Here is a 107288-nt window from a genome sequence, read left to right on the forward strand (position 1 = left end):
CTCGGCTCGATCGTGCTCAAGAACCTGTTCGCCTACGCCAATACGCTGCTGACCACCTTCATCTACGGCAAGGCAAGCCATTCGATCCGCAGCGCGCTGTCGGAGCAGCTGCTGCGGGTGGGCTACCCGTTCTTCCTGCAGCAAAGCCCTGGACGGCTGCTCAACATCATCTCCAACGAATCCTGGCGGGCCTCGGATGCCATCCAGATCACGCTGGGGGCAATCGTCAACGCATCGGCCGCGATCATCCTGCTGACCTTCCTGCTGCTCCTGTCGTGGCAGATGACGCTGCTGGTCACGCTGGGCCTGGCGCTGGTGCAGGTCGCGCACGCCATGCTGTCGGCCAATCTGAAGGCGCCGAGCCGCAGCGTCGCCTCCCGCAACAGCCAGCTCGCATCACAGATGCTGCATCTGGTGCATGCCGGACGGCTGATCCGCATCTTCGGCCAGGAGCAACGCGAGAAGGCGGCATTCGACCAGGCATCGGATGCAGTGCGCCGGGCGGCGTTCGTGCTTTTGACGCGTCAGGGAGCGTTGCCGCCGCTGACCGAGGTTCTGCACGCCATGCTGTTCCTGGCGGTGGTGATCGGCGCCTGGTTCGCCAATGTCAGCTTCCCGCTGATCGTCGCCTTCGTCATCCTGCTCTACAGGCTGCAGCCCTACATGCGGTCGCTGCAAATGGCCTGGAGCCAGTTGCAGGGCCTGAGCGGATCGCTTGAAGAGGTGACGTGGATGCTGGACCCATCCGGTAAGCCCGAGCCGCCGCAAGGTGACGCGGCGTTCCCCGGGCTCAGCCAAGGCATCAAGTTCGAGGACGTCACCTTTACCTATTCTGGTTCGGAACAGCGCGCGGTGGTGCTGCATGCGGCGAATTTCGACATCCGCAGCGGCCGCTCGACCGCGCTGATCGGCCGCTCTGGCGCCGGCAAGACGACGATCGTCAATCTCCTGTGCCGCTTCGTCGAACCGGATAGCGGCAGGATCCTCGTCGATGGATCGCCTCTGGACCGCATCGACCCCAGCCAATGGCGAAAGCACATCGCGCTCGCCAGCCAGGAGCTGGAGCTGGTCGACGGCACGATTTTCGACAACATTATCTACGGCCAGGACGCGGCCTCGGCCGATGACGCCGAGCGCGCGGCAAAACTGGCCGAAGCGCATGGCTTCATCGAGCAACTGCCGCAAGGCTACAGGACCGTCGTCGGCTACCGCGGCGTCAACCTCTCGGCGGGACAGCGGCAGCGGATCGCGCTGGCCAGAGCCCTGGTGCGCGATCCCGATATCCTCATCCTCGACGAAGCCACCAATGCGGTGGACGGGCTGTCGGAAGCGGCGATCGTCGAGACGCTGAAGTCGCGCGCCGGCCGCCGCACCACCATCGTCATCAGCCACCATCGCAGCACCATCTCGTTCTGCGACGACGTGGTGATCCTGAGCCACGGCCGCGTGAAAAAGCAGGCGCCCTTCGCGGCGCTCGCGACGCTCAGCATGGACGAGCTTTACCAGCACGAGGCGCTGGAGGGCTGAGGGCGCCCCCCGCTGCGTGCGCGCGCTGGGAGGTCGTCTCGGATGTCAAGCCAGGTCAAGCATCTCAGGGCGAGGAGCCCTCCGCCATGCCTCTCTGCAGGATTTCTGGGATGATGAGTGATCCCGAGCTTACCCGCTTTCGATCTGGAGCGTACAGAACCAAGGGTCCGCCTGCCAAATCCATCAATGGCAGGCGGACCCTAATCAGCGCTGAAGGGACTGATTCTGCGCCGATCTCTCCTCGAGGAGGTGACGCCATCAACTGAAGACGGGCGCAGTTGTTCCCGGCGCCGGCCGTACACGAGACCATTGCGCAGGCAGGTCAGACTTAGGTCCTATAAACGGGCATCGCTGGCTGGAGTGAACATCGGGTCTGCTCGGTGGTAGCGAAACTTCGGCCGGAGGTCGACGCAGCCATTGGGTTCCGGGGCATGGCTCGGCGCTGATCATATGCGGCGATCGATCCCCGCACGCCTGATGGAGGGGCGCTTGCATTCCTGCGGAATGCCCATCCACCGGCGCCAAGTGAAGTTCTCCAAGCGGTACGGGCTCAGCGGTCGTCAAGCTGTTGCTAATATGCAGCACAGGCAGCGCTCTATGAACAGCGTCGCTTGGAACCGCTACCTCCGACCAACCGTTAGTGTCACAATGACGAACCAAAAAGTGAGGCTGACGATGGACCCGCTGCAAAACAACACGTTGGAGATCTGGTGTCTTGCGGCTGTTCCGCTGTCACTGCTCCTTACGGTGTTATTAGCCGGATTTATTCTTTAGCTGACCCAACGAGGCCGGCTTTGCGGACCGGGCCAGGAAGATGAAAATGACGGCCATTAGGCACGGTAGGGTCGCGGACACCCCGTGGCACCAGGCCGTGGCTGCCTTTTCCAACGTGCCCCCATAATCGGCTCTTTCGAGCGGTCCGGCTCGCGGCGATTGCTCGCGGCGCCGTGGCGAGGGCGAGCATCCGAGTTCGTACGTTTTTTACACAATCTCTGATTGGTGGACTCGCCCGACGCCATCGACGTTAATTTTGCGTTAGCGACAGGAGGGGGAAGATCGCTAACGGGAGGAAGAAAATGAAAGAAAACTACGATCTGACGATCGACTACGACGACGTGCCTTACGACAACAAGCCTTACGATCTAGCCACATTCGCAAGGAAGCACGGGCTCAACATTCGAGCCGCCGAGCTTCTTCTTTTCGCCAAGGGCCCGTCTCGAGCGGCCTGCGATGCCGCGGCGAGGGCTTTTCTGGCGGCAGTCGCCGCACAAGCTATGAGACAATCGGCGCGGTAGGTCTCACAAAGCCATTGCTGACACGGCCTGCCGTGTCAGCAACCTAACGGACAGCGCTGGAAATTCCGGGCCGTTTCCAACAAGATGCCTAAGCATCCGGGAACGGCCTGAAATGTGCAATCTTTACAATATCACGACCAGCCAGGAGGCCATTCGCCAGTGGACCCGCGCCTTGCGGGATATCCTCGGCAATCTCGAACCCTCCATCGACATCTATCCCAACCAGCCAGGCCCTGTGGTGCGCAACACGCCGGACGGCGAACGCGAATTCAATTCGCCCGTGACATTTTTGTTCCCGTTTTGTTCAATTTGACCAGAAACTAGTGGAGGCATCGCCCACATTGCAAGCGAACGCTTCGTCACTGAAAGGTTTATGCCGCTTGCGCGAGGTGCATCAGGTACGGTTCTGAACAATTTGCATACCGTGCTAAAATCCGCGGGCGACCGCGATGGGCGTCGTTACCTGCTTCTGGACGCACCATGTTCTCGTAAACTGTCCGGCGCAGAGATGCGTGGCCGCCGTCTTCGCAGGCTCAGGTTCCGTCAGGCATCCGGCGCGGCTGCCTGGCAAGCGACAACACGCCCAACGCCGCCTCAATGCTTCTTGAAATACTGCACCTCACGTTCGTGCTTCTCCGCGGCCTCGCGGCTGTCAAACGTCCCGAGATTGCGGCGCTTGCCGGTCTTTTCGTCCTTCTTGCGCGAATAGAGGCGGTATTTTCCGTCTTTGAGTTTTCTGATCATCTGTCACTCCCCGAGCCGCTGCTTCCCCTTGAGGTTGCGCGCGGCTTGTTCGATCGCCGCCCGGTCGTTGCCCAGCCTGTCGATCAGCTCCTGTGCCTGTTCGCCCGATATGCCGGTGCGCACCGCCAGGGCCTCCACCGTCAAGACGTCGGAACTCGCGAACTCGCGGGTTTCCGGCAGGGCATCGCCTGCCGTCAGCGGCAGGGCTGCCTCCCTGTCGATCTCGGCCTCGGCCCGGTGCCAGTGCCGCTCGGGATCGCCATGGATCCCGCCTTCGCGTTCCCAGATCTGGTATGCGCGCTCACGAATCTTGTCGTCCCGTTCGTCGCCCATCTTAATTCCTCCTTTGCCTGTCGGATGAACGCCGCGCCGATCCGAACGATCCAAAAAAATTTGCGTGATCGTTGGTTAGCCGCTCGAGGGTGGGATCGCACAAGACACCATGCCCTTCGGTCCGCTAGCCCGCCATCCGGCGCGCCAGCCTACTCGCACTGCCGACGTGGCCCGCCGGAATACGGTTGATAGCTGTTGTCCTCCGGCCGGTACGAGCGGTAGCGGCTGAAGCAGTATTGGACGTGGTCGGATGAGAACTCGGCGCCGCCGGGTTCATCCGGTGGCGGGTAGCCCTCCACTGACGACGTATCGCTCGCCTCGACGTAGCTGCCGTCATCGGCGGCGTCGAGATAGGGCGATATGCAGGGGCGCTGTTGGCCGCTGTAGGATGTGTAGCGGTTGTCGCCTGGCCTGTAGGAGCGGTAGCGGCTGGCGCACCATTCGACATGGGCGGCGGGCAGCGTCTGCTGCTCTTCCACCGCCGGCTTGATGGAGCCGGTGGTGTCGGGTGTCGAAGCTGCGGCGGTGTCGGCGGGTTTCGAGCTGCGATCAACTTCCGAGGTGCGAACGGGAACCGGGCGGGCCGGGAGGCGCTCGAGGCGCTGCGAGGCCGGGTTTACCGGGCGCGGATCCTTGGCCCACAGTTCGGCGACGCTGGAGACCGGGGCGGGCGGCCGCACCGGCTTGGCTATCAATAGCCAGGTGGCGAATGCGAGGCCGCTGGCGAATACGGCGAGCGTCAGGACGAAGCCGCCAAAGATTGCGAACAAAGCTTTCATGCCGCGCTCCTTCGCCTCCCGGTTAAGGAAATGCGGGGGCGGGGAATCCGGTTCCAGGAAAGAGCGCGGGGGGAGAGGATTTCAAAAAAGGAAGACCCCTCTCCGTCTCGGCTTCGCCGAGCCACCTCTCCCCGCTTTGCGGGGCGAGGAACCCAAGATCGCGTAGGGGGCCTTTCAGTGCAGGCCGAATTCGCGCAGCAGTTCTTCGCGGTAGCGTACGAAGCGGCTTTCGCTGCGCTCGCGCGGGCGGGGCAGGTCGATGTCGATCAGCCGCGCCGCGCCGCCTTTCTCCTTGGGCAGGATCAGCACCCTGTCGGCCAGGTAGATCGCTTCCTCGAGGTCGTGCGTCACCATCACCATGGTGACGTTCTCCTCGCTCCAAATGCGCGCCAGTTCCTCCTGCATGCCGATCTTGGTCATCGCGTCAAGCGCGCCCAGCGGCTCGTCGAGCAGCAGGATTTCGGGCTGCACGGTCAAGGCGCGGGCGATGCCGACGCGCTGCGCCATGCCGCCCGACAGCTGCCTCGGGAAAGCATCGCCGAATTCGGCGAGGCCGACGAGCGCGATATAGAAGCGCGCCCGTTCCTCGGCCTCGGCCTTCGGCACGCCGCGCACTTCGAGGCCGAAGGCGACATTGCCGAGCACGGTCAGCCAGGGCAGCAGGCGCGGTTCCTGGAAGATCACCGCGCGCTCGGCGCCGACGCCGTGCACCGGCTTGCCGTCGATGGCGACGCCGCCGCTGTCGGCGGCCTCCAGCCCGGCAAGAATGCGCAGCAGCGTGGTCTTGCCAGATCCGCTGGCGCCGACGATGACCAGGCATTCGCCCGAGCGGATGTCGAGGTTGAGGGTCCTCAGCACGGCAAGCGAGCGCCCGCCGATGCTGAACGATTTGGACAGGTCGCGTATGCTGACCTCACCGCCGCTTGTGCTGCTCATCGCGCTCGTCTCCCAGCTGCCGGTTGGCCTTGTCAGTTGGTCTTGGTTTCGCCGGGCCGGTAGAGGATGTCTGTCGCCTTCAGCTTACCCTTTGGCAGGCGGCCGTCGCGCTCGAGCACGCTGACCCAGAAGTCGATGTCGCGGTCCGTCGCCTTGGCGCCCTGGCGCAGCCCGAAGCCGGTCCAGTAGCGCGCCAGCTCGCCGTTTTCGCCGCGCTTGTCGAGGATTGTCGCGAGCACCTTGCGCGCTTCGTCGGGGTTCTGCAGCGACCAGTCGGAGGCGCGCGCCGATTGCTCGACGAAATTGCGGGCGGCATCGGGATGCGCGGCGATGAAGTCGCGCCTGAGCACGACGAAGCCGCCGGCCAGTTCGCCCAGCACGTCGGTGTCGTTGAACACGCCACGCACGCCGCCATTGTCGACCAGCGCGCCGGCAAAGGTCGCCTGCCAGTAGCCGAGCGCCGCGATGTCGACCTGGCGGGAGCGCAAGGTCTGTTCGAGTTGCGGTCCGGGCACGACGACGAGATTGGCGGCGTCCGGCGACAGGCCGACGCTGTGCAGCGCCTCGCGCACGGTGTAGTCGAGATGGGCGCCGAGCGTGTTGACGGCGATTGTCTTGCCGGCAATGTCGGCGATCGATTTGATCGGGCTGTCGTCGAGCACGTAGAAGACGCTTCGCACCTTGCCGTTGATGCCGTTGCTCGGATAGGCGGCGACGAAGTCGTTGCCGCCGGAGATCGAATTGATCACGGCGGCGGTTGCGGCCGAGCCGATATCGACGCTCCCGGAGGCCAGCGCAAACAGCGATTCCGGGCCGCCGCCGGAATAGCCGACATTCTCGACCTCGATACCGAGGCCTTTGAAATAGCCGAGCTCGCCGGCAAGCTCATGCGGAGAGATGCTGCCGCGGCTGGCGAGGGAGCGGAACTTGACGGGTGCGGCTTCGGCAAAGGCGAAGCGCGGCAGGCCGGCGGCGAGAAGGCCGGCGGCGAAGGGTGCGCCGGCAAGCAGGGAACGGCGGGTGACTTTCATGGTGGTCTTTCCTGGTTGGCTTGGCTTGGGTCTGGTCGATGGCGAAAGGGGAGGTCAGTCGACGGCATTGTTCCAGCGGCAGAGCCGCCGCTGCAGGCTGACCAGCGCCTGGTTGGCGATCAGGCCGAGGCCGGCGAGGATGACGATTGCCGCAAACATCAGCGGGATCTGGAAGTTGTACTGCGCGTTCATCACCTGAAAGCCGATGCCCTTATTGGCGCCGATCATTTCGGAGGCGATCAACAGCAGCAGCGCCGTGGTGGCGCTGAGCCTCAGCCCAACGAAGATCGAGGGCACGGCGCCGGGCAGCACGACGCGGCGGAAGACGGTGAGCTGCCTGGCGCCATAGACGCGGGCCATCTCCAGCAGTTTCGGATCGACCTGCTTGACGCCGCCGATGGTGTTGAGCAGCAGCGGGAACAGCGTCGCCCAGAAGATGACGAACACCTTGGAGGCTTCGCCGAGCCCAAGCAGCAGGATGAATACGGGATAGAGCGCCAGCGCCGAGGTCTGGCGGAAGACCTGCAGGATGGGATCGAGCGCGGTCTCGACCGCGCGCACCTGGCCCATGAACAGGCCAAGCGGGATGGCGACCAGCACGGCGGCCGCGAAGGCGAGACCGGCGCGCTGCAGGCTGATGGCGATGTCACCGAGCAGAGTGCCGCCGGCCAACCCCTTCCAAAGTGCCGCGACAATCGTATCGATCGGCGGCAGCACGGCCGTGTTGACCCACCCTGCGCTACTCGACACTTGCCAGATTGCGAGGAAGGCAATGAGGGCGCCGTAGCGCGACAGGAAGCGAATTCCCGCCCGGCCGCCGAGGCGCAGGAAGTCCGAGCCGAGGCTTGTGGTGGTGTCACGCGTGCCGAGGCTGGCGGCCTGTTCGATGTGCTGCAAGGTCATCGTCTTGCCTCTTGCTTGGAAAGTATTGGGCTTCTCGGGATTATTCGGCGGCCAGCACGGCCGAGCGGGCGGCGGTCCACGGGTTTTCCGGCCGCCTGAGGCCGAGGTTTTCGCGTAGCGTCCTGCCTTCATAGGCGGTGCGGAATAGGCCGCGGCGCTGCAGTTCGGGGATCACCAGCTCGACGAAGTCGTTGAGCCCGCCGGGCAGCCAGGGCGGCAGGATGTTGAAGCCGTCGGCGGCTTCGTTGCCGAACCACTCCTCCAACTGGTCGGCGACCTGCGTGGCGCTGCCGATGACGGTGTAATGGCCGCGGGCCGTTGCCACCCATTGGTAGAGCTGGCGGATGGTGAAGTTGTGCTCGTCGGCAATCTGGCGGATCAGCGCCTGGCGGCTCTTCATGCCTTCGGTTTCCTTGCTTGGCGGCAGCGGGCCGTCGAGCGGATAACCCCTGATGTCGAGCGTCTGGCCGGCCAGCCCGTTGAGCAGGGCGACGCCGTCTTCGGGCAGGATGAGATCGTTCAGCTGCTGGTATTTGGCGCGCGCTTCTTCTTCGGTGCGGCCGACGAAGGGTGCTACGCCGGGCATGATCAGCACCTGCTCGGGATCGCGGCCGACGGCCGCCACGCGGGCCTTGATGTCGCGGTAGAATTCCTGCGCCGACGCCAGGTTCTGATGGGCGGTGAAGATGACTTCCGCCGAGTGGGCGGCGAGCTTGCGGCCGTCCTCCGATTGCCCCGCCTGCACCACCACCGGGTGCCCCTGCACAGGGCGCGGCACGTTGAGCGGACCCTTGACGCTGAAATGCGCGCCCTTGTGGTCGATGTCGTGGAGCTTGTCCTTGTCGTAGAAGCGCCCCGATTTCTTATCGCGGATGAAGGCGTCGTCCTCGCAACTGTCCCACAGCGCCTTGACCGTCTCGACATGCTCATGCGCGCGGGCATAGCGCTCGGCGTGGGCAGGCTGAGTGTCGCGATTGAAGTTGCGCGCGGTTTCGTCGCCGGCCGAGGTGACGACGTTCCAGCCGGCGCGGCCATTCGACAGATGATCGAGAGAGGCGAATTTGCGGGCGAGCGTGTAGGGCTCCTCATAGGTGGTCGAGGCGGTGGCGATGAAGCCGAGATGCGTGGTGAGCGGCGCCAGCGCTGCAAACAGCGTCACTGGCTCGAAGCCGGCGATCTTGGCATTGCCGCCTTCGCGGGCGCCGAGCCCGACCGTCAGATTGTCGGCGAGGAAATAAGCGTCGAACAGGCCGCGCTCGGCGGTCAGGGCAAGCTGCTTGTGGAACTCGAAATTGGTGGCGCCGTCGGCTGGCGCCTCGGGATGGCGCCAGGCGGCGATATGCTGTCCGCCGCCGGGCAGGAAAGCGCCCAGTTTGATTTGCCTGGATTTGCTGGATCTGGTCATCGCGGCGTGCTCCTGGATTGGTCGGGGAGGGGATCTCGGGTCAGTGGTGCGTTCAGGCGGCAAGGCCGACGCGATAGGGCACTCCGGTTACCCGGCATGCCTCGGCGACCGCCTGCCGGGCGCGGGCATGGATCGCGTCCGACACCAGCACGCCATTGGCAAAATCCTTGTCGGAGGCGTAGATCGCGGTCGGCACAGTCAGCGCCTCGAAGAAGCCGAACAGCGGCCGCAGCTGGTGCTCGACGATCAGCGAATGGCGTTCGCCCCCGCCGGTCGCGGCGAGGATGACGGGCTTGCCCCTCAGCGATGACGGGTCGAGCAGGTCGAAGAAGTGCTTGAAAAGCCCGGTATAACTGCCTTTGAAAGTGGGCGAGCCGGCCACCAGGATGTCGGCGCCCAGCAGCCGTTCGACGATGTTGCGCGCCGCCGGGTCGAGGTCGCCGAGGCGCCTTGCCTGCGGCAGGGACGCGCCGAGATCCTCGATGTCGAAGACGGCCGAGGCTGCGCCGATGCTTTCGGCGGCCTGCCCGACAATGTGGCTGACGAACGCCTTGGTCTTCGATGGCCGGGTCAAGTTGCCCGACAGCCCCACCACGAGCTTTTTCGACATTCCTGGCTCCCTCTCAAGCGCTCTATTTTAAGATCTTGGGTCTAGCGATCTATTTTAAGTCTAGAGATTTTGTAGAATTAAAAGAGCGCGAAAATTTCAAAAGCAGGGCGATGAGCGAACTGAGTTTGCTGCACATCGCCCGCAATTGGTTCATTCAACGCGCCGTACCGCGCTGAAAGATCGCTGCAGCGCCTGCAGCCGCGATAGCGTAGCGCGTCGGACAGAGCGCATGAACAGCCGGCCGGACATATCAGGCAAGTCGCCCTCGGGCGCTCCGGCGCGACGTCGGGGAACCATGTCCTGATGCCACGATCCTGGATGGCCTAGCGGCCCTCGGAGAGGACGCGGCGCGGGCACAGGCCAAGGTGCTGGCGTGGGGTCCGCGGCATGTGGTGAGTCAGGCCAATTTGATTCAAATCCGGCTGTGGATATTTGCTTTTGGGTAAATCGAGGCGGTCATCTTGCCGGCCGGCGGGCAACAAGGAGAAGCCTATGACAAGCGACTTTGCCGCCGCACACCTCCACCTCGAACGAGCCTGCCATTATTTGAGCGGCGAGGACGAGACGAGCCGCACGGCTCGTGCGGCTCTGGATCTCCTGATCGATGCAATTGTCGCGGCACAATACAAGCGGCCCACGGGCGACGTTGTGGAATTTCCAAGACCGGCAAAGTTGGGACAATCCGCAAGCGGGAACGGGTAATCCAACCGGCGGCATCCCTTTGCTTCCGCCTGATCACATGAACCAGGTTGCCACCAGGCCGATCGTCGCCGAGAAAATAGCGGCGGTCGTTGCCCAACCGAGTATGTTGGTGCTGCGGCTGTTCACCTGGTCGCCCATGATCCTGCGGTTGTTCGTCATCAGCATGATGAGCAGCAGCAAGGGCGGCGTCGAGAAGCCTTGAACGATGCCGGACCAGACCAGCGCCTTCATCGGATTGAAGCCAAGGAAGTTGAGGCCGGCGGCGATCGCGGTAAAAAATCCGATGGCGAGATAAAATTTGGGCGCCTCTCGAGCCCGGGCGTGCAGGCTGTTTTTCCAGCCGATGGCTTGCGCCACATCATAGGCAGCGCCGGTGGTCATGACAGGAACCGCGAGGAAACCGACGCCAATCACGCCTGCGGCGAACAGAACGCTTGCGGCCTGGCCGGCGAGCGGCCGCAGCGCCTCCGCCGCCTGCGCGGCCGTGTCGATATCGTGGTGGCCCGCCTTGTAGAGCGTAGCACCCGTCGACAGGATGATGAAATACATGATGAGATTTGAAAACATCATGCCGATGAGGATGTCCCGGCGAGAGCGACGGAGTTCGCTGTCGGTGGCGCCCTTCCTTTCCCTGAGCGTTGTCCGCCCCTGGGCAATCTCCTCCTCGACCTCCTCATTGGACTGCCACGTGTAGAGATAGGCGGACAGCGTCGTGCCGATGATGGCGACCAGGATCGACAGGAACTCACGGTTGAATTCGATCCTGGGGAGCAGCGTCCCACGCAGCACCGCCGCGGCGTCCGGCTTGGCCAGAATGGCGGCACCGACATAGGCGAGCAGCGCCAGCGCCAGCCAGCGAAAGATGTTGCGGATCAAAGTATAGGAGCCGAAGACCTGGAGGGCGAAGATGAGGGCGGCGACGAACAGCACGATCAGCGGAATGGGAAGCGGCACGAATATGTTGATCGCCGCGGCCATTCCACCGAGATCCGCCGCTGCCTCGATGGTGTTGCCGACGAGCACACCCAAAAGCACCGACCAGAGCAGCCACCGCGGGTAAAAGTCCTTGATGACGTGGAACAATCCGCGCCCCGATACCTGGCCGAGCTTCGACGACAGGTAGACGACCGCGTACATCATCGGCAACGTCACCGGAGCCGTCCAAAGCAGGTCGGGTCCGAAACGGGCGCCGGCGCTGGCATAGGTGCCTATCGCGGAACAATCGTCGTCGGCCGCCCCTGTTATCAGGCCGAGGCCGAGCGCGCGGCCTATGCCGCCTTTACCCTCCTCCGGTGGGGTGGAACGATCGGAACCGGCCTGCCTCATTGCGATCGGACCGGGTTGGGAACGAAGGGCGCGGCCTGCCATGCAACAATGCTAACGATCGGTCGGCGCGCTGGTCTCATTTTGCTTCCTTCAACAACTTGCCCAAACCCGGCGCGCCATGACTTGTTCCTCGACGACGGGGCAGGGATTTTGCCTCAGGCAAAAAAGTTCGGGTTGACCGCTTCCGAACGCGAAGCGACTATCCGCGCGAGGCGAAGATCGCAGGAGGAAGTGCAATGGACGAGCCCGATCAGTGGCGCCACATGTCGAGCGCGCCAAGGGACGGCAGCAGAATCCTTGTCACGGTTCGGCCTTCCGAACAGGGGCCGGCCGAGGTCGACATGGCTTACTGGGCCCGCGCCGATCAGTTCGGCAGCGAAGGCTGGCGCGCTTCCGATTCGTCTCCAGGACGCATCGTCGAATATGCCGAACCCGAACTGAAGTGCTGGATGCCGCTGCCGTCGGCCAATCTCAGCAAAGGCTCAATGCCGAGCCCGTGGGAAGGCGAAGATGTGCCGCTGGTGGATGGCTCGGGGATATGAAAGGGCCGAATGCCCAGGACCTCCAAGAGCCGATATCCACGGCCACCCGCATTCGCCAAAAGTGCGCGCAAGCTGACCGCGGCGGTCCGGAAATCGAACCCCTGGATCATTGACGCCCGGCGGGCCCGCTGGTTCTCAAGATAGCGCGCGAGCGCAATGTCGTGGCGCAGTGGCCCGCCGCGCGGCTGCGGGTCCTGCCTTGAATCATCATGCCAGATGGGCCATTCCGTCGGGGGTAGCACAGCGTCCTCCTGAGATACCAGTCTCCCGACACTTGTCTTCCCTGCGTCGTGAGAAACGCGGTGGAGCCAGCGTGAAGGATTCGTGAAAAACACCAGGCCGGGCGAAATGACGGTTGAAATAGAGGCAAGTACAGGAAAGGATCGCAAAGAAGCTGTGGCTGTGGCGGATCCGATGGCGCACCCTCATCTCTGTCTGTTAGGCGGCTTTGACTTTGCCGGAGGAGCGGTGGCCCCGGTTTTCAGCCGCAAGGCTCGCGCCATGCTGGCTTATCTCGCCCTGCAATCCGGACACTCCCAATCGCGCGAGAAGCTCGCCGCGCTTTTGTGGGGCGGCAACAGCCAAACCCAGGCCCGAATGAACCTTCGACAGGCCCTATCCGCCATAAGGAAAGGAATGGGCGCATCCGATGGCGAAAGGTTTCTGAGCGACGGCGACAGCATTACGCTCAATCTCGACGATCTTGATTTCGACGTCGCGCGGTTCGAGTCGCTGGCCGCCGGCTCCGACCCGGAGCAACTCGAGCAAGCGCTCGTCGTCTATCGTGGCGACCTCCTGGACGGGTTCGGCCTGAAGGAGGAGCCGTTCGAAGATTGGCTCAGAGTGGAGCGCGAGCGATTGAGGGCAATCGCAACCATCGTGCTGGAGAAGCTCGTCGCGCACTATTCGGCAACGAATGATCTTCCATCATGCCTGCGGGCGGCGGTGCGCCTGCTGGCTTTGGAGCCCTTACGGGAGGATATCCACCGAGCCCTGATGCGGACCTATGCCGCCCAGGGCCGCTTTAACCTCGCGCTGAAACAGTATGAGCGCTGCCGTGATGTGCTGCAACTGCAGCTCCGCTTGCAGCCCGAGCCGGAGACCCGGCAACTCTATGATGACCTGCGGACGCGCCGCGTGACGCCGCAAGCCGCTACCCGGATAGCCGCCTCGGTGTCGCCTTCCCAGACACCGCCAACGTCGGCAGCCCGAACAGGTGAGCGGCCGGCGTCCCGGGCCGAGCCGATGCGCCCCGCGACCCACTATGTCAAATCGGCCGGAATCAACATCGCCTATCAGGTAACCGGCGACGGGCCGGTCGACCTGATCTATGTGCCTGGGTGGGTCTCCAATCTCGACCTTGCCTGGTCATCGCCGCGGCTGGCGCATATGCTCCAGCGTCTCGGTTCCTTTGCCCGCCTGATCCGTATGGACAAGCGAGGCACCGGACTGTCCGATCGCAATGTTGGTTTGCCAACGCTGGAAGAGCGGATGGAAGACATGCGAGCGGTGTTGGATGCGGTCGGATCAAAGCGAACGGTTCTGTTCGGCAGCTCCGAAGGGGGGCCTATGTGCATGCTTTTCGCGGCGACCTATCCCGAACGAACAGCGGCTGTCGTGCTCAACGGAACCTATGCCAGCGGCCGATGGTCGCCGGATTATCCATGGGCAAGGACAAGCGAGCAGGTAGAAGAAGATCTGACCGCCGTCGAGAGACAGTGGGGGGAGCCGGCGGACATGAGCAACGCCGCGCCCAGCCTGATGAACGACAGTTTCGAGAGAGAATGGTTCGCCGCCTATCTTAGGAATTCAGCCTCGCCTGCCGACGCGGTCGCGCTCTGGCGCTGGGGCACTGAAATCGATGTTCGCGCCCTTCTCCCAACCGTTCACGTCCCGACACTGATCGTGCAGACGGCGGGCGACCGCTGGGTAAAACCGGAAGAGGGGCGCTACCTGGCAACGCATATCGAAGGCGCCAGATACATTGAGCTTGCCGGCCGTGATCACGTAATCTGGGGGGAGAATTCCGATCGTTTGGTCGACGAGATCCAGGCTTTTGTCACCGGCTCGCTGCCGGCAACGTCGAGCGAGCGCGTGCTTGTGACGGTGCTGCACATGGAAATCGTCGGGTTGCCGCCGGCTCCCGTCAACGCTAGCGACCGGGCGCGGCGCGATCTGATGCAGCGACACGACGACGAGATACGCAACGAATTGCATCTTGCTAACGGTCAGGAAATCAGCCGCACCGGAAACGGGTTTCTCGCGGTATTTCTGCGACCAACGCGGGCGATCCAATGTGCAATCGCGGTCCGTCGTCGAATGAAGAGGTTAGACCTTCAGGTTCGCGCGGCAGTCCATATTGGCGAATGCGAAAGGCGCGGAGACGACTTCACCGGTGTTGCAATTCAACTGGCATCACATCTGCTCGACGTTGCCGGACCGGGCGAGATCATCGCGTCGCGCACGGTTCGTGATCTCGTGGCCGGTTCCGGCCTGGCTTTTGAAGAGCATGGCGAGATGGAGCTTGCAGGTGTTCCCGGCAGCCTGCAGCTTTTTTCCGTCAGTGAACCGGCTGCCTGAGGTCCCGCTGGGTTGGGATATGAGCCGGAGAGTTCAATAGGCCGGCGGGACAGCGCCCCCCTCTGTCCTGCCGGACATCTCCCCCACAAGGGGGGAGATCGGCAGCTTCACTGTCGGCCCTCAGAACAGGAATGCGGCTGTAGCGGGGTTTGGGCCGGTGCGGCCGTCGGGCGAATCCATGCCCCGGATAAGCTCGAGGTCTTTCGCTTCCAGCTCGAAATCGAAGACGTCGAAATTGGCGGCGATGCGGTCCTGGTGGATCGACTTTGGAATGACGATCAGCCCTTCCTGAAGATGCCACCTGACGATCGTCTGCGCCACCGACTTGCCGTGTTTCCTGGCAATGCTTTCAAGCGTCGGATCGCTCAACAGCCGGCCGCTGCCCAGCGGGCTCCAGCTCTCGATGCGGATGTTGTGCCTGTCATGAAATTCGCGTTTGTCACGCTGCTGGAAGCGGGGGTGGAGCTCGATCTGGTTGACGGTAGGCGTGACGCCGGTCTCGCCGATGATCCGTTCGAGATGGTCCTGGTTGAAGTTCGAAACGCCGATCGACTTTATGCGGCCTGATTGCCTGAGTTCGATCAGCGTCTTCCACGCCTCGACATATCTGTCCTGGCTGGGCACCGGCCAGTGGATCAGGAACAGGTCGATCTGTTCGATGCCGAGCTTGCTCATCGTCTCGTCGAAGGCGCGCAAGGCGGCGTCGCGCTGATGGGCGCCGTTGCGCAGTTTCGAGGTAATGAACAACTCGCTTCTCGGCACGCCGGCCGAGCGGATCGCCTGCCCGACACCTTCCTCGTTCTGATAGCCTTCGGCGGTATCGATCAGCCTGTAGCCGGCCTCGATCCCCCAGCGCACCACCTTGGCCGTGATGGCTGGATCGACCTGCCATACGCCAAGGCCGATTTGCGGAATGGCGGAGCCGTCGTTCAATCTGATCTGTTCAGGTCTATTCAGGGTAATCTGTTCAGGCATGTTCACGTCCTTCTGCATCGTTCCGCCCGGCGCACGCTCTATCTAGTCTGGATGACCGCCAAAGCGAGTCAATATCAGGAGAATGTGAGGAGACGGACGTGAAGCGCTGATCTCGATGTCCGTTCGGGCCGACAGCGTTCCAGCTTTTGACCCATTGGACTCCAGTACAGGAGCCGCCATTATCGCGGATAATGTGGTATTCTATCGACTATCCGAGGAGGCGACTGCGTTGACCAACAGCTTGGAAGCCGAAGGGGCAAGAGACTGGTCGCCTCTGCTGGTCGCGGCAGAAAACGGCGGTGCGGAGGCGGTTCGATCGGAATTGGCGGCTGGCGCCGATATCAATCAGCCGGACGATGGCGGCTGGTCTGCACTTCACCTTTCAGCCCTCAATGACCACACAGCTGTGGTGGAGGCGCTGATCGAAGACCCGGAAATCGACGTGAATTCCAGAAACAAGTGGAAGAGCACGCCCTTGAGCCTTGCGTCCGCCAGGGGACATTACGCGTGTATCTCAGCCCTGGTGAAACACCCCCAAATAGAGATCAACGCGCGAGCTGACTACTACGGCAGAACGGCTCTTATCGAGGCGGCGAAGAACGGGCATCTCGAAGTCGTCAAGTTGCTCGTGGAGAATGGCGCGGAAGTAAATCTGACCGACAAGACGGGGAGAAACAACGCGCTCATCGAGGCTATCAAGGGGCGGCACTACGAGATCGCGGAATACCTGCTGGATTGTGGGAAGGTGAGCTTTATCAACAAGGAGATGAGGCTAAACGCCCTGATCTGGGCTGGCAGCTGCCACAACCCTCAGCTTATCGAAAAGCTGGAAGCCGCGATCCACGCTTTCTTCGAAGGCAAATAAGGGCCTCGCCCTTACTGTCGCGGGGCGCGTCCGTATCTCCCGTCACGTCGACGCGCTCGATGGCGCAAACAGCCCCGCAGCGCTTCACATAAATTATTCAACCAAACGGTTGACTATCTCAAAGCGTGCGCCTATATTCAACTACATGGTTGAATTAGAGACATCCCAGATGGACGCGGTTTTTCACGCCCTTGGCGACGCCACCCGCCGGCACATGCTTCGCGATCTCGCCGATGGCGAGAAAACGGTAAGCCAGCTGGCGGAACCCTTCGTGATGTCGCTCGCGGCCGCCTCCAAGCACATCAAGGCGCTGGAGAACGCAGGGCTTATTCGTCGAGAGGTGAGGGGCCGCACGCATCTGTGCCGACTAGCCCCTGGACCGCTGGCCAGCGCCCATCAGTGGCTCAGCTTCTACGAGCGCTTCTGGACCGGTCGTCTCGATGTTCTCGAACGCCTTCTTCGCGAAGAGGACGCACGCAAAGCCCAGGATGAGCCCAGGAAATCGCCCAATCCGAAAGAAGGAGACGAGCAATGAACCAGATGAGAACCATCGGCGCCTATGGCGAGCTGACCGAGCCCGCCACGTTCACCATCCAGCGCCTTTTGCCCGGCCCCATCGAGCGCGTCTGGGCCTATCTCACCGAGAGTGACTTGCGACGGCAATGGATGGCCGCAGGCCAGATGGAAATGAAGGCCGGCAGCACGTTCGAGTTCGTCTGGCGTAACGACGAGCTGACCGACCCGCCTGGCCAGCGCCCCGCGGGCTTCCCCGAAGAGCATCGGATGGAGGGCCGGATCACCGAACTCGATCCGCCGCGCAAGCTTTCCATCACCTGGGGAAATACCGGCGGCGTCTCCTTCCTGCTGGAGGCGAAGGGTAGCGATGTGCTGCTCACCGTCGTCCATCGGCGCCTGCCGGAACGTGCAATCCAGCTCAACATCACCGCCGGCTGGCACGTGCACCTCGACCTGCTGGCCGCCCGCCTGGCGGGTAAGACACCGACCTCGTTCTGGGACGGCTGGAGCCGCCTGCGGGACGAATACGACCGCCGCCTGCCGGCCTGATGTAACTCGCGGCGGCCATCCCTGAGGTCGCCGCCAGCCACACGAAGCAACGATGATCCGACGAAACGTGCTTGCATCCCGCAAGCCTGATGGAGGAAGTCATGCGTAAATTGATCACTGGAATGAAAATTTCCGTCGACGGCAAGATGGAGGGACCCGAGGGTTACGCCGATTGGGTCGATGCGTGGTCTGAGGAATACGGCCTGACGCCGCAAATCGATGCCTGCCTGCTTGGCGGCGTCATGTATGCTGGCTACGAGCGCTACTGGAGCGCCATCCAGAACGAGCCCGACAAGCCGCTGCCGATGACCGGCAAATTGCCGAAGCCGGCCGAGCTCGAATGGGCCCGCTTCGCCGCCCAGACGCCGCATTATGTGCTGTCGAACACAATGACTTCGGCGGCCTGGCCAAAGACGCGCTTCGTGCGGAATTTCGAGGATATCGCTGCGCTGAAACAGCAGCCCGGCAAGGACATCTACCTTATGGGCGGCGCCCGAATTACCGCGAGCCTTATCGATGCCGGGCTGGTGGATGAACTCAGGCTGATCGTCTATCCGCTGCTCGCCGGTGAAGGAAAGGCGCTGTTTGGAACGGCGAAGAATCGTCGTGGGCTCGAACTGCGCAAGGTTGAGCAGTTGTCGGACGGCCGCGTCGGGTTGGTCTACGGGATCGGCTAGCGCCAACGTCAGGCAACGACACCGCGGCAGGCCCAGGCGACATTGGCAAAGGACCTCGGGCCGTCGGGCCGGCCGGCCTCATAGGCGTCGCGCATGGCGGCGTCGGTGCGCGCCCGCTCTTCTGGATCGAGCGTGGCCACATACTTGCCGAGCGGCCCTTCGCCGGCGGCAATCGGCGCCCAGTAGTCGTCGAAGTTTTGGTAGTCCATGCGGATCATCAGCTGCGTTTCCGTAACGTCCCGGAGACCCTGTTCGACAAAGGTCCGTTGCATTTCGCCCGGCTGCATCATCGGCTGGGTGCAATAGCGGGCGCGCAGCTGGCGGCCGCCTTCGCTGAGCACTGCCACCGTGTCGATCATCATGCGCATTCCGGGCATGCCGCCGAGATGGTCCCATACGGTCGCCGCGACCACGCCGCCCGGCCGCACGACGCGGCGCATCTCAGCGACTGCCTTGCCGGTTTCGGGCACGAAATGGAGCACGAGCAGCGCCAGGGCGCGGTCAAACGCGCCGTCCTCAAAGGGCAGGGCGCAGGCATCCGCCTGGCGGATTTTTATCCGCGGGTCGGTGTTGCGCCGGATTGCCTCCTCGACGAAAACGGCCGAAAAATCGATCGCGGCGACCTCACGGAGTTCAGCGGCCTTGACGAGCGCGAAGGTCAGGCTGCCTGTGCCACAACCGACGTCGAGGATCTTTTCGCCGTCCTTAAGGCCCGCGAAGTCGATGAACAGCGGCGCGAGCTTTTGGCTCCAGCGACCCATGAGCTGCTCATAGCCGGCAGCATGGTGAACATTGAAACTTGAAGTCATCGAACCCTCCCTTAGCATAAGCTAAACCTCGACACAGCGATTGCCAAGGCGGGCGAGCATTCGTCCCACCGTGAGGCGGCTGCTGGCGAAAGCCACCTTACGGATGCCGGGGCGCGAAGACTTCGCCGGCATCGTAGATTTGATGCGGCCGGCGAGCCGACCTCGATCAGTCTGGGCCACCCATTTGGCGGGCAGTCCGCGGCGCTGGCACTGGATCTCCAACACGGAAGGCGAACGACACGACTTTCGTCGCATCCGGATCGACCTCGCAACGAAAGCTCAGAGCGTACCACTGCCCGCCGGCGCGGAACTCGGTCCTGGAGACTTGCATGATATTGCCGGCCTTCAACCTGAAGGGACGCAAGACGTCAGGAAAGTAGGGGGGCGAAGCATGGCGCAACTGTTCGCGCACTTCCCAGAAGCAGAGCTGACCGATCCGATCGGGGCGCGGCACATTTCTCATGGCGGTTGTCGCGATTGGATCACCGGTTGCTGTTTGCGAGAACAATCTTTTCGCTTCTTCAAGCTTCAGCGGCTTTTGCACCTTGGCCGCTCGCTTGGGCTTAGGCGGCGCGGATGCGCCAGGCGGCGGAGCCGGGTCTTTGCCGTCTACCGCAGTCACGGCAGGTGGCTGCGCAAGATCCTGTTTATTGGGATCTTGCGGCGCCGTCGGTTGTTCCGAACCATCCTCCGCACTGTTGCCGTCCAGAGACTTGCGAGGACCAGCGTCCTTCTCGCCGAATTGGAAGACAGGCCTCTGAGGGCCGGCTTCCGGATGCGCCGGCGTCTCGATCTTTGCTTCCGGCGGCTTTTCGGGCTTGGGCGGTTTCGCAGGAGGCGGAGGTTTGGCTTTCTCCGATGGTTTGGGCGGCGGCACCAGATCCACCCCGATGGCCTGATCCTTCTGCGGCTGCGGGGGCGACACCGGCAGCGCGGACAACAGAAGCGCCGCGGCGAGCAAATGCAGGACCGCGGAGGCAGGCAAGGCCCACCTGAACACCTGGCGCTGATCCCGTATCTCGTCCGTCATCGTGACCGGTGTGTGGAATGAAATATTGGCGGCATCAAGCACCGATGCCGCCAGACGTCGAAATAACCGGTTCATGTCGAGCTTCGACGGTTTTGCGGCGGCCGAGCAGATGCCGCCCAACGCGTTCGTTGGAACTGTCGCCGTCGCTACGAATCGCGCCATCGGCGACTGCCGCGAGGCGCGTCATTCAAATACACGAGGACAGTGGCCGAGCCTGTCCCTAGCGTGGCGTCGGCCAGAGCGCACGGTCAGGGGTGAACCCGTATTCGGGGGAGGCGAATGTTCGCTCCTTAACGGCGCTGCACGAGAGGGATATTCAGTCATGAATTTCAAAGGTTTGATCAAGCGTGCCGAGACTGTGGAGAGGGCGTTCAAGGAGCTCGAAACCGATTTGGCGGATGCGTTTAGCGAATGTCTCAACGTGGACGATCAGTCGCCGTTGAACGACGTCACTGTCCCGGATGAGACTGTGTCGGATGGGAATCTCGCGGCAATGGATGACAGCTCGCAACTTGAGGCCAATGCGGATGCCTTCGAGACCGCGCGACGGCTGACGCCCCACACGCAAACCCGGCTCGCTGCCTTAAGTGCGGTCGATGGGCTCTTTCACGACGCGCAGGAGTATCTTGGGGAGATCCATGCGAAACTGTCGGAGATCGCGACCTCGCATCATCTGACAGGCGAATTCCTGAAACTCCTCCACGGCGACATTCTTCGCGCCAACGAATTGGAGCTGGCAAATACCAGCTTGACCGCGCAACAAAGAGCACTATCCGAACAGCTCCACGATGCAACCAGAAAGCAGCGCGAGCGCGACAGCGCTATCGAGGCGCTGCAGCAGCATGAGGCGAGCCTGGTCGAGGACAAGGAAGCACTTCGCGGCGCGCTGGCTGCAGCAAGGCTGGAGCTCGTCGTGGCAGGCAATGCGAGCGCAAAACGCGAGGCCGAGTTCGGCGAGCTTGTCAAAACGCTCTCGGCCAGAGCGGTCGAGGCCAACAGACGCTCGCGCGAGAACGAGATGCTGCGGGAGAAACATGTTAGCCTGTCGATCGACCTCGACAAGGCGCTGAAACGGGAGGCCGAGGCCCGGCACAGGCTGGACGAACTCTCGACTGTCCACGCCAATGACGCCGCACAGGTTTCGGAACTGCTGGTCGCGCTTGGCAAGAGCGAGAAAGAGGAAATGCGGCTGCAGAAATCGCTCGACATGGCGCAGGCCAAGCTGTCGGAAATGACGGAAGCGGCCCGCATCAGGGACGGGGACAGGGAAGCCGAACTTGCACGCGGTGTCGCGGAGATGACCGGCTTGCGTTCTGAGATCGAGGATCTCCGATCGCGACTGGAAGCCGCCTCGAACCACAACAGCGAAGCCGTCAGCGAGATCGCCAGGCTCAAGGCTCAAGCGAGCGACGCGGTGGCCGAAAAGCAAATCGCCGAGGAAAAATTGTCTGCTCTCATGAAGGAGAGCGAAAGCGACAAGATGAACCTTTCCGCGGTCAGCGCGAATTTTTCGCAGCTTTCCCTGCAGCAGGCATCCGAACAGATACAGTTCGACGTCCAGCGGCAGGAATGCGAGGATCTGCGTGCCGAAGTCGCGTCGCTTCAAGCCCGGGTCAAGGAACTGTTGCCCTATGAGCGGCTCCACAAGGTCACCAACGCCAGACCGCGTGAAGACGGCGTGGTCGAGATCACCGCTGCGGTGGCGGAGAAGGCCCGCGCCAGCAGGCGGCGCCTTCGCCTGCGCGCGGCATCCTAGCTCAGGCGCGGCTGTCTGAATTTCGACTGGTGCGAAACCGACATCCGTCAATGGATGGCGGGTCGAGCGTGAGGCTGGCCTTCCCTGCGTCGGCCTGCAATAGTGCACGCCGGTGAAGCGGAGGGGGCTGAGCATGCGGCTATTCATAAAGCGGAACCACCTCCGTTGGAGGATGTTGGCCTTCATCGCTATCATGGTGCTTTTGCCGAAAGCGGCGTCGGCCGATACCATCCCACCCGACAGGATCGCCGCGGCCCTTGCGAAGCTCGAACTACTTGCCGAAGGCGTCGTCGCGGATGGTAGCGTGCCCGGTCTGGCCATCGGCGTCGTGCATGGCGACGAGGTGATCTTCCTCAAGGGGTTCGGGCATCGCGAAGCCGGAAAACCGGAGACCGTCGATGCGGACACGGTCTTCCAGATCGCCTCCCTCTCCAAGCCGGTCTCCGCCACCGTCGTGGCGGCGCTGGTCAGCAACGGGGTCGCTTCCTGGGATTCGAAGATCGCCGACCTCGATCCGGCTTTCCGGCTCGCCGAGCCCTATCCGACCAGCGAACTCACGGTCCGCGACCTGTTTGCGCACCGCAGCGGGCTTCCCGGCACGGCGGGCGACGACCTCGAGGACATTGGCTATGACCGCGGGGAGATCCTGCGCCGCCTGCGGTTCGTGTCGCCGTCGTCGAGCTTTCGTGCCGGCTATTCCTACAGTAATTTCGGACTGACCGAGGGTGCCGTCGCCGCCGCGAAGCCGACGGGCAAGCCCTGGGAAGAGGTCGCCGAAGAGAAGCTCTATCGTCCGCTTGGAATGGCCTCGACCAGTTCGCGTCATTCGGACTTCATCAAGCACGCCAACCGCGCCGAACTCCACGCCAAGATCGATGGCGCCTGGGCCGCGAAGGTCCAGCGCTATCCGGATGCGCAGGCGCCAGCAGGCGGCGTCAGTTCCACCGCACGCGATCTCTCTCAATGGATGCGCCTTGTGCTCGGCAACGGGGCCTACGCCGGCAAGAGACTCATTGCCGCCGATGCGCTGGACCAGACACATATTCCCTTGATGGTTCGCGGCAAGAACCCCGTCTCCGGAGGCGAGGCCTTCTACGGCCTCGGCTGGAATGTCGAATTCGGCCGGCACGGGCTGGTCTGGGGTCATGCGGGCGCCTTCAGCACCGGCGCACGCAGTCTGGTGATGCTCTTCCCCGAGGAGAAGCTTGGCATCGTCGTCATCGCCAACGCCTTTCCGACAGGCGTGCCGGAGGGACTGTCCGACAGCTTCGCCGATCTCGTCTTCGACGGAACGCTGGGGAAAGATAAGGTAAAGGCATGGAATGATATCTATGCAGGCATGTTCGGGCCGGTGATTGCGGCGGCCAAGGCCACCTATGCCGTGCCGCCCTCTCCGGCAAGTCCGGCCGGGCCAGCCAGTGCCTATGCCGGCCGTTACTTCAACGACTTCATCGGCGATGCTATTGTGTCGGGCGAAGGAGAGGCTCTTGTCCTCAAGGTCGGGCCCGCCGGTGCGCGGTCCTATCCACTGAAGCATTTCGACCGCGACCTCTTCGTGACCTTCCCCGATGCCGAGATGCCGGACAGGCCCTCGGCCGTCAGCTTTGTCATCGACCCCGACGGCAAGGCGTCGGCCGTGACCATCGAGTTTCTCAACGACAATCATCTCGGCACGCTGCAGCGCGAGGGTGATTAGCCGTCGCGGGGCGGGCGAGCCTTTGCCGGTTCAGGATGCCGGGCCGAACTGGAGCAATTTGAAGCAATCGCCGCTGCCCGGCGTCGCTTGCGTCAGGAAGGGTTTCGACCGGTCGATCCATTCTTGGTGCGACCTGGCATCGGCTTCGATCTCATTGGCCGGTGCAAGCTTGACGAAACCGCGCCCCTTGCTGAACAGCCAGCATGCGCGGCCGAGAAACCGCCTGCTGCGCTGGCGCAGGAGGTCGGCATCATAAAAAATGTCGAGCACCTCCTGCTTGATCTTCCGCTCCTTTTCGGGATTGGCGATCGCAACCTCGATCGCCTCGCCGCCGATCGCATCCTGCAGGTCCTTGTAATCCAGGGCGATCTGAGTGGTGGCATATTTGATGTCGCTCTCGTCCCGGACGATGTTGAACCATAGCGTTGGGTTGAGCTCGTTGACGACGAACGATGCTTCGAAATCGCGTGATAAATTCAGGGTATCGAACCCCTGAACATCGACGTCGCGTTCGACCAGAAGGATCTGCGAAACCTGCTTGGCGAGCGCCGTCCCGTGGGCGCTGACCGCGGCATTGTTGCCGCCGAGTTCCGGACTGACATAGGCGCCGCCATCATCCAGCAGCGCATCGAATTCGCCAAGGGCCTCCACGACGGCGCCGCCGCGGGCAATACGCGCCGCCAGTTTGGCGAGAACCTGCTGGAGCTCCGTTTCGCGTTTACGCTGGTCCTGATAGTTCTGCTGGAAAAAGAAGATGAACAGGGACACGCCAATGCCGATCAGGATCACGCCCAGCTGCGAAAAGATGTTGCGATAATATTCCAGCAGCTTTTCACGATGGCGTACGTCGTCACGCACACTGTGCGCCACACGGAGATTGACGATCAGCGAAACGACCAGGAGCCCGGCACCGACCAGGATCAGGCCGCCGATCAGCAGGTAGCCGTAGCCAGAGTTCAAATCCATTCTTTGCCGCGCTCCCGAAACCCCAGACAGCGCAGACTAATACCGTTCGGCTTCAACACCTACGTTTTCATAGGAGCGCCGGCGAAGGATTCCCACCATTCGGCCGCTGTTCTTACAGCCAGGTCTATGCTCGCCGTCCGCCTCGTTTCGTAGCTGTCTTCTCGCAGCCGAATTCAGGCCGCGTGCTTGGAACCAATGACGGGCGAGACTGTTCAGCTATGACTTTGATACGACGCCGATGTGCCCGGTCGGCTGGGCATGCGGCGATCTTGAGGAGTTCTCATCATGAAGATTTCGTCCAGATTTCGTTCAGTCGCGGTTGCCGTCATCGCCGCCGCGGCAGTTAGCTTTGCCAGCGTCGCGCATGCCGACAGCGGTACGATCCGCTTCGCCATCTACAAGGCGGCCTTTTTCATCGGCGGCTCCGGAGGCGAGGGCACACTGACCTTCCATGGTCGCCGATATCCCATCTCGGTCGGCGGCATCTCGGGCGGCCTCGCCTTCGGCGCCTCCAAGACCTATTTCAAAGGTACCGTGCGCCACATACGCCGCGCCCGGGATGTGACGGGGGTGTACGGTGCAGCGGGCGGTGGCGGCGCGCTTGGCAAAGGAGCCCAGGTGATCGTCATGACCAATGACAAGGGTGCCCAACTCGAACTCACAGGCAGGCAGGTAGGTCTGCAAGTCAACGCCGATCTCAGCGGTATGAGCATCTCGCTGAAATAAGGGCAGTCATTGCATTCGTCATTCCCTGGATGGGCCGGATTTGGCCGCTCCAAACCGCAGCCCATCCATCAGCAGCGACACCAATCGGCGCGAGCGGTCGCGCCAGTCCTTGGTGTCCGGGGCCGAATAGATGCCGCCCAGCGCATGCAGCACGTCGGAGGCATCGACGTCGCTGCGGATCGAGCCGTTGGCGACCGCGGCATCGATCAGCCGCCGCAAAGCCAGCGTCACCCTGCCCGAAACGTCGGAGAACAGGGTGGAGTTGGTTGTGAGCAGGATGCGCAGGCTTGTCGACAGCCCGCGCTTGGTGGCGATGTAGTCGACGAAGCGCTGCATCCATTGTTCGAGCGCGACGTCGGGCACATGATCGTGGGCGAGTTCGTCGGCCGCCTGGCACAGTCCTTCCACTTCGCGCCGATAAACCACCTCGACCAGATGCTCGCGCGTTGGGAAATGCCGGTAGAGCGTGCCGATGCCGACGCCGGCCTGACGCGCAATCTCCTCCAGCGAGGCATCGACGCCATGCGCGGCAAAGGCTTTCGCCGCGACCTCGACCAGTGCGTCGCGGTTGCGCTGCGCGTCGGCGCGCAGCGGTTTTGCAGCGGCGGCTTCGGCCTTGTCTCCAGATATGACGGGCGGCTCTGCGGCCAATTTTTTCTCCAGTGTTGATCCGAATAGGGCAGGCCCCGTTTCAACAACGGAGACGCCTCCAACTTCGTTACGCCTCCGACAAATATAATCGCAAGTAAATACAATCACAGGATCGAGTCTGGGCCGGCGTTCCGCATCTTGCCTGTCCCGGTGGATGACGACGGAGGATATTTCCTGGCGCGGCCGGCACTCCTCATCTGTTCGGCCGATGCCCTGAGGCAAAAATGAGCCGACATTGAGCACGATCCCCTCAGGATCATTGGACTGTCCTGCCCCTACAGACAGTTCAGAGAGCACCACCGGCTTGGGCCGGTGGTGCTTTTTTGTCTCCAGGCATGACGGCTGGCTGCCCTGCCAATTTTCTCCAATTTTGATCATTTTCGATCCTGGGCTTGAACAGGGCCGAGCAGGTCCTTAGGTAATAAGCGGAGGCGCCTCCGATTGTGGAGCGCCTTTCTCATGTAATCACGGGATCGGGTATGTCACGTCTTTCGACCTCGCAAGCCGCAGCCTCCCCGAGGTCGCGCCAAGTCAGGCAGACCCCCTCTGCCCTGCCGGGCATTTCCCCCAAGGGGAAGATAGCCTTCACCTAGCCATAAGCTGACCTTGCCGCTCGCCGGCCGGGCACCAGATCATCCCCTCCCGCGTCAAGCAACTGGAGCCAGACGCCCCATGACAAGCAAAACCCGAACTCCAATCCAACTTCAAATCAACGGACATCGACATGAGCTGGAGGTCGAACCGCGCGTTACCCTGCTCGACGCCTTGCGCGACCATCTCGGCCTGACCGGCACCAAGAAGGGCTGCGACCAGGGCCAGTGCGGCGCCTGCACGGTGCATATCGACGGCCAGCGCGTGCTGGCCTGCCTGACGCTTGCCACTCAGGCTGAGAGCAGGGACATCACCACCATCGAAGGGCTTGCCGGGGAGGATGGCACGCTGCATGCGGTGCAGGCCGCCTTCCTCGAACAGGATGCCTTCCAGTGCGGCTATTGCACGCCGGGCCAGATCATGTCGGCGGTCGCCTGCATTCGCGAGGGCCATGCCGGTTCCGACGAGGAGATCCGCGAATACATGGCCGGCAATCTCTGCCGCTGCGGCGCCTATCCGCATATCATCGCCGCCGTGCGCCAGGCGGCCGTGGAGGCCGCGTCATGAGGGACTTTTCGTATCTCCGCGCCGGCTCCGTCGATGCAGCCCGTGAGGCAGCAGCACTTCCCGGCGCCATGCTTTTGGCCGGCGGCACGACGCTTGTCGATCTCGCGAAATGCGGCGTTGCCGAACCCGAGACCGTGGTCGACATCACCCATCTCAAGGGACTGGACACGATTGCCGTTGATGACCGGGGCGCCACGATCGGCGCGCTGGCCAGGATGAGCCGCGTCGCCGACCATGCCGATATCAAGAGTCGGTTCCCAGCCGTCTCGGAAGCATTGTGGCAGGCCGCATCGGCGCAGTTGCGCAACATGGCGACGATCGGCGGCAATTTGATGCAGCGTACGCGCTGCCCCTATTTCCGCGATCCGGCGAATTTCCCCGCTTGCAACAAGCGCTCGCCCGGCAGCGGCTGCTCGGCGATCGGCGGCGTCACCCGTGGTCATGCCGTGCTCGGCACCAGCGAAGCCTGCATCGCCACCTATCCCGGCGACCTGGCGGTTGCGCTCGTCGCCTTCGACGCGATCCTCCATCTCGGCGACCGTCAGGTCGCCGTCGATGATTTTTTCCTGCCGCCGGGCAGCACGCCCGAACGGGAACATGCGATCGAACCCGGCGAGATGATCACCGCGATCGGCATTCCCGCTTCGGCCGCCGCCCGCCGCTCGACCTATCTCAAGGTCCGCGACCGCCAGTCCTATGAATTCGCCGCGGCAAGTGCCGCGGTCGGTATCGAGTTCGAGGCCGACGGAAGGACGATCCGCGATCTGCGCGTCGCGCTTGGCGGCGTTGCCACCAAGCCATGGCGCGCCCGCGCCGTCGAAGAGGCGCTGAAAGGCAAGGTGCTCGAGCCGGAGGTCGTCAGGCAAGCCAGCCTGCTCGCCGTCGAGGGCGCCGTCGACCATGGCGCCAACCACTACAAGATCGAACTGGCGCCGCGCGTCGTCGCCCGCGCCATCCTCAAAATGGGAGAAACGGCATGACCGTTCACGAGTTGAGAACAAGACCTGGCGATGCCAAACGCGGCGACGCTTCGGACGGCGCCGTCCTCGCGGATCAGGTCGGCGGCCGGCTGTCGCGCGTCGACGGACCGGCCAAGATCACCGGTGCCGCCAAATACGCCGTCGAGCAGCAGCTCGAGGGGCTCACCTATGCGGTGCTGGTCGAGAGTACCATTGCCGCCGGCCGGGTGCAGTCGATCGACACGGCAGCGGCCGAAGCCGCGCCGGGCGTGCTGCTGGTGCTGACGCCCGACAATTTCCTGCCGCTGAGAACCGCCACGGACTGGCTGGGCACGCCGCCGCCGGCTGTTGCCTATTGCCCGCTGGCGCGCAGCATCACCTTCAGCGGCCAGCATATCGCGGCGGTGGTGGCCGAGAGCTTCGAACAGGCGGTCGCAGCCGCGGCGCTGGTCAAGATCGCCTATGACGAGGCGCCGGCGATCGTCGACCTCAGCGATCCGAAAGCCGGCGACGGCATTGCGGTCGATGCGATGACCAAGGAGTGGGGTGAGGCGGAGACCGCGTTCGCCTCGGCTCCGGTCAGGATCTGCAACGCCTACAACACGCCGCGCGAATACCAGGCGCCGATGGAGCCGCATGGCCTGATCGCAAAGTGGCAGGACGACCAACTCACGGTCTGGGAGCCGAGCCAGTGGCTCGACGGCATGGCGCGGACCTATGCCGAATGGTTCGGCGTGCCGTTCGAGAATGTGCGACTGGTCTCGCCCTATATTGGCGGCGGCTTCGGCTCCAAGGCGTTCGCCTATGGCTACGGCGCGGTGGCGGCAGTCGCCGCGAAAATGCTGGGACGGCCGGTGAAGCTGGCGGTCAGCAGGCCGCAGACCTTCACCGCCTATGGCGGACGGGCGGCGACGCGCCAGACCGTGGCGCTCGGCGCCAACGCAGAGGGTCAGATCCAGTCGATCGTGCATCGCGGCGTCAACGAGACCTCGGTCGACGGCATGTGGGTCGAGCCGCTCGGCTCGGTCACCTCGGTCATGTACGCGACGCCGAATTTCTCGTCGCGGCAGAACGTCGTGCGGGTCAACACGGTGGTGCCGGGGGCATTGCGCGCGCCGGGCGAGAACCCGAGCGCCTTCGGCATCGAAAGCGCGATCGACGAGCTCGCCTATGAGGTCGGTATCGACCCGCTGGAAATCCGTCTCAGGAACTATGCCGAGCAGGATCCGCATGCGAAGAAGCCGTGGTCGACACGGCAGCTGCGCGAGGCGTTCGCGGCCGGCGCTGAAGCCTTTGGCTGGTCGAAGCGGACGCCCCAGCCGCGTTCGATGCGCGACGGCAACCAGTTGATCGGCTGGGGCGTCGCCGCCGGCACCTACCCGGTGCGGCGCGCCTATGGCGAGGCGGTCGTGCGCATTCTCGCCGACGGCTCGGTTGAGGTCGAAAGCTCGTCGATCGACATGGGGCAGGGCACCTACACGATCTTGGCGCAGACCGCCGCCGAGGTGCTGGGCGTGCCGGCGGAAAACGTCATCGTCAAGCTCGGCGATTCCCGCTATGCCCGTGCCGGCGTCACCGGCGGTTCGCGGCTGGCCGGGGTGATGACCGGCGCCGTCCACAAGGCGGCGAGTGCCGCGCTCGACCAGTTGGTCGGGCTCGCCATCAGTGATCCGGCTTCGCCGTTCCATACGCTGCAGGCCAACACGCTCGTCGTCGCCAATGGCCGCATTTCGTCGCCGCGCGGCAACGGCCCTGAAGTTTCCATCGCCGAACTGCTCAGCAGCGTCGGGCGCCAGCATATCGAGGCCAAGGGCGACACGATGCCGGCCAATTCGACGGTCGAGGACCGCTACAAGAACTACACCACCATAGCCATGGCGCTGCCGCACACCGAGGGCGACTATTCCCGCCACAGCTGGTGCGCGCATTTCATCGAAGTGCGCGTCGACGAGGACTTTGGCACGGTTCGTGTGTCGCGCGTGGTATCGGCGCTGGATTCGGGCCGGCTCTATAACCCCAAGCTCGCCGAAAGCCAGTGGAAGGGCGGCATCATCATGGGCATCGGCCAGGCGCTGCTCGAGGAAGGCATCGTCGACCGCCGCCACGGCCGCATCGTCAACAACAACCTCGCCGACTATCTCATCGCCACCAATGCCGACATTCCCGACATCGAGGTAATCTCAGTCGGTATTCCCGACCCGCATTCCTCGGTGCTTGGCGGCAAGGGGGTCGGCGAGCTAGGCATCGTCGGCGTGGCGCCGGCGATCGCCAACGCGGTATTCCACGCCACCGGGAAACGGGTGCGGGATCTGCCGATCACGCTGGAGAAGCTGATTTAGGCGGACGCGGTGGAACTGCCAATCTCCCCCCTCGTGGGGGAGATGCCCGGCAGGGCAGAGGGGAGCGTGAAGGATCGCCAGCGTTCAGTTCAACTTTGATGAGCTGAGAACCTTACGTGGGTGCGCGAACTGCTTGATAGGCTGGAGGGACAGCGCCCCTCTCTGTCCTGCCGGACATCTCCCCCACGAGGGGGGAGATCGGCAGCTTGAACGCCCTGCCTTTTCAGGCTCACCACGACAGACTGAACGCAAGCTTGCCGAAATGCCGGCCGCCGGCCGCCATGTGGGCGTAGGCCTCGGTCGCCTGGTGCTGGCTGTAGATTGTGTCGATGACCGGATCGATACGGGCGGCGCCGATAGCGCGCGCAGCGTCGCGCAGGTCGGATACCGAACCGGTGTTGTTGCCCACTACCTTGAGCGCCTTGATGATGATCGGCAGCAGGTTCGTGGTGGCCTCGGCGCCGGTGACGAAGCCGATCGCGAACACCGTGCCGCCGGGCGCCGCGGCATTGATTGAGCGGGCGAAGGTGGCCGAGCCGCCGGTCTCGACGATCAGATCGGCGCCGAGGCCGTCGGTCAGCTCGAGCACCTTGGCGTCCCAGTCCGGTGTCTCACGATAGTTGATGAGATGATCCGCACCCAAGGCCTTGGCGCGGGCCAGCTTTTCGTCCGACGACGAGGTGATGATGACCGTGGCGCCGGCTGCCTTTGCCAGCTGCAGGGTCAAGATCGACACACCGCCGGTGCCGAGCAGGACGACGACTGATCCGGGCCCGGCATCGGCGGCGCGGATCGCGTTCCAGGCGGTGGTGCCAGCGATCGGCAGCGTTGCTGCCGCTTCGAAGGACAAGTGAGCCGGCATCGGCACGACGGCATTGGCCGGCAGCACGACATATTCGGCGAGCGAGCCGGGCAGTGTCAGCCCGCGCATCTCTCTGGTCTCATAAGGCCGCGGACGGCCGCCGATCCAACGCGGTTTTGCATGGGCGATGATGCGGTCGTTGACGGCGAGCCTCGACACGCCCTCGCCGATGCCGACGATCTCGCCGGCGCCGTCGACGACGGGAATGAGCGGAAAGCTCGGGCCTGGATAGTTGCCGCTCGCGATCGCGACGTCGACAAAGTTGAGGCTTGCGGCGCGCAGGCGGATCAGCACTTCGCCGCGCTGCGGTTCAGGCGTGGGAACGGTGGCCGCGCGAAACGCGTCCAGTCTCGGGGCAGTCAGTTCGATCGCTTTCATGTCTCACTCCGGTTGATGGGCCGATTGACGGGCCGGGATTGAGTGAAACTAGCTGCTGCGCTATTGGTATATAATCCTTGGCTTTTACATTTGAGCTCTGCGCCAGATGCAGCAATCGCACGAACCGGCAGCATTGGCCGAAATGGCCGCCTTCGCGGCAATCGCCGAAGCACGCTCCTTCACCAAGGCGGCGGCTCGCATCGGCCGCGACGCAACGATCCTGTCGCGGCGCCTTGCCTCCCTGGAAGAGCGGTTGGGCGTGCGCCTGCTGCACCGGACGACGCGAAGCGTGTCGCTGACCGAGGCGGGTTCGGAGTTCCTCGTCCGCATCCGCGCTATCCTGGCCGCCGTCGACGAAGCCGAGGCTGTCGCGTCGGCGCATGCCGGCGGCGGGCCGCGCGGCGTGCTGCGGCTGGCGCTGCCCGGCTCGTTCGGGCGCATGTGGATCGGCCCCCTGCTGCCACAGTTTCTCGCCGAATTTCCCGACGTCCGTATCGAGGCCGAGTTCTCCAACCGCTTCGTCGATCTCGTCGCCGAGAATTTCGATGTTGCCGTTCGTCTCGGCGCGCTGGAGGATTCGCGGCTGGTGGCGCGCAAGGTCGCGACACGGCGGCGGCTGCTGTGCGCCGCGCCGTCCTACCTCGCCCGCCGGGGCACGCCGGCTGCGCCGGAAGCGCTGCTGGAACACAGCTGTCTCGGCTTCTCAGGCTTCCAGACCTTTCCGGCCTGGGAGATGACCGACACCACGGGCCGCCGCGTCAGTATCGAGGTCTCCGGCCCGCTGGTCACCGACGACGCCGAGGTCCTGGTCGAAGCCGCCGTGCAAGGCGTCGGGCTGATGATGAGCACGGATTGGCTGGTCGGACGCGAGCTCGCCGACGGCCGGCTGGTGCCAGTGCTGGAGGACTGGACCCTTGCCGACGAAGGGGCCGTCTATGTCGTCATGCCTTCGGCCAAGGGGCAAGCCGCCAAGACACGTGCCTTCGCCGACTGGATCGGCAAACGCTTTGCGCCGGTCCCGCCGTGGCAGAGGTGAGGGTGCTGATCTCCCCACGAGGGAGATTATGCGCTCCTCCCTCACTTCCCGCCCTGCTTGATGAAATGACCGAGCAGATCCATTGGCACCGGAAACACGACCGTCGACGAGCGCTCGCCGGCGATGTCATGGAGAGCCTCGAAATAGCGTAGCTGCATGGCTTGCGGTGCTTCGGCCAGCATCTTGCCAGCCTCGACGAGCTTTGCCGCCGCCTGTTGTTCGCCGTCGGCATTGATCACTTTCGCACGCCGCAGCCGTTCCGCCTCGGCCTGCTTGGCGATGGCGCGGACCATGTTCTCGTTGAGGTCGACATGCTTGATCTCGACATCGGAGACCTTGATGCCCCAGGCATCGGTGCGCTGGTCGAGAATCTCCTGGATATCGCTGTTGAGCTTGTCACGTTCGGCCAGCATTTCATCGAGCTCATGCTTGCCGAGCACCGAGCGCAGCGTGGTCTGTGCCAGCTGGTTGGTGGCGGTCATGAAGTCTTCGACCTGGATCACCGCCCGCTCGGCGTCGACGATACGAAAATACAGCACCGCGTTGACCTTCACCGAGACGTTGTCGCGCGAGATCACGTCCTGCGGCGGCACGTCCTGGACCACCACTCGCAGGTCGACCTTCACCATCTGCTGCACGAAGGGGATGAGGATGATAAGGCCGGGGCCCTTGACCCCGGTGAAGCGGCCGAGCGTGAAGACCACCCCGCGTTGATATTCCCTCAGGACGCGAATGGCCGCGGATAAGAACATGACCACGACGAGCGCTGCTGCCAGATAGGCCACATAACCGATGATCATTGCCTTGCTCCATCGCTTCCCACATTGCGGCGCCGTATCGTCAGCACAAGACCCCTGACATCAGCCACCTCGACGCTGTCGCCCACCGCAAGCGGTTCGTCGGCTTTTGCCCGCCAGCGCTCGCCCCGGGCGAGCACGTGGCCCTCGCTGCCCTGCCAGTCGAGAATCTCCGCCGGCAGCCCCTGCATGGCCTGTGCGCCAACACGCGGAACGTTCTTGCGGGCCGCCCACAGATAGCTGCCGGTCAACAGCGCCAGGCCGAGCGTCAGGACGGCGGCGGTGCCGATAACGGCCCACGACATCTCGAAGCCGGGCCCCTCGATCTTGAGCAGCATGGCAGCGCCCAGCAGAAACGCAGCCACGCCTCCCAGCCCAAGGACCACTGTCGGGTTCAAGGCTTCGACGACGAGAAAGATGATGCCAAGCAGCATCAAGGCAAGGCCGGCATAGCTGATCGGCAGGAGATTGAGCGCATAGAGGCCGAGCAGAAGGCAAATCGTGCCGATCACGCCAGGCGCGACCGCGCCCGGGCTCGTGAATTCGAAGACGAGGCCATAGACGCCGACCAGCATCAGGATGACGGCGATGTTTGGGTCCGTGATGACGGCGAGAAGCCGGATGAGCCAGCCTGGTTCGAGCGTTTCAACCGGCAGCCCTTTCGTCGCCAATGCCTCTTTCTTGCCGGCGATCTCGACGGTCCGGCCGTCGGCCAGTTGAAGCAACTCGGTGGTGTCGCGGGCGACGAAGTCGATGACATGCTCCTGCAGCGCCGCGCCGGCCGACAGGCTGGCCGCCTCGCGCACGGCCTTTTCACCCCATTCGGCATTGCGCCCGCGCAATTCAGCCAGGCTGCGGATCAGGGCAACGGCGTCGTTCGTCGCCTTGGCGATCATCGCATCGCCCGCGGGTGCGTTCTTCTTGTCCTTGTCCGCCTCCGGGCCATCGTTCTTGTCGCCGGGAAACGATGGCAGCGGCCCGCCCATCTCGATCGGCGTTGCCGCGCCCAGATTGGTGCCGGGCGCCATCGCCGCTACATGGGTAGCGTAGAGGATGTAGGTTCCGGCGCTCGCCGCGTGCCCGCCGGCGGGCGCGACATAGCCGATGACGGGAACCGGCGAGGCGAGGATAGCGGCGATCATCTCGCGCATGCTGGTAACCAGCCCGCCGGGCGTGTCCATCTGCAGGATGAGAGCCTGGGCGTTTCGGTCCGCGGCCACCGCCAGCGCTTCCTCGAGCTGCCTGGCACTCGCCGGACCGATGGCGCCGTCGATCTCGACGCGCAACACAATTTTCTCCCGGCCGTTCGCCTCTCCGGTTGCGGAAGAGGGACAAACGGCCGCAGCAGCCACGAAAGCCGCGGCAAGCAGGACCGCACGCGCGAGTTTCACGCTCAAAGCTCCATATCTAGGATATGGGCTGGATTTTGCCGAAATCCATGAGAACGCTCATCAAACCGGCCTGGGTGCGGGGTGATGCTTCGCTCTGTCCTTCAGGCCCGAAGCAGCGCCAGATCTTCGGCGCTCAGATGGCGTGCCTTGCCCTTGGCAAGCTCGCCGAGCTGCAATTGGCCGATCGCAACGCGCACCAGGCGCAGCACCTCGATATCGTGGGCGCCGAGCAGCCTTCGGATATGGCGGTTGCGGCCCTCGTCGAGCACGATCTCCAGCCAAGCGGTGCTGGTGCCGCCGCGCAGCAGCTCGATCGACCGGGCCGTCAGCAAGTCGCCATCGACTGTCGCGCCGGCGCGCAACCGCGCCAGCATGGCCTCGTCGGGCAGGGCGCCGATCTGCACGTGATAGGTCTTGGCGACATGCGAGGCGGGGTCGAGCAGGCGCTGCGCGAAGCGCGTGTCGTTGGTCATCACGAGCAGGCCCTCGCTGGCCTTGTCGAGGCGGCCGACCGGCGAGACGAAGGGCAGGTCGAGGCTGGCCAGGCAATCATAGACGGTGCCGCGGTCCTGCGGGTCGTCGCGGGTGGTAACCAGTCCGCGCGGCTTGTTGAGCATCAGATAGACCTTGCGCTCGGCGGCGACGCGGCGGCCGTCGACCTCGATGCGGTCGCGGCCGGGATCGACGCGCATCGAGCCGTTGCGCACGATCTTGCCGGCGACCCGCACGCGCCCCTCGGCAACCAGAAGCTCGGCCTGCTTACGCGAGCACAGGCCAAGCTTCGACAGGGCGCGGCACAGGCTGACGCCGGGAGGCTGGGTCCCGGGGGTAGGGCGTTGCCGGGCAATGTTCGGTCGCGGCGACATGGCGTTGCCTGTGGATTCTTGTATACGAGCATCCCACTATAGCCGGCCGCCGGCTATGTCCACGGAAGGGAACTGCATGTCTTTTGCATCGTGCGCAGCGGCTGCGAGGACTTGTATGAAAACAGCCATTCTCCTTTGCCTGCTGCTCGCCTCTCTGCCGGCATCGCCGGCGCATGCCGGCTGGCAGGCAGTCGAGAAGGTCGAGACCTATGCCGTCTCAGGGCAATCCGGGCCGGAGCTCTATGCCTCGATCGGCGGGCGCGGGCCGCTGCTCGGCGAGCGCCGCGTCATCGCGCATACCAATTTCAAGCTGACCTGGGTGAGGGACTACCAGCCGCAAGGCGACGCCTGCGTGCTGGTGTCGGCGCGGCCGAAGCTGATCATCACCTACACCTTGCCGAAGCCGGCCGCGCGGCTGCCGGGCGCCATCCAGAAGAACTGGGAGGTTTTCGCAACCGGCCTCGCCGCCCACGAGAAGGTGCACGGCGCCAGCATCATCGACATGGTGCACAAGATCGAGGCGGCCACGATCGGCCTGACCGTCCCCGACGACCGCGGCTGCAGCAAGATCAGGACGGAAGTGACGAGACGGCTCGCCGGAATTTCGCAGGCACAGCGGCAGGCGAGCCGCGATTTCGACCGGGTCGAATTCGGCCCGGGCGGCAAGCTGCGGCAGCTTGTGTTCACGCTGATGACCGGGGGATGATGCTGCGGGGCGGCGCAGGGCACCATATCTGTCGGCCAAGCTCATGCCTGCTCGGTCGGATAGAGCGTCAGGATGTTGACGTTGACCCGTGGCGGCTGCGTCACCGCATACTGGATGGCGGCGGCGATGTCCTCGCTTTCCAGCTGCTCCATGTCGCCAAGCCTTAGCTCGACCGCCTGGCGCACATCGGCGCGCATATTCTGGGTGAACTCGGTCTTGACGGCGCCAGGCTCGATGCAGGTCACGCGGATGCCGTCCTTGCCGATCTCGCGGCGAAGCGATTCCGCCATCGCGCTTACCGCGTGCTTGGTGCCGGAATAGACCACCGAAGGGTGGATATAACGGCCGGTGCCGGAAGAAACGACGACGATGTGGCCGGCGCCTTGCCGTTGCATCGACGGCAGCGCCGCATGGATCGGATAAAGCAGGCCCAGAATGTTGACGTCGACCATCCGGCGGTATTCTTCCGGCGTCGTATTGCGGAACGGCGCGGCGACGCCGACGCCGGCAACCGCAAGCAGAATGTCGAGCCGGCCGTACTCCTGCAGGACCCGTTCGACCATCGCCGTGGCTTGCGCTTCGTCGGTGACGTCGACGGCAATCGGCAGCGCGGTGCTGCCGGTTCTCACGGATCCGCCTCGCCAGATCGTCCAGGCGCTCAGTGCGCCGCGCGGCAATCGCCAGCGTGGCGCCCTCGGCCGCCAGCGCCAAGGCGGTGGCCTCGCCGATGCCGGAGGAGGCGCCCGTCACCAAGGCGATCTTGCCGCTCAGTTTTCCTGTCTGCATCGTTTTCTCCTGACGCTTTGAACACGCCCTGAAGCTAGGGCGCAGACATTCTGGGAACAATGCTGGGAGTTCTTGGGCATGATACTCCGCAGCGCCGCATCCCGCGGAGTACCTCAAGGCATGCGGGACAGCGCCCTCCAGCAAGCCCATGTCTGCGCAATTTTCCTTGAGCGAACGAGCGGGGCTTGACGCGACTGGAGGTGTTGCGTCTTGATATGGGGCTGCGGGGCTTCGCATGAAAACAGCTGATCGACTATGTCTGCGGGTGGCTTGTTTGCATGCGACGCGCTTGCATGCAGCACCGCGATCCTCTGGCGACCGACCGGGCTGAGCGCAAGATGAAGGTCCTCGTCGTCTATTGCCATCCCTGCACCGACAGCTTCAACGGCGCCGTGCGCGATACGGTGCTGGAGACGCTTGCCGAAAGGGGGCATCAGGTCCACCTGCTCGATCTCCATGCGACCGGCTTCGATCCAGTCATGCGCACGCAGGAATGGCGCGGTTACCACGACAAGGCGGCGAACCTGCAACCGGTGCACGAACATGCGCAGGAGCTGATCTGGGCCGAGGCGGTCGTCTTCATTTACCCGACCTGGTGGTATGGCGTGCCGGCGATGCTGAAAGGCTGGCTGGAGCGTGTGCTGGTGCCGGGCTTCGCTTTCGAGATGCCGACCGCACGACGCGGTCCGCGGCCCAAATTGCGGCACATACGCCGGGTGGTGGCGATGACCACATGCGGTGCCACGCCGCTGATGTCGTGGATCATGGGACAGCCCGGCCGGCGAACCCTGCTGCGCGGCTTCCGCTCCGTCTGCCATCCGCTGTGCCGGACCAAATTCCTGGCGCTCTACCGGATGGACAGCGTCTCGGCCGCCGGACGCCAGGCGCATCTGCAGCGGGTCAGGAAAGCGGTTGCCGGTCTTGGCCGCGCTGATGCCATTGCCGCCACGGTGCCTGGCTGATTTGGTCGAGCGAGCCGCCGAGGGCTGCTGGCATCGCTTCGATGTGTCGGATACGATCAGTTGTACAAGTCGGCGCCGCCCCTCATCGCCCTGCCGGGCACTTCTCCCCGTATAGTGACGGGGAGAAGGGGCTGGCCGCAGCGTTGGCGTCGTTTCTGCACCGCCGATGTTTGGCGAAATCACCGATGACGAGGCCCCTCTCCCCGTCACTATACGGGGAGAGGATGCCGGCAGGCAGGTGAGGGGCAACGCAAACGATTAAAGGGCGAATTCAAAACTGAGAGATTGCCTTGGGTCGCTGGCAGAGGCGGGTTGACTCTCTTCGCCATTTCTGGAATCCTGGAATTATGGACAAGACACTCGCCCTTTCGGCGCTTGCCGCGCTCGGCCAGGAAACCCGGCTGGACGTTTTTCGCCTTTTGGTGCGGGCTGGAGCCGACGGCGTGCCGGCGGGCGAGATCGCTTCGCGGCTCGCCGCGTTCCCGAATACGATGTCGGCCCATCTCAAGATCCTGTCGCATGCCGGCCTGGTGCGAACCGAACGGGAGGGCCGCAGCGTGCGCTATTTCGCCGATATGACCGGCTTTCGCGATCTGCTGGCCTACCTGATGGAGGACTGCTGCAATGGCGCGCCGGAACTTTGCCAGCCTGTGATCCAGGCTGTGACCTGCAACTGCTAGAAGGGAGGTGCGCGATGAGCGAGCCATACAATGTTCTTTTTCTCTGCACCGGCAATTCGGCAAGGTCGATTCTCGCCGAGGCGATCCTGAACCGCGTCGGCGCAGGCAAGTTCAAGGCCTATTCGGCTGGATCGCATCCGAAGGGAGAGGTTCATCCCTATGCCCTTCAGCTTTTGAAAAGCCTCAACTACGACACGTCGTTCGCCCGTTCGAAAGACTGGCAAGAGTTTGCGGAGCCAAGTGCCCCAGAGATGAATTTCGTCTTCACGGTCTGCGACAATGCCGCCAACGAATCCTGTCCGGTCTGGCCCGGGCAACCGATGACGGCGCATTGGGGCGTACCTGATCCTGCAGCCGTCGAAGGCACCGAGGCGGAAAAGCATCTCGCCTTCGCCGAAGCCTACCGCATGCTCAACAACCGAATTTCGATCTTTGTCAGCCTGCCGATCAATGCGGTCGACAGACTTGCGCTGCAGAAGCGCCTCGACGAGATCGGCCGCAATCTGCCGAAGGCCGGCTGAGGTGGTTCAGCTTTCCCGGCGCCTTGTTGCCGAGGCCCTCGGCACGGCTCTGCTGGTCGCCACCGTGGTCGGTTCCGGCATCATGGCTGACAGGCTGAGCAACGATGTCGCCGTCTCGCTGCTCGGCAACACCTTGCCGACCGGGGCGATCCTGGTCGTGCTCATCACCATATTCGGGCCGATCTCCGGAGCGCACTTCAACCCGGCGGTGACGCTGGTGTTCGCGCTTCGGCGTGAAATCGAAACGAACGCAGCGCTGGCCTACGTCGCCGCCCAGATTGCCGGCGGCATCGCTGGAACGTTCCTGGCGCATGCAATGTTCGAATTGCCGATCCTGGAAGTGTCGGCGACGGTGCGGACCGGAGGCGGCCAATGGATTGCGGAGCTGGTCGCCGCCTTCGGGCTGGTCTTCACCATTCTTGCCGGCCTGCGTTCGCGCCCGGATTCTATCCCTTGGCTGGTTGGGCTCTATATCACCGCCGCCTATTGGTTCACCGCGTCGACATCCTTTGCCAATCCGGCCGTCGCCATCGCCCGCGCGTTCTCCAACACTTTTGCCGGGATCCGTCCCACCGATCTGCCGGGCTTCATCGCCGCCGAGCTTTTGGGCGCGTTGCTCGCCATGGCATTGGCAGGGTGGCTGCTCGCCCAACCGAAACCAGTCGGACAGATGAAAGCTGCGCAATGACCGTCACCATCTACCACAACCCCGATTGCGGCACCTCGCGCAACACGCTGGCCATCGTCAGGCAGTCCGGCGAGGAGCCGGAGGTGATCGAATATCTGAAAACCCCGCCGTCGCGCGAAAAGCTCGTCGAACTGATCGCAGCGATGGGCATGACGCCGCGCCAATTGCTGCGCGAAAAGGGCACGCCTTATGCCGAGCTTGGCCTGGGCGACCCGAAGTGGAGCGACGACGAGATCCTCGATTTCATGCTGGCGCATCCGATCCTGATCAACCGGCCGATCGTGGTGACGCCGCTCGGCACCATGCTCGCCCGACCCTCCGAAGCGGTGCTCGATATCCTGCCCAATCCGGATATCGGCCCCTTCACCAAGGAGGACGGCGAGGTCGTCGTCGACGCCAGCGGCAAGCGCGTCGCCTAGAGTATTTCGACATTTCTCGAAATTTGCTTTGACGCCACGACGTATCACGCCTATCTATTTCGATGAAACTCGAAATAAGAAAGCTTTGAAGCCATGAAACCAGTCGATCACGCAGGGTCCCTGCCAAACATAGATATGGAGCAACTCCCGGCAATCGATGCATCTGCGCTGTTCGATGTGGCCGCCTCGGCCCACAAGCCTCGGATCTTGATGCTCTACGGCTCCTTGCGGGAGCGTTCCTATTCCCGCATGGCCACTGAGGAAGCGGCACGTATCTTGACCTGGCTTGGCGCTGAAGTCCGTATCTTCAACCCTGCCGGTCTGCCGCTGCCGGATTCGGCGCCCGCCGATCACCCCAAGGTGAGAGAGCTGCGTGAGCTCTCGCTCTGGTCCGAAGGTCAGGTCTGGTGTTCGCCCGAACGTCACGGTTCAATGACCGGTATCATGAAATCGCAGATCGACTGGCTGCCATTGTCGTTGGGCTCGGTGCGTCCCACCCAGGGCCGGACGCTTGCCGTCATGCAGGTTTCCGGCGGCTCACAAAGCTTCAATGCCATCAACCAACTGCGTATCCTGGGCCGCTGGATGCGCATGTTTACGATCCCCAACCAATCGTCGGTGGCAAAGGCATTCAACGAATTCGATGCGGCCGGGCGCATGAAGCCCTCGCCCTACTACAACCGCATCGTCGACGTGATGGAGGAGCTGATGAAATTCACGCTTCTTCTGCGCGACCGGTCGGCCTATCTCACCAACCGATATTCCGAACGCGTCGAAAGCGCGGAAGAGCTTGCCAGACGGGTAAATCAGCGGTCGATTTGAGGCGGGCGGTTGGCGCAAACGAGACGGCGATTGTCGGGTTATTCGAGAATATTCGAAATAAGCTTTGACGTCGTGGGCTCTCGGAGCTAAGGTGTTTCCATGAAACTCGAAAAAGCAGCCTCGCAACTGGAAGCCCTCGGCAGCCCGACGCGGTTGCAGCTCTATCGGACGCTTGTGCGGGCGGGCGATGAAGGCCTGCCGGTCGGGCGCATCCAGGACAGGCTCGGCATCGCTGCCTCGACGCTGTCGCATCACCTCAAGCGGCTGGTCGACACCGGCCTGGTGACACAGGAGCGGCAGGCGACGACGCTGATCTGCCGGGCCAACTATCCCGCCATGAACGGGCTCATCGGATACCTCGCGGACGAATGTTGCGCCGACGCCACCTGTGCGCCGGCTTCGGTGGAAGCGACGGCCAAGACGGCGGCGTAATTTTTTGGCATTGTAATTCGAAACTACCGGAAGGACGGAAGATATGGAGATGATCGAAAGGCTTCCCGTCGCGGTGATCGGCGCCGGGCCGGTCGGCCTGGCGGCAGCGGTCCACCTCATCGCGCAAGGTATTCCTGTCAAAGTCTACGAAGCCGGCAATAGGGTTGCATCCAACCTCAGGGATTGGGGCCATGTCCGGGTGTTCACGCCTTGGCGCTATTGCGTCGATCAGGCGTCTAGAAGCCTGCTCGAGGCGCGTGGCTGGCGGATGCCGGAGCCTGAGGCATTCCCGACCGCGAACGACCTCGTCGCGGATTACCTCGAGCCGCTTGCAAAGCTTCCGCAATTGTCGCCGTCGATCGAAACCGGTGCCCGGGTCGTCGGCATCTCGCGCTGGGGCGCCGACAAGGTGCTGAGCAAGGAACGCGAAAACCGGCCGTTCATGCTGGTGATCGAAACCGCCAGTGGCACGCGGCGCGACAGCGCCCGCGCCGTCATCGATGCTTCGGGAACCTGGCAGATGCCGAACCCGCTCGGCGCCGGCGGAATTCATGCCGTAGGCGAAGCGCAATTTGCAGATCGCATCGCCTACGGCATCCCCGATATTCTCGACCGCGACCGCAGCCTTTATGCCGGCAAGACGACGCTGGTCGCCGGCTCCGGCCATTCAGCCGCCAACGCCTTGCTGGATCTCGCCAGGCTGGCGGATATGGAGCCCGGCACGGCCTTCATCTGGACAACGCGCGGCACCGACCTGGTGCGCATCTATGGCGGCGGCGATGCCGACCAATTGCCGGCACGCGGCGAACTCGGCGCCGAAGTGCGCGAACTCGCCGAGAGCGGCGGCCTCAGACTGGTGACGGGCTTTGCGGCTGTTTCGATCCGCGATGCCGACGGACGGCTGGTCGTCGAAGGCCAGACCAAGGACGGCTTGCAGCGGATTGGCCCGGTCGACCGCATCATCGCCGCGACCGGACAGCGCCCCGATCTGTCGCTGACCCGCGAGCTTCGGCTTGAGCTCGATCCGTGGCTGGAAAGCGTCAAGGCACTGGGACCGTTGATCGATCCCAACGGGCATTCCTGCGGCGACGTGCCGCCGCACGGCCATCGCGAGCTCAGCCATCCCGAGCATGGGTTCTATACGGTCGGCATCAAGAGCTATGGCCGCGCACCGACCTTCCTGCTGCTGACCGGGTATGAGCAGGTCCGCTCCGTCGCCGCGGCGATCGCCGGCGACATGGTGGCCGCCGACAATGTCCAGCTCGTGCTGCCGGAGACCGGCGTCTGCACCGTGCCGCGGATCGGCATTGCCGACACGGGCTGCTGCGGCGGTCCGGCGCCGGTAGCGGTGGATGCCTGCTGTGTCGCCGATGCCGAAGCAAAGGCGATCGGCAAAAGCGGCTGTGGCTGCGGCGTCGCGGAATGAGCCTTCTGGCGCCTTCGCCCACCATCCTGCGCAGCCGCGGCGCAATCATCACCGCGCTTGGCCTGACGCAGATCATGGCGTGGGGATCTTCCTACTATCTTCCAGCGGTCATTGCGCCGGCGGTCTCCTCCGATACCGGCTGGCCGCTGGCATGGGTTGTCGGCGGCCTGTCTCTCGGCTTGCTCACGGCAGGATTGATCTCGCCGCGCGTCGGGTCGTCGATCGAGCGGCATGGCGGCCGCAGCGTTCTGGCGTTCAGCGCCGTATGCATCGGGCTCGGCCAGATCGGGCTGGCTCTCGCCCCTAATCTTGCGGCCTATATCGCAGCCTGGCTGGGCATCGGACTGGGCATGGGGGCTGGGCTCTACGATGCCGCTTTCGCGACGCTTGGGCGCCACTACGGCCACGGCGCGCGCTCCGCCATTACCACGCTGACGCTGTTCGGCGGTTTTGCCAGTACGATCTGCTGGCCGATTTCGGCCTGGCTTCTTGGGGAGGTCGGCTGGCGCGGCACCTGCCTGGCCTACGCTGTCTTTCAGCTGGTGATTGCGCTTCCGCTCTATCTCGTGATCCTGCCCCGCGAGGCGCCGCAACCGGCAGTCGGGCCAGGATTGCCGGTCGGGCCAGGATTGAAAGAGGTGACGCCGGCCGGCGAAGGCAATCCCGATCCGTCGATCATCATCGTTCTAGCCGCCACCCTTACGCTTGCGGCGGTGATCTCCTCGACGGTGTCGGTGCATCTGCTCACCATCCTGCAAGGCAGCGGCATGGCGCTGGCCGCGGCCGTCGGGCTCGGCGCGCTGGTCGGCCCGTCCCAGGTGGCGGCGCGCGCGATCGAGATGACCATCGCGCGCTACCACCATCCGATCCTGACCAAGTTCGCCTCGGTTACGTTTGTGGCGATCGGCGTTTCGGCGCTCTGGGCCGGCATGCCAATCATCCCGCTGGCGCTCGGCTTCTATGGCGCGGGCATCGGCCTGGAATCCATCGCGCGGGGGACGTTGCCGCTCGCGCTGTTCGGCTCGAACGGCTACGCGAAGCTGATGGGCCGCCTCGCCATGCCGAGCCTGATCGCCCAGGCGGCGGCACCCTCGGCCGGCGCATTGCTGCTGGAGCGCTTCGGCCCGCATGGGACGTTGGCCGCGCTTTCTGGTCTGGCGCTGGCCAACGTCATCCTCGCATGCGGCCTGGGCTGGCGGATGCTCCGCTGGCGGCAATCGCAGGTTCAAACCCGATAGGATTTCGACCCGCGTTCAGCGCCTCAACTGGAGAGCGGGAGATCTTCCAAGGGATCGACAAGGAAGGACGCGGCGATCAGATCGTCCGAGTCGAGGCGCAATGAGCCTTCGGCGCCGCCCATGATGGCGGCAACCTTTTGAAACGTCTTGATTTCGTGCTCGGTAATCTGGGCAGTTTGCATTCTGGATTTGAGGTCAGCGACGCGCAGCCCCAAACTGTGGGACATTCCGATTTTACGGTTCGACATGGTAAGATGCTCCTCCCCGGCCCATGTTTGTTTTGCCACCCGCCCTTATTCGCATTTCCTCCGCCTGCCTAAATATGAGGCAGCGCGAATACAGCGCCCGAACGCCCGATGCAAGGGAAGGTTCCGGTGCGCAGCGGTCACGAAATAATAATACGAAGGAAGCACGGCCGATGGTCCGGCCGGAGGTAGGACTTAGGTACGATGCCCCGCCGGACAGAGGGCTCCGGTGGCTTATCGGCTGGCGAGGACCATGCGGTTGCCTTCGCTGTCGCGAAACTCCGCCACCGTGCGCCCCGGCTGCCACGGCGCCTCATGCGGATCGGTGATGATTTCGACGCCGCCCGCCTTCAACGCCGCGCTCATTGCCCCGACATTTTCGTCGACCAGCACCAATACGGGCTCCGCGCCGGGGGCGTCGTCGGCGCGCCTGATGAAATGCAGGTTCGTCACGGCATGCGGAAATGCCAGCTCGATCCAGCGCCAGCCGCCATCGCCCATCTTCTGGTCGGCCAGGACCTGACAGGCGAGATGCCTGGTGTAGAACGCCTTGGCGCGGTCCTGGTCGAATACCGGAAGCTCGGCAAACTGGATATGCATGATCGTCGCTCCTGCTTGATGGCTGCCGCGCAGCCGCCCACGCGGGAAAGACGATGCGGGCAACCGAAAAGATTCTTCCACAAGGAGAATCTTTTCAGCGCAGCCGGTCGTCCTTCGTTCATACCAACCAGTCAGGAGACGACAATGGACTACGCGCTCATTCGATACGGTGTGAACCAAGCCGACCTGGAAGATAACCGCGCGCTGGTCGAAAAAGTGTTCGAAGCGCTGGGCGAGGCGGCACCGCCGACGGTGCGCTATCTCGTGCTCGAGCTGGACGACGGCTCGTTCGTCCACATCGTCGGCCAGAACGGCGATTCGTCGGCGCTGACCGGGCTTGCCGCCTTCGAGGCATTTGCGGAAAACCACGCCGAACGCCGTTCGACCCCGGCAATGCGATCGCCTGTCAAAGTCATCGGCAATTACCGTATGCTGGCGGATCAGGAAGCCGGGTAGCGCCTGCCATGCCGCTCGCGCAGAAACGGGATGCTACGCCGAAAATGAACAGGGCGACGTTGGAGGCGATGCTCGTCGGGTTGCGGCCAAGGCTGCATCGCTACTGCGCGCGCATGGCCGGCTCGGTGATCGACGGCGAGGACATCGTCCAGGAGATGCTGATCAACGCGCTGCAGGCGATCGACGGCGGTGCGATGGTCGAACGGCCGGAGCAATGGCTGTTTCGCATCGCCCACAATGCCGCGCAGGATCATCTGCGGCGGCGCAATCGGGAAAGGTCGCGCATGACCGAGGCCGACATGAGCGTCATCGAGGATCCCTCCGGCAGCGCCGACAGCCGGCTCGCCGCCCAGACCGGCCTGCGCTCCTTCATGCAGCTTTCGGTGCCGCAGCGCAGCGCCGTGATCCTGGTCGACGTGCTCGGCCTCAGCCTGCATGAGACCTGCGAGGTGACCGGCGCGACGCTCGCCGCCACCAAGGCCGCGCTGCATCGCGGGCGGGCGCAGCTCAAGCTGCTGGCGCTGCAGCCCGAGCAGGCGCTCGCGCCGAGGCTCGACGCCGATGACGAGCGCCGGCTGCTGCGCTATGTCGACCTGTTCAACGCGCGCGACTTCGACGCGGTCAGGGCACTGATCGCAGAGGACGTCCGGCTCGATGTCGTCAACCGCGTCCGCCTGCGCGGCAAGGCCCAGGCGTCGACCTATTTCGGCAATTACGATCGTATCAGCGACTGGACATTGTCGCTCGGCTTCGTCGACGGCAGGCCGGCGATCCTCATCCGCGACCCGCAAGCGGCCGACGGCGCCGTGCGCGGCTTCGTGCTGGTTGAATGGGCGGGCGAGGAGGTCATCCAGATCCGCGACTTCCGCTATGCGCCCTGGTGCCTGGTCGACGCGGAGATCAGGGCCGTGGAGAGGTGAGCAGAAGGCTGGAAATGGTGCGGAAATGGCGCGCGAAGGCGACATGGCCAAGGTTGCGCCACCGGACAAGTCTGCCATCGCCTCGATCACTAAGCTGAAGGGCTCCGCCCCCGATTTCGGGGACCGGTATCGTCGCGAAGAGGATCTACGGCCTACACCCGTCATGCTCGATATAGAGCGGTGCCAGCTTTCGGATCAGGCAGCCTCCTCCTGGGTGACCCAAACGCAAATTGTCACACGGCAGCAAGTTCTTAGACTGGTTCCGGTTCTCTGGAACCGGTAACCCGCTCTAACTATCTGTTTTGCCGCATTTATGCGGACGCCAAATGATTCCATTTGGCTGCAAAATGCGCTAGCCGATACGCACGCGGCGCGTCACCTGGCCATTGCTTTCCCAGTATGTGTGTTTCTTGGCAATCAAGGGATCGTCCATCGCCGGTTGAATTTGTCCCGTGGTGCTGACCGCGCGCGAGGTCACCGTGTGTTCTCCAGGAGAGGGATTTGCCCAATCCAGGGACCAAATTTTCCAGGCGTGTTCTGCCTCCTCACGGTGGTCAATGGTCGCTGGTGCCCAAGGCCCCTGATCGATTTGCACTTCGACCCGTTCGATCGGCGCCCCCCAGCCTGCTCCAATGATGGAGTAATCTGAATCTTTCCGGGTAACCTTCGCGGGCGCGGACTTTATCAGCGCTCGCCCGACCGAAGTCTCGGCCCATACGGTCTCGCCGTTGTGGTCCTCCTCCCGGATGGTGACATAGTCACGGGCCATCAGAAGGCTCATGAACCGCGTATCGCGAACCTCGATGCGCTTTAGCCACTTGACGTTGGCGATCCCGTACCAGCCTGGAGCAATGAGCCGTACCGGGAAGCCGTTGGCCGCCGGCAAGGCGGCTCCATTCATTTCATAGCAGAGGAGATTGTCGGGGTTCATCGCGTCGGCGAGCGACATGCTACGAGCGAAGTTCTGCTGCATCTTGACGTCGCGTATCGGGACCTCGCCTGTGTCGGTACCGAAAAAGACGACCTCGATGCCCTTCTCCAGAACACCGGCTTCCTCGAGGATCGGGGCGAGCGGCGTCCCTGCCCAACGGGCATTGCCGATGCCGCCGGTGAAAAAGGGAAATCCGTGGTTGCCCGAGCATTCCACTGTGAAAACGACCTCCTGCCGCGGTCGCGCCCTGATGTCGGCGAGCGTTAACTCCAAGGGCTTCTTGACCAAGCCTCCGATCTCCATCGACCATGTCTTCTCGTCGATCGTTGGTCGGTTGAAATGCGAGATGCTGAAGAACTTGTCGTTTGGCGTTATCCAGCTATCCAAATCCTCCCAGACAAGCTGTTTCTGGATACCCACCGGATCGGGATTTTTGGTCGGCTGATCCAGCCACGGAATAACTTCCTCGCTCGGCCGTGTTGGAAAAGCGTAAGCCCGACGCGAGGTATAGAGAGCAGCAATTGCGGCAAGAGCCGCGCTTCCTTGAACAAGAAGTTCTCTGCGCTGAAAATCAGGCATGTTGTTTACCTCCCAGTTGATCCGGAACGGGCTGCAACGTGCCTTAGGCCGTAGCCTGATCACGGATAGGCGACACAATGTGAGGTCTGCCCATCCGGAAGTATCCGGATAGGTCAGACAATCACCGACGCAAGTCAGGCATGTGAAGCGTTGGACGAAACTCTGGCTCGCGTTTCGCATGCCAAGAGTGCGCCTTTGAGAAGGAAGTGTCCACAACTTGGACGGGACATGATGATGATTGCGGCATTCCATGCCGATTTCCGGTCCTGCCAAATCCTTGCTGCTCGGATCGCTGCCGAACGCCCCTTCTGGGTCATTTCCGGACCTTGGCGGGTTGCGCTCGGAAACGCTTGTTTCGACCCACGTCTGCCGTTCCGATATCGCCCCGCCATCTCCGGGGGGTATGTTCACCCAAATTCGACAAGAAACCGCATTGGCCTGCCGCCTCTTGTCGCGATCACTCTTGGCGCCACAGGATGGCGGCACGGCCGGCGCAGGTGTATGATGATGGTCTAATACTTCGCATCAGGGAGGACAGCATGACGTCTTGGGAAATCAAGGGACGGGAACTCGTCAATTGCACCTGCGAATATGGCTGCAACTGTCAATTCAATGCGCTGCCCGACAAAGGCCATTGCCATGCGGTGGCGGGCATCCAGATTGACGAAGGTCATCATGGCGAAACCGCTCTCGACGGCCTGCGGATCGCCGCGATCTTCAAATGGCCTGGCGCGATCCACGAAGGCAATGGCGAAGCCATCGCTTTCGTCGACGAGAATGCAACCGACCGGCAGCGTGACGCGCTGCTGCGCATCATGACCGGCCAGGACACCGACCCGTTCGCGACGATGTTCGCCGTCTACGCCTCAACCGTGACAAAAATGAATGAGCCGGTTTTCACCAAGATCGATCTCGACCTCGATATCGACGGCCGCAGGGGCCGCATCTTCGTCAAGGACTACATCGAAACGGTCGGCGAACCGATTCGCAACAAGGTGACGGGCGCGGACTCGCGCGCTCAGATCGTGTTGCCGAACGGCTTCGAATATGCGGTCGCCGAGATCGGCAGCGCTTCAAGCACAACCAGCGGGCCGGTTCAGGTGAATATGAAGGACAGTTACGGCCAGTTCGCCCGGCTGCATCTCAACAATCACGGGGTGGTGCGAGCCTGACGCGCCGCATGGACGGTGGGTCGCCACTGGAACGGCTGCTCAGACGCGACCGCGTCATCACGATTGCGGGCGTGGCGGCGCTGGGAGATGACGAGGGTCGCGCTATTCCCCCACCAGCAAACCGCCGACATGACCTCCGATATGTCTGGCATGGACATGCCCGGCATGGACATGAGCGCAATGGCCACGGCGACGGAACCGCGGGTCTGGGGGGCGGCGAACTGGGCGCTGATGATCGCCATGTGGTGGGTCATGATGATCGCCATGATGTCTCCGAGCGCGGCGCCGACTGTCCTGCTCTATGCGCGCGTGCATCGCCATGCGCTCGCACAAGGGCAGATCCAGGACAAGCTCGCGCCCACCGGCGTATTTATGGCAGGCTACCTCCTGGTCTGGCTGGGGTTCTCCGTCGCGGCAGCTGCGTTGCATTGGCTGCTCGAACGCGAGGCGGTCGTTACCGCGGCGATGATGAGTTCGCAGAGCCGCTGGCTTTCGGGCATCGTCCTGATCGCCGCGGGCCTGTATCAGCTCTCGCCGCTCAAGAACGCCTGCCTGTCGCATTGCAGGGCACCAACAGCATTCCTTTCCCGACACTGGCGTCCCCACGCGCTTGGCGCGCTGCGTTTGGGCGCACTGCACGGGGCGTTTTGTGTCGGATGCTGCTGGATGCTGATGGCGTTGTTGTTCGTGGGTGGCATAATGAATCTGGTGTGGGTTGCCGGGCTCGCTATTCTGGTGCTGGTTGAAAAGGTGTTTCCTGTCGGCCAGTGGGTTGGCCGGGCGGCCGGCATCGCCCTGATCGCCTGGGGCAGCGCAACGCTTTTGGTCTGACGACCAGGGCCGCCTCGAATGTCGCATTTGCAGGAAACGATCGCTCCTGGCGCCAAGTGCACCGCCCCAGCCAGGCCGGCTCACAACGCGTCGGGGCGGACCGGCGGTGACGTCAAGCTTACGCAGGCATTCAGGCGTCAAGGAACTTTGAATCCTGGCGTCCGTTTATCCGAATGTCGGGTATGAAGGGCTCCGCCATGAATGTCGGCGACGAAAGGACTGTATCCGTTTGGGCGAGAACCGAAGTCGCGCCTGATGCGGTTCCGCTCGAGCGGAGTGAACAGGTCGATGTCGTGGTCGTCGGATCTGGCATTGTCGGACTGTCGGTCGCCTACGAACTGGCCATCGCCGGGCAAAAGGTGGCGGTGCTCGATCGCGGCCGGATCGGAAGCGGCATGACGGCCCGCACCACCGCGCACCTGTCATCGATCTGCGATGACTATTTTTCGGAACTGATCAAATTGCGCGGCGAGGAACTGGCGCGGATTTACTATCAAAGCCAGTCGGCCGCTATTGACCGTATCCAATCGATCCTGGAGGCGGAGGGTATGGCGTGTGATTTCCGCCGCCTCGACGGTTTTCTGTTTCCGGCGTCGGGCAGGAAGGAATCCGTCATCGAGCGCGAACTGGACGCCGCTCTGAAGATCGGGGTCGACGTCGAGAAAACCGCAGGCGTGCCGTTTGCAGGCTTTTCGGATGCACCGATCCTTCGCTACGCCAATCAGGCGACATTCCACCCGCTCAAATATCTCCGCGGGCTGGCTGCCGGCATCCGCGCGCACGGCGGCGCGCTTTATGCGGAGACCATCGTCGATAAGGTCGAGGAGACCGACGGCGGCGTGCGCGTAAGCACGGTCTCGGGCTTTGCCGTGTCTGCCAGGTCGGCCGTTGTCGCCACCAACTCGCCGATCAACGATCGGGTCGCGCTCCATACCAAGCAGGCGCCGTATCGGACCTACGCCATGTCGTTCGAGATCGCGCGCGACGTTTTGCCGGATGCACTCTATTGGGACACGCTGGACCCCTATCACTACGTCCGTCTGCAGCCTGGCGAAGGCAAGACCGACTTTCTGATCGTCGGTGGTGAAGACCATAAGACAGGGCAGGCCGACGACGCCGACCACCGCTTCACGGCCCTGGCGGCCTGGATCAAAAAATTGGTGCCCGATCTCGGCGCGGAAGCCAATCGATGGTCCGGGCAGGTGATGGAGACGGTCGACTATGCCGGGTTCATCGGCCGCAATCCCGGTGATCGGCGAGTCTTCGTTGCTACCGGCGATTCCGGCCAGGGCATCACCCATGGGGTCGTGGCAGGCCTGTTGATTTCGGACCTGATTCTGAAGGGGGAAAGCCCCTGGCGGGAACTTTACGAACCCTCTCGCAAGACGGTACGGGCGATCGCCGATTATCTAGCGGAGAATGCGACAGCGATCAGGAGTTTTGCCGAGTATGTCGCGCCTGGTGAAATCGATTCCGCCGACAAGCTGCGGCCGGGGCAGGGCGCCATCGTCCGCGAAGGTCTTACCAAAGTCGCGGCCTTTCGCGACGAGGACGGCACGCTCTACAAACGCTCGGCCGCATGTACCCATGTCGGCTGCCATGTCCATTGGAACTCGCTGGAACGCTGCTGGGACTGCCCCTGCCACGGCTCGCATTTTGCCGTCGATGGCACGGCTTTGAACGGGCCGGCCGTATCGCCCCTGGCTCCTGCCGGATAATCTTTTTTCGCCCCGGCCGCGCAGCTCACAATTCCTTTTCGGCGAGCTCGCGAAACGCGTCGGGAACGGACCGCGACAGTCCGAGCGCGACCGAGGCGTAGCCGACCGCCTCCCAGCCGAAGCGGTCGCGGATCTTGTCGACGGCGCGATCTGCGGTCCAGCGCGCCGCGCCCTTCCTGGTGCCGGGGCGGCAGCGGTCGAGCCCGAGCGGCAGTTCCAGTTGCAGGCCGGCATGCTGCTCCAGATGCGAGACAGCGATCGCCAGCAGCGAGATTGTCTTTTCGTGCGGATGGTCGATGAGCACCTTGCGCACCAGCGCCTCGGCGATCTCGGCCAGCATGGCGGTTGCCGATATCGGCTGGTCGAGCGTGATCGAGCGCGTCACCGAGCGCAGGTCGGCAAAGCGGACGCGAACCGTCACCGTGCGGCCGGGGCGGGATTTCGCCCGCAATCTTGTGGCGACCCTATCGGCCAGATGCAGCAGCGCAGGCACGAAGACCTGCTCCTCGGCCGGTTTTCGGCCGAGCGCCGATTGCGCGCCGGCCGAGCGCGCCCGGCGCTGCGTCTCCAGCTTGCGCGGATCGCGGTTTCCACGCCAGCGCGTTGAGTTTTTCTCCCGCCGCCGGCCCGAGCAGGCGCTCCAGCGCGCCATCGTTGGTCTTCGCCAGCTCGCCGATGGTGTTGACGCCGATGCCGGCCAGCCGCTCCCTGGTGACCGGGCCGACACCCCACATCAGCTCGACCGGCAGGTGGTGCAGGAACTCCAGCTCGTGGCGCGGATCGACCACCACCCGCCCGTCGGGTTTTGCGACCTGTGAGGCGATCTTGGCCAGATGCTTGGTGCGGGCTACGCCGACCGAGATCGGCAGGCCGAGCTCTGCCCGCACGCGGTGGCGGATCTTGCCGGCGATCTCGGCCGGCGAGCCGAACAGGTGGGTGCAGCCGGCGACGTCGGCAAAGGCCTCGTCGATGGAAATTCGCTCGACCACCGGCGTGAAATCGCCCAGCACCTTGATTGCCGCATCGCCCAGCCGCTGATAGTCCTTGAAATGGCCGCCGACGAAAATGAGTTGCGGGCAGAGTTCCCGCGCCCGCCGTCCCGGCATGCCGCCGCGCACGCCGAACGCCTTGGCTTCATAGGATGCGGCGAGCACTACCCCGCCGCCGACGGCAATCGGCTTGCCGCGCAAGGCTGGGTCGAGCAGTTGTTCGACCGAGGCATAGAAGGCATCCAGATCCGCGTGGAGGATGTTGGCTTCCATCCGGCCCGTTCGCCCGCGGCGGTTCGAACGCCGCCTTGTCTAGAGTTTTGATGAGAACATAAAGAGAACATTGTGGGCGGATTGTCAAGCGGCGCGGAGGGCAGGTGAAGGGCAATTGTTTCAGTTTGGCGCCCTCTGTCTGCCTGCGTTCCAGCGTTGGTGGTTGGCGAAAGTCGAAGCAACATCCAATCTCCCCCCTTGCGGGGGAGATGTCCGGCAGGACAGAGGGGGGTGGGACGGATCGCCAACTTCGACTTCAGTTGTTGCCAACTCGAATCAGCCTGAGGGTTTGGCTCCGATTGGTTGACAGGTCGGAGGGACAGCACCCCCCTCTGCCCTGCCGGGCATCTCCCCCGCAAGGGGGGAGATCGGCAGCTTCGCCGACGGCGCCTGCTGCAGCGACCTACAGCGCCATCTTGTAGCCGAGATGGCTGGCGGTGAAACCGAGGCGCTCGTAGAAGGTGTGCGCTTCCCGTCGACTGTTGTCCGTGGTGAGCTGAATGAGGCTGCAGCCGCGCGAACGGCACGCTTCAATCGCCCATTCGATCATCAGCTTGCCGACGCCGCGAGAGCGCCATTGCCGGGCGACGCGAACGCCTTCGATCTGGCCGCGCCAGGCACCCTTCCTGGAGATACCCGGAAGGAAGGTGAGTTGCAGGGTCCCGACCACTTGCTCGCCCTCGACGGCCACGGCCAGCAACTGGTTGGGATCGGCATCGATCGCGCTGAAGGCATCGAGATAGGATGGCGCGAGCGGCGTGGACGGGTCTTCCCGGTCTGCGCCGAGCGCATCGTCGGCAAGCATTGCAACGATCGCCGGCAGGTCGGGCGCCTGGGCACGACGGAATTCGATCTCGCTCATCGCGCGGAGACATACGGCGCAGTGTTGGCGATCGCAATATCCGTTTTGACTGCAAGGGGGGCGCGCGTCTTCAGGCGGCCTCCAACGCCCAGAGGCGATAGCCGTAGCGGCGGAAGAAGCGGGCGAAGAGGCGCTGCTGCCTGGCGCGGGCGAGGTCGGCGCTGCGCCTTTCCTGTCGCCAGTGCGGCATGTTGCGGAACATCGACAGGAAGCGGGCGGCGTCCTCGATCGCCTCCTCGGCCGACTGCGCCGGGCGGATCGCCGCCAGGAACAAAGCGCGGCTCGGCTTCATCCGGTCGATCGCCGCCTTGCGCTGGCGATGGCCCTGGCGCGCCGTGCGGATGCCGTCCTGGCGGATGGCCGCGAAGGCGGCAAGCATGGCCGGGCTGTCGCCGGCATAACCGCAGGCCTGGGCGAACTGGGCGAGGTCCATCGTCACTCCCTTGCATTCGGTGGACGGAGCGGCCGCGGCTGCGCCGATTCCAGCTTGCATGGTATAGAAGCATAACTCAAATAAATGAACAAAAACTTTCACGTTGGTGTAAGCGGAACCGACTCGACTCCGCCTCGAAAACCGATAATGTGAACAAAGCAGGAACAACGATGGGGATGGCCATGGCATTAGCGGGCAAGGAAGCGACGATCGCCGATGTCGTCTCGATTGCCGTCGAGTGCATCGATTGCGGCCGCAACAGGTGGTGGAAGCCGGCCGAGCTCAAGCGGCATGGGGTGAGGCCGGAGACACCGCTATCAGCACTTTCCGGGCGCCTGATCTGCAAGGCCTGCCGGGCCGACGGCCTGCCGGGCGCCGCCGTTTCGATCCAGGCTGCCTTCATCGACGACCGGCAGCGAGCCCGCGCCGAGGCGCGCCTGCTCAACGGTCGAGAGCTGGAGCAATCGAGGCGGGCTTGAGGGGGAGGGCGTGCTGCTCTTCCCTTCTCCCCTTGTGGGAGAAGGTGGCCGAGCGAAGATCGGTCGGATGAGGGGTGTTGGACGGATCGCTACCTTGATGGCGTAAGTGCTTAAAATGGCGTCTACATTTCCTCCGCCGCGTTCCTTCCAGCACCCTCATCCGGCTCGGCGCTGTGCGCCGATCCACCTTCTCCCACAAGGGGAGAAGGCAACAAGCGCCCGTCAATACCCCAGCAGTTCCTTGAGCGGGATGACGCGGAAGACGTTCTTGATGGCGTAGCGGTTGAAGGTCAGCGTCTTGGGCGGATTGTATTGCTCGACGATCAGCTCGGCGGCGGTGCGCTTGACCAGCTTCTTGATGAAGGCCTTGCCGTTTTGCTCGTTCTCCTCGGGCAGCGTCTCGATCACCACATGGTCGCCGGGCACGGCCTCGCGGCCGCCGCAATAGATCATCTCGCCGGGCTCGTAGCGCGGCACCATCGAATCGCTCAGCACGTGCAGCGCAAACACGTTGCGCAGATGCCGGATCCCCGGCGGCCGCTGGACATAGCCGGCCGGCTGGCCGTTGAAGGTGAAGTCGCCATCGTCGCCGCCGACGGCGGTGCCGAGAAGCTGGATGTCCATCGGCCCGGCGGGCAGGGGGCCGGGATCGGTGACGATCTCGGCATCGGCGACCGGCCCGGCATCTTCGAGGAAGACGACCTCGCCCTTGCCGAGCGCCACCGGGTCGACGCGCAGGAAGGCGGCGGTCTTCAAAAGGTTCTCGGTCTTGGGCAGGTTGCGCCCGGTTTCCCAATTGCCGACGGCAGCGACGTCGGTGTCGTTGTGCTCGGCAATGTGGCGCATCACCAGGCCGCGCTGCTTGCGCGCCCGGCGGATCGCCGCCCCGACCTTGATCGACAGTGCAGTTTTCACCATGGCTCCATCTGAGGCACAAGATTCGGTTTCGTCTATGCAAGAATCGCTTGCATTATGTCTTAAGTTATGCTCTTATGTGGCCATGCACAAGTCGCTCCGCCAGCTTTCGGTCCTCGAATCCGCCCCCCAGCGCCAAGGAGGCGGCCGCGGTAGTCATGTGCCAACCTTTTCCCCTTCGTCCTGGCTGTCCTCCTCCCCGGCCGGGACGATGCCCGAGGCTCGCGCCTCGGATCCGGCAGCGCAAGCGGCCGGAACGGCCGGAGCCGTTCCCCTCACGGCTCCGGCCACGAATTGCCTGCCGGCCGGCAATGCGGATGCCGCGGTTTCCTGCATCCGCACCGAAGACGGCACGGTCATCGCCTTCGACAAGCGGGCGGCCAAGGCAGTCTCCGGCGCAACAAGGCAGGCGGCCGGGATGAAGCTCGATCGTAGCAGGCCACGCGAGGGCTGACCGGCTTTCGAGCCTGAGGCCGGCGAAGCCGGCGCCACACAACCACCTTTGCAGGGAATAAAACGTCATGGCCGCCCGCTATTCCCCCTCCGAATTGGAACAAATCGAGAACTGGCTGATGAGTGGGCTGTCGGCCGCGAAGATCGCCGCCCGGCTGAGTGCGCAGCGCGGCCGCCCGGCCTCGCGCGCGGCGATCATCGGCATCGTCCACCGCACCGCCCGTCTGCACGCCATCGGCCTTGCCAGATCCAAGGGCTGGCGTAGCGGACGGTCGGGCGGCCGGCATGGAAAATCGGCGCCAGAGCCGTCGAACCCTGCCGGCCAGGCAGGGGCAGTACCGGCCGAGCATCACTGCCGCCCGGCAAGGCTGTCGGCCAGGCTGGCGCCGCCGGCCTGGCAGCCGGGTCCGGTTCGGATCACGGGGTCCGATGGCGAGCCGCTCGAAATGCCGGCGCCGCGCCCGATCGCCGCCGGCGGCCGCCAGCCGCACTTCGTCGCCATGCGCTTCATCGATTGCCTGTTCGACCGCTGCCGCGCGCCGCTCGACACGACGCCGCAGGAGGATGCGGGAAACGACGCCCCCGGCAGCCGCCCCGGTTTGGACATGCTGTGCTGCGGGCTGCGCACAAGGCCTTCGAAAAGCTACTGCGCCTATCACGCGGCGCGCTTCCTGCGCACGCTGCCGGCCAAAGCTATTTGAGCCCCGCTGGATACGGAAATTCGCCAGAGCCCGACGACAGACCAGGAGGACAGAGCCGATGAGCAACAAAACCGCCCAAAAGACCAAAGCCAGGCTACCGCGATTGCCGAAGGGCGAGGCCGAGCAGGTGCGCATCCGCAAGGAGATCGGCCATGATTTCGCGCTGCAGGACGACCGGTTCGGCCGCAAGCGGCTGGCCAAGGGAACGCAGGAGGCGGCGCGCCTCTATGAGGTTTCCAATGACGGCCACACCGTGACCGGCGGCATCGTGCGGGTGCGCAATGTCGACCCGCTGACCGGCCTCACCTCATTGTCGCGCCAGCAGCGCGAGGCAGGCATGCGCTACCGCCAGGATTTCCGCAACTCGTCGGAGGCAAGCGCCAAGCCGATGGCCTGGGCCGAGCGCGTCGACGGCGGCCGCACTGGCAGCGGTGTCGCCGATCACATCCTGTCCGCCGGCCGCGACCATGCCGAGGCCACGAGGGCGCTTGCCCATTGGGAGATCGCCGGCATCGTGCAAAAGGTCTGCTGTGCCGACGCAACGGTGAAGAGCCTGGCCGAACAGGCCGGCGAGCCGCGCGACGTGGTGGTGAAACTACTCAAGATCGGGCTCGACATTTTGGCCGTGCACTACGGCATGATGCTGATGCGCAAGCCGCGGTGAGGAGGTCCACCGATCCGGCCGGCACTGCCGGCCGGATCGATCCGTCAACGACGGCAGACACGGATTCGTTCGATAACCCGGTGGTGATGACGCCAGTGCTTGACGACTTCCGTGTGGCAGCGCCGGTGATACCGGTAGCGTGGCCTGTAGTCCTCGTCATAGACGTCATAGCGGTAACGGGGGACGTACTCATCGTCGTAATCGGAATACCGATGATGGCGATAATAATAGTCGTCGTCATAGCCGTTGCCGATGCCGATCGTGACACTACCGCCGGCATTGGCCGGGCCGATCACGGAAGCCGCCGAGGCGATGGCGATCACCGAGGCAAGCAGGAGCTTCTTCATAGCTACCTCCTTCTTTAACGTCCCTCTAATAGAAAAACCCCCGAGGGGCAGGCTCGTTCCACAAATTTGCAAGATGCCACGAACCGAGAGCCCCAAATTAGCGCCGGCGGGGGCGAAAACGCGTCTGGCTGTGCGCCAGGGTGGGGCCGCCGACGCAAGCCCCGAGCGGGTTGTGGTCCGCGCCCTATGTATCCCGTCAAACAGCGACAAATTGGCCAGCGCCAGTCCCGTCACCTTGCCGATCTACAGAACATGGCCCAGTTCCAGCAAAACGAAGGCGGTCGCACCCAGCACAGCGAGGGCGTAGGCCGCATAAAGAACAAGCAGCATCACCTCAAAGTCCCGGACGAAACTTGCGGCAATCCTGGTCTCCTGAGGTTCCGCTTTCTCGATGCTGTCGGTTTCCAGCTGCTCCGTTGCCACGACGAGGCAGACGATCCTGTCGTTTTCGGCCGCCTGTAATATTCGTTCGGTCAAATCGACGGCAATCACTGGATCATCGGCCAACTGATCTCGCGATAGCCAGCTTTCAGTGACAGTCTGGATTTCACGCTTTTTCACGCATGCATAATTGCGCCAACTAAATTAGGTTCCACTAAAATACATGGAATGCGTCGACCGGATCGCGATGTGATGAGGCGTGGCCCTCCTGGGCGGCGAACTGCCGCCTGAGGCCCGCATTTGCCGACCGTCGAGGCGAATCTCGATCCGCATCCTCCGATCAAAGGGCGCCGGCTTCTTCATAGGCTGCTACGGTGCGCCATTGCTGGTAGGTCGCAATGCCAAAGCAGCCAAACTCTCATATCGCGAACGCAGCGCCGACGTCTTCAGTGCCGACCGGTTATGACGAAGATCGCATGCTTACTTACATCAGGCTGCTCGACGCGTCGGCTGAAGGGACCGATTGGCGTGAGGTCGCCCGCATCGTTCTGCACATTGATCCGGAGCAGGAGCCGGACAGGGCTTTCCGGGCGTGGGCGACACATCTGGCGCGTGCACGATGGATAACCAGGAAGCGGAACGAGTTGCGCCAATTGCATGATGAGTGGTGGGGATGAGCACCATCTAAGCGGAACTGCCGTCCCGGTCTGGCCGTTGAGGGAGGAGGCCAACATGGAAAAGCGCCCAATGACTTCTTGGCGAGCCAATACTTTCGAGCTGTGCTGCCTTCTTGCAGTTCCGCTGTCGCTTATCCTTACCGTTTTCCTCGCGGGTCTCATCCTTAGCTGACCCCGGGATGGTTGCCGTGTCGGTCAACGTGGCACCAAAGCCCACCTGAAGGATTCGGCGGGAAAGGCTGCCGGCACCGTTACTTCACAGCCGCCGCCATCACATCCGAAAACAGCGCCCGCTCCACCGCCGGCTCGAGCGTCTCGGCGAAGGGCGTTGCCAGATGGTGGCGGTCGCGGAAGGCGAGTTTGCCGTCGATGAAGACGTGGCAGGTGGTCTGGTCGCAGAAGCGGTCGGTCATGTCGATATAGCTGGCGTTGGGTGTCGAGCGCACGATGTCGCGCTCGATCGTGGCGATGTCGTCATTTGCCGCCATGATCCTCGGCGTATCGCATGTCGCGGGCGTCTGTCCCCGCCACAGCGCCCGCGCCACGCATTTGTCGGCGTAGCTTGCGTTATAGGGCACGTCCCTGATGACCGCGACCTTGATACCGGCCTGGCTGAACGCTTGAAGCGTCCAGGTCAGGCCCGTCCGCCACTGCTCTTGCCAATCGGCGTGCTTCAACTCCTCGGGCGATTCCTTGATCACATTGCCGATCGAGAATTCTGAGATCACCACCAGTTGCGGGTGGAGCGCGATGATGTCCTTGACCGACTGCTCGCGCCATTGGTCGCACTCGGTGTAGTCGCGCTTCAGCCGCCAATTCCAGGTCGTCACCCGCGAAGCCCGGCAGGAGGATTTGAGAAAGGTGACGACGCGAAAGTTGTTCTTCTCGGCCGCCTTGATCAGCGGCGTCGACCAATGGTCGGCATGCGAGTCGCCGAACAGCACGACCGAGCGCTGGGCGTCCTTGCGGCCGAACATGCAGGGTTTCGGCTTGACGGTCTCGAAATCGAGCACGCAGCCGCCGTCGCTCGCGCGCACGGTGGAGAGCTGCGCGGCGCTGTCGGCGATGACGTGCTGTTCGGGGCTGAGATTGTGCTCGGCAAAGCGCGCATTGCCGTAGGCCGCGACCACGCCGGCGCCGGTTAGGGCGACGGCGGGCACCAGCGCCCGCGCTGCTCCGGCCATCAGCCAGCCGTTGCGGCGGATCGGGTTCTCGATGAAATGATAGGTGAACATCGACAGAACCAGCGTCAGCGCCGCGCAGGCAAGCCGGTCAAGCGTGGACAGGTTGGGAACCATCATCGCCGCATAGACGATGACCGGCCAATGCCAGAGGTAGAGCGAATAGGAAAGCCGGCCCAGCCATTGCAGGGGCGCCAGCGCCAGCACGGCGCTTGGCAGGTTGCGGCCGCTGCCGCTGAGCAGCAGCAGCACGGTGCCGGCGACAGGCGCCAGCGCATTCACCCCGGGAAAGGGCGAGTCTTCGTCCAGCATCAGATAGGCCCACGCGATCAGCGCCAGCCCGAGGCATGCCTGGAGGGTGGCCAGCAGCGGCCGGTCGCGCCAGATCCTTGCTGGCGCCATGGTGGCGAGGCCGCCGGCGGCGAATTCCCAGGCCCTGAGCGGCGAGAAGTAAAAGGCCCAAGGCTGCGACACTTCGGTCAGCCAGGCGCAGGCGGCGAAGGAGGCTAGGCCTGCGACGCCGATGACGATTATAGCGGTGCGCTTGCCTGGGCGCAGCCATGCGGCGGCAAGAAGCAGCGCCGGCCATGCCAGGTAGAACTGTTCCTCGACCGAGAGCGACCAGAAGTGGATGAAAGGGTTGTTGGTGGCGTCGGCGGCGAAATAGTCAAACGACCAGCGGATCAGCCAGAGGTTGATCATGTAGGCGGAGGCGAACATGGCGCCTTTCGAATAGAGCGCCTGTTCCTCCGGCGACAGGATGAAATAACCCGCGAACAGCGTGGCGAGGATGACGAACAGTGCCGCCGGCAACAGGCGCCGGGCGCGCCGGGCGTAGAAGCGCCAGAGATTCAGCCGCCCGGTTTCGGTGATTTCCGTAACCAGGTGTTTTGTAATCAGGTAGCCGGAGATGACGAAGAAGATGTCGACGCCGGCAAAGCCGCCGGGCAGACCGGAGAGACCAAAATGAAAGGCAATGACACCCGCCACCGCCAGCGCGCGCAGCCCTTCGATGTCAGGCCGAAATGATGCCGACACAATCACCTCATGCAAGGAATGCCCACCTCGCAGAGGCTCGACCCGATGCGCCGATATTGCAATGCAACAAATCTAACGCAGTGCAACATAGGGGGAGGGCGCGGCTCCTCCAGCTTCTGGCGTGGGCGGTTCACTCACATGAGCGATTCAGTCATGAGAGCGATTGATATTGAAGCGAAACGAAGGGTGCCGAGGCACTCACGCCTTTTTCAAAAACTCGGTCTTCAGCACCAGGCCCTTTACCTGCCTGGTGCTGCATTCGATCTCGCCGGGATTGCCGGTGAGGCGAATGTTCTTCACCAGCGTGCCGCGCTTGATCGTCTCCGAGGTGCCTTTGACCTTGAGATCCTTGATCAGGGTCACGGAGTCGCCCTCGTGCAGCGCCGTGCCATTGCTGTCTCGTACGATCGCGTCGGTCATGGCAGGTCTTTCGTAGGCTTCGGTGGGGGATGGTTGGGCCAGTCCCGGCCTATCCCACGGTTGGCGGCGAGGTCAAGCGTGCTGGGTCAAGCCGCGTTGCCGGGGTCAGGTGCATCAGCTATTGACCGGCAGCCATTCCGGCACAATTCAAGACGGAGCCGACCATGACAGACAAGACCATCCTCAAATTCGGCGCCGTCGAGAACGCCGAGACCGGCGATCTCGCGGGATGGGTCGTGGTCGAAGGCGAGCCGACCATGAAGACCGCCGTCCAGCACATTACCGAGGACGGCAAGGTCATGTCGGGAACCTGGCAGGCGAGCCCGGGCACCTATCACGCAACCTACAGCGACTATGAGTTCGTGCACATGATAGCCGGCCGTATCGTCATCACGCCGGATGGCGGCGCGCCTGTCGAAGTCGGCCCCGGCGATGCCTTCGTGGTGGAAGCCGATTTCAAGGGGACGTGGAAGATCATCGAGCCGGTGACCAAGCACTTTGTCGTCAGGATCGGCTGACGCCGAATAGTGCGATTGACGCTTGCGCCCGACTGAACCGAGGGTCCCAAAACGAAGATGGCGGGCATCTCTGCCCGCCACTGCGATTGTGCTGAACCGACGTGCCTAGTTGGCGCCGCCGAGTTGCTTGGTCATCTTGCAGAAATCGTCATGCTCCTTGGCAATGGCCTCGTCGCCGCATTCCTTCATCATCATCGCCTGGTCCTCTTTGGACATGGCCATCCATGCGGTCTTGAATTCGGCTGCCGGCTTCATGGTCTTCATGCCGGCATCGGTAAAGAACGGCGACATTTTCTGCGGATCGTCGAGCGCCGAAGTGCCAGTGGCACCGGCGGCAAGCGCTGCGCCGGTCATCATTGAAAGCGCCATCGCGCCCATGCAAAGCATCTTGATGTTCATGATCATTCCTCCTGAGCTGCTGCTTTGAGGTTGTCCATCAGCGATCTACGAAGGAACGGCGTTTTGACCCAAAAGTTCCAGGTTCTGGCGCAAGCATGGAACAGGATTGCTGGTGCCGCCATTTATGCAAAAAATTCTACCGTGACGGAGCTGCCGCGCTGCCGGCAGCAAGCCAAACGACGGCAAATCAAAGCTTCGCTGTAGGAGAGGCTGCGAAGTTGCACGCCGGCTCAATATGCCCGATCATGGCAATGGCGGGGCGGAGGTATCAAGTGGCGGCAAATAGTCGAAACGGCGCGCACCTGTCGGAGACCCGGCGGGCGAGCATTGTTTCCGCGGCCAGGGCGCTTCCGCGCACATCGTTGCCCAGCGTAGCGTCGGTCGTGACGGCCGTCGCGGCGCTCTATTTCGGGCGCGAGGTCTTTCTGCCGATCGCAATCGCCCTGCTGCTTACCTTTGCGCTTGTGCCGATGGTGTCGGCACTCAAGCGAGCCGGCATTCCGCGTCTTCCTGCCGTGATCGCCAGCGTGCTCGGCGCATTCACGGCGCTGGCGCTGTTCTCCTTCATAGTCGCCACACAGGTCAGTGAACTGGCGCAGAACATCCCGCTTTACCAGGCGAATATCCTGACCAAGGTCCGGTCGCTCAAGGAAACCGGCGTCGGCGGAGGCATCGTTTCCAGATTGAGCCGGGTGATCGAACGCGTCGGCCAGGAACTCGACAGACCGGAACCCGCGCAACCCGCCGCCGATCAGCCTCCGCGGGAGCCGATCCCGGTCGAAATCGTCGCGCGCGAACGACCGCTCGAGGTTCTCCAGAATCTGATCGGCCCGCTGCTGAGCCCGCTGGCATCGGCCGGACTGATCGTCGTGGTGGTCATATTCATGCTGCTCGAGCGGGAGGACCTGCGCGATCGCTTCATACGCCTCGTCGGCTACGGCGATCTGCATCGAACCACCGAGGCGCTGCAGGATGCCGGCAAGCGCGTCGGCCGCTATCTGCTCATGCAATTGGTCGTGAACATCGTCTATGCCGTTCCGATTGCAATCGGACTTTGGCTGCTGGGCATACCCAATCCATTGCTGTGGGGTTTGCTGGCGCTGGCGCTGCGCTTCGTTCCCTATATCGGCCCGGTTATCGCGACGCTGCTGCCTCTGTTCCTGGCGCTGGCCGTGGCGCCCGGCTGGTCGCTCGTGCTATGGACCGCCGGGCTTTTCGCGGTGGTGGAACTGATCACCGGCAACGTGATCGAACCCTGGCTCTACGGCTCGCGCACCGGGCTGTCGCCGTTGGCTATTATCGTTGCGGCGATCTTCTGGACCTGGCTCTGGGGGCCATTGGGCCTCGTTCTGTCGACGCCGCTCACGGTCTGCCTCGTCGTGCTCGGCCGACATGTGCCGCAGTTCGAATTCCTCGACGTTCTGTTCGGCAACGAACCGGTGCTCGAACCGCACGCCCGGCTTTACCAGCGGCTGCTGGCCGGCGATCCCGAGGAAGCGACGGACCATGCCGAGGAGATGCTGGAGGAAGAATATCTCGTCGAGTTCTACGACAAGGTCGCGATTCCCGCACTTCTGCTCGGCGAGCAGGACCGTGTGCGTGGTGTGTTGAGCGATGAGCAAAGACAGCAGGTCGCGGGCAGCGCGCTGACGATGGTGGCGAACCTCGACGACAGCGCGCAGGAGGAGGCGGAAGCGGGCGACACTGCCGCGGCCGAGGACAACGGCTCACACGAGGACAAGCAGGTTCAGGGGGAGGTTCAGGGCGGGGACGACACCGAACTACCGGATGGCACGGGCATGTCGGTGCTGTGCGCCGGAGGGCGCGGCGAACTCGACGACGCGGCTGCCGCCATGCTCGCACAGGTGCTCGAAGTCCAGGGCGCCACGGTGTTGAGAGCGAGCTTCGCCGATATGGAACCGGGGAGCATTCGCCGCCTTGAGCTCGACGCTATCGATACCGCCGTCGTCGGATTTTTGAACCGGAATTCCGTCAAGCACGGCCGGTTCCTGGTCCGTCGGCTGAAACGCGCCAAACCAAGGTTGCGGGTGGGTATCGTGTTGTGGTCGGAACCCGACAGTGACAACCAGGAGGCAGCCGCCAAATTGGCCAATGAGATCAACGCTGATTTCGTCGCACACGGAATGGTCGGTGCGGTGCTCGGTGCGTTGTCCAGCAATCCGCCGGTGGCGCTGAAGACCACCGCCAAACGCCGCATGCGCCGCCTGGCGCCGGCGCGCAAGAAAGAGCCGCTCGCCGCGGCAAAATGAGCGCGGCCAACGACTGCGGCAGTGGTGTTATTACCGTTTTCGCGAAAACGGTAATTAGCGAAACGGATCAGGTGTCTTCGCAAGGATTGCGCTGAACCGTCCGGACGGTGCCGCGGCAAAGGGTGCGTACCCCTCACACCGTCCAGAAATAGCGCACGGTATGGAAGAACACCGGGGCGGCGAAGACCAGGCTGTCGGCACGGTCCATCATGCCGCCATGGCCTTCGATCAGGTGGCCCCAGTCCTTGACGCCCTGATCGCGCTTGATGGCGGAGGCGACCAGCCCGCCGAAGAATCCCATCAGGCAGGCGACCAGAGCGACGCCGGCCGCCTGCAGCGGCGAAAACGGCGTCAGGAACGACAGCAGCGCGCCGAGCAGGCTCGACGCCGCCAGCCCGCCGACCAGTCCCTCCCAGGTCTTCGACGGCGAGACCGTCGGCGCCAGGAGGTGGCGGCCGAACAGTTTGCCGAAGATATATTGCAGCACGTCGCTGCCTTGCACGGTGACGATCAGGAAGGCGATCAGCAACAGGTTGCGGCCTTCGAAACCGGGTACTTCGAGTGTTAGCAGCGCCGGCACGTGGCTGACGCAGTAGACCGAGATCATGACCGCCCATTGCTGCGCCGAGACGCGCTCGAGAAAGCGTTCGGTGTCGCCGTGCAGTGCGGTGATCGCCGGCATCAGCAGGAAGCAGTAGACCGGGATGAAGATGGTGAAGAGCCCGTACCAGGCGGTCCACACCAGCCAGTACTGGAACGGGATGACGATGCCGAACATGCCGAGCAGCACCCAGTGGTCGCTGCGGCGGCTGTGTGTCAGCGTCACGAATTCGCGCAGGGCGGCGAAGGAAATCAGCGCGAACAGGATGGTCATGCCGGGGCGGCCGAAGAAGAAGGCAACGGTGATCGCCACCACCATCACCCACCAGGCATTGATGCGCTGGGTGAGGTTGACCAGCGTCGGCGACAACGGTTTTGGCGCGCGCCATGACAAGACGCCGGCGACGACGCTGGCGCTGATCAGCACCGCCAGCAGGCCGACAATCAGAATGAGGGTTTCGTGCATCATCGGCAGCATTTTGCCTTGGTTCTCAATCGTCTCGCTGCGGCCGGGGGTTCAGCGCCAGCAGCGTTTCGCGGGCGCGGTCGAGAAAGGCGCGGCGTTCCTCACCCGGTTGAATAGCGATCGGCGCGCCGAAGACGACACGGCAAAGCAGCGGCACCGGCACGAATTGCCCCTTGGGCAGCACCCGCGACATGTTCTCAATCCAGCACGGGATGAGTTCGACATCGGGCCGCGCCATCGACAGATTGTAGAGGCCGGAGCGGAACGGCAGCAGCGGTTCGTCAGTCATGTTGCGCGTGCCTTCGGGAAACAGGATCAGCGAATGGCCCTGATCGAGCACTGACAGCATGATCGAGATCGGGTGCTGCGTTTCATCCGTCCACTGCCGGTGGATCAGCACGGAAGACAGCATGTCCTCGGCAATGAAACGGCGCAGCCGCGTCTTGCCCCAATAATCGGCGGCGGCCACCGCATGGGTACGGGCGCGCTCCTTCTCGCTGAGGCAGGCCGACAGCAGGATGAAATCGCCGTGGCTGGCATGGTTGGCGAAGTAGATGCGCTGCCGGTCCGATGGCTGGCTGCCGTTCCAGATCGGCCGCACGCCGGTGACCGCCCAGGCCAGCGCCGACAGGCCGACCGAGGTCACCGTCTGCAGCAGGGTATAGGTGCTGACACGAAGCTTTGTCATCGACGGGCTCAAAAGAATGCCGCGACGACCGAGGCCGCCGCGAACAGGCCGAAGGCGATGCGCTGCTTGGCAAGCAGGCGGCGCGTGCCGGCTATCCGCTGGTCGAGCGAGCGGCCGCCGGCCGCCGTGGGTTTCAGCCGCATGCGCGCCAGCACATCGTCGACCGCGGCACCGCCGCCTGCCTCGCTGGCGTGGCTGGCCATCAGCCGGAACAGCAGCGCGTCGAACAAAAGCAGGGCCGAGAGAATGATTGTGGCTATGGCACCCGCTGCGGCGATCAGCCAGGCTACCGCCGACAGCGACGATGTTTGCGGCACTGCCGCCAGGCCGACGACCGGCGCCGCCAGCAAGGCAGCGGCAACCAGCAGCAGCGGCCATGCCACCTGCACCATCAGCCCGGCGGCGAACGTCTCGGCCCTATCTCGAAAGGCGGTCATGCCGGTGCGTCCACGCCAAGATGCACCGGCCGGCCCGCGGCGGCGAGCTTGCCTCGCGCCTGAGCCGGCGTGTCGGCCCGGCCGCTGGCGACCAGCCATTCGGCGACGACGGCGGCGCTGCGCTGGAAGCCAAGCGCACAGCAGACCAGCACCGTGCCCTGGCCCCGCGCCGTCTCGATCGCCGCCACCGCTTGCGCACGCGCCTCGCGAGACGGCGGCAAAAGGTCGACCATGGGCAGGCTTACCCAGCGGATCGAGGCGCCACGCGGCCTTTCCAATTCGCCGGCAAGATCGACCACCGTGCCGAAGGCGTCGGCCTCGGCGGCGGTCGGAAAACGGCCGAGGCAAACACCGTCGGCGATGACGATCTGCGCTGGAAGCTTTCGCGTCCACGCCCACACATTGACCCTGGCAACAAGGCGGTAGGGCCAAAGCAGGAGACGGCTGGCCAGCGACACGCGGCCATCAGCTGTTTTCTGGAACACTTTGGCGCCGGCGCCGGCATAGGCGAAAGCGACGATGGCCAGCGCCAGTGCCGGCCACAACAGGATGAGCCACAGCGCCGAGACCAACGCGCCGGCAGCGGCACTGGCCAGCGCAAGGCTTGCGCCGAGCGCATAGAACAGCGCCAGCCGCCGCGCTTTCGGGTCAACGCTCAGGCGGAAGCCGTCGAATGGCAGCTCGCCGTCGCGCGGAAACAGCCACAGAGCGAAAAGGCCGAGCAGCGCGCCGGTCGGAATGTCGATGAAATGGTGCTGCCACGTCGTCAGCACCGAGGCGCCGATCAGGAAACACCAGACATGCCAGGCGGCGCCGGCGATGCCGGTCAACCTGTGACGCCAATGGTCCCAGATGATGACCAGTAGTGCGATGTGCAGCGACGGCGCCTGGTTGAAGGGCTTGTCGAAGCCGCCGAGCACGGCGAACATGAAACCGGGCAGGCCGCTTGTCTGCGGACGCACGAAGGTCGCCGTCAGCGGGAACAGGATAAAGCAGGCGACGGCGATGATCTGCGCCGTCAGATAGCGGCCGGCGAGGCGGTCGACGCCGTTCTTCGAATTGTTCAACAGCAGCGACAGGCCGTAGAATAGATTGATCGACCAGTAGGGCACGATCGTCCAGGCAAGGAACGGGATGCCATGCTCCCAGCCGAAGACGATGCTGCCGACATCGTCGCGCCGCGACGCCAGCCAGTTGGCGAAGCCGTAGGTGGAGTAGAAGAACGGCGCCAGAAATGCCAGCCACAGCGCGGCGCGCAGGACTATCCCGGGATACGGCTCGCGCGGCAAGGCCGGAAGGGCAGGGGCATCGCGAGGCAAGGCAGAGGCAGGCAAGTCCATGCTCAGACGCGCCGGGCGATCGAAACGGTGAAGATGCCCCACTGGTCGATGCGCTGGTCGAGCTTCTCGAATCCGGCGCCCGCCACCAGCTGGTCCATCTCGGCCTGCGTGCGCCGGCGCATCACCCAGGCCTGGCCGCCGCGATGCGAGGTCAGGCTGCGCGCGATCATCTCGAGCTGCGGATGCCAGGGCTGGTTGGTGTAGACGAGCAGGCTTCCGGGCTGCATGGCGCCGGCCAGTCCACCGAGCGAGCGGGCGATCATGGCATTGTCGGAAAACAATTCGTAGAGCCCCGAGACGATGGCGAGATCCGGCGCCGGGTCGAGGCCGGCCAGCATCGTGGCGTCGAAGGCGTCACCTTGATGGAACGAGACGCTCGCCGGCAGCTTGCGCTCGGCGATCAGCTTGCGGCCGAGCGAGATGTTGAGCTCGGAGAAATCCTGCAGCCGCACGCTGGCCGGCGGCTCGGCGCATTTCTGCACAGCATCGAGCACGTAGCGGCCATGGCCGGCGGCGATATCGACGATATGGACCGGCCGGCCGGCGGCCTTCAGCGTCTCAGCGGCACTGCCGATCAGCTCTTCCAGATGCAGCTTGCGCTGGCGGATGCCGCGCCAGCCAATAGCATCGAGAAAGGTGCGGTCGATCATGCGGCCGCCGGGGCCGATGCCCCGCGCATCGTTCTCGTAGACATAGTCGAGCGTCGAGCCGGAATCGAAGCCGGTGGCAATCCCGGTCTTCATGCCGGACGACAGCCATGCGCCCATGCGGATCGAGGCGCGGCTCATTGCCCAGTAGAGACCTTTGGGTGACAGTAGCGGCAGCGGCGAGGCCAGCCGGTCGGCCTCGTCGCGTGTGTAGCCGGCGCGGTCGGCCCCGGTCAGGTCGAGCGGCTTTTCCGGCGCCGCGAACTGCTTTTCGAGGAAAGGCCTGATCAGGTCGAGTGCCTTGTGGCGGTCGCGCTCGCCCAAAGTGTCGTGGAAGAAGCCGGGCAGCACATGCCGCTCCTTGGCCGGGCTCGCCAGATTGACGAAAAACTCGTGCTGCGGTCCATGCCGCACCACCCAGTCGCTGCCGGAGATCAGAAGCTGTGTCGGCACGGTGATGGCGCGGGCATCGGCGACGATGCGCGCTGCGTGGTCGTAGAGTTCGACCAGGATGTTGGAGGCGATCGGCCGGGTGATCAGTGGGTCGGCGTCGAAGGAGGCGATGCGCTCGGGATCATGCGTCAGGAATTTCGCCTTGACGTAGGAATTGACGAAGAAACGGCCCTTCAGCTTCTGCCACAACGCAATGCCTTGCTTGGCGAAGGGCACGTAGAGCTTGACCGAGAAGGCCGGCGAGGCCAGCACCAGGGCGCGAATGTCAGGCGCATAGTCGTGCACCCAGGCGGCGGCAAGCACGGCGCCGAAGGATTGCGCGATCAACGCTATATCGCGCCGGGCAAAGCCGTCACTGCCGATCTCGCGCACGAAGCAATCGATGTCGCGCACCAGCGCGGCAAACGACGGCGCATAGCCGCGCTCGCCGGCGGAGCGGCCATTGCCACGCGCGTCCCAGGCATAGAAGGCGTGGTCGGGCATCTGGAGCTCGTCGACCAGATGCGCCATGCGGCCGCCATGCTCGTGGCCGCGATGGAACAGCAGGATGGCACCCTTGCGGTGTTCCGACGGCGCCGGCCAATAGCGATAGAAGATCTCGGTGCCGTCATGGCTCTTGAAGCTGCGCTCCTGCGCCACCCGCTCGATGTTGGCTGGAGCCACGGCGGCAACCGTCTGTTGGTGAAGCATGTTGTTCTCCCTGGCGAGACCGGAATTCAGCTGCCGCTCCCGTTAAGGCCGCCGCGTATCCGGTTGATGGCGGTCACCAGCGAGAGTGTAGCCATGGCTGGAAACACGAGCGGCGTGAGCGCCGGGACCCACAGGCCGGACGCGATAAGCACCGCGAGGATGCCAAGCGCCAGCGCCCGATCGCTTTTGCCGAAGGGGCCGGCATAGTTGCGCCCCGCTCCGGCCGCGATGCCGAGCACGCCGGCGAATTCCGCAATCACCGCCGCGATAGCGAATGCAACGACGCCCCAGGCAGGAAAAATGACGGCAAAGGCCAGGATCAAAGCGAGATCGGAGACAACATCGCAGAGCTCGTTGAGATACATGCCGAGCTTCGAGGCCTGGCCATGTTCCCTTGCCAGCATGCCGTCGATGGCATTCAGCGCCATTCGCGTAAACAGCACGAGCGGCATCAGCAGAAAGACCATGCGGTGGCCGGCAAGGGCTGCCACCACAAGGCCGGTGAAGAGCGAGAGGGCAGCGGCCAGCAGCGTGATCTGGTTGGCGGTGACGCCGGCCCTGGCCAGTCCGTCGGCAAGCGGCCGCAACCTGGCCTGAAAGGCCGGTTTCAGCGCATAAAGCGTCGGCATATGCGAACCCCCCGGCCGCGGTGCAAATAATGTTGGCGAGGATGGTCAATTGGCGCGCAAGACGCAAGGGCGTCGCCCTGCCACTTTTCGACATCCGGATGTGTCGGCGCTAGCTTTCGCTGTTGACATTGTCGCCCGGGAACAGTGCGGGCAAGCTTTGTTCGGCCGCCGCCCAGGCGCGACTGTGGTAACGCCGTAGGATGAGAATGCATGCGGCGAAGACCAGCAGCCCGCAAATCACGCCGAGCGTCATGCCCCCGCCAAACGCGGACTTTACAACGATGCCGGTGAAGACGCCGGCGATGGCGCCATTGATCGTGCCCACCATCCCCGCGGTGGTCATGAAATATTGCAGCGGTGAGGGCCTGAGGCCCTTGTCGACCAGCACCGCCGAGGGATCGTCATGGGTGGAATTGACAAGGTATCTTTGCAGGACGGGCGTCAGCTCGACGAAATAGTGGCGGATCCTGGCCATGCCGCGGGCATGCACCATGTCCTCGATGGCAACCTGCACCGCGCGCGCGAAGGTGACCAGGCCGATGAAGAAAAGGCAAGGCAGCAAGATCAGGCTGAACAGCACGAACGGCCTGCCCATCTCCGTGACCTGCGCGACGAAGGACAAGGCAATGGTTGCGCTCGAGACCGAGGTCAGGAACAGATCGGCTCGCTGGTTCGCTTCCTGAATGGTCGCGGCGCGAGCATTTTGCAGCACGAAATGCTCGGTCGTCAGGCACTGCAGGGCTTGCTGCGCCTGGTCAGGCGGAACCGGAGCGTCGGGAGAACGGGTCATCGACAGTTGCCCCCTCTGCCCGCCGGAACCGGCAGGGCAGAAGGGAGGGTCGTCGTCCTGATGCGAGCCATCAGGACTTGCCGTTGCCGTCGTTGATGGCGATACGCTTGGCCTTGGCCTGGGCGCGCTCCGTCTTCGGCAGCGTCACGCTGAGCACTCCGTTCCGGAACGCGGCGTTCACCTTGCCTTCGTCGACTTCGTAGCCGAGCGGGATACGCCGCTCGAAACGGCCATAGAAGCGTTCGGAGAACTGCCTGTCCTTGTCCTCGGTCTCTTCACGCTTCTCGCCGCGCAGCGTCAGTACGCCGTCATCGAGCAGCAGCTCGATGTCCTTCTCGTCCATGCCGGGGATCTCGGCGGTGACGCGGATCTCCTTTTCGCCATCGGAGATTTCGACACTGGGCCAGCTGGCGCGGGCAGCGGAGAAGCCACCGAGCGACGGCAGCCGCGTGTCGAAGCCGCGGAACGCCTCGTCGAACAAGCGGTTCATCTCGCGATGCAGCGTCAGGAAGGGATCGCGATCGCCGTCGCGGAACAGGCTGGGGGCCTGATTGTTCTCCCGGCCCCAGGGAATGAGATCACGAATAGCCATTGCATAGTCTCCTTTCTCGACTGGTGCATTCAGGCAGCCTGCTTGTTTGCTTCGTCTTGCGCGACCTTCGGCCCGGTCTTCGGCGAGGCGACATCGGTCGCGATGGCGATGCGCCGAGGCTTCATCTCCTCGGGCACCTCACGTACCAGATCGATGCTGAGCAGGCCGTTGTCGAGCGTGGCGCCCGCGACCTTGACGTGATCAGCAAGCTCGAAACGGCGGGTAAAGGGCCGTGCGGCGAGGCCATGATGCAGATACTCCGCGTTATCCGGCTCCTTGTGCTGGCCGGAGACAATCAGGAGGTTGGGTTCATGGGTGATTTCGAGGTCGTCCTCGGAAAAGCCAGCGACGGCGATGGTGACGCGGTAGTTGTTCTCGCCGCTGCGCGCGATGTCATAGGGCGGCCACGCGTCGAAAGCCTGCGGGGCATTTTCCAGCAGGTTGAAGACGCGGTCGAAGCCGATGCTCGACCGATAGAGCGGGGAAAAGTCGAATGCGGTTCTCATAGCTACATCCTCCATCGAGCAACATAGATACGAGGAGCGCCAAAGAGCTGGCGCTCCCTGGTTTCGCCGGCCCCATTTCGGCGACCGGTGCCATCGATCTGGTTATTGTCCGCCGCAAGTCAAGACCCGGCGGCTTTCGCGTTGCCGGTTTTTCGGTCGGTTCGGCGAGGCTGCCAATCTCCCTATTTGCGGCGAGATGTCCGGCAGGAGATTGCCTGTTTGCCAGCTGGCTTCAATCGCCAACGCCGAGTTCCCCGGCGGGTTATTGTCTGCCGCAGGTCAAGACCCAGATTCCTCTGTTGCCGGGGCTCCGTTCCCGGCAATCGCAGATGGAGCTGACCATGACACGCGACGAGATCATTTCTGTGGTGGGCCCGGTCGACGACGCCGTTATCGCCGACATTGCGGCGACAGACGGGACGGTCCAAGAATTGCGTGAGGCCCTGGCCTGGATCGCCGCCGACGAGGCGCTGGTGAACGAGGGCCGACCGCTGCCGACGGCAAGAGTAGCGATGCTGATCGAACTGCTGCAAGGGCCGGACGAGGAGGAATAACCGGCCATTTCCGCGATGCTCTTGAACCGCGCAGAGAGACGAACCATGTCCTTCAGCGGCGCCGGCCGGCCGCCGGTGCCCGCCAGCATGACGTTGCTGCTCAAACAAGAAGACGATCACAAGACACGGAGGAAGTGATGGACGACGTCCGCTTTGCCGAGCCGATCACGTTGAAATTCCAATCCAGCGAGCGCAAGGTCGCCAGCAGTTGGGAAGCCATCGAATGCATGCGCCAGCAGTGGCCGGACCGTGCACGCGGCCGGAGTTGGCGCGCTGCCTATCGGACCTGCCGGGACGCGCTCGACGGTTGGCACACCGCGCGTGATGCGCGCAAGGCCTTCGCCAGGGCGGCGCGCAAGGCCGGGTTGCTCGCATCGGCCCGCAAGCCTGTCGACCACGCCGGCTAGTCCGGACCCCTCCGATATTGTGAGATCCAAAACAAGTGGGGAGAGGCAGCTGCCTTTCCCCCACTCCGGAGACTTTGTCCGCTGTCTAGTGGTACCCACCTGACTTGTACCCACTGACATAAGAGTCCGGCTCGGGATTTCCCTTGGCTACACGCGAAGGAGCGGGATTTTGCTTGGGCCAACTCAGTTAGTCACCGTCGTGAAAAGTTCGAGTACCAATTCCATTCCCACGTTCTGCCTGCATCAGCGGAGAACGCACGGCTGTAAATCGGGGTTTGCGGGTTGCGCTTATCCCAGTGGAATTTTACGATAACGTCCTTGCCGGCCACAACCTCACGGCCGAAGAATTCGCCTTCGTCGCCATTGAACGAGCCCACCTTTCCGTCGTCGAGTTTGCCCGCGTTGCTGTCGGCCCAGTGGATCGTCCAGAGACGCGTCTTTGGATCGAACAATCGCACGGTGAGGCCCTCGAACGGCTTTCCTCCCAACTCCGTACGAAAAATGTCGAAGTTGCCCAAACCCACCAGGATTTGGCGGAACTCTTGGGTCGCGTCGAATTCCTCCCACTCGTCGCTGCCGGCCAGCGGTTCCTTCAACGTACGGTTCCTGATGTTCCAGTTGCCCACCAAATAGTCGAAGTCATTTTTGGACGACGTCTGGCTCGCCGTTATCGCAAGTTTCCCGTCCGATGAAAGAGAGAACGCACTCATCTACTTTCCTTTGGATCGACGTGGTGCCAGCACTGCCATCGCCGCGGACATGACGAATGTATGGGCGTTTCTGCGATGACTTCGGCGCGCTTCGCATGTCCAATCGCGGCAACAAGTGGATGGGACCCAACCGCGCGTCGTGAGGCACGCCCGCCGTCGCCTCCATGTTGCAACGCGTAAGCCGAAGACCCGTTCCGGACACGATCCGCTTCGGTTGGCTCCGCCACTCCGTCGCGAAGTCGCGTTGCTCCGCGCTCCACACAGGATTTGCTAACCGCCTTGAACCCCTGAACCGACCGCCCAACCGGATACCAAGTGTCAGATTCTGACCACTAGCGGCTGATCGGCTTGCTCTTTAGTGGACGGTGATGATGCCGTTTACGGCCCGCCATTCGGAGGGCTGGATCAGGTGATGATGGGCGACGCGCACCGAATGCAACGGGCCTTCGATCTCGCGCTCCCAGAAATCAAGGAAATGCTTCAGCGTCGGGAAATCAGGGGCGATATCGTATTCCTGCCAGATATAGAGCTGCAGCAGGCTTCGATGATCGGGTAGGCGGTAATGGATCTCCGCCGTGGTGAGGCCAAACCCTTGCATCTGGAGCTGAAAGTCCCTGCTGGTCATGCAATCTTCCTTCCGTTGAAATCTCCGTCCGCGAAAACGCCTCTTGTTCCACATAGGTTCCAGTCGCGTCGGGAGAGCGACGAATGTGCAAGCAATTACAGTACATTGGCACTCTCATTGATCGAGTGCTAAAATTTTTGCGTGACCCTCTTGAAAGCAGAAAAAAGCGCGACTAGTTCGTATGCGCGCGATGCCTGATGAAGGGGTCGCGCACCCCGTGCCGGGCCGATATTGCCGGTCCGGTCAGGAGGATCTTCGAAAATCTGTTTGTCCCGAGAGGAGAACGACATGACGTTCCGTCCATTGCACGACCGTATCCTGGTCCGCCGTATCGAGGTCGACGAGAAGACCGCCGGCGGCATCATCATCCCCGACACTGCCAAGGAGAAGCCGCAGGAGGGCGAGGTCATTGCCGCCGGCCCCGGTGCGCGCGACGACAGCGGCCAATTGCAGCCGCTCGATGTCAAGGTCGGCGACCGCATCCTGTTTGGCAAATGGTCCGGCACCGAGATCAAGCTCAATGGCGAGGATCTGCTCATCATGAAAGAGAGCGACGTGCTGGGCGTTATCGAGGGCGCCGGCGAGATGAAGAGGGCTGCCTGAGGGGGGCCTGAACAAGCATTCCAGTCAACGAAAAGCTGCCTATTCGAAGGAGTGATCCAATGGCTGCCAAAGATGTGAAATTTCATACCGAAGCCCGCGAGAAAATGCTGCGCGGCGTCGATATTCTCGCCAATGCGGTGAAGGTAACGCTCGGTCCAAAGGGCCGCAATGTCGTCTTCGATAAGTCGTTCGGCGCGCCGCGCATCACCAAGGACGGCGTGACTGTCGCCAAAGAAATCGAGCTCGAGGACAAGTTCGAGAACATGGGCGCGCAGATGGTGCGCGAGGTCGCCTCGAAGACCAGCGACACCGCAGGCGATGGCACCACGACCGCGACGATTCTTGCTCAGGCCATCGTCAGGGAAGGGGCCAAGGCGGTCGCTGCCGGCATGAACCCGATGGATTTGAAGCGCGGCATCGACAAGGCGGTCGACGCCGTCGTCGCCGACCTGAAATCCAATGCCCGCAAGGTGACCAGGAACGACGAGATCGCCCAGGTCGCCGCCATCTCTGCCAATGGCGATGCCGAGATCGGCCGCTTCCTCGCAGAGGCGATGGAAAGGGTTGGCAATGAGGGTGTCATCACTGTCGAGGAAGCCAAGACCGCTGAGACTGAGTTGGAAGTGGTCGAAGGCATGCAGTTCGACCGTGGCTACCTCTCGCCCTATTTCATCACCAACCAGGATAAGATGCGCGTCGAACTCGAAGAACCCTATGTGCTGATCCACGAGAAGAAGCTGTCCAACCTGCAGGCCATGCTTCCTGTGCTCGAAGCCGCCGTGCAATCCGGCAAGCCGCTGTTGATCATCGCCGAGGACGTCGAAGGCGAGGCGCTGGCGACGCTGGTCGTCAACAAATTGCGCGGCGGCCTGAAGGTTGCGGCCGTCAAGGCGCCGGGCTTCGGTGACCGCCGCAAGGCCATGCTCGAAGACATCGCCATCCTGACCGGCGGCACGGCGATCTCGGAAGACCTCGGCATCAAGCTCGAGAACGTCACACTGGAGATGCTCGGCCGCGCCAAGAAGGTGCTGATCGAGAAGGAGAACACCACCATCGTCGACGGTGCCGGCCGCAAGGATGAAATCCAGGCGCGCATCAGCCAGATCAAGGCGCAGATCGAGGAAACCACCTCCGACTACGACCGCGAGAAGCTGCAGGAGCGGTTAGCCAAGCTCGCTGGCGGTGTCGCCGTCATCCGCGTCGGAGGCTCGACCGAGATCGAGGTCAAGGAGCGCAAGGATCGCGTCGACGACGCCATGCATGCCACACGCGCGGCGGTCGAGGAGGGTATCCTGCCCGGCGGCGGCGTGGCGCTGCTGAGGGCGGCGAAGGCGCTCGATAACGTTGTCGTCGACAATCCCGATCAGAAGACCGGTGTCGACATCGTGCGTCGCGCCATCGAAGCGCCGGTGCGCCAGATCGCCGAGAACGCCGGTGCGGAAGGTTCGATCATCGTCGGCAAGCTGCGCGAGACGACCGACTTCGGCTATGGCTGGAACGCCCAGACCAACGAGTTCGGCGACCTGTACGGGCAGGGCGTCATCGATCCGGCCAAGGTCGTTCGCACTGCGCTGCAGGGTGCCGCCTCTGTTGCCGGACTGCTGGTGACGACCGAGGCGATGGTGGCCGAGAAGCCGAAGAAGGAAACGCCCATGCCTCCGATGCCCGGCGGTGGCGGCATGGACTTCTAAGATCAGGCTTTCAAAGCGAGATTTCGAAACGGCAGATGGGCCGTGTCCGCCAACGCGGGCACGGGCTTGCCGGTTCGGGTCGAATGCTGAGCAGGTGTTGCCATGGATATGACGGACAGTTTTGGGAAGATCGCGGCGCCGACCCGCCCGAAGAACGATTTCAACTATGAAACCGATTGCAGGGCGGCGCTGGCGCCTTTGGTCGACGGCCTGCTGGATATGGCCGAGTCGGCCGGCTGGGACCGCCGCAAGGCTGCCTACACGCTGATGTTTCTGTCGGCTCAACGCGTGGGAGCCGGCAAGGAAGGAGCGTAAATGATCGCGGCGCGGATGCGCGATTGCCTGCTCTAGTGGGGAAATTGGCAGCTTCGCCGACAGCGCTCTAAGCCATCGGTAGCAACCGGCGCATAATCAGCGAGGCGTGGCCGCCCACCCCGTGTGCAGCCGGCCGGCGCTCGACCACTTCGAAACCGTGCTTGCGATAAAAGGCGATTGCCCGGTCGTTGCCCTCGATCACCTCCAGCGCGATGCTGGGAATCCCCGCATGCGCTGCAAGAACCGCGTGCAAAAGATCGGCCGCCAGCCCGGTGCCGTACTCGCTTTTGTCGATATGGAGCCGCTCGAGCATGACATCGCCCTTGTTGCCCATCGCGGCCATCGCGTAGCCGGCGAGCGAGCCGTCCGCCCGCTCGGCCACGAACCACATCTTGCTGTCGTCCCCGAGCTCGGTCACCAGCCGCTCCGGCGCGTGCTTCTCATCCGACAGCCGTGCCGTGGTCTCGGCACCCAGGATTGGCGAATAGGTGTGGCGCCAGGATTGGCCCAGCAGCCGCGATACCGAGGGCACGTCCTGTTCGGTCATGGTTCTTATTTGGGTCATTGGCACCTCGCCTCAGAAACCTGCCCCTTTTGAGCGGAGATGTTCGGCAGGACAGAGAGGTGCTGTCCCGCCGATCCTGCACGGCCGAGTTCAGCGCACATCCGCGCCGGCCGTCATGACTATGTGCTGGCAGACATTGTCGATATCGCGAATGACGTCGTCGTTCCAGAAGCGCAGGATAGTCCAGCCGCTGCTCTCCAAATAGGCGCTGCGTATCCTATCCCGCTCGGTGTGCTCAACGTCGGCGTGCTGGCTGCCATCGACCTCGACGATGAGGCCGTGCGTCGGGCAGGCAAAATCCACAATGTAGGGTCCAATCGGCACCTGCCGGCGAAAGCTCAAATCCATGAGCCGATGCGCGCGAAGCTCATTCCACAGTTTCAGCTCGGCGTCGGTCATCGCGCGACGCATGGATTTTGCATTCTTGCGCTGGCGTGACGGAACGAGATCGTGCCCCACTAGGCGCTCCTGTCTTCGTGATTGGCGAAGTCATGGGTGACGGCCGATCTCTCCCCTTGCGGGGGAGATGCCCGGCAGGGCAGAGGGGGGTGCTGTCCCGCCAGCTTGTCAGCCATTTGCAGTCTAATCCTCCTGCTGGAATGGGCTTGGAAGCGGCTTACATTGAGACGTTGGCGATCCTTCCCACCCCCCTCTGTCCTGCCGGACATCTCCCCCGCAAGGGGGGAGATTGGCTGTTGCCAGCGCTTTCGCCAACCTCTTGCTGCCTTGCAGCGAAAATCGTCGCCCCCGCCATCACCGCCTTACCCGCGATTTCAGCCAGCGGTCGAAGGCGACGGCGAGGATGAGGATCAGGCCGATGACGATGCTTTGCGTGTATGACGAGACGTTGTTGAATTGCAGCCCGTTCTGCAGGACGCCGATCAGCCCTGCACCGACCACCGTGCCGCCGACGCTGCCGATGCCGCCGAACAGCGAGGTGCCGCCGATGACGACCGCCGAGATCACCGTCAGCTCGTAGCCGATGCCGGCGACGGCTTCGGAGGAGTTGAGCCGCGCCGACAAAACGAAGGCGGCAAGGCCGGCGAAGAAGCCGACGATGATGTAGACCGAGATCAGGATGCGGTCGACGCGCAGGCCGGAGAGCCGCGCGGCCTCGGCATTGCCGCCGACGGCGTAGACGGCGCGACCGTAGCGCGTGTAGCGCAGCACGATGTGGCACAGGATTGCGGCAATCGCGAAGATGATCGCCGGCACCGGCACCGGGCCGATCAGGCCGGTACCGAACCAGCGCATCGAGGCGTCGAAGCCGGAGATCGGGCCGCCATTGGAGATCGTCAGCGTTAGGCCGCGAAACACGGTGAGGCCGCCGAGCGTGACGACGAAGGGCGGTACTTTCAGCCTGGTGATGGCAAAGCCCTGGACACTGCCGGCCACGGCGCCGACGACGACGGCGGCGAGAAGGGCGGCGAACCAGCCATAGCCCAGCGTGCCCGTTGTCGACAGCGACAGCGTGTTGGCGGTGCCGCCCTTGGCCACCACCGCCGCGACCATGCCGCAGAAGGCGAGCAGCGAGCCGACCGACAGGTCGATGCCGGCGGTGAGGATAACGAAGGTCATGCCTAGCGCGATCAGGCCGGTGATCGAGATCTGGCGCATGATGTTGAACAGGTTGATCGGGTCGATGAAGCTCGGCTTCAGCACGGTGAAGACGACGATCAGCACCGCCAGGAACATCAGCGGGCCGAAGCTCATCAGCAGGCGCGCAAGATTGACGCCGCCGCGCTGGCTCCGTTCGGTCGTGCTGGTCATTGCGTTGCTTCCTGATTCTGGGCTTCCTGCTTCTGGTCGAGCGCCATCAGTTCCATCAGTTTCTCCTCGGTCGCCTCGATGCCAGGCATCTCGCCGGTGATGCGCCCGCGCCGCATGGTGACGATCCTGTCCGACACGGCAAGCACTTCGGGCAGCTCGGACGAGATCATCATGATGGCGATGCCGCGCGCAGCGAGCTCTACCAGGATCTGATGAACCTCCGCCTTGGCGCCGACGTCGACGCCGCGCGTCGGTTCATCGACGATCAGCACCTTGGGATCGCGTGCCAGCCAGCGGGCAAGGATGACCTTCTGCTGATTGCCACCGGACAGTCCCTCGATCGCCTGCTCGGGCGAGGCCATGCGGATCGACAGCGTCTTCCTGTAGTTCGCCAACGCCTCGCGCTCGCGCCGCTCGGCCATGAAGCCGACATTGGAGTAGCGGTCGAGCGCGGCGATCGAGAAATTGGTGAGGATGGCGAGTGCGGCGAAGATCGCCTGGTGCTTGCGGTCTTCCGGCACCAGGCCGATGCCGAGCTCGATGGCATCGGCGGGTGAGGCCGGCGCGATCGGCCTGCCATCGAGCCTGATGGTGCCGGCGGCAATGCGGTCGGCGCCGAAGATGGCGCGGGCGAGCTCGGTGCGGCCGGAACCGACGAGCCCGGCGACGCCGAGGATTTCGCCCGCCTTGAGGTCGAGATCGACGCCTTCGAGCACGATGGCGTGCGGCGCCTGCGGATCGCGCACCGTGCGCAGGCCGCGCACCGAGAGCCGGACGTCGCCGGCGACATCGCGCTGCGTCGGCCTCGCATAGAGCTCGGAAGCGGCGCGGCCGACCATCTTCTCGATGATCTTCGGCAGTTTGATCGGCCCACCTTCGCGGTCGAGATGGCCGGCCAGCCTGCCGTCGCGCAGCACCGTCATACGGTCGCAGATTGCCGATGCCTCCTCCAGCCGGTGGGTGACGAACATGATGGCGACGCCGTCCTTGCGCAGCCGGTCCATGATCGACATCAGCCTGTGCACTTCGGTTTCGGTCAGCGCCGAGGTCGGCTCGTCCATGATGATCAAGCGGCTCTTCAGCGATAGCGCGCGGGCGATCTCGACCAGCTGCTGTTCGGCCACCGACAGAGCGGAAACCGGCGTCGCCGGGTCGAGATCGAGGCCGACGCGAGCGATGATCGCGCGTGAGTCTTCCACCATCTTTCGCCAGCTGACCAGCCCGAACCGGCCGAGCGGCGCACAGCCGATGAAGATGTTTTCCGCCACGGTCAGCGTCGGGATCAGGCTCAGTTCCTGGTAGATGGTGACGATGCCAAGCCGTTTGGCGTCCTGCGGATTGTGCGGGCTGAATTCGATCCCGTCGAAGACGATGCGGCCGCTGGTCGGCGGCATCACGCCGGAGAGAATCTTGAGCAGCGTCGACTTGCCGGCACCGTTCTCGCCGAGCAGGCCGAGTATCTCGCCGGGGCGGACTTCGAGCGAAACGTCGTTCAGCGCGGTGACGCCGGCAAAGCGCTTGGTCACGCCCTCGACGGTGAGCAGGGCGGGGGAGGGCACAATAGCGGCTGCCTTGGGCAAAGTTTGCTCCTCGATCATTCGGTTGTACGCAAGGCTGGCGGGACAGCACCCCCCTCTGTCCTGCCGGCCATCTCCCCCTCAAGTGGGGAGATTGGCAGCCTCGTTGGCCTCGCTTCTTCTGCAAGATCGAAAATTAGCGAAAGCCCGGGTAACATCCAATCTCCCCCTTCAAGGGGGAGATGGCCGGCAGGCCAGAGGGGGGTGCTGTCCCGCCGGCTTCGCCTACTTCGTCTCGCCCAGCCTCTCCGCCTTGTCGAGATTGTCCTTGCCGATGACGATCGGCGTCAAAAGCACCAGCTTTTCCTTCGGCTCGGTCTTGTCCCTGGCGTAGGCGACCGCGATCTGCACGGCGGTGCGCGACTGCTCGCCGGGGAATTGCTCGACCGTGCCGGCCAGCTTGCCGTCGCGCACAGCGACCAACGCTTCGGGAAGCGCGTCGAAGCCGTAGATCTTGACGTCGGTGAAGTTGCGCGCCGCGCAGGCTTCAACCGCGCCAAGCGCCATGTCGTCATTGGCGCAGATGATCGCGTCGGGCTTGCCGTTGGCGGCAAGGCCGGCCTCGGTGACGGACAGCGCCTCGGCGCGGGCGAAGTTGGCGGTCTGCTCGAAGATGATCTGGTACTTGTCCTTCATGGGATCAAGGACGTTGTGCACACCCTTGTTGCGGTCGATCGCCGGGCCGGCACCGGGCTGGCCCTGCAGATGGAAGATCTTGGCGCCGTTCGGGAACGCCGCCACCATGGCCTGTGCTTCGGCCTCGCCGCCCTTGACATTGTCGGCGCCGACATGGGCGAGGATGCCTTCGACGCCCTCGACGCGGCGGTCGATAGTGACGACGGGAACGCCGGCCTTCACCGCTTCCTCGATGGCTGGGGCCAGCGCGTTGACGTCGAGCGGCGAGATGACGATGGCGTTGACCTTTTGCACCAGTGCCGCCTCGATGTCGGCGGTCTGCTTGGGCGCCGAATTCTGGCCGTCGCTCTCGACCAGGTTGACGCCTTGCGCCTGCGCCTCAGCCTTGATCTGGTTCAGCATGTGCACGAAGAACGGAAAGCCGAGGCTCGGCACCGAACCGAGGATGGTCAGCTTGTCCTGGGCGAAAGCCAATTGCGGAGCGGCCAGCGCCAAGGCGCCCATCGCCGCGGTCGACAGCAGGAATTCACGTCTGTTGATCAATTTAGTCTCCTCCCAGATGAGCGCACGACCCGAAACCGGAATGGGTTTTCCGGAAGGTTCCTTGCGTCGATTCAAAAATGGAGTGTCCTTCGAGCGCCCAACTCGTGTTTGAAGGGACGCAACGGCGCTCCAGCCGGTCCACCGCGACGTTCTCCTCCGCTCGGTGCCTGCCGGCGGATGCTAGCCAAGGCCGGAGCTTTGCGCAAGAACGGGAGAAGGCAAGACCTACCGATCGATCATCACCATGGTGCGCTCGCCGTAGCGCGGACCGGCGACCTTGCCCGGCGCCAGCGCGTCGTCGAGCACCTGCATCTCGGCGGCGTCGAGCCTGATCGAAGCCGCGGCGACGTTCTCCTCGAGATATTTTCTGCGCTTGGTGCCGGGGATCGGCACGATGTCGATGCCGAAGTCGCTCCCCTTGTGGAGCAGCCAGGCCAGCGCGATCTGGCCTGGCTTGACGCGCTTGGCCGCGGCGATGTCGAGTACCGTGGCTGCCGCCTGCATGTTGGCGTCATAGTTGGCGCCCTGGTAGCGCGGATCGCCGCGCCGGTAATCGCCCTCTGGATAGTCTTCGGCGCGCCTGACATCGCCGGCGAGAAAACCGCGGCCGAGCGGCGAGAACGGCACCAGGCCGATGCCGAGCTCCTTCAGCAGGGGAATGATTTCCGGCTCGAGATTGCGCTCCCACAGCGAGTATTCGCTCTGCACTGCCGACACCGGATGCACGGCATGCGCCCGGCGGATATTGGCGGCGCCGGCCTCCGAGAGGCCGAAGAAGCGGACCTTGCCCTGAGCAATCAGCTCGCCGACAGCACCCGCCACCTCCTCGATCGGTACCGCCGGATCGACTCGGTGCTGATAGAGGAGGTCGACGTGGTCGGTGGCTAGCCTCCTCAGCGAACCTTCGACAGCCTCGCGGATATGCTCCGGCCGGCTGTCGCGCTCGGTGCCGACTTGCTTGCCGTTTTCGATGCGAAAGCCGAACTTCGTCGCGATCGTCACCTCATCGCGCCGGCCCTTCAGCGCGCGGCCGAGCAGTTCCTCGTTAGCGTACGGCCCATAGACTTCCGCAGTGTCGAGGAAGGTGCAGCCGAGTTCGATGGCGCGGTGCAGCGTGGCGGTCGATTCCGCCTCGTCGGCCGGGCCGTAGGACTGGCTCATGCCCATGCAGCCGAGGCCGATCATGGAAACCTGCAGCCCCTGGCCACCGAGTTTGCGTGTCGTCAACGTCATGTAAAGTTCTCCAGGTCAGCAGCGCGTTCCAAGCCGCCACGTTCAATATAGCGCGCCGGCTCGGTTTCCACAGAGCGAGAGACGCCGCCGCGCGAGGGTTCGCAGCGGTCGCCAAATTGACAGCCGACCCGCTCTCGGCCATCCTTAGGCATGCCGCCTTGCGGCTTTGTGCGTGAGTAACCAGCATGGCCAGTTCCGTCACCAGCCAGAAATCCAAGCGCGCCGCGGTGCGCGAGGCGCTCGACCGCCACAAGGTCTACATCACCGCGCAGCGTTTTTCCGCCGGCGGCTACAGTGCGCGAGTGCTGGTCGACGGCGAGGCCTATTGGGTCGACGAATTCCGGCTCAGCCAGCTGCAGCAGGGCTTGTCGCCGGCCGAGCTCGAATTGACGCCGGCCACCGACGATTGAGCGGCGTGACTTCCCATCCTTCGTCATCCCAGGGCGGAGCAGGAGCGAAGCGACGTCGCGGAGACCCTGGGATCCATGCCGTGACATTGGAGCGCCGCTGCGATGGGATTTTGATGCTGCGCTCGTTGCTTTTGCCCACCACCTACGCCTAGTCCATGCCAGCTCCTTCGAAGCTCAAGGCCTATCGCGCCAAGCGCGAGTTCACGAGGACGCCGGAACCGGCCGGTGGCCTGGCTGCCGGTGAAGGCAACCGCTTCGTCGTCCACAAGCACCACGCCACCGCCGATCACTATGATTTGCGCCTGCAGGTCGGCGACGTGCTGAAGAGCTGGGCGGTGCCGCGCGGCCCGTCGCTGAACCCGGCCGACAAAAGGCTGGCGGTCGAGACCGAGGACCATCCGCTCGAATATATCGATTTCGAGGGCGTCATTCCCGAAGGCGAATATGGCGGCGGACCGATGATCGTCTGGGACACCGGCGTCTGGGCGCCGATGGACGATGTCGAAAAGAGCCTGCGCACCGGCTCCTTCAAGTTCCGGCTCGCCGGCGAGAAGCTCAATGGCGGCTGGATGCTGACGCGGCTGAAACCGAAGCCCGGCGAGGATGAGGGCAAGAAGAACTGGCTGCTGTTCAAGGAGCGCGATCTCGCCGCCGATGCCACGCTCGACATACTGGAAGCCCGGCCGGAAAGCGTCAAATCCGGCCGTCGTATTGAGGAACTGGTGGCACCGCCGAAGCCTGCCGCCAAACCTGCCAAGCCGGTGGTGCTGAAACCCGGCGCTTTGCCGGGCGCCGTCAAGGCGCCCCCGCCTTCCCGGATCGAGCCGCAGCTGGCGACCTCCGTGGCCAAGCCGCCGGACGGTGAGGATACTGGGGAGGAATGGCTGCACGAGATCAAGTTCGACGGCTACCGCACCATGGCGCACCTGGCCGACGGTGCGGTCAGGCTGATCACCCGCGCCGGCCTCGACTGGACGAAGCGCTATGGCGACCTGCCGCTTGCCTTCGCCAGGCTGCCGTGCCGGGAGGCGATCATCGACGGCGAGGTCGTCGCGCTCGACGCCAAGGGCATCAGCCGCTTTGCCCTTCTGCAGGACGCGCTGGCCGAAGGCGCCGGCAACAAGCTCCACTTCTACGCTTTCGACCTCGTCTATCTCGACGGCTGGGACCTGACAAAAGCGCCGCTTCGGCGGCGCAAGGCGCTGCTTTCGCAACTTCTGTCCGGTCTCGGCGCCAACTCCGCCATCCAGCTCAGCGATCATGTCGAAGGCGACGGCCAGGCGCTCTATGACCAGGCATCCGAGATGGGGCTGGAGGGTGTGGTGTCGAAACGCGCCACGGCGATCTACCAGAGCGGCCGCACCAAAACCTGGACCAAGACCAAGGCGCTCCAGACCGGCGACTTTGTCATCGCTGGCTACACCGTCTCCGACGCGGCCGAGGGACTCGCTGCACTTGGCCTCGGCGAATTCGAAGACGGCGAGCTGCACTATCGCGGCAAGGTCGGCACCGGCTTCGATGCCGCGACCGCAGGCGAATTGCTGGCGCGGCTGGAGCCGTTGCGGGCCGGTGCATCCGCGCCCGAGGGCGTTCCGCGCGAGATCATGCGCGAGATGAACTGGGTGCGGCCGCTGCTTTCGGCGCATATCCATTACGCCAACCGGACCACCGACAATGCGCTGCGCCATGCCGTGTTCCGCGGCCTGCGTGACGTCGGCCTGTCGACGCCGGTTTCGGCCAAGCGCAAGCGGCTGATCGCCGAGGCCGACCTCGCCACAATCTGGGTGACCAACCCGACGCGGCGGCTGTTCGGCAAGACCGGCCCGACCAAGCTCGACATCGCCGTCTATTACGCGCTGGTCGGCGATTTCATGCTGCCGCACATTCTCGGCCGGCCGGTCTCGCTGGTGCGCTGCCCGACCGGCAAGCCGCAGGACTGTTTCTTCCAGCGCCACGCCTTCACCGGCATGCCTTCCTCGGTGGCGACCTTCGAGGCGACGAATTCGGAGGGCGAGACCAAATCCTATCTCTCGGTGGAAGACGCCAAGGGCTATCTGGCTCTGGCGCAGTTCGGCGTCGTCGAGTTCCACACTTGGGGCACCCATCGCACGCGGCTCGACAAGCCGGACCTGATCGTTTTCGACCTCGACCCGGGCGAAGGGATCGCCTGGCGCGAGGTGGTTGAGGCGGCGGTGCACATTAAGGGCGAGCTGGAAGCGCTAGGGCTGGTGCCGTTCGCCAAGACCTCCGGGGGGCACGGCATCCACATCACCGTGCCGGTGACGCAAAAGCAGAACTGGAAGAAACTGCACCAGGCGACCAGCGCCATCTCCACGCATCTTGCCGCCACCGCGCCCGACACTTTCACCACCACCATGGGCAAGGACAACCGCAAGCGGCGCATCTTCATCGATTTTCACCGCAATGCGCGCGGCCACACCTCGGCGGCTCCCTATTCACTGCGCGCCCGCACCAATTTGCCGGCCTCGACGCCGGTCAGCTGGAGCGATCTGGAATCCATCGATGCTCCGCAGGATCTGAATTATTCCTCGCTGCCGGGCCTTCTGGCGACGTCAGGCGACCCTTGGGCCGACATGGAAGATTTCGCCAGGGATTTGCCGGCGATAGGCACCGCGACGTAGTTCTGCGAGCGCGGCCCAGACTCCATCGACGCTCCGGAAAATTTGAATTATTCTTCGCCACGGACCTCTTGCCTGCAGGCGGCTCCCAGCGGAGGAAGATTTCGCTAGGGATTTGCCGGTATTGTAAGGGGCAATGTAGGATTTCGGCAGCCGCATTCGTCCTCCGGACGAAACAGCGCTGCGAACAGTTCGACAGCACAAGGCCGCGTAGGAGTATTTCATGGCGCCCAGGGCAAGTTGGAAAGGTTACCTCAAGCTCAGTCTGGTCAGCTGTCCGGTCCGGCTCTATCCGGCGACCAGTGCCAGCGAGCGCATCAGCTTCAACCAGCTGCACAAGAAGACGCACAACCGCATCAACATGAAGCCGGTCGACCCTGAACTCGGGTTGGTCGAGCGTTCGGACCTGGTCAAGGGCTACGAATACGAGGACAAGCAATACATCATCATCGACGATACCGATCTCGACGCGGTGCGCATCGAATCCAACCATACGATGAACATCGAGGCCTTTGTCGACGAGCGTTCGGTCGACGTCATCTACCAGGACGCGCCCTATTACCTGGCGCCGGATGGCGCAATGGCCGAGGAGACCTTTGCCGTGTTGCGCGAAGCGATGCGCAAATCCGGCAAGCTGGCGATCGCCCGCCTCGTGCTGTCCAGCCGCGAGCGCGTGGTGACGATCGGCGCGCGCGAGAACGGCATGTTCGTCTGCACCTTGAGGAATCCGAACGAAGTGCGTGGCACGGCTGAATATTTCGGCAATATCCCGGCCGGAAACCCCGATCCGGAAATGCTGCAATTGGCCGAAGCGCTGATCAAGCAGAAGGAAACCACCTTCGATCCGAAGAATTACGAGGACCGCTACGAGATCGCGTTGATGACGATGATCCGCGAGAAGCTCAAGGGCCACAAGCCGATCATCGCGGCGGCGCCTGAGCGCGGCAACGTCATCAATCTCATGGATGCGCTGAAGGCGAGCCTGTCGCAATCGGCCAAGCCGCCGGCCAAATCGAAGAGCAAGGCCGATGAAACGGCCAAGCATGCGGCGAAATCCGCCAAGGCCGGCGCTGGCGCGGCCAAGGAAAACCCGCTCAAGGCGAACCTTCTCAAAGCCGTCGGCAAGAGCAAGGCGTGACGGCTCTTGCCGGCACGGTCTTCGGCATCGTCGGCGCGCTGGCGGCCTTTCCGCTCAGGCTGGCGGCGCGCGAGGTCGCGCGCCAGCACGGCCAGTTGCGGCGCGGCGTCACTCGGCGCACCACGCATGTCGTGTTGGGCCGCATGTTGCTCGCCAGGGCCGGCGACATCGAGATCGAGCGCCGCGTCGCTGCGGAACGTGCAGCCGGGCGCAGGCTGGTCAGCGAGAACGGCTTCCTGCGGCTGCTCGGGTTGATGAAGGCACCGGAAGCCTCGACGCTGTCGCGGCAGTCGCTGATCGATCAGTCGCGGCTGACCGGCGCCGATCTCGACCTTTTGTCGCTGTTCGACGCCTTCGAGCATGATTGCGAACCGTATTCCTTCCGCGACCTGATCCTCGCCCGCAAATATGCCGGGCTGGTCGCCGGCGGCGCCTCATGGGGGGCGATCGTGCGGTCGGTGCATCGCTCCGGCCCGATCGCCTCGCTCACCGCCAAATCGCTCAATGTCGGCTCGCAGCACGGGCGGGCCGACGCGATCTATCTCGAGGGCGGCCAGAGCGAAGTCAACGGCCAGCTGCTGTTCGATCTGGGAACGCAGGATGACGACACGCTGGAAGAGCTGTTCGCCGATGCCGAGGCGGCGGAAGAGGCTGAAGACCACGAGCAGGCCGCGGCACTCTACCAGCGCTGCCTAGCCATCGACCCGAGCGATGCCATCGCCGCCTTCAACCGCGCCAACTGCCTGCGCGCCTCCGGCCACGCGGCCGAGGCGGCGCACGACTATGCCCGCGCCATCAAGTGCGACCCGGTGTTCGTCGAGGCATGGTTCAATCTGGCCGGGCTGATGAGCGAAGAGGGGCGGGTGGCGTCGGCTCGGCGGCATCTGCTGAAGGCGATTTCGCTAGATGCGAAGTACGCCGATGCGGTGTTCAACCTTGCGAGGCTGGAGTTCGACGCCGGCAATCTAGCCGAAGCGCGGCGGAACTGGGCGCGCTACCTCGAACTCGACGCGGATTCCGAATGGGCACGTATGGCGGCCAAGGGTATCCAGTTCGTCGATTTGCAGCTGGCGCGGATGTCGGCGGGGTGAGGTAATCCAATGCCTGCGCTTGAACACCCCCCTCTGTCCTGCCGGACATCTCCCCCGCAAGGGGGGAGATCGGCAGCTTCTCCTTACCGCCCGCCTTCCAACGTTGGTGATTGGCGAAAGCGATGGCGACATCCAATCTCCCCCCTTGCGGGGGAGATGTCCGGCGGGACAGAGGGGGGTGCGAAGGAACTCGGCCTTCATCTGCGGGCCACCCCATGACGACCTTCCTCTTCGACGGCCCCGACACCGCCCCAATCACCATCCTGCTCGCCCATGGCGCCGGGGCGCCGATGGATTCGCCCTCGATGACCGCGACGGCAAAAGCGCTGGCCGAGGCTGGCTTCCGCGTTGCGCGCTTCGAGTTCCACTACATGGCGGCCCGCCGCTACGGCCATCGCAAGCCGCCGCCGCGCGCCGAGACGGTGAACCCCGAATACGTCAAGGCAATCGCCGACCTCCGGGCGAAGGGCGTGAAGGGTCCGCTGATCATCGGCGGCAAGTCGATGGGCGGACGCGTCGCTTCGATGATCGCCGAGGAGATGTTTTCGAAGGGCGAGATCTCGGGCCTGCTTTGCCTTGGCTATCCCTTCCATCCGCCGGGCAAACCGACACAGCTTCGGACGAAGCATCTCGCCGATCTGAAGACGCCGACATTGGTCTTCCAGGGCACGCGCGACGAGTTCGGGACCAAAGACGAGGTCGCGACCTATGCTCTGTCCGACGCAATCGAGATCTTCTGGCTGGAAGACGGCGACCATGATCTGAAGCCGCGCAAAAACATCTCCGGCTTCTCCACCGCCGATCATCTGAAGACGCTGGCTGATGCAGTGAAGGCGTGGACCGAACGGATCGTGCGCTGAAGCAGGCCGATGAAGATCGCCACCTTCAACGTCAACAACATCAACGGCCGGCTGCCAAACCTGCTCGCATGGCTGGCCGCCGCCAAACCCGACATCGCCTGCCTGCAGGAGCTCAAGGCCAGGCAGACGCAGTTTCCGCGCACCGCGCTTGCGGCGGCCGGCTACGGGGCGGTGTGGGTCGGGCAGCCGACCTGGAACGGCGTCGCCATCCTTTCGCGTGGCTCGGAGCCGGTGCTGACCCGCGAGGCGCTGCCCGGCGACGACGGCGACCAGCAGGCGCGCTACATCGAAGCGGCGGTCAACGGCATCGTCGTCGCCTGCCTCTACGCGCCGAACGGCAATCCGCAGCCCGGCCCGAAATTCCAGTACAAGCTGGCCTGGCACGAAAGGCTGGAGACGCATGCGGCGCAGTTGCTCGACACCGGCCTGCCGGTGGTGCTGGCCGGCGACTACAACATCGTGCCCGAGCCGCGCGACATCTACCCGACCCGCTCCTATGACGACAACGCGCTGGTGCAGCCGGAAAGCCGGGCATCGTTCCAGCGGCTGCTCGACCAGGGCTGGCTTGATGCGCTGCGCAAGAAGCACCCGACGGAGACGCTCTACACATTCTGGGACTATCGCCGCAATCGCTGGCCGCGCGATGCCGGCCTGCGGCTCGACCATATCTTGCTCAGCAAGAAGCTGTCGCGCCGGCTGGTAGCGGCGGGCATCGACCGCGACGTGCGCGGCGAGGTCGGCGCCAGCGACCACGCGCCGGTCTGGCTGGAGTTGAAGTGAGGCACGAAAGCTGGCGCCGCCTTTCCGGGCGGCAACCAGTCAGGTTGGCCGCGCCGCTTCGCGGGCGAACGCCTCGATCAAAGGGGCGTATCCCTCAAGGTCGGGCTGAGTAGCGAAACTGTAGGTAGCGGCGGTCGAAGCCCAGGGCAGCTTTTCCGAAGTGAAGACTTCGACGAAGGGCACGTACCAATGGTGCTCGTCCAGCATGGTCGCGCGCACGTTGACAAGGAAATCCAGGCCATGCGGACGCGTGAACATCCAGTTCTTGCAGTGCGGGCAATAGAGCTGCCGGTGCGGGCCGTGCAGGCCGCCGACCACCGGCTCGCCTTGCGTTATGGCGAAACCGTCGCTGGGCACGGCGATGGTCAGGGAATACGCGCTGGCGCTCAGCTTCTGGCAGCCGGTACAGTGACACGCCGTCGTCAGCAAGGGCGGCGCGCTGATGCGAAAGCGTATTCCACCGCACAAGCAACCGCCGTCCCAAGGTAGCTTCCAATCGTCCATCGCTGGCCTCGCCTTAGCCTCTGCCAGCGATCTAGCGCGCGACCGCCAAGCTGCAATCTCACCCTTGAGGGTCCCAGAAGAGAGGAGATCGGCAGCTTCACGTCCTTCCCCCAGGAATCGTGAACACCACGTCGGCGCGGCCGTAGCCGCCATCGGCGACCTCTTCGATCAGCACCATCGTGTAGGGGCGCACGCCTTCGCCGAACATCTCGACGAACAGGGCTGTGGTCTTGTGGACGAGGTCCTCCTTCTGTCCGGCGGACAGCGCGCGCTCAGGCACCTTGAAATTTGCAAACGGCATGATGTCGATTTCCTGTTGATTGTTGGAGGTAAAGTCAGACCGTGCCGCCATTGGCGCGCAGCACCTGGCCGTTGACCCAGCCGCTGTCCGGTCCGGCGAGGAACGACACCACGCCGGCGATGTCGGCGGGCTGGCCGAGCCGCCCGAGCGGGATCATCCTGGTGATCGTTTCGACCAGTGCCTCGGACTTGCCGCCGAGGAACAGTTCGGTGGCCACCGGCCCCGGCGCCACGACATTGACGGTGATGCCGCGCGGCCCGAGTTCCTTGGCCAGCACATGGGTCATCGCCTCGACGCCGGCCTTGGTGGCAGCGTAGACACCGTAGGTCGGCTGGTAGAGCCCGACCACGCTGGACGAGAAGCTGATGATGCGGCCGCCCTGGCGCAGCCGCCTTGCGGCCTCGCGCATGCCGCGGAAGACGCCGCCGAGGTTCACCGCGACCTGTTGCTCGAAACCGGCGTCGTCCGTCTGCGCGATCGGCGCGAGCTTCATGATGCCGGCATTGTTGACCAGCACGTCGAGGCCGCCAAAGGCCTGCTCGGCTGCGTCGAACAGATGCGCGACCCCCTTGGGATCACCGACATCGGCTTGAACTGCGATCGCCGTGCCGCCTGCCGCCTCGATCTCGCGCACCACGCCTTCGGCGGCTTCTGCGCCTCTGGCATAGTTGACGACGACCGAAAAGCCGTCGCGTGCCAGGCGCCTGGCAATTTCGGCACCGATACCCTTCGAGGCGCCGGTCACCAACGCCACCTTTCCATTCCGCGCAGTCATGTCAGCTCTCCAATTCTTGTCGGCTGAAAATAGGCGATAAATCCTGCGGGATAATCGCTCGGGACTTGCCAACACCATTCGGATATGGCGAACAATGGCGATGGACAGTCTCGACCGGATGCGCCTGCTTGCCCGTGTGATCGAGCGCGGCAGCTTCACCGCGGCTGCCGCCGATCTCTCGATGTCGCGATCGACCGCCACCGAGGCGATCAAGGACCTAGAGGCGCGGCTGGGGGTGAGGCTGCTCGAACGCACCACGCGCCATGTCACCCCGACGTTGGACGGCCAGGCCTATTACCAGCCCTGCCTCGCCATCCTTGCCGATGTCGAGGATGCCGAGGCCGGCTTTCAATCGGCGCAGCCGCAGGGCCTTTTGAGGATCGACGTGCACGGCTTCATGGCCCGTCATTTCATCCTGCCGCGGCTCTCCGAGTTCCTCGACCGCTACCCCGGGATCGACCTGCATATCGGCGACGGCGACCGGCTGGTCGATCTGGTGCGCGAGGGCATCGACTGCGTGCTGCGTTCCGGCGAACAGGCCGACAGCGGCATGATCGTTCGGCGGGTGGCAACATTGCGCGAAGTCACATGCGCCAGCCCCGCCTATCTCGAAAAGCACGGCATGCCGGCAACCCCCGACGGTCTCGAAGGCCATCTTATGGTCGGCTTCCGCTCGTCGCGAACCGGTGAGGTCATGCCGCTCGAATTCACCGTCGGCGGCGCGTTGCGCTATGTCGGCCTGCCCAACCGGGTGACGGTCAACGGCTCCGACACGATGGCGGAGCTGGCGCGCCTTGGCTTCGGCCTAGTGCAGGCGCCGCATTACCGCTTCGCCGGGGATTTCGCACGCGGCACGCTTGTCGAAGTGCTGCCGGAGTACCCGCCGTCGCCGACACCGCTGTCGGCGCTCTACCCGCAGAACCGCCAGCTCGCGCCGCGGGTACGCGTGTTCATCGACTGGGTGACCGGGATTTTTGGCGAGGATGGGACATCGGGCCGGGTGTGAAATGCACCGGGGCCGCCGGGCTACTTTGCGAAGGGCCGCGATACTTCACGCCCCCCTCTGTCCTGCCGGACATCTCCCCCACGAGGGGGGAGATCGGCGGCTTCAACGGCGGCGCCGAGCATCCTTGACCCACCTACCACCCACGCTATGCTCGCATCCATGTCAGGGACCAGCCCCGCGGCCACCGCACCGCTCATCGTGATCGACCTTCAGACCGGCATGTTCGACGGCGTTGCCGAGCCGCCGATTCATGATGCCGACGGCGTGGTTGCCCGCAGCCGCGCGGTGATCGAGTGGGCACGGCGCAACGGGCGCAAAGTCGCCTTCGTCCGGCATGATGGGCCGCAGGGCGATCCTCTGGCGCCGGGTGAGCCGGGCTGGCCGGTGTGGCCGGCGCTCGGCCAGGCCGAGGACGAGCCGACTTTCGCCAAGCGTGTCGGCGATGCGTTCAGCAATGCAGCCCTTGCAGAATGGGTGGCCGGGCAGGGCGCCGGCGAGGTCGTTCTCATCGGCGCGCAGACCGATTTCTGCGTGGCGGCCACGGTGAAGGGCGCCTTTGCAGCGGGCCTGGGCGTCACCGTGGTTTCCGACGCCCACAGCACGCTCGACGCCGCCAGCGAGACGGCCGCGGAGATCATCGCCCGGCACAATGCGGCATTTGCCGCCACCGGGGTTAAACTGGTGACGACAAAAGCCCTGACCGATAGCTGATCCGCCGGCTCATCCCTACGCCGTCAAAGCCTGATCCAGCCGGGAAGAAACTGGCGGGTTCAGACAATTTGGCGCGGGGCACCTCACCACTTGCGGGCTTCCGCAAGCGCGGCCTATCGCGTATTGGCGCGGGAACGCTCCTTTGGCCTTTCCCGGAAAACCATGATTCGTCTCGAAAGCATCAGCAAGCAGAACGGCCGGCAGATCGTCTTCATCGAAGCCTCCGCCGCGTTGCAGAAGGGCGAGAAGGTCGGGCTGGTCGGGCCTAACGGCGCCGGCAAGACGACGCTGTTTCGCATGATCAACGGCGAGGAGCAGCCCGACGAGGGCCAGGTCTCGGTCGATCGCGGCGTCACCATCGGCTATTTCAGCCAGGATGTCGGCGACATGGAAGGCCGCAGCGCCGTTGCCGAAGTGATGGACGGCGCCGGGCCGGTGAGCGAAGTGGCGGCCGAGATGCGCGAGCTCGAGCACGCCATGGGCGACCCCGGTCGCGCCGGTGAGATGGACGAGATCATCGCCCGCTACGGCGAGGCGCAGCACCGCTTCGAGGAGCTCGACGGCTATGCGCTGGATGGGCGGGCTCGCGAGGTGCTGGACGGGCTCGGCTTCAGCCAGGAGATGATGGACGGCGACGTCGGGAAACTCTCCGGCGGCTGGAAGATGCGCGTCGCGCTGGCCAGGATACTTTTGATGCGGCCCGACGCCATGCTGCTCGACGAGCCGAGCAACCATCTCGACCTGGAAAGCCTGATCTGGCTGGAGCAGTTCCTGAAGAACTATGACGGCGCGCTGCTGATGACCTCGCACGACCGCGAGTTCATGAACCGCATCGTCAACAAGGTGGTCGAGATCGACGGCGGTTCGCTGACCGCTTACTCCGGCAACTACGAATTCTACCAGCAGCAGCGGGCGATTGCCGATCGGCAGCAGCAGGCGCAGTTCGAGCGCCAGCAGGCGATGCTGGCCAAGGAGATCGCCTTCATCGAGCGCTTCAAGGCACGTGCCTCGCATGCAGCCCAGGTGCAGAGCCGGGTGAAGAAGCTGGACAAGATCGACCGGGTCGAGCCGCCCAAGCGGCGCCAGAAAGTGTCGTTCGATTTCCAGCCGGCGCCGCGCTGCGGCGAGGACGTGGTGACGCTGAAGAACGTGCACAAGGGCTATGGCAGCCGCTCGATCTACGAGGGATTGGATTTTCAGGTGCGCCGCCGCGAGCGCTGGTGCATCATGGGCGTCAACGGCGCCGGCAAGTCGACGCTGCTGAAGCTGGTGGCTGGCGCTTCCGAGCCGGACAATGGCACTGTGGCGCGCGGCCCGAGCGTCAAGATGGGCTATTTCGCCCAGCACGCCATGGAAGTGCTGGAGGGCGAGCGCACCGTGTTCCAGACGCTGGAAGACGCGTTTCCGCAGGCCGGCCAGGCGCCGCTCAGGGCGCTGGCCGGCTGCTTCGGCTTTTCCGGCGACGAGATCGAGAAGAAATGCCGCGTGCTGTCGGGCGGCGAGAAGGCACGGCTGGTGATGGCACTGATGCTGTTCGACCCGCCCAATTTGCTGGTGCTGGACGAGCCGACCAACCACCTCGACATCGCCACCAAGGAGATGCTGATCACGGCACTGTCGCAGTACGAGGGGACCATGCTGTTCGTCTCGCATGATCGCCATTTCCTGGCGGCGCTGTCGAATCGCGTTCTGGAACTGACACCCGAGGGGATTCATACCTATGGCGGCGGCTATACGGAGTATGTCGAGCGCACCGGGCAGGAGGCGCCGGGGTTGAGGAGCTGAGGCGCGGACCCAGCTGCCGCTCGATTCCGGAGGCTAAGCACGAGCTGTTCAGCCGTGTATCGCAATTTCGCGCAGCGGATCGCCGCCGTCGATGAACAGCCGGCCTTGCGCGGTCAACACAGCGCCGAGCCGTTGCAGGGCGACTTTTCCCGCTTCGGGATGACGACCGTCCAGCGCGCCGACGCGCACCGCAACGGCAATGTCGAAGCGCTTCTCGTCGGCCTCCAACTCGAAATCTTCGATCGCGACCTGGCGAAGACTCAACCGGCCTGCCGCAATCTCGGCGCGCGAGGCGGCTCCGGCCTGTGCGATGGCCTTGGCGGAGCGATCGATCGCCAGCACATGCCCGCCGCCGATCCGGCGCGCGATCTCGCGCGCCGCAGCACCTGGTCCGCAGCCGATCTCCAGCACGCGCATGCCCGGCCGCAAAGGCAGCGCGTTGATGATCGCCAAAAGCCTTGGCGACAAGTCGTTCGCCATTCCCTGTTCTCCAGCTTTTTCGCGATCCGAGATTAGCGACCGCGGCCGGCGACGGGAAGAGACGCGGACATCGCCGATGCATTCACCCAGCTGCCGGGTCGAGGAGGGACATGATCAACATCGAAGAGAACTGGTCGGTCGCCTCAATTGCGGCGGCCGAGCGGCCCGGCGTCGTTGACCTGAGGGGTAGGGAGGGACTGGCGCCGAGCCTAACCGGTGGGGGGTAGATTACCGGCCGTTTATGTGTATACGCTCAAGCTAATATAAGAGCAAGCTAATGTTATGCGTCAGCGGGCGGGACGTTGGTTTCTGATCAGTGGACGGCCGCCGCCTCCTGGCCGCGCACTCCAACCGGCCCAACACCGCTTATTGCCTTCAAGTCGTGGCTCCAATGCTGTACCCAGCCCGAATTCAAGGAGCCTCCATGACCTCACATCCCGACATCCCCGACGCCAGCATGGCCGTCGATGCGGCCGGCATGACAGCCGATGACGAGCGTGCCGACGAGGCGGATGCCGCATGGCAGGACGATGTTCGCGAGGGCGTGCGGCACATAGGCGATCTGGATTCCCTGCCGCTGTCGCCTGCCGAGCGCGCGGCGGCCGAAGCCGCGGCCATGCGTCACAAGGTTCGCATTCCCAAGGCCTATCTCGACCTGATCGACTGGAGCGACCCGGCCGATCCGATACGGCTTCAGGTCATCCCGTCGCCCAATGAACTGACGGAGCAGGAGGGCGAGCTCGACGATCCGATCGCCGACCACGCCTTCAGTCCGGTGCCGAGATTGACGCATCGCCATGCCGACCGGGTTCTGCTGTTCCCGACCTATCAATGCGCGGTCTATTGCCGGTTCTGCTTTCGCAAGGAGTCGCTGACCTCGATCGGCCGGGGTTTTTCGCGCGAGGCGCTGGAGCCGGCGTTCGCCTACATCGAGTCCCATCCGGAAATCCGCGAGGTGATTCTGACCGGCGGCGATCCGCTCTCCCTGCCGGACAAGGCGCTGACGGAAATCCGCGCCCGCGTCGAGGCGATCCAGCATGTGCGGCTGTTGCGCATCCACACCCGCGTGCCCGTGGCGCTGCCCTCGCGCGTCACCGGCGGGCTGGTTCAAGCCTTGCAGGGCCGGCTGATGGTCACGGTCGTCACCCATTTCAACCATCCGCGCGAGATCACCGAGGCGACCGAGCGGGCCTGCCGTACTTTAAGGCAGGGCGGCTTCGTGCTGCTGAACCAGAGCGTTCTGCTGAAAGGCGTGAACGACACGGTCGAGGTGCTGGAAGAGCTGTGCCGCGAGCTGATGTACCGCCTTGGCGTCAAACCCTATTACCTGCACCACGGCGATCTCGCGCGCGGCATGGCGCACCGGCGCACCACGATCGCCGAGGGCCAGGCGCTGGTCAGCGCCTTGCGTGCGCGCCTGTCGGGCATCTGCAACCCCGTCTATGTGCTGGACCTGCCGGACGGCGGAGGGAAAGTGCCGCTCGGCCGGTCCTATCTCGAGGCGCGGGACGGGGAGACGTGGCAGATACGTGGGCTTGATGGGGTTGTGAGGGCGTACAGGGAGGTTGCTGGGGAGTAGGGGACGCGCAGCCACCGAACCGTCGAGGTCGCGTTCAGCTTATGTAGTAATGTCCCATATAGATATCATGGTCTAGACAGGACATGTTCGGTTCTGGGAATGTGCATTGGACGTTCCGCTAGTTTAGTCAACTAATATATATCGCCCAACTCATATCGTCGGTTTTGGGCTAGCGGGAAAACCTGCCTCCTGCTTGTACGACGGTGCCTGAGGCCACACTTTACAACCGGCTGGCAAAGCTCCCTTTTGTTGATGTCAGCCTAAATCCGGCTGGTGTTTCGATGCGGCGTTGAGGCTATAAAGCCGTTCAACCGGGCGGCCTTGAGATGCATTTCGGTCGGTCGAGAGGGGGTATGGTGATCGACGGAACGCCAAACGTGATTCTGCTGATCGGCAGCGCCCCCGATGTGGTGCGCTGCGCGGCCTGGCCCAAGCAGGCCTTCGGCAAGATCGTCGCCATCAACAATGCCTGGCGCGTGCGCCCCGACTGGGATTTCCTCGTCCATGCCGGCGATTTCCCGGCGGAGCGGATGCCGCAAGGCGATCCCCTGCAGCAGGCGCAGATCTTCAGCGCCTCGCATTACGTTCCGGCGCAAAACAGCTTTGGCGGCTTCGTCTATGCCGGCGGCACCATGTCGATGACGGCGGCCTACTGGACGATCCACAGCCAGAAGCCCGACGTGCTGGCATTCCTTGGCTGCGACATGATCTACGACCAGCCCGGCAACACGCATTTTTACGGCGTCGGCCGCGCCGACCCTTTGCGCAACGACGTCACGCTGCGCAACCTCGAGGCGAAGTCGGCCCGCCTGCTCATCCATGCGCTCCGGCGCGGGTGCCTGTGCGTCAACCTATCCGACCTGCCGCGCAGCCGGCTGATCTTCCCGCGGCTGACGCTCGACGAGCTCGGCGCGCTGTCTTCCTCGCAGCTTTCGGAAATGAAGGCGGAGATGCTTGCCGGCCTGCAACTCGATCAGGCGGAGGAGGCCGACAGGATCGAGAAGGAACTCGGCTATTTCTTCGAGGACGGCATGTACTGGAAGCACCTCGACAAGCTCGACGAGAAATTCCTGGCCGATATCGACCGGCTGTGGATGGCGGCGGTGGAGGCGAGCCAGCCGAAGCTGCCAATCTCCCCCACGAGGGGGAGATCGGCGTGGCATCCGCTTAGCTTTTGGCCGCCTCGAGCTTGTCTTGCGTCTTCGTCTCGAAATCGCTGGCGTCATGGCGCTCGTGCAGCTGCATCGAAGGCTCGCCGAAGGTGCGATTGACCATGCGGCCGCGCTTGATCGCCGGCCGGGCGTCGATGGCGTCGGCCCAGCGCTGCACGTTCTTGTACTCTTCCACCTGCAGGAACTCGCCGGAATCATCATACATGCGGCCCTTGGCCAGGCCGCCATACCAGGGCCACACCGCGATGTCGGCAATCGTGTAGTCGCTGCCGCCTAAATACTCGCTTTCGGCCAGGCGCCGGTCAAGCACGTCCATCTGCCGCTTGGTCTCCATGGCGAAGCGGTCGATGGCATATTCGATCTTCATCGGCGCATAGGCATAGAAATGGCCGAAGCCGCCGCCGAGATAGGGCGCCGACCCCATCTGCCAGAACAGCCATGACAGGGTTTCGGCACGAGCCGGCTGCTCTGTCGGCAGGAATTCGCCGAATTTTTCGGCGAGATAGAGCAGGATCGAACCGGATTCGAAGATGCGGATCGGCTTTTCGCCGCTGCGGTCCATCATGGCCGGGATCTTGGAGTTGGGGTTGACCTCGACGAAGCCGCTGCCGAACTGGTCGCCGTCATTGATCCTGATCGGCCAGGCGTCGTATTCGGCGCCGCTGTGGCCGAGCGCCAGAAGCTCCTCCAGCATGATCGTCACCTTGACGCCGTTCGGCGTCGCCAGCGAATAAAGCTGCAGCGGATGCTTGCCGACCGGCAGTTCCTTGTCATGCGTCGGGCCGGCGATCGGCCGGTTGATGCTGGCGAAAGCGCCGCCATTTGGCTTGTTCCAGGTCCAGACTTTTGGCGGCGTATATTGGTCCGTTGTGTAGTCGTTCATGTCGGGAGGCCTTTGGATTGGAAGGATTGGGGATTGGAAGGATTGGGGAGGATCTCAGGGTATCAACTTGGGTGATGGAGGAGGAACTTTGCATAGGACAGCTTCGGATAGCCGTAGGTACAGATAGGGCGGCCGGCGCTGTTGCAAAACCCCGGCGCCAACGGCGAGGCGCCGGTCCACACCAAAGCCGGCGCCGCCTCTTGCGCCTGGTCACCTGCGCCATACCTATAGCCCATATCGGCCTGCGAACCTCATATCAGCCTGCGAACATTGCCAGGAACCAAAGCATGAATATCGAGCCCCTTTTGCGATCCATCGTGGCCGTCCGCGCCACCGTCCCCGAAGACGCCTTCACGGCAGACGCGCTGGGCACCCGCCGCGAAGGCAGCGGCGTGGTCATCCGCGGCGACGGCTTGGTGCTCACCATCGGCTATCTCATCACCGAGGCCGAGGAGGTCTGGCTGGCCGACCAGGACGGCCGCGTGGTGCCCGCCCATGCGCTTGCCTACGACCAGGAATCGGGCTTCGGCCTGGTGCAGGCGCTGGCGCCGCTCGGACTGCCCGCCATTGCGCTCGGTGATGCGTCCAGGGCGAAGATCGGCGATCCCGTCGTGCTCGCCGACGGCGTCGGCCGCTCGGTGCGGGCGCAGATCGTCACCAAACAGGAATTCGCCGGCTATTGGGAATATCTGCTCGACGAAGCGATCTTCACGGCGCCGGCCCACCCCTCATGGGGCGGCGCCGGCCTCATCGGCGCGGATGGCAGGCTGCTCGGCATCGGTTCGCTGCGCCTGCAGATGAGCCGCAACGGTGAGGTCGCCGACATCAACATGGTGGTGCCGATCGATCTGCTGCCGCCTATCCTCGACGATCTCCTGACGCGCGGCCAGGTCGCCAGGCCGCCGCGGCCGTGGCTCGGCGCCTTCTCGGCCGAGAGCGACGGCAAGGTCGTGGTGATGAGCGTCGCCGAGGGCGGCCCGGCCGCCCAGGCGGGCCTACGCCAGGGCGACGTCATCTCGGATGTCCGCGACGCGGCGGTCGACGGGCTCGCCGATTTTTATCGCAAGCTGTGGAAGAGCGGCCCGGCGGGCGCCGAGATCCCGATCCGCGTGCTGCGCGACGGCCGCGAAACCTGGCTGCGCGTCAAATCCGCCGATCGCAACAGCCTGCTGTGGAAGCCGCCGCTGCAGTGAGGCAACCGAAACCTCTCACGCTCCGCAAGCGCTGAAGCCAGTGCCTGGGGTCCACTCCGCGAACGGGATGACCTTGCCTTCGACCGATACGGTCGCGTGCCTGGTGGTGCCGTCCGCCAGCTTCTTGCTGCTTTTGCCCTTGCCGGTCAGCACATTGTAGTCGCAGTCGCCGGCAACATTGTCGTCCATGTAATCCCAATATTCGTAGGCGAAACCGGCGACGACGAACGTGCCGTTGCGCCAGGCGAGCGTCAGCGTCTTGTTGGTCCGCTCGCTGCCGATCTCCATCGCCGGAATATAGAGCTTGATCGAGCCGTTGGGGAGCGCGGTGAGTTCGGGCTCGGCGTCGGATGTGGCGGGGCCTGGCCGGTCGTAGTCCTTCCATTCCGCGTAAATCTGTTCATGCACGACCCCGGCAGGCCTGAGAAAATTGCCGTCGCGGTCCCTGAGGAACAAATGCAGGTCCATGGAATAGCCGGGCTCGGTCTCGACGATCATCGCCAGATCGGCGGCGCCATCGCCGTTCCAGTCGCCGGTCGCCGCCGTGATGATCTTCTGGGTCTCGATCGGCTCCGCCAGGGCGGCGGCCGGCAGCAACAGGACCAGACCGAATATTGTCGATCGCATGTAAATCCCCCGAGCTTGGGCAGGCCTGAGACGCACGCGATTCTCAGGAGGCCCGGCTCTGCCGCGTCTCGGAACGGCTCGTCTCGTTGAGCAGCCGGCAGAGCGAAACCGCTTCACGACGGCTCAGGCCGATCAGCGCGATCTGCGAAAATTGCGCCGGCAGATCGTGAACGATGTCCCACACCATCCATCGTCCGTTCGGCTCCAAGACACATTCGTAGCGCAATAGTTGTTCCTGCATCCGACCCCCCGGCTTTGCTCACCGGACTGGTACAGTGTCGAGGTAAATGAGTTGTTGCGCCGCGAGAGTATTCCACGGCTATCAAAACCAGGCGTTGAATCCCGCAGCGGCGAGCCTGACACACAGCAGGCCGCCCGGCGGGGCGGATCTCGACAAGGCGGCAGGGCAGGGACGCTTCTGGCGTGAGCGGCGCCGGCCGCCAACGTGGATCAGGCGTTGCGGCTCGCCATATGCGCGTCGAGCTTCCTCCTCGAGGGGCCGTAGCGCTTGATAATGGTCGCGGCCTCGCTTTGCGGTATGCCGTATTTGCGGGCAAACGCAGCGACCTCGTATGGCTCTTCGCCGGAGACCAGTTTGCGATCCTGCTTGGTCTTGGATTTGTCGTCGGCCATGGCGTCCTCCATCACATCTGGTCGTTATAGGGCTCCTTGGTCCGGCCGACCATCCTGGCCAGTTCGGCAAAGGACGGCACGCCGGTTTCGCCCTGGGCATTGTTGGCCGCCTGCAGCAGCCTGAGCGGAAAGCAGACGGCGTCGCGGTTGGACGGCGACATGTCTTCATAGAGACGCTCGTCGCTGGTCATCGCCGCCTCGGCCCGGCGCAACGCCATGTCGACTTCGTCGACCGATAACAGGCCCTTGTGGACCAGCGCGTTGTTGACGGCCGCGATTGCCATCATCAGTCCTTCGAGCTGGAGATTGGCGACGTTCATCGTCTTGCGTCCTTGCCGGGCTTCTTGACGGTAGCCTTGCCGTCTGGACGGATCGCTGCGCGCGGCGGGTTCTGGCCCTCCGAATGCCGGGTCTTGTCGTCGAAATCGTCAGCCGGCCTGGTCAATCCCATGCCGCCGGGAGGTGGCTTGTTGCCGGCCGCATCCTGCGAGAATTCGTCGGCCGCGTCGGGGCTCGTCTTTGCCGGATATTTCCTCGCTCCGGTCTCGTAGCGGTTCTGGTCGTCGGCCATGTCCTGTGCTCCGGTTGCAATGAGCAGATAACTTTCATGCGACGGCAGCGGTTCCGTGGCGAAATCGACCTTGCCGGTGCCGCAGCCTTAGCAATCTGTCGGGTTTTCGTGCATTCTTGTGCATGCCAACGATGCTTCGCTCCGACGCGCCGGCAAAATGCTGCTCCTACTGCGGTGGGCGCGACCACAATTACGAGGATTGCCCGAAGCGCAAAAGCGATGCCGAACGGCAGAAGGACGCGTCAGGCAACGCCTACCAGCGCGACGCTGCGGCTGGAGTGGAAGTCCGCTAAAGCGGTTCCAGAAAAGTGTCGGCGGTTTTCCGTCCGAAACTGCGTCAAACAGACAAACGGTTTTCAAAGCCAATCTCCATTGTCCGCCTAGCCTGATGGCGAGCTACCAATCGCTACCTTGCATAAACAGGTAGCGTGTTATATACAGCCATTGAATTGGAAGTTACGCATGACCGACTCGATCCAGGTGCAGTTGCGAAAAGGCGCTCTCGAGTTGTGCGTCCTGGCCGTGCTGTCGCGGGGCGAAAGCTATGGCTACGAGATCGCCAGCACGCTGGTCGCCGCTGTGAACATGGGAGAAGGCACGATCTATCCGCTGATGCGGCGGATGCAGAATGACGGCCTCGTCGCCACCCGCATCGTCGAGTCGAGCAGCGGGCCGCCGCGCAAATATTACCGGCTCACGCCGCTCGGCCAGCAGGCTTTCGAAGCTCATCGCCGCGACTGGCGCTCGCTCGCGGGCGCAGTCGACAAACTTCTTGAGGATTTGCCATGACCAGGGATGCCTTCCTGCGAAAATTGAGACTGGGGCTCGCCGGCCTGCCAACTCAGGAGATCGAGGATATTATTGGCGACTACGCCGCCCATTTCGCCGATGCCTCGGGCCGCAGCGAAGCGGAGGTCGCGGCGGCCCTGGGTGACCCGGCCAGGCTTGCCCGCGAACTCCGCGCCGAAGCTGGGCTGCGCCGTTTTGAAACTCATTGGAGCGTGTCGAACATGTTGGCGGCGACGTTCGCGCTTGCCGGCCTTGCCTTCGTCGACATCGTCTTCCTGCTGCCGCTGCTCATCACCGCGGTCGTGCTTGCGCTCGGCCTTGGCATCACGCTTGTCGCCATCGGTGCGCTGGGCATCAAGATCATTCTGACCACGCTGCTGTTCGAGCCCGGCGGCACGCTCACGGCGATGCTTGGCCGCGTCTTCATCGGCGCCGGACTGGTGTGCGGGTTCCTCGGCGGCGGCGCCCTGCTGTTGCTGGGGTCGAGCGCCGGCATACAGGTCTTCGGGCGCTATGCCCGGATGCATTCCCGTCTGACCCACCCGGACCGCAACCAGGCTTGAGCGGTGCCAAGATCGCAATTTGTCATCACGTTGAAGGAAACGGACCATGACTGGAAAACTGGCATTCGTCGCAGCGGCGGGACTGGCCGGCGCCGCGCTCTTCCTGGCCGTCGGCATCGGGCTGGCCGGGCCGGACTGGATCAACGCCGGGGGTTCATGGATTGGCGGACAATCCACCTGCGGAGCAACCACATCGACCAGAAAAGAGGTCACGCTGCCGTTCCGCAACGACGGCAGTTTCACGATCGCTTTGCCGGCTTCAGTCCGTTATCAGCCGGGTGACAAGGCCGAGGCCGTCGTCAGCGGCGAGTCGACCCTGATCGACCATGTGCGGATGGAAGGCAGCAGGCTCACCTTGGATTGCGAACCGGGCTGGTTCGCGTCCCGGTTCGATGTCAGCGTGTCGGGGCCGGCAATTTCAGACTGGAAAGTGGTCGGCAGCGGCGACCTTGCCCTGTCGCAGATCAATCAGCCCGGGCTGCAGCTGAACATCCGCGGCAGCGGCAGCGTTACCGCAACCGGAACCGCCCAGACGGTCGATCTGGATATCCGCGGTTCGGGCACCGGCCGGCTCAGGAACCTTATCGCCCAATCCGCGCGGATCGAGATCCGCGGCAGCGGCGATGCGGAGATTACCGCACAAGCGTATGCGGACGTCACGATTTCCGGCAGCGGTGACGTCGACGTCTATGGGCACCCGACCATGCGGCGTTCGGAGGTCAGAGGCAGCGGCAGCATTACGCAGGTGCCGTAAAGCAATTTCGGCGTAGGGAATTGCCCTGGCCGGCCGAACCACCCGGCCGGTCCGACCGGCCGGCGCGAACATCCTTCCATGTCCAGAGGATTGCAATGCCGCCACTATTGTGGGCAAAACCAGCACGGGCAATCAAGTTGGGGTGGGGCAATGACCGATACGCAAGGCAATTCGGGCCGTCCGCAGGGCAAGCCGGGGACGGCGTCGATCGGTTCCGGCCTGATCGCCCTCGTCATCGTGGCGCTCGGCGTCTTTGCGCTCCTGGGATCCTGGTACACGATCGACCAGGGCGACCGCGGCGTGCTCTTGACCAACGGGGCGCTGAGCTCGGTCGTCGATCCCGGGCTGCATTTCAAGCTGCCATGGCTGCAGCGCGTCGAGAAGATCAGCCTGCGCCAGCAGGTGCTCAAATGGGGCTGCGAGAACCAGAACGATTGCAGCGGCCTGCCGGCCATGCAGGCCTATTCGCGCGACCAGCAGCCGGCGGACATGCGCGTCACCGTCAATTTCCACGTGCCGGCCGCCGAAGTCAGCAACGTCTACACCAATTACGGGTCGATCGAGGCACTGGCCGACCGTGTCATCGCCAGGAAAGCACCGCAGGAAATCAAGACGGTGTTCGGCCAGTACGACGCGGTGTCGGTGATCCAGAACCGGGCGAAGTTCAACAAGGACGTCGCCGAGGCCATTGCGGCGGTAACCGATGGCCCGGTGATGATCGACAGCGTGCAGGTCGAGAACATCGACTTCTCCGACGCCTACGAGCAGGCGGTCGAAGCCAGGATGACGGCGCAGGTCGAGGTGCAGAAGCAGGAACAAAACCTGCAGCAGGAAAAGATCAAGGCCGACATCGCCGTCACCCAGGCCAAGGGCCGCGCCGACAGCGTCAAGGCCGAAGCCGAAGCCAGCGCCTACAAGACCAGGATCGAAGGCGAGGCGACCGCGGAAGCCATCAAGGCCCGCGCCGCCGCAATCGCCAACAATCCGCTGCTGGTCGAACTGACCAAGGCGGAGAGATGGAACGGGGAATTGCCGAAGTCGATGATCCCGGGCTCAACCGTACCGTTCCTCGAACTCAGCTCGCCGGCCGCAGCATCGAACTGAGGCGCGGCATCGCGGCGCAACCAGGTCAGGGCGGCGGCGCGGTAGCCGTCCTGATGCGGTCACGGCTGAAGCACGGCGCCTCGGGCGCTTGCTTGCGTTTGCCCGAGAAAAGCCGTCAGCAGCTCTATTCCCGCCGGCCAGTCGCCGAGCCCGCTGTCGCCATTGATGTGGCCAAGCGGTCCGGCGATATGGAGATCGCTGCCCCAGCGCTCGGATTTTGCCCTGACATAGTCCAGCGAGCCGTAGGGATCGTTGGTGCTGGCGACAATCAGCGAAGGAAAGCGAAGCCGTTGTTGCGGTGTCTCGGCGAAGGCGCGGGCGGAGGAGGGGAAGGCCGGCGACGCAGGGTCCGGAACCGCAACCAGCAACGCGCCGCCGACCTCGCGGGGCGAGATCCGCTGCCAGTGCGCGACCAGCAGGCAGCCGAGGCTATGGGCGACGAGCACCGGTGGTGTCCTTGCCGGGCCTACAGCGGCTTCCAGCGCAGCCACCCAGTCGTCGAAGTCCGGCGCGTCCCAACTCGCCGGGCTGAACCGCCGCATCGCCAGGTCCGCCTGTTGCCAACGTGTCTGCCAGTGGGCTTTGCCCGATCCGCCGATGCCCGGCACAATGATGAATTCGGTCATGCGAAGCCCTTCTCTCCTGATGCAACGCGCGCAATTCTAGGTCTTCTCCCAGGCGGCGGAATGAGAGATCATCGGAAAGCAGCGAAGAAATCCGATGGATTAAAGGTGATCATGCGGAACGGCGATTATCGGCCAAGGCTCGATCCCACCGATCTGGCGATCATCGAGATCATGCAGGAGGATGGCCGCATCGGCATCTCCGAGCTTGGCCGCCGCGTCGGCCTGTCCCAGCCCGCCGCTTCGGAACGGGTGAAGCGGCTGGAGGAGCGCGGCGTCATCACCGGTTACAAGGCGGTGATCAATTCGGCAGCGCTCGGGCTCGGCACCATGGCGGTCATCCGCTTGCGCACCACGCATGAGCATATCCAGGCCTGCCTGAAGAAGTTCGCCCAGTTGCCGG

At 63.8% G+C, this 107288-nt stretch carries 122 protein-coding genes and 2 pseudogenes (2 of these 124 cut by a window edge); 63 read left to right on the forward strand and 61 right to left on the reverse strand.

Features of this window, described 5'->3' with window-relative positions; all coding sequences use genetic code 11:
* The 3 genes and pseudogenes from NKH71_RS14165 to NKH71_RS14175 all read left to right on the forward strand — a co-directional run.
* A protein-coding gene (locus tag NKH71_RS14165) for an ABC transporter ATP-binding protein (RefSeq protein ID WP_502895814.1) crosses the window boundary here: on the forward strand, window positions 1-1527 show its 3' portion. The gene continues 258 nt to the left of window position 1, outside the view; only the last 1527 of its 1785 coding nucleotides appear in the window; the start codon falls outside the window, past its left edge; its stop codon occupies window positions 1525-1527.
* A gap of 1076 nt (window positions 1528-2603) precedes the next feature.
* On the forward strand, window positions 2604-2822 hold the full coding sequence (locus NKH71_RS14170) for a hypothetical protein (protein WP_051409764.1): 219 nt from the start codon (window positions 2604-2606) through the stop codon (window positions 2820-2822).
* 112 nt (window positions 2823-2934) lie between these two features.
* Window positions 2935-3090, forward strand: a pseudogene (locus NKH71_RS14175) (SOS response-associated peptidase); the annotation flags it as partial.
* A 326-nt stretch (window positions 3091-3416) separates the two neighbouring features.
* Here NKH71_RS14175 and NKH71_RS14180 read toward each other — a convergent pair.
* From NKH71_RS14180 to NKH71_RS14220, 9 genes are all read right to left on the reverse strand, one after another.
* Window positions 3417-3566: a hypothetical protein gene (locus tag NKH71_RS14180; protein WP_023722376.1), complete on the reverse strand. Its 150-nt coding sequence runs from the start codon at window positions 3564-3566 to the stop codon at window positions 3417-3419.
* 3 nt (window positions 3567-3569) lie between these two features.
* Window positions 3570-3899, reverse strand: coding sequence for a DUF2934 domain-containing protein (locus NKH71_RS14185; RefSeq protein WP_023722375.1), 330 nt, complete (start codon window positions 3897-3899; stop codon window positions 3570-3572).
* Between the two features lie 149 nt (window positions 3900-4048).
* A complete protein-coding gene (locus NKH71_RS14190; protein WP_023722374.1) occupies window positions 4049-4678 on the reverse strand; it encodes a BA14K family protein in 630 nt (209 codons plus the stop codon).
* Between the two features lie 174 nt (window positions 4679-4852).
* A complete protein-coding gene (locus NKH71_RS14195; RefSeq protein ID WP_023722373.1) occupies window positions 4853-5614 on the reverse strand; it encodes an ABC transporter ATP-binding protein in 762 nt (253 codons plus the stop codon).
* A gap of 32 nt (window positions 5615-5646) precedes the next feature.
* Window positions 5647-6645: an ABC transporter substrate-binding protein gene (locus NKH71_RS14200; protein ID WP_352788163.1), complete on the reverse strand. Its 999-nt coding sequence runs from the start codon at window positions 6643-6645 to the stop codon at window positions 5647-5649.
* A 54-nt stretch (window positions 6646-6699) separates the two neighbouring features.
* Entirely contained in the window at window positions 6700-7548 is an 849-nt protein-coding gene (locus NKH71_RS14205; protein ID WP_352788165.1) for an ABC transporter permease, read from the reverse strand.
* 40 nt (window positions 7549-7588) lie between these two features.
* Window positions 7589-8953, reverse strand: coding sequence for an LLM class flavin-dependent oxidoreductase (locus NKH71_RS14210; RefSeq protein ID WP_352788167.1), 1365 nt, complete (start codon window positions 8951-8953; stop codon window positions 7589-7591).
* A 52-nt stretch (window positions 8954-9005) separates the two neighbouring features.
* Window positions 9006-9563 carry an FMN reductase gene (msuE, locus tag NKH71_RS14215; protein ID WP_023722369.1) on the reverse strand — a complete coding sequence of 186 codons (558 nt, stop codon included), beginning with the start codon at window positions 9561-9563 and terminating at the stop codon, window positions 9006-9008.
* A 735-nt stretch (window positions 9564-10298) separates the two neighbouring features.
* Window positions 10299-11591: an Nramp family divalent metal transporter gene (locus tag NKH71_RS14220; protein WP_023722368.1), complete on the reverse strand. Its 1293-nt coding sequence runs from the start codon at window positions 11589-11591 to the stop codon at window positions 10299-10301.
* Window positions 11592-11827: 236 nt separating this feature from the next.
* Here NKH71_RS14220 and NKH71_RS14225 point away from each other — a divergent pair, with 236 nt between their 5' ends.
* Window positions 11828-12133, forward strand: coding sequence for a hypothetical protein (locus NKH71_RS14225; protein WP_023722367.1), 306 nt, complete (start codon window positions 11828-11830; stop codon window positions 12131-12133).
* 324 nt (window positions 12134-12457) lie between these two features.
* Window positions 12458-14713 (forward strand): alpha/beta fold hydrolase, encoded by a 2256-nt coding sequence (locus NKH71_RS14230; protein WP_352481681.1) that lies wholly within the window; start codon window positions 12458-12460, stop codon window positions 14711-14713.
* 120 nt (window positions 14714-14833) lie between these two features.
* On the opposite strand, the gene NKH71_RS14235 is transcribed toward NKH71_RS14230, so the two are convergent.
* Window positions 14834-15688, reverse strand: coding sequence for an aldo/keto reductase (locus NKH71_RS14235; protein ID WP_352451452.1), 855 nt, complete (start codon window positions 15686-15688; stop codon window positions 14834-14836).
* 229 nt (window positions 15689-15917) lie between these two features.
* Between NKH71_RS14235 and NKH71_RS14240 the strand changes: the two genes are divergently transcribed.
* The 4 genes from NKH71_RS14240 (at window position 15918) to NKH71_RS14255 (ending at window position 18295) form a co-directional block, all read left to right on the forward strand.
* Window positions 15918-16553, forward strand: coding sequence for an ankyrin repeat domain-containing protein (locus tag NKH71_RS14240; RefSeq protein WP_352788175.1), 636 nt, complete (start codon window positions 15918-15920; stop codon window positions 16551-16553).
* 145 nt (window positions 16554-16698) lie between these two features.
* Window positions 16699-17088 carry an ArsR/SmtB family transcription factor gene (locus NKH71_RS14245; protein ID WP_352481715.1) on the forward strand — a complete coding sequence of 130 codons (390 nt, stop codon included), beginning with the start codon at window positions 16699-16701 and terminating at the stop codon, window positions 17086-17088.
* Window positions 17085-17618: an SRPBCC family protein gene (locus NKH71_RS14250; RefSeq protein ID WP_352788177.1), complete on the forward strand. Its 534-nt coding sequence runs from the start codon at window positions 17085-17087 to the stop codon at window positions 17616-17618. The genes NKH71_RS14245 and NKH71_RS14250 overlap by 4 nt, the downstream gene beginning before the upstream one ends.
* A 101-nt stretch (window positions 17619-17719) precedes the next feature.
* Window positions 17720-18295: a dihydrofolate reductase family protein gene (locus NKH71_RS14255; protein WP_352481678.1), complete on the forward strand. Its 576-nt coding sequence runs from the start codon at window positions 17720-17722 to the stop codon at window positions 18293-18295.
* Between the two features lie 8 nt (window positions 18296-18303).
* Here NKH71_RS14255 and NKH71_RS14260 read toward each other — a convergent pair whose 3' ends face one another.
* Together NKH71_RS14260 and NKH71_RS14265 are read right to left on the reverse strand one after the other, a co-directional pair.
* Window positions 18304-19104 (reverse strand): class I SAM-dependent methyltransferase, encoded by an 801-nt coding sequence (locus tag NKH71_RS14260; protein WP_023722357.1) that lies wholly within the window; start codon window positions 19102-19104, stop codon window positions 18304-18306.
* 166 nt (window positions 19105-19270) lie between these two features.
* Window positions 19271-20296 (reverse strand): DUF930 domain-containing protein, encoded by a 1026-nt coding sequence (locus tag NKH71_RS14265; RefSeq protein ID WP_352895126.1) that lies wholly within the window; start codon window positions 20294-20296, stop codon window positions 19271-19273.
* A 160-nt stretch (window positions 20297-20456) separates the two neighbouring features.
* Here NKH71_RS14265 and NKH71_RS14270 point away from each other — a divergent pair, with 160 nt between their 5' ends.
* Window positions 20457-21890, forward strand: coding sequence for a coiled-coil domain-containing protein (locus tag NKH71_RS14270; RefSeq protein WP_023722355.1), 1434 nt, complete (start codon window positions 20457-20459; stop codon window positions 21888-21890).
* A 172-nt stretch (window positions 21891-22062) separates the two neighbouring features.
* Entirely contained in the window at window positions 22063-23586 is a 1524-nt protein-coding gene (locus NKH71_RS14275; protein ID WP_023722354.1) for a serine hydrolase, read from the forward strand.
* 30 nt (window positions 23587-23616) lie between these two features.
* Here the strand turns inward: NKH71_RS14275 and NKH71_RS14280 are convergent, their stop codons facing one another.
* Window positions 23617-24552, reverse strand: a complete 936-nt coding sequence (locus NKH71_RS14280; protein ID WP_023722353.1) for a hypothetical protein — start codon at window positions 24550-24552, stop codon at window positions 23617-23619.
* A gap of 285 nt (window positions 24553-24837) precedes the next feature.
* Between NKH71_RS14280 and NKH71_RS14285 the strand changes: the two genes are divergently transcribed.
* Window positions 24838-25278 (forward strand): lipid-binding SYLF domain-containing protein, encoded by a 441-nt coding sequence (locus NKH71_RS14285; RefSeq protein WP_023677323.1) that lies wholly within the window; start codon window positions 24838-24840, stop codon window positions 25276-25278.
* An 18-nt stretch (window positions 25279-25296) separates the two neighbouring features.
* Here NKH71_RS14285 and NKH71_RS14290 read toward each other — a convergent pair whose 3' ends face one another.
* The gene (locus tag NKH71_RS14290; protein WP_023722352.1) at window positions 25297-25929 is read right to left on the reverse strand and encodes a TetR/AcrR family transcriptional regulator; all 633 of its coding nucleotides are present in this window, start codon (window positions 25927-25929) and stop codon (window positions 25297-25299) included.
* Window positions 25930-26601: 672 nt separating this feature from the next.
* On the opposite strand from NKH71_RS14290, the gene NKH71_RS14295 reads away from it, so the two are divergent.
* The 3 genes from NKH71_RS14295 to NKH71_RS14305 are packed head-to-tail and all read left to right on the forward strand — an operon-like array spanning window position 26602 to window position 30385.
* Window positions 26602-27087 (forward strand): (2Fe-2S)-binding protein, encoded by a 486-nt coding sequence (locus NKH71_RS14295; RefSeq protein ID WP_023722351.1) that lies wholly within the window; start codon window positions 26602-26604, stop codon window positions 27085-27087.
* Window positions 27084-28067: an FAD binding domain-containing protein gene (locus NKH71_RS14300; protein WP_031195083.1), complete on the forward strand. Its 984-nt coding sequence runs from the start codon at window positions 27084-27086 to the stop codon at window positions 28065-28067. The genes NKH71_RS14295 and NKH71_RS14300 overlap by 4 nt, the downstream gene beginning before the upstream one ends.
* Window positions 28064-30385 carry a xanthine dehydrogenase family protein molybdopterin-binding subunit gene (locus NKH71_RS14305; protein WP_023722349.1) on the forward strand — a complete coding sequence of 774 codons (2322 nt, stop codon included), beginning with the start codon at window positions 28064-28066 and terminating at the stop codon, window positions 30383-30385. The genes NKH71_RS14300 and NKH71_RS14305 overlap by 4 nt, the downstream gene beginning before the upstream one ends.
* Before the next feature lie 229 nt (window positions 30386-30614).
* Here NKH71_RS14305 and NKH71_RS14310 read toward each other — a convergent pair whose 3' ends face one another.
* On the reverse strand, window positions 30615-31625 hold the full coding sequence (locus NKH71_RS14310; protein ID WP_023722348.1) for a zinc-dependent alcohol dehydrogenase family protein: 1011 nt from the start codon (window positions 31623-31625) through the stop codon (window positions 30615-30617).
* A 106-nt stretch (window positions 31626-31731) separates the two neighbouring features.
* Between NKH71_RS14310 and NKH71_RS14315 the strand changes: the two genes are divergently transcribed.
* Window positions 31732-32661: a LysR family transcriptional regulator gene (locus NKH71_RS14315; RefSeq protein WP_352549412.1), complete on the forward strand. Its 930-nt coding sequence runs from the start codon at window positions 31732-31734 to the stop codon at window positions 32659-32661.
* A 41-nt stretch (window positions 32662-32702) separates the two neighbouring features.
* On the opposite strand, the gene NKH71_RS14320 is transcribed toward NKH71_RS14315, so the two are convergent.
* The 3 genes from NKH71_RS14320 to NKH71_RS14330 all read right to left on the reverse strand — a co-directional run bounded on the left by NKH71_RS14320 (window position 32703) and on the right by NKH71_RS14330 (window position 35715).
* A complete protein-coding gene (locus NKH71_RS14320; protein WP_023722913.1) occupies window positions 32703-33461 on the reverse strand; it encodes a slipin family protein in 759 nt (252 codons plus the stop codon).
* A complete protein-coding gene (locus NKH71_RS14325) occupies window positions 33458-34849 on the reverse strand; it encodes an NfeD family protein (RefSeq protein ID WP_352788185.1) in 1392 nt (463 codons plus the stop codon). Before NKH71_RS14325 ends, NKH71_RS14320 begins: the two co-directional genes overlap by 4 nt.
* Window positions 34850-34950: 101 nt before the next feature.
* The gene (locus NKH71_RS14330; protein ID WP_352788188.1) at window positions 34951-35715 is read right to left on the reverse strand and encodes a pseudouridine synthase; all 765 of its coding nucleotides are present in this window, start codon (window positions 35713-35715) and stop codon (window positions 34951-34953) included.
* Between the two features lie 115 nt (window positions 35716-35830).
* On the opposite strand from NKH71_RS14330, the gene NKH71_RS14335 reads away from it, so the two are divergent.
* Entirely contained in the window at window positions 35831-36421 is a 591-nt protein-coding gene (locus NKH71_RS14335) for a DUF922 domain-containing Zn-dependent protease (protein ID WP_352788191.1), read from the forward strand.
* A gap of 41 nt (window positions 36422-36462) precedes the next feature.
* Here NKH71_RS14335 and NKH71_RS14340 read toward each other — a convergent pair.
* Window positions 36463-37132: pseudogene (locus NKH71_RS14340) on the reverse strand (SDR family oxidoreductase).
* Here NKH71_RS14340 and NKH71_RS14345 point away from each other — a divergent pair.
* The 10 genes from NKH71_RS14345 to NKH71_RS14390 all read left to right on the forward strand — a co-directional run bounded on the left by NKH71_RS14345 (window position 37083) and on the right by NKH71_RS14390 (window position 44395).
* Window positions 37083-37220: a hypothetical protein gene (locus NKH71_RS14345; protein WP_352895140.1), complete on the forward strand. Its 138-nt coding sequence runs from the start codon at window positions 37083-37085 to the stop codon at window positions 37218-37220. The pseudogene NKH71_RS14340 and the gene NKH71_RS14345 sit on opposite strands and share 50 nt — an antisense overlap.
* A gap of 280 nt (window positions 37221-37500) precedes the next feature.
* A complete protein-coding gene (locus tag NKH71_RS14350) occupies window positions 37501-38169 on the forward strand; it encodes an NAD(P)H-dependent oxidoreductase (protein ID WP_352494409.1) in 669 nt (222 codons plus the stop codon).
* 347 nt (window positions 38170-38516) lie between these two features.
* Complete coding sequence (locus NKH71_RS14355; protein WP_352640967.1) at window positions 38517-38849, forward strand: ArsR/SmtB family transcription factor; 333 nt, start codon at window positions 38517-38519, stop codon at window positions 38847-38849.
* 14 nt (window positions 38850-38863) lie between these two features.
* Window positions 38864-39370, forward strand: coding sequence for an arsenate reductase ArsC (locus tag NKH71_RS14360; protein WP_352788193.1), 507 nt, complete (start codon window positions 38864-38866; stop codon window positions 39368-39370).
* Between the two features lies 1 nt (window position 39371).
* Entirely contained in the window at window positions 39372-40058 is a 687-nt protein-coding gene (locus NKH71_RS14365) for an aquaporin (protein WP_352494407.1), read from the forward strand.
* Window positions 40055-40477: an arsenate reductase (glutaredoxin) gene (gene arsC / locus NKH71_RS14370; protein ID WP_352788196.1), complete on the forward strand. Its 423-nt coding sequence runs from the start codon at window positions 40055-40057 to the stop codon at window positions 40475-40477. The genes NKH71_RS14365 and arsC overlap by 4 nt, the downstream gene beginning before the upstream one ends.
* A 93-nt stretch (window positions 40478-40570) precedes the next feature.
* Entirely contained in the window at window positions 40571-41299 is a 729-nt protein-coding gene (gene arsH, locus NKH71_RS14375; RefSeq protein WP_502896916.1) for an arsenical resistance protein ArsH, read from the forward strand.
* A gap of 99 nt (window positions 41300-41398) precedes the next feature.
* Window positions 41399-41731, forward strand: coding sequence for an ArsR/SmtB family transcription factor (locus tag NKH71_RS14380; protein ID WP_352788199.1), 333 nt, complete (start codon window positions 41399-41401; stop codon window positions 41729-41731).
* 43 nt (window positions 41732-41774) lie between these two features.
* Window positions 41775-43157 (forward strand): FAD-dependent oxidoreductase, encoded by a 1383-nt coding sequence (locus tag NKH71_RS14385; RefSeq protein WP_502900370.1) that lies wholly within the window; start codon window positions 41775-41777, stop codon window positions 43155-43157.
* On the forward strand, window positions 43154-44395 hold the full coding sequence (locus NKH71_RS14390) for an MFS transporter (RefSeq protein WP_352481661.1): 1242 nt from the start codon (window positions 43154-43156) through the stop codon (window positions 44393-44395). The genes NKH71_RS14385 and NKH71_RS14390 overlap by 4 nt, the downstream gene beginning before the upstream one ends.
* Before the next feature lie 23 nt (window positions 44396-44418).
* On the opposite strand, the gene NKH71_RS14395 is transcribed toward NKH71_RS14390, so the two are convergent.
* Both NKH71_RS14395 and NKH71_RS14400 read right to left on the reverse strand, forming a co-directional pair.
* A complete protein-coding gene (locus NKH71_RS14395; RefSeq protein WP_352640959.1) occupies window positions 44419-44643 on the reverse strand; it encodes a hypothetical protein in 225 nt (74 codons plus the stop codon).
* Window positions 44644-44874: 231 nt separating this feature from the next.
* The gene (locus NKH71_RS14400) at window positions 44875-45240 is read right to left on the reverse strand and encodes a VOC family protein (RefSeq protein ID WP_023722928.1); all 366 of its coding nucleotides are present in this window, start codon (window positions 45238-45240) and stop codon (window positions 44875-44877) included.
* A 144-nt stretch (window positions 45241-45384) separates the two neighbouring features.
* Between NKH71_RS14400 and NKH71_RS14405 the strand changes: the two genes are divergently transcribed.
* Window positions 45385-45696 (forward strand): hypothetical protein, encoded by a 312-nt coding sequence (locus NKH71_RS14405; RefSeq protein WP_352895127.1) that lies wholly within the window; start codon window positions 45385-45387, stop codon window positions 45694-45696.
* A 44-nt stretch (window positions 45697-45740) separates the two neighbouring features.
* On the forward strand, window positions 45741-46616 hold the full coding sequence (locus NKH71_RS14410; protein ID WP_352895128.1) for a sigma-70 family RNA polymerase sigma factor: 876 nt from the start codon (window positions 45741-45743) through the stop codon (window positions 46614-46616).
* A gap of 352 nt (window positions 46617-46968) precedes the next feature.
* Here the strand turns inward: NKH71_RS14410 and NKH71_RS14415 are convergent, their stop codons facing one another.
* On the reverse strand, window positions 46969-48126 hold the full coding sequence (locus tag NKH71_RS14415) for a sulfite oxidase (protein ID WP_352895129.1): 1158 nt from the start codon (window positions 48124-48126) through the stop codon (window positions 46969-46971).
* Window positions 48127-48665: 539 nt separating this feature from the next.
* Between NKH71_RS14415 and NKH71_RS14420 the strand changes: the two genes are divergently transcribed.
* Window positions 48666-49298 carry a DUF1326 domain-containing protein gene (locus tag NKH71_RS14420; protein ID WP_352481656.1) on the forward strand — a complete coding sequence of 211 codons (633 nt, stop codon included), beginning with the start codon at window positions 48666-48668 and terminating at the stop codon, window positions 49296-49298.
* Here the strand turns inward: NKH71_RS14420 and NKH71_RS14425 are convergent.
* Window positions 49277-49564 (reverse strand): hypothetical protein, encoded by a 288-nt coding sequence (locus NKH71_RS14425; protein ID WP_352895130.1) that lies wholly within the window; start codon window positions 49562-49564, stop codon window positions 49277-49279. The genes NKH71_RS14420 and NKH71_RS14425 overlap by 22 nt on opposite strands.
* On the opposite strand from NKH71_RS14425, the gene NKH71_RS14430 reads away from it, so the two are divergent.
* A complete protein-coding gene (locus NKH71_RS14430; RefSeq protein ID WP_352895131.1) occupies window positions 49551-50129 on the forward strand; it encodes a DUF2182 domain-containing protein in 579 nt (192 codons plus the stop codon). The genes NKH71_RS14425 and NKH71_RS14430 overlap by 14 nt on opposite strands.
* 197 nt (window positions 50130-50326) lie before the next feature.
* On the forward strand, window positions 50327-51847 hold the full coding sequence (locus NKH71_RS14435) for an FAD-dependent oxidoreductase (protein WP_352481713.1): 1521 nt from the start codon (window positions 50327-50329) through the stop codon (window positions 51845-51847).
* 25 nt (window positions 51848-51872) lie between these two features.
* Here NKH71_RS14435 and NKH71_RS14440 read toward each other — a convergent pair whose 3' ends face one another.
* The 4 genes from NKH71_RS14440 to NKH71_RS14455 form a co-directional block, all read right to left on the reverse strand.
* A complete protein-coding gene (locus tag NKH71_RS14440) occupies window positions 51873-52340 on the reverse strand; it encodes a DinB/UmuC family translesion DNA polymerase (protein WP_352895132.1) in 468 nt (155 codons plus the stop codon).
* The gene (locus tag NKH71_RS14445; RefSeq protein WP_352895133.1) at window positions 52312-53109 is read right to left on the reverse strand and encodes a Y-family DNA polymerase; all 798 of its coding nucleotides are present in this window, start codon (window positions 53107-53109) and stop codon (window positions 52312-52314) included. Before NKH71_RS14445 ends, NKH71_RS14440 begins: the two co-directional genes overlap by 29 nt.
* A 403-nt stretch (window positions 53110-53512) precedes the next feature.
* Complete coding sequence (locus NKH71_RS14450; RefSeq protein WP_352895134.1) at window positions 53513-53971, reverse strand: GNAT family N-acetyltransferase; 459 nt, start codon at window positions 53969-53971, stop codon at window positions 53513-53515.
* 70 nt (window positions 53972-54041) lie between these two features.
* Entirely contained in the window at window positions 54042-54404 is a 363-nt protein-coding gene (locus NKH71_RS14455; RefSeq protein ID WP_031195368.1) for a hypothetical protein, read from the reverse strand.
* A gap of 182 nt (window positions 54405-54586) precedes the next feature.
* On the opposite strand from NKH71_RS14455, the gene NKH71_RS14460 reads away from it, so the two are divergent.
* Window positions 54587-54883, forward strand: coding sequence for a hypothetical protein (locus NKH71_RS14460; RefSeq protein WP_031195369.1), 297 nt, complete (start codon window positions 54587-54589; stop codon window positions 54881-54883).
* Between the two features lie 222 nt (window positions 54884-55105).
* On the opposite strand, the gene NKH71_RS14465 is transcribed toward NKH71_RS14460, so the two are convergent.
* A complete protein-coding gene (locus tag NKH71_RS14465) occupies window positions 55106-55801 on the reverse strand; it encodes an XRE family transcriptional regulator (RefSeq protein WP_023722940.1) in 696 nt (231 codons plus the stop codon).
* Between the two features lie 208 nt (window positions 55802-56009).
* Here NKH71_RS14465 and NKH71_RS14470 point away from each other — a divergent pair, with 208 nt between their 5' ends.
* From NKH71_RS14470 to NKH71_RS14480, 3 genes are all read left to right on the forward strand, one after another.
* Window positions 56010-56252, forward strand: coding sequence for a hypothetical protein (locus tag NKH71_RS14470; RefSeq protein ID WP_352895135.1), 243 nt, complete (start codon window positions 56010-56012; stop codon window positions 56250-56252).
* Window positions 56253-56319: 67 nt separating this feature from the next.
* Entirely contained in the window at window positions 56320-56952 is a 633-nt protein-coding gene (locus NKH71_RS14475) for a GcrA cell cycle regulator (protein WP_352592743.1), read from the forward strand.
* 58 nt (window positions 56953-57010) lie between these two features.
* Window positions 57011-57616 (forward strand): DUF6456 domain-containing protein, encoded by a 606-nt coding sequence (locus NKH71_RS14480; RefSeq protein ID WP_352895136.1) that lies wholly within the window; start codon window positions 57011-57013, stop codon window positions 57614-57616.
* Window positions 57617-57660: 44 nt separating this feature from the next.
* Here the strand turns inward: NKH71_RS14480 and NKH71_RS14485 are convergent, their stop codons facing one another.
* Both NKH71_RS14485 and NKH71_RS14490 read right to left on the reverse strand, forming a co-directional pair.
* A complete protein-coding gene (locus NKH71_RS14485) occupies window positions 57661-57963 on the reverse strand; it encodes a hypothetical protein (RefSeq protein WP_352457316.1) in 303 nt (100 codons plus the stop codon).
* Between the two features lie 243 nt (window positions 57964-58206).
* On the reverse strand, window positions 58207-58524 hold the full coding sequence (locus tag NKH71_RS14490) for a hypothetical protein (RefSeq protein ID WP_352481649.1): 318 nt from the start codon (window positions 58522-58524) through the stop codon (window positions 58207-58209).
* A 296-nt stretch (window positions 58525-58820) separates the two neighbouring features.
* Between NKH71_RS14490 and NKH71_RS14495 the strand changes: the two genes are divergently transcribed.
* Window positions 58821-59021, forward strand: coding sequence for a hypothetical protein (locus NKH71_RS14495; protein WP_023722946.1), 201 nt, complete (start codon window positions 58821-58823; stop codon window positions 59019-59021).
* A 251-nt stretch (window positions 59022-59272) separates the two neighbouring features.
* Here the strand turns inward: NKH71_RS14495 and NKH71_RS14500 are convergent, their stop codons facing one another.
* A complete protein-coding gene (locus NKH71_RS14500; protein ID WP_352481648.1) occupies window positions 59273-61240 on the reverse strand; it encodes an acyltransferase family protein in 1968 nt (655 codons plus the stop codon).
* A gap of 198 nt (window positions 61241-61438) precedes the next feature.
* Window positions 61439-61660, reverse strand: coding sequence for an alkylphosphonate utilization protein (locus NKH71_RS14505; protein WP_352481647.1), 222 nt, complete (start codon window positions 61658-61660; stop codon window positions 61439-61441).
* Window positions 61661-61824: 164 nt separating this feature from the next.
* Between NKH71_RS14505 and NKH71_RS14510 the strand changes: the two genes are divergently transcribed.
* Window positions 61825-62178 carry a cupin domain-containing protein gene (locus NKH71_RS14510; protein ID WP_023722949.1) on the forward strand — a complete coding sequence of 118 codons (354 nt, stop codon included), beginning with the start codon at window positions 61825-61827 and terminating at the stop codon, window positions 62176-62178.
* Between the two features lie 105 nt (window positions 62179-62283).
* On the opposite strand, the gene NKH71_RS14515 is transcribed toward NKH71_RS14510, so the two are convergent.
* On the reverse strand, window positions 62284-62577 hold the full coding sequence (locus tag NKH71_RS14515) for a hypothetical protein (RefSeq protein ID WP_352481646.1): 294 nt from the start codon (window positions 62575-62577) through the stop codon (window positions 62284-62286).
* A gap of 63 nt (window positions 62578-62640) precedes the next feature.
* Between NKH71_RS14515 and NKH71_RS14520 the strand changes: the two genes are divergently transcribed.
* Window positions 62641-62781, forward strand: coding sequence for a hypothetical protein (locus tag NKH71_RS14520; protein WP_156948361.1), 141 nt, complete (start codon window positions 62641-62643; stop codon window positions 62779-62781).
* A 41-nt stretch (window positions 62782-62822) separates the two neighbouring features.
* Window positions 62823-64847 (forward strand): AI-2E family transporter, encoded by a 2025-nt coding sequence (locus NKH71_RS14525; RefSeq protein WP_502897215.1) that lies wholly within the window; start codon window positions 62823-62825, stop codon window positions 64845-64847.
* A gap of 133 nt (window positions 64848-64980) precedes the next feature.
* On the opposite strand, the gene NKH71_RS14530 is transcribed toward NKH71_RS14525, so the two are convergent.
* The 9 genes from NKH71_RS14530 to NKH71_RS14570 all read right to left on the reverse strand — a co-directional run bounded on the left by NKH71_RS14530 (window position 64981) and on the right by NKH71_RS14570 (window position 72685).
* Window positions 64981-65916 (reverse strand): phosphatidate cytidylyltransferase, encoded by a 936-nt coding sequence (locus NKH71_RS14530; RefSeq protein WP_352481711.1) that lies wholly within the window; start codon window positions 65914-65916, stop codon window positions 64981-64983.
* A gap of 22 nt (window positions 65917-65938) precedes the next feature.
* Window positions 65939-66601 (reverse strand): lysophospholipid acyltransferase family protein, encoded by a 663-nt coding sequence (locus NKH71_RS14535; RefSeq protein WP_352895137.1) that lies wholly within the window; start codon window positions 66599-66601, stop codon window positions 65939-65941.
* Window positions 66602-66609: 8 nt separating this feature from the next.
* The gene (locus NKH71_RS14540) at window positions 66610-67038 is read right to left on the reverse strand and encodes a hypothetical protein (protein WP_352788212.1); all 429 of its coding nucleotides are present in this window, start codon (window positions 67036-67038) and stop codon (window positions 66610-66612) included.
* Window positions 67035-68378 (reverse strand): phosphatase PAP2/dual specificity phosphatase family protein, encoded by a 1344-nt coding sequence (locus NKH71_RS14545; protein WP_352481644.1) that lies wholly within the window; start codon window positions 68376-68378, stop codon window positions 67035-67037. Before NKH71_RS14545 ends, NKH71_RS14540 begins: the two co-directional genes overlap by 4 nt.
* Before the next feature lie 2 nt (window positions 68379-68380).
* Entirely contained in the window at window positions 68381-70168 is a 1788-nt protein-coding gene (locus NKH71_RS14550; RefSeq protein ID WP_352816534.1) for a bifunctional alpha/beta hydrolase/class I SAM-dependent methyltransferase, read from the reverse strand.
* A 26-nt stretch (window positions 70169-70194) separates the two neighbouring features.
* Window positions 70195-70797 (reverse strand): CDP-alcohol phosphatidyltransferase family protein, encoded by a 603-nt coding sequence (locus NKH71_RS14555; RefSeq protein ID WP_352816537.1) that lies wholly within the window; start codon window positions 70795-70797, stop codon window positions 70195-70197.
* A 109-nt stretch (window positions 70798-70906) separates the two neighbouring features.
* The gene (locus NKH71_RS14560; protein ID WP_352640930.1) at window positions 70907-71587 is read right to left on the reverse strand and encodes a hypothetical protein; all 681 of its coding nucleotides are present in this window, start codon (window positions 71585-71587) and stop codon (window positions 70907-70909) included.
* A gap of 70 nt (window positions 71588-71657) precedes the next feature.
* On the reverse strand, window positions 71658-72179 hold the full coding sequence (locus NKH71_RS14565; protein ID WP_352516320.1) for an Hsp20/alpha crystallin family protein: 522 nt from the start codon (window positions 72177-72179) through the stop codon (window positions 71658-71660).
* Between the two features lie 29 nt (window positions 72180-72208).
* A complete protein-coding gene (locus tag NKH71_RS14570) occupies window positions 72209-72685 on the reverse strand; it encodes an Hsp20 family protein (protein WP_023718098.1) in 477 nt (158 codons plus the stop codon).
* A 341-nt stretch (window positions 72686-73026) separates the two neighbouring features.
* Here NKH71_RS14570 and NKH71_RS14575 point away from each other — a divergent pair, with 341 nt between their 5' ends.
* Window positions 73027-73239 (forward strand): hypothetical protein, encoded by a 213-nt coding sequence (locus NKH71_RS14575; protein WP_245278542.1) that lies wholly within the window; start codon window positions 73027-73029, stop codon window positions 73237-73239.
* A 137-nt stretch (window positions 73240-73376) separates the two neighbouring features.
* Entirely contained in the window at window positions 73377-73646 is a 270-nt protein-coding gene (locus tag NKH71_RS14580; RefSeq protein ID WP_023718100.1) for a DUF982 domain-containing protein, read from the forward strand.
* 191 nt (window positions 73647-73837) lie between these two features.
* On the opposite strand, the gene NKH71_RS14585 is transcribed toward NKH71_RS14580, so the two are convergent.
* Window positions 73838-74356 (reverse strand): hypothetical protein, encoded by a 519-nt coding sequence (locus NKH71_RS14585; protein WP_352895138.1) that lies wholly within the window; start codon window positions 74354-74356, stop codon window positions 73838-73840.
* A 355-nt stretch (window positions 74357-74711) separates the two neighbouring features.
* Window positions 74712-74981 carry an usg protein gene (locus NKH71_RS14590; protein WP_023718102.1) on the reverse strand — a complete coding sequence of 90 codons (270 nt, stop codon included), beginning with the start codon at window positions 74979-74981 and terminating at the stop codon, window positions 74712-74714.
* A 288-nt stretch (window positions 74982-75269) separates the two neighbouring features.
* Here NKH71_RS14590 and NKH71_RS14595 point away from each other — a divergent pair, with 288 nt between their 5' ends.
* The 3 genes from NKH71_RS14595 to NKH71_RS14605 all read left to right on the forward strand — a co-directional run bounded on the left by NKH71_RS14595 (window position 75270) and on the right by NKH71_RS14605 (window position 77590).
* Window positions 75270-75584: a co-chaperone GroES gene (locus tag NKH71_RS14595; protein WP_023718103.1), complete on the forward strand. Its 315-nt coding sequence runs from the start codon at window positions 75270-75272 to the stop codon at window positions 75582-75584.
* Window positions 75585-75643: 59 nt separating this feature from the next.
* A complete protein-coding gene (groL, locus tag NKH71_RS14600) occupies window positions 75644-77275 on the forward strand; it encodes a chaperonin GroEL (protein WP_023718104.1) in 1632 nt (543 codons plus the stop codon).
* A gap of 102 nt (window positions 77276-77377) precedes the next feature.
* Window positions 77378-77590 (forward strand): hypothetical protein, encoded by a 213-nt coding sequence (locus NKH71_RS14605; RefSeq protein WP_023718105.1) that lies wholly within the window; start codon window positions 77378-77380, stop codon window positions 77588-77590.
* A gap of 67 nt (window positions 77591-77657) precedes the next feature.
* Here the strand turns inward: NKH71_RS14605 and NKH71_RS14610 are convergent, their stop codons facing one another.
* The 6 genes from NKH71_RS14610 to NKH71_RS14635 all read right to left on the reverse strand — a co-directional run bounded on the left by NKH71_RS14610 (window position 77658) and on the right by NKH71_RS14635 (window position 83914).
* Entirely contained in the window at window positions 77658-78137 is a 480-nt protein-coding gene (locus NKH71_RS14610; RefSeq protein WP_023718106.1) for a GNAT family N-acetyltransferase, read from the reverse strand.
* A gap of 108 nt (window positions 78138-78245) precedes the next feature.
* Window positions 78246-78614: an endonuclease domain-containing protein gene (locus NKH71_RS14615; RefSeq protein ID WP_023718107.1), complete on the reverse strand. Its 369-nt coding sequence runs from the start codon at window positions 78612-78614 to the stop codon at window positions 78246-78248.
* Between the two features lie 294 nt (window positions 78615-78908).
* Window positions 78909-79925: an ABC transporter permease gene (locus tag NKH71_RS14620; protein ID WP_352788724.1), complete on the reverse strand. Its 1017-nt coding sequence runs from the start codon at window positions 79923-79925 to the stop codon at window positions 78909-78911.
* Window positions 79922-81505 carry a sugar ABC transporter ATP-binding protein gene (locus tag NKH71_RS14625; RefSeq protein ID WP_352788721.1) on the reverse strand — a complete coding sequence of 528 codons (1584 nt, stop codon included), beginning with the start codon at window positions 81503-81505 and terminating at the stop codon, window positions 79922-79924. The genes NKH71_RS14620 and NKH71_RS14625 overlap by 4 nt, the downstream gene beginning before the upstream one ends.
* A gap of 222 nt (window positions 81506-81727) precedes the next feature.
* Entirely contained in the window at window positions 81728-82678 is a 951-nt protein-coding gene (locus NKH71_RS14630; RefSeq protein WP_023718110.1) for a substrate-binding domain-containing protein, read from the reverse strand.
* A 228-nt stretch (window positions 82679-82906) separates the two neighbouring features.
* Window positions 82907-83914: an aldo/keto reductase gene (locus NKH71_RS14635; RefSeq protein ID WP_352788718.1), complete on the reverse strand. Its 1008-nt coding sequence runs from the start codon at window positions 83912-83914 to the stop codon at window positions 82907-82909.
* A gap of 185 nt (window positions 83915-84099) precedes the next feature.
* On the opposite strand from NKH71_RS14635, the gene NKH71_RS14640 reads away from it, so the two are divergent.
* From NKH71_RS14640 to NKH71_RS14665, 6 genes are all read left to right on the forward strand, one after another.
* On the forward strand, window positions 84100-84324 hold the full coding sequence (locus tag NKH71_RS14640; RefSeq protein ID WP_352589668.1) for a hypothetical protein: 225 nt from the start codon (window positions 84100-84102) through the stop codon (window positions 84322-84324).
* 155 nt (window positions 84325-84479) lie between these two features.
* The gene (ligD, locus tag NKH71_RS14645) at window positions 84480-86966 is read left to right on the forward strand and encodes a DNA ligase D (RefSeq protein ID WP_352788715.1); all 2487 of its coding nucleotides are present in this window, start codon (window positions 84480-84482) and stop codon (window positions 86964-86966) included.
* Window positions 86967-87186: 220 nt separating this feature from the next.
* Complete coding sequence (gene ku / locus NKH71_RS14650; RefSeq protein ID WP_352788712.1) at window positions 87187-88101, forward strand: non-homologous end joining protein Ku; 915 nt, start codon at window positions 87187-87189, stop codon at window positions 88099-88101.
* Window positions 88098-89192: a tetratricopeptide repeat protein gene (locus NKH71_RS14655; protein ID WP_352481636.1), complete on the forward strand. Its 1095-nt coding sequence runs from the start codon at window positions 88098-88100 to the stop codon at window positions 89190-89192. The genes ku and NKH71_RS14655 overlap by 4 nt, the downstream gene beginning before the upstream one ends.
* Window positions 89193-89407: 215 nt before the next feature.
* A complete protein-coding gene (locus NKH71_RS14660; protein ID WP_352496061.1) occupies window positions 89408-90052 on the forward strand; it encodes an alpha/beta hydrolase family protein in 645 nt (214 codons plus the stop codon).
* 9 nt (window positions 90053-90061) lie between these two features.
* On the forward strand, window positions 90062-90832 hold the full coding sequence (locus NKH71_RS14665) for an exodeoxyribonuclease III (RefSeq protein ID WP_352496062.1): 771 nt from the start codon (window positions 90062-90064) through the stop codon (window positions 90830-90832).
* A gap of 39 nt (window positions 90833-90871) precedes the next feature.
* Here the strand turns inward: NKH71_RS14665 and NKH71_RS14670 are convergent, their stop codons facing one another.
* From NKH71_RS14670 to NKH71_RS14680, 3 genes are all read right to left on the reverse strand, one after another.
* Window positions 90872-91336, reverse strand: a complete 465-nt coding sequence (locus tag NKH71_RS14670; RefSeq protein WP_352481634.1) for a GFA family protein — start codon at window positions 91334-91336, stop codon at window positions 90872-90874.
* Window positions 91337-91433: 97 nt separating this feature from the next.
* Window positions 91434-91637, reverse strand: coding sequence for a tautomerase family protein (locus NKH71_RS14675; protein ID WP_292656388.1), 204 nt, complete (start codon window positions 91635-91637; stop codon window positions 91434-91436).
* Between the two features lie 34 nt (window positions 91638-91671).
* A complete protein-coding gene (locus NKH71_RS14680) occupies window positions 91672-92412 on the reverse strand; it encodes an SDR family oxidoreductase (protein WP_352643618.1) in 741 nt (246 codons plus the stop codon).
* A gap of 100 nt (window positions 92413-92512) precedes the next feature.
* Here NKH71_RS14680 and NKH71_RS14685 point away from each other — a divergent pair, with 100 nt between their 5' ends.
* The 3 genes from NKH71_RS14685 (at window position 92513) to NKH71_RS14695 (ending at window position 95914) form a co-directional block, all read left to right on the forward strand.
* Complete coding sequence (locus NKH71_RS14685) at window positions 92513-93418, forward strand: LysR family transcriptional regulator (protein ID WP_352895139.1); 906 nt, start codon at window positions 92513-92515, stop codon at window positions 93416-93418.
* A 159-nt stretch (window positions 93419-93577) separates the two neighbouring features.
* Window positions 93578-94129 (forward strand): isochorismatase family protein, encoded by a 552-nt coding sequence (locus NKH71_RS14690; protein WP_352788707.1) that lies wholly within the window; start codon window positions 93578-93580, stop codon window positions 94127-94129.
* A gap of 162 nt (window positions 94130-94291) precedes the next feature.
* Window positions 94292-95914 carry an ABC-F family ATP-binding cassette domain-containing protein gene (locus tag NKH71_RS14695; protein WP_352788706.1) on the forward strand — a complete coding sequence of 541 codons (1623 nt, stop codon included), beginning with the start codon at window positions 94292-94294 and terminating at the stop codon, window positions 95912-95914.
* 48 nt (window positions 95915-95962) lie between these two features.
* Here NKH71_RS14695 and NKH71_RS14700 read toward each other — a convergent pair whose 3' ends face one another.
* On the reverse strand, window positions 95963-96394 hold the full coding sequence (locus NKH71_RS14700; protein WP_352788704.1) for an SAM-dependent methyltransferase: 432 nt from the start codon (window positions 96392-96394) through the stop codon (window positions 95963-95965).
* A 424-nt stretch (window positions 96395-96818) separates the two neighbouring features.
* Here NKH71_RS14700 and NKH71_RS14705 point away from each other — a divergent pair, with 424 nt between their 5' ends.
* Entirely contained in the window at window positions 96819-97973 is a 1155-nt protein-coding gene (locus NKH71_RS14705; protein WP_502896979.1) for a KamA family radical SAM protein, read from the forward strand.
* Window positions 97974-98350: 377 nt separating this feature from the next.
* On the forward strand, window positions 98351-99244 hold the full coding sequence (locus NKH71_RS14710; protein WP_352788702.1) for a hypothetical protein: 894 nt from the start codon (window positions 98351-98353) through the stop codon (window positions 99242-99244).
* On the opposite strand, the gene yghU is transcribed toward NKH71_RS14710, so the two are convergent.
* Complete coding sequence (gene yghU / locus NKH71_RS14715; protein WP_352788700.1) at window positions 99141-100028, reverse strand: glutathione-dependent disulfide-bond oxidoreductase; 888 nt, start codon at window positions 100026-100028, stop codon at window positions 99141-99143. The genes NKH71_RS14710 and yghU overlap by 104 nt on opposite strands.
* 287 nt (window positions 100029-100315) lie before the next feature.
* On the opposite strand from yghU, the gene NKH71_RS14720 reads away from it, so the two are divergent.
* Complete coding sequence (locus tag NKH71_RS14720; RefSeq protein WP_023718127.1) at window positions 100316-101221, forward strand: S1C family serine protease; 906 nt, start codon at window positions 100316-100318, stop codon at window positions 101219-101221.
* A 15-nt stretch (window positions 101222-101236) separates the two neighbouring features.
* On the opposite strand, the gene NKH71_RS14725 is transcribed toward NKH71_RS14720, so the two are convergent.
* From NKH71_RS14725 to NKH71_RS14745, 5 genes are all read right to left on the reverse strand, one after another.
* Window positions 101237-101848 (reverse strand): hypothetical protein, encoded by a 612-nt coding sequence (locus NKH71_RS14725; RefSeq protein WP_023718128.1) that lies wholly within the window; start codon window positions 101846-101848, stop codon window positions 101237-101239.
* A 43-nt stretch (window positions 101849-101891) separates the two neighbouring features.
* Window positions 101892-102089: a hypothetical protein gene (locus tag NKH71_RS14730; protein WP_031193725.1), complete on the reverse strand. Its 198-nt coding sequence runs from the start codon at window positions 102087-102089 to the stop codon at window positions 101892-101894.
* Between the two features lie 209 nt (window positions 102090-102298).
* Window positions 102299-102481, reverse strand: coding sequence for a DUF3606 domain-containing protein (locus NKH71_RS14735; protein ID WP_023675702.1), 183 nt, complete (start codon window positions 102479-102481; stop codon window positions 102299-102301).
* Between the two features lie 11 nt (window positions 102482-102492).
* Window positions 102493-102801: a hypothetical protein gene (locus NKH71_RS14740; RefSeq protein WP_023675703.1), complete on the reverse strand. Its 309-nt coding sequence runs from the start codon at window positions 102799-102801 to the stop codon at window positions 102493-102495.
* On the reverse strand, window positions 102798-103052 hold the full coding sequence (locus NKH71_RS14745) for a hypothetical protein (protein ID WP_023718130.1): 255 nt from the start codon (window positions 103050-103052) through the stop codon (window positions 102798-102800). The genes NKH71_RS14740 and NKH71_RS14745 overlap by 4 nt, the downstream gene beginning before the upstream one ends.
* 122 nt (window positions 103053-103174) lie before the next feature.
* On the opposite strand from NKH71_RS14745, the gene NKH71_RS14750 reads away from it, so the two are divergent.
* From NKH71_RS14750 to NKH71_RS14770, 5 genes are all read left to right on the forward strand, one after another.
* Window positions 103175-103345 carry a hypothetical protein gene (locus NKH71_RS14750; RefSeq protein ID WP_023718131.1) on the forward strand — a complete coding sequence of 57 codons (171 nt, stop codon included), beginning with the start codon at window positions 103175-103177 and terminating at the stop codon, window positions 103343-103345.
* Window positions 103346-103514: 169 nt separating this feature from the next.
* On the forward strand, window positions 103515-103841 hold the full coding sequence (locus NKH71_RS14755) for a PadR family transcriptional regulator (protein WP_023718132.1): 327 nt from the start codon (window positions 103515-103517) through the stop codon (window positions 103839-103841).
* Window positions 103838-104404 (forward strand): DUF1700 domain-containing protein, encoded by a 567-nt coding sequence (locus NKH71_RS14760; protein ID WP_023718133.1) that lies wholly within the window; start codon window positions 103838-103840, stop codon window positions 104402-104404. Before NKH71_RS14755 ends, NKH71_RS14760 begins: the two co-directional genes overlap by 4 nt.
* Window positions 104405-104450: 46 nt before the next feature.
* On the forward strand, window positions 104451-105158 hold the full coding sequence (locus NKH71_RS14765; protein ID WP_352481626.1) for a GIN domain-containing protein: 708 nt from the start codon (window positions 104451-104453) through the stop codon (window positions 105156-105158).
* Window positions 105159-105308: 150 nt separating this feature from the next.
* Window positions 105309-106262, forward strand: coding sequence for a prohibitin family protein (locus NKH71_RS14770; RefSeq protein WP_023718135.1), 954 nt, complete (start codon window positions 105309-105311; stop codon window positions 106260-106262).
* Window positions 106263-106321: 59 nt separating this feature from the next.
* Here the strand turns inward: NKH71_RS14770 and NKH71_RS14775 are convergent, their stop codons facing one another.
* The gene (locus tag NKH71_RS14775) at window positions 106322-106888 is read right to left on the reverse strand and encodes an RBBP9/YdeN family alpha/beta hydrolase (RefSeq protein ID WP_023718136.1); all 567 of its coding nucleotides are present in this window, start codon (window positions 106886-106888) and stop codon (window positions 106322-106324) included.
* Window positions 106889-106999: 111 nt separating this feature from the next.
* Between NKH71_RS14775 and NKH71_RS14780 the strand changes: the two genes are divergently transcribed.
* On the forward strand, window positions 107000-107288 hold the 5' portion of the coding sequence (locus NKH71_RS14780) for an Lrp/AsnC family transcriptional regulator (RefSeq protein ID WP_023718137.1). It continues 185 nt past the right edge of the window; 289 of the gene's 474 nt are visible here — the first part of the coding sequence; it begins with the start codon at window positions 107000-107002; the stop codon falls past the right edge of the window.

The organism is Mesorhizobium sp. M0983 (genome assembly GCF_040318975.1).
Classification (GTDB): domain Bacteria; phylum Pseudomonadota; class Alphaproteobacteria; order Rhizobiales; family Rhizobiaceae; genus Mesorhizobium.

What these genes read in the sequence shown, in the direction of transcription:
- NKH71_RS14425 (WP_352895130.1), bottom strand. Translation starts at nt 49,564, where the DNA reads ATGGCGATCATCATGACCCACCACATGGCGATCATCAGCGCCCAGTTC.
- NKH71_RS14555 (WP_352816537.1), bottom strand. Translation starts at nt 70,797, where the DNA reads ATGCCGACGCTTTATGCGCTGAAACCGGCCTTTCAGGCCAGGTTGCGG.
- NKH71_RS14695 (WP_352788706.1), top strand. Translation starts at nt 94,292, where the DNA reads ATGATTCGTCTCGAAAGCATCAGCAAGCAGAACGGCCGGCAGATCGTC.
- NKH71_RS14560 (WP_352640930.1), bottom strand. Translation starts at nt 71,587, where the DNA reads ATGACCCGTTCTCCCGACGCTCCGGTTCCGCCTGACCAGGCGCAGCAA.
- NKH71_RS14380 (WP_352788199.1), top strand. Translation starts at nt 41,399, where the DNA reads ATGAAACTCGAAAAAGCAGCCTCGCAACTGGAAGCCCTCGGCAGCCCG.
- NKH71_RS14755 (WP_023718132.1), top strand. Translation starts at nt 103,515, where the DNA reads ATGACCGACTCGATCCAGGTGCAGTTGCGAAAAGGCGCTCTCGAGTTG.
- NKH71_RS14315 (WP_352549412.1), top strand. Translation starts at nt 31,732, where the DNA reads ATGCAGCAATCGCACGAACCGGCAGCATTGGCCGAAATGGCCGCCTTC.
- NKH71_RS14735 (WP_023675702.1), bottom strand. Translation starts at nt 102,481, where the DNA reads ATGGCCGACGACAAATCCAAGACCAAGCAGGATCGCAAACTGGTCTCC.
- NKH71_RS14730 (WP_031193725.1), bottom strand. Translation starts at nt 102,089, where the DNA reads ATGCAGGAACAACTATTGCGCTACGAATGTGTCTTGGAGCCGAACGGA.
- NKH71_RS14280 (WP_023722353.1), bottom strand. Translation starts at nt 24,552, where the DNA reads ATGGATTTGAACTCTGGCTACGGCTACCTGCTGATCGGCGGCCTGATC.
- NKH71_RS14480 (WP_352895136.1), top strand. Translation starts at nt 57,011, where the DNA reads ATGAGCAACAAAACCGCCCAAAAGACCAAAGCCAGGCTACCGCGATTG.
- NKH71_RS14760 (WP_023718133.1), top strand. Translation starts at nt 103,838, where the DNA reads ATGACCAGGGATGCCTTCCTGCGAAAATTGAGACTGGGGCTCGCCGGC.
- NKH71_RS14415 (WP_352895129.1), bottom strand. Translation starts at nt 48,126, where the DNA reads ATGCCTGATTTTCAGCGCAGAGAACTTCTTGTTCAAGGAAGCGCGGCT.
- NKH71_RS14750 (WP_023718131.1), top strand. Translation starts at nt 103,175, where the DNA reads ATGCCAACGATGCTTCGCTCCGACGCGCCGGCAAAATGCTGCTCCTAC.
- NKH71_RS14745 (WP_023718130.1), bottom strand. Translation starts at nt 103,052, where the DNA reads ATGGCCGACGACCAGAACCGCTACGAGACCGGAGCGAGGAAATATCCG.
- NKH71_RS14260 (WP_023722357.1), bottom strand. Translation starts at nt 19,104, where the DNA reads ATGACTTCAAGTTTCAATGTTCACCATGCTGCCGGCTATGAGCAGCTC.
- NKH71_RS14310 (WP_023722348.1), bottom strand. Translation starts at nt 31,625, where the DNA reads ATGAAAGCGATCGAACTGACTGCCCCGAGACTGGACGCGTTTCGCGCG.
- NKH71_RS14225 (WP_023722367.1), top strand. Translation starts at nt 11,828, where the DNA reads ATGGACGAGCCCGATCAGTGGCGCCACATGTCGAGCGCGCCAAGGGAC.
- NKH71_RS14185 (WP_023722375.1), bottom strand. Translation starts at nt 3,899, where the DNA reads ATGGGCGACGAACGGGACGACAAGATTCGTGAGCGCGCATACCAGATC.
- NKH71_RS14545 (WP_352481644.1), bottom strand. Translation starts at nt 68,378, where the DNA reads ATGGACTTGCCTGCCTCTGCCTTGCCTCGCGATGCCCCTGCCCTTCCG.
- NKH71_RS14470 (WP_352895135.1), top strand. Translation starts at nt 56,010, where the DNA reads ATGCCCGAGGCTCGCGCCTCGGATCCGGCAGCGCAAGCGGCCGGAACG.
- NKH71_RS14200 (WP_352788163.1), bottom strand. Translation starts at nt 6,645, where the DNA reads ATGAAAGTCACCCGCCGTTCCCTGCTTGCCGGCGCACCCTTCGCCGCC.
- NKH71_RS14770 (WP_023718135.1), top strand. Translation starts at nt 105,309, where the DNA reads ATGACCGATACGCAAGGCAATTCGGGCCGTCCGCAGGGCAAGCCGGGG.
- NKH71_RS14530 (WP_352481711.1), bottom strand. Translation starts at nt 65,916, where the DNA reads ATGATGCACGAAACCCTCATTCTGATTGTCGGCCTGCTGGCGGTGCTG.
- NKH71_RS14410 (WP_352895128.1), top strand. Translation starts at nt 45,741, where the DNA reads ATGAACAGGGCGACGTTGGAGGCGATGCTCGTCGGGTTGCGGCCAAGG.
- NKH71_RS14350 (WP_352494409.1), top strand. Translation starts at nt 37,501, where the DNA reads ATGCAGCACCGCGATCCTCTGGCGACCGACCGGGCTGAGCGCAAGATG.
- NKH71_RS14495 (WP_023722946.1), top strand. Translation starts at nt 58,821, where the DNA reads ATGCTTACTTACATCAGGCTGCTCGACGCGTCGGCTGAAGGGACCGAT.
- NKH71_RS14445 (WP_352895133.1), bottom strand. Translation starts at nt 53,109, where the DNA reads ATGGAAGCCAACATCCTCCACGCGGATCTGGATGCCTTCTATGCCTCG.
- NKH71_RS14460 (WP_031195369.1), top strand. Translation starts at nt 54,587, where the DNA reads ATGGCATTAGCGGGCAAGGAAGCGACGATCGCCGATGTCGTCTCGATT.
- yghU (WP_352788700.1), bottom strand. Translation starts at nt 100,028, where the DNA reads ATGAACGACTACACAACGGACCAATATACGCCGCCAAAAGTCTGGACC.
- NKH71_RS14210 (WP_352788167.1), bottom strand. Translation starts at nt 8,953, where the DNA reads ATGACCAGATCCAGCAAATCCAGGCAAATCAAACTGGGCGCTTTCCTG.
- NKH71_RS14170 (WP_051409764.1), top strand. Translation starts at nt 2,604, where the DNA reads ATGAAAGAAAACTACGATCTGACGATCGACTACGACGACGTGCCTTAC.
- NKH71_RS14405 (WP_352895127.1), top strand. Translation starts at nt 45,385, where the DNA reads ATGGACTACGCGCTCATTCGATACGGTGTGAACCAAGCCGACCTGGAA.
- NKH71_RS14360 (WP_352788193.1), top strand. Translation starts at nt 38,864, where the DNA reads ATGAGCGAGCCATACAATGTTCTTTTTCTCTGCACCGGCAATTCGGCA.
- NKH71_RS14235 (WP_352451452.1), bottom strand. Translation starts at nt 15,688, where the DNA reads ATGCCTGAACAGATTACCCTGAATAGACCTGAACAGATCAGATTGAAC.
- NKH71_RS14305 (WP_023722349.1), top strand. Translation starts at nt 28,064, where the DNA reads ATGACCGTTCACGAGTTGAGAACAAGACCTGGCGATGCCAAACGCGGC.
- NKH71_RS14320 (WP_023722913.1), bottom strand. Translation starts at nt 33,461, where the DNA reads ATGATCATCGGTTATGTGGCCTATCTGGCAGCAGCGCTCGTCGTGGTC.
- NKH71_RS14675 (WP_292656388.1), bottom strand. Translation starts at nt 91,637, where the DNA reads ATGCCGTTTGCAAATTTCAAGGTGCCTGAGCGCGCGCTGTCCGCCGGA.
- NKH71_RS14610 (WP_023718106.1), bottom strand. Translation starts at nt 78,137, where the DNA reads ATGACCGAACAGGACGTGCCCTCGGTATCGCGGCTGCTGGGCCAATCC.
- NKH71_RS14450 (WP_352895134.1), bottom strand. Translation starts at nt 53,971, where the DNA reads ATGAGCGAGATCGAATTCCGTCGTGCCCAGGCGCCCGACCTGCCGGCG.
- NKH71_RS14585 (WP_352895138.1), bottom strand. Translation starts at nt 74,356, where the DNA reads ATGAGTGCGTTCTCTCTTTCATCGGACGGGAAACTTGCGATAACGGCG.
- NKH71_RS14740 (WP_023675703.1), bottom strand. Translation starts at nt 102,801, where the DNA reads ATGAACGTCGCCAATCTCCAGCTCGAAGGACTGATGATGGCAATCGCG.
- NKH71_RS14725 (WP_023718128.1), bottom strand. Translation starts at nt 101,848, where the DNA reads ATGCGATCGACAATATTCGGTCTGGTCCTGTTGCTGCCGGCCGCCGCC.
- NKH71_RS14595 (WP_023718103.1), top strand. Translation starts at nt 75,270, where the DNA reads ATGACGTTCCGTCCATTGCACGACCGTATCCTGGTCCGCCGTATCGAG.
- NKH71_RS14390 (WP_352481661.1), top strand. Translation starts at nt 43,154, where the DNA reads ATGAGCCTTCTGGCGCCTTCGCCCACCATCCTGCGCAGCCGCGGCGCA.
- NKH71_RS14535 (WP_352895137.1), bottom strand. Translation starts at nt 66,601, where the DNA reads ATGACAAAGCTTCGTGTCAGCACCTATACCCTGCTGCAGACGGTGACC.
- NKH71_RS14580 (WP_023718100.1), top strand. Translation starts at nt 73,377, where the DNA reads ATGGACGACGTCCGCTTTGCCGAGCCGATCACGTTGAAATTCCAATCC.
- NKH71_RS14430 (WP_352895131.1), top strand. Translation starts at nt 49,551, where the DNA reads ATGATGATCGCCATGATGTCTCCGAGCGCGGCGCCGACTGTCCTGCTC.
- NKH71_RS14270 (WP_023722355.1), top strand. Translation starts at nt 20,457, where the DNA reads ATGAATTTCAAAGGTTTGATCAAGCGTGCCGAGACTGTGGAGAGGGCG.
- NKH71_RS14180 (WP_023722376.1), bottom strand. Translation starts at nt 3,566, where the DNA reads ATGATCAGAAAACTCAAAGACGGAAAATACCGCCTCTATTCGCGCAAG.
- NKH71_RS14395 (WP_352640959.1), bottom strand. Translation starts at nt 44,643, where the DNA reads ATGTCGAACCGTAAAATCGGAATGTCCCACAGTTTGGGGCTGCGCGTC.
- NKH71_RS14245 (WP_352481715.1), top strand. Translation starts at nt 16,699, where the DNA reads ATGGTTGAATTAGAGACATCCCAGATGGACGCGGTTTTTCACGCCCTT.
- NKH71_RS14285 (WP_023677323.1), top strand. Translation starts at nt 24,838, where the DNA reads ATGAAGATTTCGTCCAGATTTCGTTCAGTCGCGGTTGCCGTCATCGCC.
- NKH71_RS14605 (WP_023718105.1), top strand. Translation starts at nt 77,378, where the DNA reads ATGGATATGACGGACAGTTTTGGGAAGATCGCGGCGCCGACCCGCCCG.
- NKH71_RS14190 (WP_023722374.1), bottom strand. Translation starts at nt 4,678, where the DNA reads ATGAAAGCTTTGTTCGCAATCTTTGGCGGCTTCGTCCTGACGCTCGCC.
- NKH71_RS14205 (WP_352788165.1), bottom strand. Translation starts at nt 7,548, where the DNA reads ATGACCTTGCAGCACATCGAACAGGCCGCCAGCCTCGGCACGCGTGAC.
- NKH71_RS14665 (WP_352496062.1), top strand. Translation starts at nt 90,062, where the DNA reads ATGAAGATCGCCACCTTCAACGTCAACAACATCAACGGCCGGCTGCCA.
- NKH71_RS14775 (WP_023718136.1), bottom strand. Translation starts at nt 106,888, where the DNA reads ATGACCGAATTCATCATTGTGCCGGGCATCGGCGGATCGGGCAAAGCC.
- NKH71_RS14220 (WP_023722368.1), bottom strand. Translation starts at nt 11,591, where the DNA reads ATGAGGCAGGCCGGTTCCGATCGTTCCACCCCACCGGAGGAGGGTAAA.
- NKH71_RS14705 (WP_502896979.1), top strand. Translation starts at nt 96,819, where the DNA reads ATGACCTCACATCCCGACATCCCCGACGCCAGCATGGCCGTCGATGCG.
- NKH71_RS14465 (WP_023722940.1), bottom strand. Translation starts at nt 55,801, where the DNA reads ATGGTGAAAACTGCACTGTCGATCAAGGTCGGGGCGGCGATCCGCCGG.
- NKH71_RS14575 (WP_245278542.1), top strand. Translation starts at nt 73,027, where the DNA reads ATGACACGCGACGAGATCATTTCTGTGGTGGGCCCGGTCGACGACGCC.
- arsC (WP_352788196.1), top strand. Translation starts at nt 40,055, where the DNA reads ATGACCGTCACCATCTACCACAACCCCGATTGCGGCACCTCGCGCAAC.
- NKH71_RS14570 (WP_023718098.1), bottom strand. Translation starts at nt 72,685, where the DNA reads ATGAGAACCGCATTCGACTTTTCCCCGCTCTATCGGTCGAGCATCGGC.
- NKH71_RS14565 (WP_352516320.1), bottom strand. Translation starts at nt 72,179, where the DNA reads ATGGCTATTCGTGATCTCATTCCCTGGGGCCGGGAGAACAATCAGGCC.
- NKH71_RS14670 (WP_352481634.1), bottom strand. Translation starts at nt 91,336, where the DNA reads ATGGACGATTGGAAGCTACCTTGGGACGGCGGTTGCTTGTGCGGTGGA.
- NKH71_RS14635 (WP_352788718.1), bottom strand. Translation starts at nt 83,914, where the DNA reads ATGACGTTGACGACACGCAAACTCGGTGGCCAGGGGCTGCAGGTTTCC.
- NKH71_RS14420 (WP_352481656.1), top strand. Translation starts at nt 48,666, where the DNA reads ATGACGTCTTGGGAAATCAAGGGACGGGAACTCGTCAATTGCACCTGC.
- NKH71_RS14355 (WP_352640967.1), top strand. Translation starts at nt 38,517, where the DNA reads ATGGACAAGACACTCGCCCTTTCGGCGCTTGCCGCGCTCGGCCAGGAA.
- NKH71_RS14335 (WP_352788191.1), top strand. Translation starts at nt 35,831, where the DNA reads ATGAAAACAGCCATTCTCCTTTGCCTGCTGCTCGCCTCTCTGCCGGCA.
- NKH71_RS14505 (WP_352481647.1), bottom strand. Translation starts at nt 61,660, where the DNA reads ATGACCGACGCGATCGTACGAGACAGCAATGGCACGGCGCTGCACGAG.
- NKH71_RS14330 (WP_352788188.1), bottom strand. Translation starts at nt 35,715, where the DNA reads ATGTCGCCGCGACCGAACATTGCCCGGCAACGCCCTACCCCCGGGACC.
- ku (WP_352788712.1), top strand. Translation starts at nt 87,187, where the DNA reads ATGGCGCCCAGGGCAAGTTGGAAAGGTTACCTCAAGCTCAGTCTGGTC.
- NKH71_RS14195 (WP_023722373.1), bottom strand. Translation starts at nt 5,614, where the DNA reads ATGAGCAGCACAAGCGGCGGTGAGGTCAGCATACGCGACCTGTCCAAA.
- NKH71_RS14515 (WP_352481646.1), bottom strand. Translation starts at nt 62,577, where the DNA reads ATGAACATCAAGATGCTTTGCATGGGCGCGATGGCGCTTTCAATGATG.
- NKH71_RS14255 (WP_352481678.1), top strand. Translation starts at nt 17,720, where the DNA reads ATGCGTAAATTGATCACTGGAATGAAAATTTCCGTCGACGGCAAGATG.
- ligD (WP_352788715.1), top strand. Translation starts at nt 84,480, where the DNA reads ATGCCAGCTCCTTCGAAGCTCAAGGCCTATCGCGCCAAGCGCGAGTTC.
- NKH71_RS14720 (WP_023718127.1), top strand. Translation starts at nt 100,316, where the DNA reads ATGAATATCGAGCCCCTTTTGCGATCCATCGTGGCCGTCCGCGCCACC.
- NKH71_RS14485 (WP_352457316.1), bottom strand. Translation starts at nt 57,963, where the DNA reads ATGAAGAAGCTCCTGCTTGCCTCGGTGATCGCCATCGCCTCGGCGGCT.
- NKH71_RS14400 (WP_023722928.1), bottom strand. Translation starts at nt 45,240, where the DNA reads ATGCATATCCAGTTTGCCGAGCTTCCGGTATTCGACCAGGACCGCGCC.
- NKH71_RS14690 (WP_352788707.1), top strand. Translation starts at nt 93,578, where the DNA reads ATGTCAGGGACCAGCCCCGCGGCCACCGCACCGCTCATCGTGATCGAC.
- NKH71_RS14550 (WP_352816534.1), bottom strand. Translation starts at nt 70,168, where the DNA reads ATGCTTCACCAACAGACGGTTGCCGCCGTGGCTCCAGCCAACATCGAG.
- NKH71_RS14590 (WP_023718102.1), bottom strand. Translation starts at nt 74,981, where the DNA reads ATGACCAGCAGGGACTTTCAGCTCCAGATGCAAGGGTTTGGCCTCACC.
- NKH71_RS14540 (WP_352788212.1), bottom strand. Translation starts at nt 67,038, where the DNA reads ATGACCGCCTTTCGAGATAGGGCCGAGACGTTCGCCGCCGGGCTGATG.
- NKH71_RS14475 (WP_352592743.1), top strand. Translation starts at nt 56,320, where the DNA reads ATGGCCGCCCGCTATTCCCCCTCCGAATTGGAACAAATCGAGAACTGG.
- msuE (WP_023722369.1), bottom strand. Translation starts at nt 9,563, where the DNA reads ATGTCGAAAAAGCTCGTGGTGGGGCTGTCGGGCAACTTGACCCGGCCA.
- NKH71_RS14510 (WP_023722949.1), top strand. Translation starts at nt 61,825, where the DNA reads ATGACAGACAAGACCATCCTCAAATTCGGCGCCGTCGAGAACGCCGAG.
- NKH71_RS14765 (WP_352481626.1), top strand. Translation starts at nt 104,451, where the DNA reads ATGACTGGAAAACTGGCATTCGTCGCAGCGGCGGGACTGGCCGGCGCC.
- NKH71_RS14250 (WP_352788177.1), top strand. Translation starts at nt 17,085, where the DNA reads ATGAACCAGATGAGAACCATCGGCGCCTATGGCGAGCTGACCGAGCCC.
- arsH (WP_502896916.1), top strand. Translation starts at nt 40,571, where the DNA reads ATGAAACCAGTCGATCACGCAGGGTCCCTGCCAAACATAGATATGGAG.
- NKH71_RS14620 (WP_352788724.1), bottom strand. Translation starts at nt 79,925, where the DNA reads ATGACCAGCACGACCGAACGGAGCCAGCGCGGCGGCGTCAATCTTGCG.
- groL (WP_023718104.1), top strand. Translation starts at nt 75,644, where the DNA reads ATGGCTGCCAAAGATGTGAAATTTCATACCGAAGCCCGCGAGAAAATG.
- NKH71_RS14265 (WP_352895126.1), bottom strand. Translation starts at nt 20,296, where the DNA reads ATGGCGCGATTCGTAGCGACGGCGACAGTTCCAACGAACGCGTTGGGC.
- NKH71_RS14295 (WP_023722351.1), top strand. Translation starts at nt 26,602, where the DNA reads ATGACAAGCAAAACCCGAACTCCAATCCAACTTCAAATCAACGGACAT.
- NKH71_RS14640 (WP_352589668.1), top strand. Translation starts at nt 84,100, where the DNA reads ATGGCCAGTTCCGTCACCAGCCAGAAATCCAAGCGCGCCGCGGTGCGC.
- NKH71_RS14385 (WP_502900370.1), top strand. Translation starts at nt 41,775, where the DNA reads ATGGAGATGATCGAAAGGCTTCCCGTCGCGGTGATCGGCGCCGGGCCG.
- NKH71_RS14660 (WP_352496061.1), top strand. Translation starts at nt 89,408, where the DNA reads ATGACGACCTTCCTCTTCGACGGCCCCGACACCGCCCCAATCACCATC.
- NKH71_RS14275 (WP_023722354.1), top strand. Translation starts at nt 22,063, where the DNA reads ATGTTGGCCTTCATCGCTATCATGGTGCTTTTGCCGAAAGCGGCGTCG.
- NKH71_RS14435 (WP_352481713.1), top strand. Translation starts at nt 50,327, where the DNA reads ATGAATGTCGGCGACGAAAGGACTGTATCCGTTTGGGCGAGAACCGAA.
- NKH71_RS14680 (WP_352643618.1), bottom strand. Translation starts at nt 92,412, where the DNA reads ATGACTGCGCGGAATGGAAAGGTGGCGTTGGTGACCGGCGCCTCGAAG.
- NKH71_RS14455 (WP_031195368.1), bottom strand. Translation starts at nt 54,404, where the DNA reads ATGGACCTCGCCCAGTTCGCCCAGGCCTGCGGTTATGCCGGCGACAGC.
- NKH71_RS14525 (WP_502897215.1), top strand. Translation starts at nt 62,823, where the DNA reads ATGGCAATGGCGGGGCGGAGGTATCAAGTGGCGGCAAATAGTCGAAAC.
- NKH71_RS14300 (WP_031195083.1), top strand. Translation starts at nt 27,084, where the DNA reads ATGAGGGACTTTTCGTATCTCCGCGCCGGCTCCGTCGATGCAGCCCGT.
- NKH71_RS14700 (WP_352788704.1), bottom strand. Translation starts at nt 96,394, where the DNA reads ATGGCGAACGACTTGTCGCCAAGGCTTTTGGCGATCATCAACGCGCTG.
- NKH71_RS14685 (WP_352895139.1), top strand. Translation starts at nt 92,513, where the DNA reads ATGGACAGTCTCGACCGGATGCGCCTGCTTGCCCGTGTGATCGAGCGC.